Here is a 115,343-nt window from a genome sequence, read left to right on the forward strand (position 1 = left end):
AAAGAAGGTACTAAAAAATACGATATTCACCGTAAAGGAATCTATTTTGGTAAGCAAAAAACTCCGATTATGATGAATCCCTATGTCCGTGTTAAACAAGGTAAATATGTTAAACCTAAACAAAAATTGAATGTCATGTATGGCGTCAGGGCACATAATCAACTGTTTTATCAAATAGCTAATCAAAGCTTTATCTCTGCAGAATTCGTCAATCTCGACTTAAAAGAGCAAGACTTAGCACCTTATCAAGATAAACAAATTATTGCCAAACCACAAAAACAAGTCGCAATTTACCGTTATCCTGATAACCAAGCCAAAACTAAACAAAAACTACCAGCAAACCAATTATTTAAAATTCAAAATTTCAATGGTAGTCCAAAAAGTTTGTGGCTCTACACCAATCTAGGCTGGGTCAAGGCCAAACAAATTCTCTTCTATGGCTTTTTTGATCAAACTAGCTGGCACAATTATCGGCAATTACCACGTATTAGTCAGTATCGTAATATTGCTCTAACTGCCTACTTACCACGTACTAGCGATCCCGTCGTTCCTTATCTAAAGCTACTAAAAGTCACTAAAAAAATCGCCAACTAAAAAAGGATTCACTTTAATTGTGAATCCTTTTTATTATTGATTTAACGTACTTTGCTTCTTAAGCAACTCATACGGCAATTCGATTTGAGTTTCTGGTAATTCCTCGTTAGCCATTAGCTTAGTCAGCATTCTCATTGCCACAGCTCCCATATCATATAAAGGTTGCTTAATTGCCGTTAGTGCAGGTCTAACAACAGAAGCAATCTTAGTTGCACTAGCAGTGACAATTTCTAATTCATCTGGAACTTTCTTACCAGCATCTGTTGCTGAATTCAAAATTCCTACTGCAGTAATATCGCGAGTAACAATTACGCCATCAACGCCATCTTTCATCAACTGTGAATACAAATTATAACCATCTGCGTGATCTTTAATGTTAGTGTAAACATGTCCTTCACCCAAGTTATGATCAGCCATGAATTTTTGGTAAGCCGGAATTCGGTGATCAGCATTTACTACCGCTTTAGGATCGCCAACTACTAGCGCCAAGTTCTTTTTACCATCGTTATAAAGCAAGTTCAATGCTTCTGTATCAGCCTTTTGATAATCAATTGTTACTGATGGAAATTCTGTATGATTATCCTTAGTACCAGCCAAAACCACTGGCGTATCGGTTCTCTTAAAAGCATCAACTGCTTCCTGAGGTAAACGGTTAGACATATAAATCACACCATCAACTTGCTTATTAAGCAAACTCTGAATTGCTTGATCCTCTTTCATTAACCGATTCTCAATACTAGTAATAATGATATTGTATTTATAAAGCAGGGCAATATCATCAATTCCTTTAGACAATTCTGCAAAGTAAAGGTTGGTTAGGTCTGGTACGATTAATCCAACCGTTGTTGTTCTCTTAGAAGCAAGTCCTTGAGCCACTGCATTTGGTTGGTAGTGCAAACGATTGATAACTTTCATTACTCGATCGTGTGTATCCTTACGCACATTCGTATTACCATTAACCACCCGTGAAACAGTTGCCATTGAAACCTTGGCTTCACGAGCTACATCATAAATTGTAACTTCTTGTTTTCTCATTTTAAAATCCCCTATTTCTGAAATATTCAATATAAAAGATTACCACGATTTTTTCTCATTAGCAAACGTTTTCACTTATTCTTTCATTTTTTCATGGCTAGAACATGCTATAATTTGCTTAACTAACTGTTAATTTGAAAGGAATACACAATGAATTTAACTAAATTACAGGAATGGTTACAAGAAACAAACAATGACTTAGCCTACATTTCCAATCCAAAAACGATTGCCTATTTTACTGGCTATGAAATGGAACCACATGAGCGCATATTTGCCTTGCTAGTCTTCAAGGATCAAGATCCCTTCGTTTTCGTACCAGCACTAAATGTTGAAGAAGCTAAAAATTCTGCATGGAATGGTGATGTTTATGGCTATCTTGACTCAGAAAATCCGTGGGCAATGATTGCCGATCGAGTAAAGCAAACCACTGCAGCTTACCAAAACTGGGCACTGGAAAAAAACGACTTGTCCGTTGCTCATTACCAATTAATCCATGAACAATTTCCTGATGCTAACTTTGAAAGTGATGTCTCCAGTTTCATCGACCAAATTCGTTTGTACAAAACTCCTACTGAAATCGAACAATTAAAAGCAGCTGGTCAAGAAGCCGATTTTGCTTTTCAGATTGGTTTTGATACCATCAAGACTGGCGTTAGCGAACGCTACATCGCTGGTCAAATTGAATATCAATTAAAATTACAAAAAGGAGTAATGCAGCAAAGTTTTGAAACCATTGTCCAAACGGGTGCTAATGCTGCCAACCCTCATTTAGGTCCTTCAATGGCTAAGGTTCAGCCTAATGAATTAGTTTTATTTGATTTAGGTACTATGCACAATGGCTATGCTTCAGATGCCAGCCGAACAGTTGCCTATGGCACGCCAACAGCCAAACAAAAAGAAATCTATGAGATTGACCGTGAAGCCCAACAAGCAGCCATTGATGCCGTTAAACCGGGAATGACTGCTGGCGAATTAGACAGTGTTGCCCGCAATGTGATTACTAAAGCTGGCTATGGCGAGTACTTTATCCATCGTTTAGGTCATGGAATCGGTAAAAATGTCCATGAATATCCATCAATTGTTCAAGATAACGATTTAGTGATTGAAGAAGGTATGTGCTTTTCGATTGAACCAGGAATTTACATTCCTGGAGTTGCTGGCGTCCGAATTGAAGATTGTGGTGTAGTTACTAAAAATGGTTTCGAGCCTTTTACCCACACCGACAAGGCACTCAAAACTATTCCAATCAATGATTAATAACTAACAACAAAAAATGCACCAACAAGAATCGTTCTTGTTAGTGCATTTTTGCTTATTAAAATTATTTTTAAGATTCTGGGGCTGGCGGGGTTGGCACAACTGGGTCAGAATCTGGTTTTGGTTCAGTTGGTTCGGCATGATACATATCTGCGACCGCATCAGTTGCACTATCTGCTTGTGCTAAATCATCAGCATCAGAACTATCGATAACGATATCATCAAAATCTTTCAATTCAGAATCATCTTCAACTTTTTTAGGAAAAGAAGTTAATTGATTCTTGACAATCTCTGTACCATTATCATATTTTTGCTTTAAGTCATTTGCAGTCGGGTTTTCTTTAACCTTACGCTTCAAATCCTCTACTCGATCATCACTTACTAAGAGTGATCCGGCCACAAAGCCTGCTGCACAACCAATAATTGTTCCTAAAATAGCACTTGTAGTCTTTTTCATAAAAGTTGCTCCTTTACTTATTCTCTACCTTGACGACGTTTGCGTCTTGCAAACATTGATGTTACAGCAGAAGATATCACACCGCTACGCTTAGCGTGATTATTACTAAACTTCTTTGCTAACTTACGTGATGATGCATTAACATCCGACATGCTCGTCCCAACATCTGCAACTGCTTGAAAAACTGGATCTAAGGTCTTGACCTTGACGTTAACATCGGCTAGTAAGACATTGGTCTTATCAAGCAAATCATTCGTTTGATCAAGTATAACATTAACATCTTTAGTTAGCTGCTGAATTGAATCATTAGTGGTAGCAATTGTCTCATTTATTTGCTTAGTCGTTTTCGCCATCCGAACTAGTACCGGTATTGCGAACAACACTAAAATCAACAACGCTACTGCCGCAATTAATCCAGCCAGCGCACCATAGGAAATTTCCATTTCTTACCCTCCAATTTTGCATCTAAAAAAAGTCTAGCATGAAAATGCTTCAATCTCAATCTTTATGTAATATTTTGTTATAGTTAAAATACAGAATATGAAAGGCAAATTAATGAACAACACGTTTAATTTCAATCAAAATTTTTTAAAAATTAATTGGGACAAAGTTGGTGAGCATTTAGGCACGATTGTTTGGCAATTAGTCTTATCAACCATCGTCTTTTATCTGATTGATCATTTCGGCAAGAAGATAATTAACCACTATTTAAACCATAGTAAGCGAAAACAGACTAAACGTACTAGAACAGTTACTGCACTAATTAACAGTATCTTTCAATATACCGTAATTTTCTTTTATTTGTTTGGAGTACTTTCAATTTTAGGAATTCCGGTTGGGACTCTACTAGCAAGTGCCGGAATTTTTTCGCTGGCAATTGGGATGGGCGCGCAAGGTTTTGTCAGCGATCTAGTCAATGGTTTTTTCATCTTAAGTGAAGATCAATTCGATGTCGGCGATGTGGTGCAGATTAATAATCAAACTGGGGTAGTCATCCAGCTCGGCTTAAGGACCACTAGACTCAAAGGAACTGATGGGTCAATTATTTACATTCCCAATCGTAATATTTCAGTTGTGCAAAACGTTGCTCATGGCGGGATTGGACTTGATCTAGAACTACAGCTTAATGCAGACAATGATTTTGCTAAAGTTTATATGCTAATTAAACAAGCTAATCAGGAAATCAAATTAGCTAAAAAGACCCTTGTGCAAGGACCAAAAATTGTCGGTATTACCAAACAAACTGCCAAAACGGTTAGTTATGTTGTGCATTTTCAAGTTAAACCTGGACAAGAACAAGTTGTGCAAAATCGCTACTTGGCCGAATATTTAAAAATTCTCCAAGCTAACCAAATAACCCTTGCTGGCTAAAACCGAAAATAAAAACGCTAGAATAACAATATTCTGGCGTTTTTTAGTACTTTCATGAACAAAAAGTCCTAACTTTTAGTAATTTTACTTAAAGCATCTTTAACTGCAGCCTTTAAAGCCCGGCTAGTATTAGAGGCACCGGAAACAGCATCTACTTCAATAGTATTTTGTCTAATCATTTCTTTAGGCAATTCTTTAAGTGCCTTAAGCCCATAATCAGCCGATTCTTCCTGTTTTAAGACTTCAATATCTTGTAAATTTTGTTGTTCATCAACAGTTATGCGAACGATTAATTCATCGCCCATACCAATTGTAGACTTCCCGATAAATTGATTTTTCTTAGTTGAGTAAACTGCAGCTTGCATATCAGATTGACCCAAAGCTGAACTATCAACTGGCACCTCGCTAGTCTGCTGCTCACTTATCACCGCTTCCTTGACTTGCGCAGCATTTTCGCCTGCAATTTTACCAAAAATCAAACAGTCAGAAATGTCTCCACCACCTTGATACTGCCCATTCCAAATTGAACCTAATTCCCCAGCAGCATATAAGTGAGGAATCGGTTCACCTGCTAGGTCTACAACTTCAGCACGCGCATTTCTTCTAGGGCCACCTTGCGTATTCAACATTCCCTGACTTAAAGGAACTGCATAATAAGGGCCATCATCAAATGCACGCATAGTTTTAATATCACGATGAAATTCTGGATCATTGCCGGCTGCAACACTTTCGTTAAAACGAGTTATAGTTTGTTGCAAGTTTTCTTTAGAAACAGTTATTTTATCTGCTAGGTCTACTAAGCTCGCGGCTTTAATTGCCCTATTAGTAACAGCTTGGTAGTAGTCGTCTTTGTTTAGTTCGTTAAATTGCGTTTGATCAAAGACTAAATACGGATGCTCTTGCGTCTGCGGCGCGCGCCATAAGCCATGATTATACCAATAACCATGTCTAGCAACTTCGTCTTCTCGATGGTAACGCGTGCCATCATCACCAATTCTCAAAATTGAACCATTATTCAGTGCTGGTCCAGCAAATAATGGTGCCCTTTGACCTTCATCAAAATGTAGAAGCGTCATTGAACCTGAAGTAGCCTGCATATGCCACAAATCAGCTCCTGCTTCAATCGCAAGATCAATTCCGATACCCTTATTATAAATCGTACCAACTGGGCCAATAAATGGCTCACCAACATAATTTTGTACTTTATCTTTATTGTTTTCAAAACCGCCCGAAGTTAAAACTACTCCGCCCTTTGCTTTAACATTAACCTTTTGCCCAGCTCTTTCAATCTGAACTCCAACAATCGTCCGATCATCATTGGCCTTAATTAAATGTAATGCTGGAGCATCAAACCAAACATCAATCTTATCTGTTCGCTTAACAACTTGCTGACGTAATGTTTTCCATAAAGCAGCATCACTATAGCCTTCATGTACCAATAAAAAGTCAAAGTCTTCCGCACCTGCTAGTTCAGGATATTCTGGCGTCATTGATTGCAAGCCTGCAAATTTTTGCGGCTGTTTGTCAATCATTTCACGAACACTAACAGGTTCAACGTCCAAATATTTTTTTAGATAGTCTTTCATCTGAGCCAATTCACACGTATATACGTCAACCATTTCTTCATCATAGTTCATTGGCTTAGTTAGATTAACAAAATATTGCTTGATTTTATCTGGCTCAGAACCTGACATAATTAACTGGCCACAATACCGTGTATTACCACCTTCATGTCCTTCTGGAGCAGAATCAATTAATAAGACCTTCGCACCATTATCTGCCGCAAATCTGGCAGCTGTAGCACCTGCACCACCAAACCCAACTACAATTACATCATATACTGCTTGCCATTTTTTTAATTGTTGTTCTAGCATTTAAAAATCCTTCCACAAAAAAGATATCGCTTTCATAAAATATATGCTTATTATAGGACTTCAAATTTTAATGTCAATTTTTTGTGAAATTATTATAAAGCTTTTTATTCAACCCGTTCAAGCCATTTAGGCCAAGCCTCAAGCAACTTAACAATTGCCTTACCCCGATGCGAAATTTCATTTTTTTCCTGCATAGTCATTTGGGCAAAAGATTTATTCTTTGCTGGCACAAAGAACAGTGGATCATATCCAAAACCGTCTTCTCCTCGCGGTGCTGCTAAAATCTGACCTTGACACTCACCAGTTACTACTAAATCTTGAGCAAATTCTCCGGGTTTAGACGCTACAATTGTCGTTGTGAATTTAGCAGTCCGCTTTTCAGGAACAATTCCGCCTAATTCTGCTAACAATTTGGCATTATTTTGCGCATCATTGTGTCCTTGGCCTGCATAACGAGCTGAATGCACACCTGGCGCTCCGTCAAGTGCATCGACCATTAGACCAGAGTCATCAGCCAGCGTAATCAACCCACTAAAATTTGCCAAAGCGTGCGCTTTTAATTTCGCATTTTGTTCAAAGGTAGTACCGTATTCATCAACAATTGGTGGATTATCGAAATCGCGATTAGTTTTAACCATAATTTTTAACCCAGCTTTTTGAAACGCCTGCTTTAGTTCTCTGGCCTTACCTTGATTCGTAGTCGCAAATAAAATTTCTTTAACCATTATTCTTCTCCTCCTGTTAGTTTAGTCGCAGCAAATTCAGGATCTCCCAAAATCTTTTTCCCCAACTTATCCACCATTGCTACATCTCCAGTTGTGTAATATTCGTGTTTAGCATCGACATTTGCTGCTAGCAAATCAGCTTTTCGTAATTGAACAGCAGTCTCTTTTGTTACTTGAACTGCTGGATCAACCAACGTAATTTTAGGACCTAGCACTTGGGCAAACTCCGCTTGTAAAATTGGATAATGGGTACAACCTAGCACTAGTGTGTCAAATTCCTGCTGCTTAAGTGGCTTTATGGCAGTCTTTACTGCCGCCATAGTTACTGACGGCTCAGCAGCTTGTTCAATTAACGGTACTAGTGTCGGTGTGGCTAACTGTGTTACCGCAATCCCAGCATCGCGAGCCTTAATTGCTTTTAAATAAGCATCTTGCTTAATCGTATAATCCGTTGCCACTACCGCTACCTTTTGATTTTTAGTTGCTCTAACTGCTGCTAATGCACCAGCTTGCACGATACCAACAAGTGACACTGCAACTTCTTTTTGCAGGATGTCCAGTGCAGCAACAGTTGCCGTATTACAGGCAAAAATAATTACTTTAGCATTTTTTCTTATTAAAAAATCGACACTTTGCCTAGTCAAGGCCACAATTTCCGCCTGTGTCTTATCACCATATGGCACGTGACCATTATCCCCAATAAAAATTGTTGATTCATTAGGCATTTGTTTAATTACCTGTTTAACCACTGTTAAGCCGCCAACACCAGAATCTAGTAAGCCAATTGGCCGATTATCTGTCATATAAATTTTCCCCCAAATTTTTTCTACTTTAATCAATTTTACGGTAAAATATAAGAGAATAAAAGGAATGGATATTTATGCAAAATAACAATCAATCAAACGAACATGTTTACTTTATCAATCAATTATATCGTGACTTTATCTTACCCACTATTTTAGGTGAAGACACTGCAGAAATTCTTTATTGGGCTGGCAAGAAAGTGGCACGTAAATATGACCTAGCCTCATTTGAAGACGTTCAGAGCTTTTTTGCTACAGCTGAATTTGGTACCCTTAATAAAACTAAAGAACGTCGTTCATCGATAACTTTCACGCTTTCTGGTCAAAGTGTTAGTGACCGCATAACTAGCGACAATCAAGAATTTACACTAGAAGCTGGTATCTTGGCTGAAGCAATTCAAAAAGAAACTGGCCGCACTACCGAATGTGAATTAACCATTGATGACAAAAAGCATCAAGTACAACTAATTGCTAGTTTTGATTAATTTAATAAGTTAATTAGTTGAATTTTTTCTCCCTCTTGCCATATTATTAAAGTAAGTTGAGGAGGCAAATCAAATGCTAAAAGAATTTAAAGAGTTTATCAAACGCGGTAATGTCATGGATTTAGCCGTCGGGGTAATTATTGGTGGTGCCTTTACCGACATTGTTAATTCATTGGTAAAAAATCTAATTAATCCATTGCTTGGATTATTTGTCGGCAAAATCGATCTTTCTAATCTAACTCTCAAGATCGGAGCAGCAACTTTTAAATACGGTGAGTTCATTAACACCATAATCAACTTTTTGATCATTGCTTTTATCGTTTTCTTACTAGTTAAAGCAATGAATAAGATAACTAATAGTGAAAAAGAGCAAAGTGAGCAAAAGCCACCTGAACCTACTGCTGAAGATTACTTGAAACAAATTCGTGATCTATTACAAGAAAAACACAATTAAAAAACTTCCTGCATTGCAGGAAGTTTTTTAGTCTGTATACTGATTCAAAATCTGATCAAGCTTGGCCTTAGGTGTATAACCAGTTAATCGATCAACAACTTCGCCATCTTTTTTAATGATTAATGTTGGAATAGCCATAATTCCTAAAGAACTTGGTGTTTCCTTATTTTGGTCAACATCCATCTTCGTAAACTTAACGTCTTGGCGTTCCTCAGCCAATTCATCAATTACTGGTGACTGCATTTTACAAGGACCACACCATGTAGCCCAAAAGTCAGTTAAGACCACCCCAGTTTTAGTTTCATCTTCAAAATTTTGATCTGTAATTTCATCAACCATGAAGTCTACCTCCAAACAAATCTTTAGTTCCAATTGTTATCTTCAGTATAGCAAGCCTACTTACTTTTTACAAGTAGTTTACTTCAAGTGCACGATTGTTGCACCATTGCCGCCTTCGTTTGCCGGAGCATAATTATAACTGTCAACATGTTGATTGCTGGCTAGATATTGCCAAACTCCCTTACGGATCGCCCCTGTACCAATACCGTGAATAATTGTTACTACATCTAATCCTGCTAATAATACGGAGTCAAAATAGCGATCCAAGTTAGTCATTGCTTCTTCATAACGCTGTCCGCGCAAATCTAGCTCTGAACTAGCGTTAGCTCTTCGCATACTACTAGTTGCCCGAACAATATGTTTAGCTTTAGGCTTAGTAGCAGCAATCCGTTCAACATCCTGATCGCTAACTTTCACCTTCATAATTCCCAATTGCACCTCATATTGATGCTCAGATAATTTTTTAGAAATCGTACCGACTTGTCCATACGATAAAACTTTAACGCGATCACCTACATTAACATGATGGCGTCTTTTTTCGCGCTGTAAGACCTTGTTTTGCGCTAAATTTTCGTTCTGCTTAGCAAGTTGATTTAACTCACCTTTAGCAGAAATAACTTCATTTTCTTTCAAATTACCCGGCTGTTGCTCAAGCTTGGCAATGATTTTATCAGCTTTTTTGCGCTTTTTAGCTACAATTTCACTAGCGCGTTCTTGAGCAAAATCAAGTTGTTTTTGCACTCGCTGATTATACCAATCAAGGGCCTGCTGCAATTTTTGCTCAAGCTTCTGACTACGATCAAGGCTAGTTTGCAAATGATTGCGAGCATCAGTGGCTTGTTGCGTCTGCTGGTTAAGCCGTTCAATCATAGTATTAATTTCCGTGTTTTCCTCGGACATTAATCCTTCGGCACCCTTAACTACATCCTCGCGCATTCCTAAGCGACGGGCAATGGCAAAGGCATTACTGTGTCCTGGAATCCCAATTTGTAAACGATAAGTCGGCGACAAAGTTTTCAAATCAAATTCCATTGAGGCATTGGTAGTTTTAGGACGATTATAGCCATAGAGTTTTAATTCTGGATAATGCGTAGTAACCATAATCTTAGCTTGTTTTTTACGCAAAAAATCCAAGATACTAATTGCCAGGCTGGCCCCTTCTTCGGGGTCAGTTCCGGCACCAATTTCATCGATTAGCACCAAAGTCTGATCATCAACATGTTTCATAATTTGGATAATGTCATTAATATGTGAAGAAAAAGTACTTAAGGATTGCTCAATCGATTGTTCATCACCAATATCCGCGGCAATTTCCTGATAAACTCCGACCACGCTACCCTCTTGAGCTGGAATAAATAAACCAGCTTGCGCCATAAGCTGCAAAATACCGACTGTTTTGAGCGTAATCGTTTTACCACCAGTATTCGGTCCAGTAATTAAAACAGTATCAAATTCTCCACCAAGCCGAATATCATTCGGAACTACCTTATCTTGATCAATTAATGGGTGCCGAGCTTGCAATAGATTAATCGTCTGATCAGTGGAGAGTTTAGGTTCCGTTGCCTGCATTTGTTTAGCTAGTTGTGCTTTTGCTTGCAAAAAGTCCAGTTCTGTTAGTCCATCCGCAATCTCGTCAATTGCATCAACTTCCTCACGCGCTAAATCAGACAAATTACGTAAAATGCGCTGAATTTCTTGTCTTTGTTCTGCTAATAAATTTTGCTGACGATTGTTTAGGTTTAAAACCGCACCAGGTTCAATAAACAAAGTTTGGCCGCTGGCACTTTGGTCGTGTACGACCCCACCAAACTTACCGCGATATTCCTGTTTAACTGGAATAACATAACGTTCATCCCGAATAGTTACAATCTGTTCAGATAAATATTTGCTAGTATTGCCCTTAATGTACTCATCCATTCGGGCCTTAATCTCTGCATCATTGCTTTTTAGGGCATGACGCAAACTGGCTAAGTTACTTGAAGCTGTATCAAGTACCGTACCATCATAATCAAGTGATTTTTTTAACTCATTTAGCAAAACCACCGGGACAGCTAATTTTGCCAAAATATCAGCAATTGCCGTTAAATCCAATTGTTCTGGATCAATATCTTCTAAAAAGCCATTAATATCATTGGCCAAAACCAAGATTAATAAGATATTACCTAATTCTTCTGCATTCAGATTAGCCTTAATACGCAATCGTTTGGTGCTTGGTTCTACCGCCGCAAAATCTGTTAGTGGTAATTGGCCTTTAATGCGCAATAAGTTGACCATTGCGAGAGTTTGCCGCAAAGTTAGCTCAACTTGGGCAAAATCACCGCTAGGTTTCAATTGACCAGCACGCTTTTTAGCTGACAAGGTAATTGCTAATTGCTTAAGTTGCTCGGTAATTTTATCAAATTCTAGAGTTTCTAGTATTTTAGTATTCATTCGTTAACTTTTTCTCTTTTAAGTAAAAAGGACTGGCATTGCCAGTCCTTTATTTTTATTCACCACTTAAACGGTCATCATCCAAGAAGGTGTTAAGTACCCCCTGCACCATGTCCCATTCTTCATCCGATTCAATTTCATGTAAATCGTTACTGGTTACGTCACCTGCATCATCTGCATCATAACTAAACGCTTGAACTTCTACTTCTTCATCATCGCCGACTGCAGCTGGATAAAGCAAGATATAGGACTTATCATAGTCGTCAGCATGAAATGTAAATAATATTTCAAATAATTCTTCATTACCCTTATCATCAACTAAGGTAATTTGCCGGTCATCGCCGTGCACTTCTTGTGTCATATTAATCCTTTCGGTGTAAGTCTAAATAATTTTGCAAAATTAAAACAGCTGCCATCTGGTCAACTACTGCTTTACGCTTATGCCGGTCATGTATTCCCGCTTCCTCAATTAAGACACGCTGTGACTCAATTGTAGTTAAGCGTTCATCAGAATAATAAACTGGTAAAGCAAATTTGTCTTGCAGACGTTTTCCATAAGCTTTACTGCGCTGAGCAGAAACTCCAGATGAACCATCCATATTATGTGGCAAGCCTAATACAAAACCAGTTGGTTCAAACTTGCGTACTAATTTTTTTAAAGGACGCATCCCAAAGTTATATTTTGACTCATCAATTGGAATCGTTTCTACCTTTTGGGCAGTTATCCCCAATTCATCGCTAACAGCTACGCCAATCGTTTTTGACCCAACATCTAAACCAAGCAACCTCATTACTTATCTTTACCCAGATAGCCCTTAACTAGTTCTTCAATAATTTCATCACGTTCGTGTTTCAAAATTAAATTGCGAGCATCATTATGCCGTGGAATATAAGCTGGGTCACCAGACAACAAATAGCCAACAATCTGGTTAATCGGATTATATCCCTTTTCTTCAAGTGCATTATAGACATCTTGCAGAGTGTCATAAACATTCTTGCCTTTATTTTTATTGAAGTCAAAATGCATAGTCTTGTCTAGTGAACTCATAATCATTCCTCCTAGCATAATTTTACTTTAAAAACTAGATAAACTCAATCAATTAATTTTTAGAAATCATTGCAACTACTGTCTTAATTGCCTCAGCAAGTCCCGCTGGATTTTTACCACCAGCTTGTGCCATATCAGGACGACCACCGCCGCCACCACCAAATAATGGTGCGGCTTGCTTAATTAAATCCCCTGCTTTCAGACCTTGATCTAAAGCCTTTTGTCCAAGGCTAATAATCATGTTAGCTTTACCATCACTAGCAGCTCCCAAAACTAAAACATCTGATTTTGGCTCTTTCTTCCAACTGTCAGACAATTCACGTAAATCTTTCATTCCTTTAACATTAGCTTTTTGAGCAATTACTGTTAAATCACCGGCTTGTTCAACGTGATCAAAGATTTCACCCGCTTTAGCTTGATTAATCTGTAAATTCAAAGCGCCAATCTTGGTCTGACTATCATGCAAGTCTTTTTCTAAACTTTGAACTTTATCAATGATATTTTCTGGTTTAGTAGATTTTACTTCAGATTGAATATTATCAAGCAATTCTGAACGATGAGTCAAATATTCGTAAGCCTTCTTGGAAGTGACAGCTTCTATACGACGAGTTCCAGCACCGTTAGCATATTCTGCCGTAATCTTAAAAATACCGATTTGGCTGGTATTATCAACATGTGTACCACCACAAAATTCAGTTGAAAAATCTCCCATTTGAACAACTCGAACTTTATCACCATATTTATTATCAAATAGTGCTAAAGCCCCCATTGCCTTGCCGTCTTCAGGATCGGTAATCGTGGTTTCAACGTTTAAAGCAGCCCAAATCTTCTCATTAACCAGTTTTTCAACTGCCGATACTTCTTTAGGCGTCATCGGATCAACCACGGTAAAGTCGAACCGTAAAAAGTCAGGCTCAACTAAACTACCAGCTTGGTGAGTATGTTCACCTAGAACACTACGCAATGCCGAATGCAATAAGTGCGTTGCCGAGTGTGAATGGCGTAACCCTTCTCTACGACCACGATCAATCTTTAAAACGTATTCCTCATTCTTTTTAAGTGGAAGAATTACTTGCACAAAGTGCAGATTTTGGTCATTAGGAGCATGTTGCACATCGGTTACTTGCGCTACCAGTTCGCCTGCCTGATTATAAATATTACCATGATCTGCCACCTGACCACCGCGTTCTGCATAAAATGGGGTCTTATCAAAAATCAAGGTGGCATTATCGTCACTCGTTTCATCAACTAATTGATCGTTTGCAATAATATCAATTAATTTAGCATGTTTTTCTTCATAAACACCATATTCAAATTCTGACTTGTCCTTAATCCCCATTAAAGTCTCATTTTGTGAGCCCATCGATTGCAAGTTACCGCGAGCTTCACGAGCACGATCTTTTTGGGCTTGCATCTCAGTGTCAAAGCCCTGTTTATCAACTCTTAGACCAGCATCCTCAGCAGCTTCAACTGTCAATTCATAAGGAAAACCATAGGTATCAAACAATTTAAAGGCATCTTTACCAGTAATTGTTTGGTTGTCACTTGCTTTGGCCTTTTCAATTAAATCATCTAGCAATGCCAACCCTGATTCCAAAGTTTCTTGGAATCTTTCTTCTTCATTCTTAATTACTTTGGCAATGAAATCCTGTTGCTCAGTGATTTCTGGATAATGACTAGCCATAATTTGCCCAACAACTGGTACTAATTTATAAAGAAATGCTCCCTTAATGCCTAGATGCTGACCATTTACATCAGCCCGACGAATCAAACGCCGCAAAACATAGCCACGACCAGTATTTGAAGGTAGCGCACCATCACCGATTGCAAAACTAACCGTCCGCACATGATCGGCAATAATCTTAAACGAGGTCGTATCAGCTTTATTTTCACCATATTTTTTGTTTGCTGACATTTTTTCAGTGGCGTGAATAATCGGCAAAAACAAATCAGTTTCAAAATTAGTTGGCGCATCTTGCAAGATTGATAATACTCGTTCTAATCCCATTCCCGTATCAATATTCTTATGCGGTTGATCAACATATTCACCATTAGCTAAATGATTAAATTGAGAGAAAACTATATTCCAAATTTCAAGATAACGGGCATTTTCACCACCAGGGAAGTTTTCTGGATCATCTTCGGCTACATCGTTATTTTCTTGACCACGATCATAAAAAATTTCTGAATCCGGACCACAAGGACCCTCACCAATATCCCAGAAATTTTCTTCTAGTTTAACAATATGGTCTTCAGGCATCCCCACTTTTTTCCAAATCTTTTGGGTTTCTGTATCCTTAGGATAAACCGTGCAGTATAGCTTACTTTGATCAAGATCAAGCCATTTCGGACTAGTTAAAAATTCCCAAGCCCATGCAATTGCATCTTCCTTAAAGTAGTCACCAACTGAAAAATTACCTAGCATTTCAAATAAGGTTTGATGACGAGCAGTTTTACCAACATTTTCAATATCATTAGTCCGAATCGACTTTTGCGAACTAGTAATACGTGGATTTTCAGGAACAACTGAACCATCAAAATACTTCTTCATTGTCGCTACACCAGAATTTATCCACAACAGCGTTGGATCATCCTGTGGAATCAGCGATTGGCTCGGTGAAATCGTATGTCCGTGCTGTTTAAAGAAGTCTAAAAACAATTGTCTAAATTCAGAACTAGTTAGTTTCTTCATTATTTTTCTCCTTTTTTGTTAAATAAAAAAGCACTGTTAAGCAAATTTGAGGACGCTACGACACGCGGTACCACCTCAATTGCAACAATGCTTGTTACCTCTTGATTATCTTAATTAGTGCTAAGGAGCATCTTTTAATTAGTAGTAGAACTTTCTCAGCATAAGGTTCCTCTCTTTGAACTACTTCATTAAAAAACATATCTTAATCAGAATTATTTTACTACTTACAGCATCCTTGTCAATGCTAAAAGCTACATAATTAAACCTTTTCAACATTAATTATTGGCACTTTGATCCACATCAAATAATCCCTGATAGGTAAACCGATCATTATCATAAGTAAAGCGCAGCACACAACAATTAGGCATATCAGTAATTTGCTTAGCAATTTCCTCAAAAGGCAGCCAAGCCGCTAAAAACATTAGAATTGCAGCACCATGACTCACAATTAAAACTCGCTGATGATCTGGCTTAGCCATGATCTTACTTATTGTCTGGTTGACACGCTCCATAACCTGCTTAGCAGATTCGCCACCATAATCCACAAAAAAATCTGCTTCAGCAGGATCTTTAAAATTAAACTTTGGTAATAATCGCTCATCTTGAGCTTCAAATAAACCAAAGTCCCATTCTTTAAGTCCTTTCAATCTAGTATAAGGCTGCTTAGTCACCACTTCCAAGGTATCGCTAGCTCGCTCTTGAGTAGACGTGTAGGCGTGATCAAAAGTTACCCCTTGCTTTTGAAAAAACTGCCCCACTCTTTTGGCTTTAGCAATTCCGTCTTTAGTCAAGGGAGAATCCACGGCTCCCTGCACTAACTGCCTCTTATTAAAGATTGTTTCCCCATGGCGCATTAGATAAAGTTCTTGCATTCTTAACCCTTCTTAATCTAAATACATATTTATGCTACTTATAAAAATCATCAAAAACCGTAATTGGCAAATGACGCTTGTGTTCACTTTTACGCCATAATGATTCTATCTTTTCCGCAGCAACGCTTGCTACTTCCTTACCCTCTAAATAGTCATCAATCTCCTGATAGGTAACTCCCAGCGCCTGTTCGTCTGGTAAGGCTGGACGATTTTCTTCTAAATCAGCAGTTGGCGCTTTTAAATAAAGCTGCTCAGGGCACCCTAATTCTTTTAGCAACTGCTTACCTTGGCGCTTATCTAAGCGAAATAACGGCGTTACATCAGCCGCACCATCGCCATATTTGGTATAAAAACCACTGAAATTTTCAGCTGCATGATCAGTCCCAACGACTGCACCCTGGTTGGCGCCTGCAATGGCGTACTGCACAAGCATCCGTTCACGTGCCTTAAGATTACCCTTATTAAAGTCATTAATTGTTTGCCCAGCCGCACTCAGACTAGCAACAGCTGCATCAACTCCTGGCTTAATATTCACAATTAGGTCTTGATCAGGTCTTTGAAAAGCCACAGCATCAGCTGCATCTTGGGCATCAGCCTGCTCACCATATGGCAAACGCACTGCGATATATTGGTAAGTCTGATCACCAGTTTCTTTACGTAATTCTGCAATCGCCAGTTGGGTTAACTTACCAGCTAAAGTAGAATCCTGGCCACCAGAAATCCCCAAAACGTAAGTCTTTAATCCTAGATTAGCTAACAAATAGCCTTTTAAAAAGTCAATTGAACGCCGAATTTCTACTTGTGGATCAATTTTTGGTAGAACATGTTCATAAGTAATAATCTCTTTTTGTAGTGGTCTCATTAACTATCCCTTTCAATCAATGTTTGATAAACCTGCATAATAGCAGTTAATTGCTTTTCTAATGAAAAATTGCTAGCAACATAACTCTTTTCAGTTTGGGCCATCTGAACAAGCTGTTTGGGCGGTGTTGCTATTGCCGCCTTAAGAGCAGCCGTAATTGAAGCAACATCACCAATTTGGGCAACAAACCCGTGCTTTTGATCAGGAATCATCATTTCAATATCACCAACGTTAGTTGATAATAATGGCAACAAATTATCACTTGCTTCAAGTAAAACTAACGGAAAACTTTCAGAATATGAGGTTAAAACCGCTAAATTCATTCGCCGATATAAATTCTTCAATTGCTTCTGGGTCATAAAGCCTTGAAAAGTTACTTGTGGACCCAAAGATAGCTTTTGCGTTAGTTCCTTTAAACTAGCTAATTGAGAACCATCCCCAGCAATATATAAATGAACATTGGCATTGTCTAATTGCTTAAGTGCCTTAAGCAATAATTCTTGTCCCTTAACTTTTTCGGCACGAGCCACATTAACGATATTAAAATGTTCATGGTCATACTTAGCTGGAATTTCATCATCATTATGGAAAAAAATCCCGTTATAAATTACGTGAATTTTGGCAGCAGGAAGCTGCGCCTTTTTTATTAACAACTGGGCAAAGTTCTGAGTTACTGCAAAAATGCAATCTGCTTTTTTTAAAGCATGTAGATTTGCCTTAGTAAATAGCTTGCCCAAAATTCCACGACCAGCAAAATCTAAATATGGGTCTGAATGGACGGTTACACACCAAACAGCACTGATTCTGCGTTTAATTAGCGACAAAAATAAATTTGCTCGTGCGCCATGAGTATGCACGATATCATAATTGCCCTCATTAATAAAGTTGACTAGTTGCCGCAAACTAGTTAGTGCGTAACGACTATTAATCCCCAAAACTTGTACATTCAACTTAGCCTGCCGTGCTGCTTGCGCAACTGGGCCTTCAGCCAAACACAACAGAGTAAAATCCTGATCCTGCCTTTGTGCTTGCCTTAATAAATTGATGATGTGTGTTAAGCCACCACCCGATTCTAAACCAGCATTTACGTGTAACACTCTCATAACTTTTTGCGTTCCTTTTTAGACTGGCGCACTTTACTAACAAATTTAGGCAAAACTAGCATTCGTTTAAAACGAGTCGGATTTTTAACTAAGCGATAAAACCATTCCAAATGATTTTTTTGCCAAAATTCTGGTGCACGCTTGACCATGCCAGAAAAAACATCGAAGCTACCGCCGACTCCCATCATTAATGCAGGTAGATCCTGGCGTCTGAGTAAAGCCAGAAGCTGTTCTTGACGCGGCGAACCCAAAGCTGCAAAAACTAAATCTGGTTTAGTTTTTGCTATTTGATAAGCTACAACTTCTAAATCTTCGCTAAAATAGCCATCTCTAGCACCAACTAATTGAATCTGCTTATAATCACGAGCAACCTTCGCTTTAACAGCTTGGATTACCTCTGGCTTAGCTCCAATCAAAAAAACCCGTAATTTGCACTGATTGGCTCGCTGCATCAACCAAGCAAATAAATCATAACCAGTAACCCGCTGTTTTAATGGCGTTCCCAGCATCTGCGCAGCCTTAACTATCCCAATACCATCTGGAGTAATGTAATCCGCATCTGAGTGTAAGATTTTCATGAACTCAGGATTTTCGTTGGCTGTCATGACAATTTCTGGATTAGCGGTTACTATCAAAGTTGACTGATGAGCATCTATCCGTTTAACTAATTCATTTTTAAATTGTTCAAAATTTTTATTATCAAAATTAACACCTAGAACTGCTACTTTATCCATCGCCAACTCCTCTATGTAACTCTCCCCTTTATTTTAGCAAATAATCAGACATTACGGGATAAGTTTTACATTTTCAACTATAAATATGATACTATTAATTCGTCAAATAATAGGAGCCAGCACAATGAAAAAAATTATTACATACGGAACTTTTGACCTGATTCACTATGGTCACATTCGCTTGCTCAAACGGGCAAAAGAATTGGGTGACTATTTAATCGTCGGTTTATCAACAGATGAATTCAATGAATTTCAAAAGCATAAAGAATCTTATAATAGTTATCAAGAACGCAAATGTATTCTTGAGGCGATTCGCTATGTTGATGAGGTTATCCCTGAAAAAGACTGGAATCAAAAGATAACGGATATTAAAAAATATCAAATTGATACTTTCGTTATGGGGAATGATTGGCAAGGTAAATTCGACTTCTTAAAACCATATTGCCAAGTCGTCTATCTACCAAGAACCCCTGGAATTTCAACTAGTAAAATTAAAAAAGATTTACACTAAAAAAACTATGAATCAGCTTCAAACTGGTTCATAGTTTTATTTTATTTAGAAAAAGTAAATTCAAACCGGTCCGCTACATAGCTGGCCCGTGTATATTCAAACGGAACTCCCGTTGACAGTTCGGTCACCTGCAAACGCGTAATTAATGGTTCACCCTTTTTGGCTTTAAGTAGTCTAGCCGTATTTTCATTTGCTACGGCGGCTGAGATATGCTCAGTTACCCGACCAATCTGATAATTATTTTGTTCAAGCGTGCGATACAAATGCGTCGAAATATCTGCTTTCGACATCTTAGCAATTAAGTTATGAGGAATGGTTACTACTTCATAACAAATTGGCACTTCATCAGCGTAACGAATTCGCTCCATACGCAAAATTTCTGCATCATCTGCTAAATTTAAGCGTTCCTTTTCTGACAATGATGGCTTACCAACTTGATAAGAGATTAGCTTACTTGATGGAACTTGACCATTGGCATGAGTAATCTCAGTAAAAGACATAATTCCCGACATTTTTTCTTGCACTTTGCGACTGGCTACATATGTGCCACTACCCAAACGTCGTTCTAAAATCCCTTCATCTTCCAGAGTTTTAATCGCTTGGCGTAGCGTCATACGTGACACGCCAAATTTTAGCGAAAGCTGTCGTTCAGACGGTATTTTGCTACCTACTTGATAAACATGGTTCTCAATGTCACGTTTAATTTGATTATGGATTTTAATGTACATTGGTTCTTCCATCAGTCCACCTCCGAATATGTCCTTTTATTATAAGCCAAATTGGTCTATCTTGCATAAGTTAAACTAACTTAATTCTCAATCACTATTTTTTCTTAGCGGTCCATGGCAATCCTAAAATTTTAACTTGCGACTTAGGACTACATTCCACAGTTACCGATTCATCACTACTTGCCACAACGTTGAGTCGCATTTGCGCCTCATTTTGAACAGCTAGCTCAGCCCCATTCGAATTAAAAACCACATCATGTCCTTGCAACTTAGCATGATCACTTAGTGCTAAAAAATATTGATATTCTAAACCACCATTAAAAGTAACTCTTTGTGCAAGACATTCAGCATTATCTTGAAAATCTGCGTGGTTTTGCACTACTGAACTGATTATGGTTACTTGCGATTTATCAACGGCAATCAGCCGATTGAATTGACTATTTTGAATAATTACATGTGGCTGCTTATCTAAGTAAATGCCACCCTCAAAGTTGCTATCGATAATGTTAACCCAAGATTCATCAGTGATATAGATGCAAGCATCATCATCAGACAATAATTTACTCCCTAGCATATTGAGCCAAGTCTGCCCCTGCAAAACAATAGTATCTGCAACGGAGTTATTTAGATCTAATTCCGCATTAGTTTTAACAAAAGTATCAATACTGCCATGAATCCGGGAATTGTTAATAATCGCAGTTCCGCGACCTTCAAGAGCTAACACACCAAATTCCTCAGCCACATTTTCAATACTAGAATCGTTCATTTCCAACCGAAAATCTGCATCAGCAAATAGTGACACTGAACCATTTAAGATTCTAGTAGAATACAATTCCAGAGTAATCTTGCCATTAGCAGCAATCGCAGCTGTATCTGAACCATAACCCTTAATGACACAATTGCGCAGACTTAAATAAGTATTAGCTTCAGCAGGAACAAACAAACTATTGTTATCCTGATTAGTATTAATACACAAATTCTCCAAACTAACAAATCGACTATCACTAGCCACATTAAGATAACCTAAGATAGTAGTATCTTCCGGCAGCCCTCCAGTTCCCTTAAAGGTAACGTCTGCCAAAGTAAGGCCCTGTGGCAATTCATAAAAACCAGGTTCTAAAAAGACTACATCATCTGCTCGCAAGTCCTTAAGTGCTTCATGCCAGCTAGTTTCACCACTGCCAGCTCCTACCCTAATTAGTCTTGGCATAAAATTCCTTCCTAAAATGAAAATAAACTAGCTTTAAACTATATTATTCTTCGAAATAAAAATCTAATCAAGATTAATAAATGCAAAAGAAAAAGACAACCTAACTCGCGTTGTCTTTTCCTACAGTTATATTGGGTTAGCTGGATTCGAACCAGCGCATACTAGTACCAAAAACTAGTGCCTTACCGCTTGGCTATAACCCATTAATAATGGAGGAGGGTGGATTCGAACCGCCGAACTCAGAGAGAGCGGTTTTACAGACCGCCGCGTTTAGCCACTTCGCTACTCCTCCGTTACGCACGTTAATTATAATACAGAAAAACGTGCGCAATTGCAAGTAAAAATTACAATTCTACTTTTTCTACTCAAAGTCAAGTATATCAAGGTATTAAATCATAATTCTTGTAGTCCGTCATTAGAATTATCTTTAAGTAGATTAAACTTAGATAATATGTTGTAACCCAAATAAGCTTAGTCCAATTGCATTTTTGAACTAAGCTGTTATAGTAATCTTATGATCAATTGGTTTTAGTTAAAGCCCTGTTTATTTTTGACTACGCTATAATCATATAATTGATCATGCACAATCAAATAGTAGACAGTCCGTGTTAGTTTGTGGACTGCTGCGATGGCGATCTTCTTGAAGTTTCTACTTTGAGAAGATCGTTTTTTCTTTTTCGTAATAATCGGCAATGTGACAAGGCTCAGAATATCTTACTGAATCCATTTGTCCAATCGTACGGTAGAGAATCTTACGACCAATGGGATTGCCACGTTTACTAATATGATCAGTCAATTCCATTTCGCCCGACTGGTAATGACGTAAGTCTAAACCAACAAAGGCATTTAAGGCATTAGGATTACGAAAACGTCTGATATCGCCTAATTCACCTAATAATCTAACTGCGGTAATTTGTGAAATACCTGGAATACTTTCAAGAATTTTTAGATCACGGTTGGGTAATTTACTAGCTAAGTCAGACATCTTTTGAATGACATTTTCACGCTCTTTAGTTAGTTTGGTTAGTCGTTGAGCATAATATCTAGCTTGTTCAACTTCAAAAGCAGCTTTATCAACTGCTGGATAAGCTGTGTCAGCCAGTTCAAGTAAGTTAGTTGCCAACTTATTTGCACGCTGCTTACCAATACCATGGAAGCTTAAAAAATACTGCATAACTCCTTCGTAACCTAAATTTTTAACGATTTGTGGATGCGTAAAAGTTTGGACATAGCGCCAATAATTCGTACCGTCAGGATGACTAGTTAAGGTTTCTAGCTCAGGAAAAGTAAACTGTAATACGCGGTGTAACCGGTTCTTAGCTGAAACCAAATCATGAGTTAATTGCTCATAAAAACGACTCATGGCACCTAACTGCTTATAGTTAGGGTCTTGTAGATAAGTTGGTCCGCGATGATAAATAAACTGTGAGTAAGCTAAATCTTTAGCATCGCGGCGATCAGTTTTATTGCGTCTAAATTGATCTAATTGCTGTTTGGCTTTAAGTGGGTTAAGCATAGTGTAGCGATAATGATATTGGTTAAGAAAAGCCTGCAATCTGCAAGAATAAACCCCAGTTGCTTCAAAGACAATCTGTGGTTGTTGGTGATAAAATTCTAATTCATCAAGTAGCTGCTGAAAACCAATGGCATCATTGGTGATATTAAACTGTTTAATGACTTGCTTATTAAGCATGATACAAACAGCAGATTTACGACTGCTCACGTCAATTCCCACTACAACTAAATTATTCATCTTCAAATACCTCCAACTAACTTAATTGTGCAGGGTAGAAGTTACAAGCTAAACTATATCTAATTTTCTATACCGGACATCAAGTGCCAACATACTACGAAGAGATTTAAGTTTAACTGATGAAGCTGTCAGTTTTATTTAGGGCGTCAAGTACTAGGTACAAGCGTCAAAAGTAACTAGGGCATATTAACTTCAACCCTGCTTCAATTTTAAAACAAAGAAAAAGCAGTGAATCAATATTCCGTCGAATATTGACCCACTACTAGGTTAGTATGTTTTATTTTCTTTGACGTACTTTTCTAACCGTTTTAGACCTTCTTCAATCTGATCTAAAGCTACTGCATAAGAGAACCTAACATAGCCTGCCCCACCTTTGTCAAAGCAAGAACCTGCAGTAACGGCAACATGAGCCTTATCAACTAAATCATAAATAAATTTATTATCATCTTGTTCTAAGCCAGCCGGAATTTTGGCAAAAATGTAAAAGGCACCATTAGGCTTAACACAGTCAAATCCTAATTTAGTTAGACCATTATACAAAATATCACGGCGCTTCTGGAATTCAGCTTTCATCGGTTGGGCATCATCCATGCCATTTTTAAAAGCCTCTTCAGCAGCATCTTGCATTGGTGTAGGTTCAGTTGTTACCACTGCCTGATGGACTTTAGCAATTTGTTCCAAAATTTCTTTAGGAGCACAAGTTATTCCAATCCGATAACCTGTCATTGCCCAAGCTTTTGACACACCATTCATTAAAATGACTTGATCATGTAGTGATTTTTCCATTGAAGCATGTGGTTGATCATAATTAAGTTCGCTATAAATCTCGTCGCATAAAGCAAAGATCGGTTTATCACGAATCACATCTGCCAAGGCATCAAGCTCTGCTTGGCTATACATTACCCCAGTTGGATTAGTTGGATAGTTCATTACCAGTAATCGAACTCGATCACCATATTGTTCCAATACCTGTTGTAATTTTTCTGGCGTCAACTTGAAGTTATCAGTAGAGGTATCAATCTCCACAATTTCAGCTCCGGAATTAAGAATCCCCAAGTCTCCCATATACATTGAAAATAATGGTGTCGGCACAACCATCACATCTCCAGGATTAAGCGTGGCAACTACCGTATCAAAAATCGATTCAGTCACGCCAGTGGTAACCAATACTTCGGTTGCTGGGTCATACTTTTGACCGTATTTTTTAGCCAAAAACTCACTAGCAGCAGTCCGCAGACCCATTGTCCCGTTAGAAGGAGCATAGTGAGAATGATTATCATCAATTCCTTTTTTAGCAGCTTCCTTAATGTGATCTGGCGTATTAAAGTCTGGTTCACCCAAAGTAAACTTTACTACATCAGGAATTTTACTGGCATAATCTGAAAATTTCAAAATTGGATTTGAAGGAGCATCAGCTAAGCCTTTTTTCATGTAATTAATTAATTCAACCATTTTATTCACCGAACTTTCTTTATTAGTTTAGTAAATTATACAATTAATAACGTAATTTTTCTACCAGTATTTTTTAATTTTTAACTAATAGTTTCTTTAACAGCATCAATAAAAATTGTTCTAACAAAAAAAGCTTTAAGCAATTAACTGCTTAAAACTTTTTTAATAATTATTCAGCTTGCGCTTGTTTTTGATACTTAGGTAGCTCACTTTCATCACAAAAGACAAAATGCCCTGGGACCACCTCTCTTAAGCGTTGATCTGTTGAGCGATTTTCAATACTAGCATCATATGACAATCGTTGACGCTGACGCTCAACTTCTGGATCAGGCAACGGAACTGCCGATAACAGACTTTTAGTATATGGATGCAATGGATGATTGTACACAATATCCGCATCGCCTAATTCCATCAATTGTCCATGATGCATGACGGCAATTCGGTCGCTAATATATTTAACCATTGATAAGTCATGCGCGATAAATAAGTAAGTTAACTTATGTTGATCCTGGATATCCTTAAGTAAATTAACTACTTGGGCCTGAATTGACACATCCAGTGCCGAAATTGGTTCATCCGCAATAATAAATTTAGGATCGACTGCCAATGCACGGGCGATTCCAATTCTTTGCCGCTGCCCACCGGAAAATTCATGTGGATAACGGGTTGAATGATCCGGATTCAGTCCAACAATTTTTAATAATTCTGCAACTCGCTGATCACGTTCATCGGCATCTTTAACTAATCCGTGAATATCAAGTCCTTCTGCAATAATATCCTTAACTTTCATACGCGGATCAAGTGAAGCATATGGGTCTTGGAAAATCATTTGCACATTTTGCCGAAAATGCAACATTTCTTGACCACGGTTTTTGATCCTGCTAATATCTTGACCGTCATAAATAATTTTGCCAGAAGTCGGATTATATAAGCGAATAATACTACGACCAGTAGTACTCTTACCCGAGCCAGATTCACCTACTAAGCCAAAAGTCTCACCTTCGTAAATATCAAAGCTAACATCATCAACTGCACGTACCTCATTAGGTTTACCATGATTAAAATATTGTTTTAAATGCTGCACTTGTAAAATTTTTTTACGTTCATTCATTTGCGTAAGCCTCCTGAAGCAGTTTTAGTTAAGTGTTCATACTCTTTGGCACGCTCAATAATCGCCTTAGGTGGTTCAACTTTAGGTGCATCTGGATGCAGTAACCAAGTTGCTGCAAAATGGGTATCACTAACTTTAAAAAATGGTGGCTGCGCTTCCAGATCGATCTGCATTGCATACGGGTTACGCGGTGCAAATGCATCTCCTTTAGGTGGATCCAATAAGTCTGGTGGCGTTCCGGGAATAGAAGATAATTTACTACCTTTAATATCTAGCGTTGGCATTGAACTCAATAATCCCCAAGTATATGGATGTTTAGGTTGATAAAAAATTTCATCAACTGTACCAACCTCTACGATTTTTCCAGCATACATTACAGCTACTCGATCAGCAATTCCAGCCACTACTCCCAGATCGTGAGTGATAAAAATGATCGACGTTTCCAATCTCTTTTGTAAATCACGCATTAAATCAATAATCTGTGCCTGTACCGTGACGTCTAACGCCGTGGTCGGCTCATCAGCAATCAGAATTTCTGGATTATTGACAATTGCAATTGCGATCACAATTCTTTGCCGCTGCCCACCAGAAAATTGGTGGGGAAAATCTTTCATTCGCTTCTCGGCATCAGGAATCCCAACTAATTCTAAAACTTCTTGTGCACGTTTTAACGCTTTTTCCTTGGAAATCTTATTATGAATCATTAACGGTTCAGCTACTTGACGACCAATATTCATAGTTGGATCAAGCGAAGTCATTGGATCTTGAAAAATCATCGAAATATCGTTTCCGCGATGATCGTCCATTTCTCTGTCAGACTCTTTTAACAAATCCTTGCCCTTAAATAAAATTTCACCCTGTTCAATTACCGCATTTGCAGCCAGCAAGCCCATAATACTCCGAGTAGTTACCGATTTACCTGAACCAGATTCACCCACAATTGCTAGGGTTTCACCTTTTTTAAGAGTGAAACTAATATCGCGAATCGCTTGGACTGTTCCAGCAAAAGTTTTGAAATTAATTTTTAGATGATTAATTTCTAAGATATTATTTGACATTAAACTAACGCCTCCCTATTCAGATTTTGGATCAAATGCATCACGCAAACCATCAGCAAAGAGGTTAAACGCAATCATCAAGACACATAATACGATTGCCGGATACCACATCTGATAAGGTAAAAAGCGAAAGGCCTTTTGTCCATCAGATAATAACGTCCCTAAAGACGCGTTAGGTGCAGGAATCCCGATCCCAATGAAGCTTAAGAAGGCCTCAAAGAAGATCGCGTTAGGAATCGAGAACATCGTTTGAATAATAATGGTCGATGAAAGATTCGGTATCAAATGCTTTAGCGCAATCTTAAACGAAGATTCTCCAAGTGTTAATGAAGCCAAAACATACTCTTGTTCCTTGAGTTGCAACGTTTGCGCTCGGATTAACCGGGCCATTGTTACCCAGCTACTAAAAGCAATCGCAATAATAATTGATGATAAACCAGGCTTTAAGACTAGGAGCAATAAAATTACCACAATTAAGTTTGGTACCGACGAAATGATTTCAATAATCCGCTGCATAAAGGTGTCAACTTTTCCACCTTTCCACCCGGAAATGATTCCATAGGGCAGTCCAATTAGTAAGTCAACCAATGTTGCAACAAAAGCGATAATTAGCGATAATCTAGTTCCGTATAATACCCGTGAAAATAGGTCACGCCCTAAATAGTCCGTTCCTAGTAGATAAGTCCGATTTTTAGGAACATTATTAGCTTCATAAGGATGGGTTACAATACCTGCCGCATTTTTAATTTCACCGCGAAAGCCGGGAATATTAGTATTGGCAATCCGCGGCGGCAAATTAGCGTAATCTGCATTCTGAGTATTAGGATCATTGGGAGCCAAAATCGGTGAACAAAATGCCACGACTGCAATAATTACTAAGACGAAAAAGGAAACTACCGCCACCTTATTTTTACGTAAGCGGCGAACAGCATCTTGAAAGAAGGTTAAAGATGGAGCGCTGATTTTTTCCTGATTAGCAGATTGATCACCAGCAATTTTCTCAAAACTTTTAGCTGTAATCTTCACATCTTCCATTTAATTATCCTCCTTGTCAGTCAATCTAATTCGTGGATCAATAATGCCGTATAAAATATCAGTAATTAACAGCATGATCATAAATAGCAGTGCATAAAAAATTGTTAGCCCCATGATCGTCGGATAATCGTTGGTCATGATCGACTTAACAAACTGTTCCCCGATTCCTGGGATCGAAAAGATATTTTCGACTACCATAGAACCAGTTAAAATACTGGCAGTTAGTGGTCCCAAAATCGTAATTACGGGGATTAACGAATTGCGTAGCGTGTGCTTGACCACAGTCTGCCAACGCGTATTTCCTTTAGCCTTAGACAACTCAATATAATCGCTATTCAACACATCAACCATTTCTGTACGCATAAACCGTGCCGTCTGAGCAAGCGGCGATACTGCAAGGGCCAATGATGGCAAAATACTGGATTCCCAACCGTTCCAAAGAGCAATCGGAAACATATGCCATTTGAAGGCTAGGAAAAATTGTAGTAAAACTCCTAACACAAAGCTGGGAACAGAAATCCCCACAATCGAGACAAAGGTTGCCAGTGTATCAATCCAATTATTTTTATTAATTGCCGCAACTGCTCCTAACAGAATTCCTAAGATTGAACCCAGAATCATTGCCTGGGAACCGATTAATAACGATGGTTTTAATCTTGAAATAATTAATTGCAGTACCGGTTGGTTATTAAATTGGAAAGAAGTCCCAAAATCTCCATGCAACATATTACCCAAATAGATTAAATATTGTTCCCAAATCGGTTTATTTAAACCGTACTGGTCATTCATGATTTTTAATTGGGCTGCCGATAATTTTTCTTGATTAGAAAATGGTGTCCCTGGCATTAATTTCATCATAAAGAAAGTGACACTTGCCACAATAAACAAAGTTAAAATCATGTAGCCGAGGCGTTTTAAAACATATTTCCACATTTGTTAGCCGACTCCTTATCAAATAAAACAAAAACGAAGTCCAGAATTAACTGATAACTCCGCTTTCGTTTTAACATTTTTTATTTATTTGTTAACTCGCACTGAAACCATGTTATAACTACCATTTGGTGATAAGGTCATGTTCTTAACCTTTGACTTGGTCATATGTGCTTCACCTACTTGATAAAGTGGTACGACACCCTGTTCCTTATTCAGAACATCTTGAGCTTCCTTCATATCTTGCCAACGTTTACTTGGATCATTAGCATCTTGCGTCATGCTCTTGTCAACTAAATCATCAAACTTAGAATTCTTCCATTTACCAAAGTTGTAACTAGCCTTTGACGTCATTAATGTTAAGAAGTTAATTGGGTCAGGGAAATCAGCATTCCAAGCAGTAACTACCATATCGAAGTCACCACTGTCTGAACGACTTAAACGAGTCTTAAATGGAACATTATTAAGAGTAACCTTCAGTCCTGGTAGTTCTTCTAATTGATTTTGCAGAAACTCATCGAGCTTCTTAGCAGCATCTGTATCATCACCTAACATAGCAAAATTAAATTTTTTGCCAGTATTACCAGTTTCAGCTAAGCCTTGCTTCCATAGCTTTTTGGCTTCTTTAGGATCATATTTAGCGTATTCAGCTGCACTAGCCTTAGTTTCATCAACAAAGTCTTTTGACTTATCTGTTGGATTAGTCGCCATGTTTCTTGGCATAAACGAATCAGCAGGTTGACTACCGTCTCCTAAGACCTTCTTAGTCATTTGCGGACGATTGATTGATAACGAAATTGCCTGACGAATCTTCTTATTCTTAAAGAGTGGTTGTCTCTTCAAATTTGGCGCGATATAGAAAGTTGAATTCATTTTTCGTGAATTGTAACCCTTTGAACCACGCATCTGCTTAGCATTATCACCAGTAATGATGACATCATCTAACTTGTTAGATTGATATAAGTTCAGAGCAGTCGTTGGATCTTTAACAACTTGATATTGTAATTTCTTAACTTTAACGTTCTTAGCATTCCAGTAGTCCTTGTTCTTAACTTCATTCCAAGTATTATCTGTGCCATCCCAGTTAACTAACTTGTAAGGTCCGTTAAAGACCAAGGTCTTAGAATTAGTACCGTATTTCTTACCCCATTTTTCTACTACTTTTTGATTCTGTGGGAAGTAGAAGGCACAGGTCATTAACTTATTGAAGTATGGAATTGGCTTTTCTAAAGTAACTTGCAAAGTATGCTTGTCTACTGCCTTAACTCCTAAAGTCTTAGCTGACTTCTTACCAGCAGTAATGTCTTTAGCATTGGCAATCCCTTCATAAATATAAGCGTATTGTGACTTAGTCTTAGGGTCAACCGTGCGCCGCCATGCAAAAACAAAATCGTCAGCTGTTACTGGATCCCCATTGCTCCATTTGGTATCACGCAATGGAAAAGTATAAGTCAAACCATTATTAGTTGGCTTAACTACCTTAGTAGCAATTCCTGGCTTAATCGTCTTGCCTTCATAACGATATAATCCTTCCATGGTATTAGTCGCAGCCTGTGAACCAATTACATCAGTATTCAAAGATGAATCCATTGTTGCAATGACATCTTTGGTCATAATCTTAACCGTACTTGACGGTGCCTTTGATTTTGACGAGTCGCTGCTCTTATTGCCGCAACCAGCTAACACAAAAGTACTCAGTAAAGCTGTTGCTCCCAGAGCAAGCAATTTTTTAACTTTCATTTATAACTCTCCCTCAATCTATATTCTAATACTTTTGTTATAGTTTACATTGTTGTACATTAAAAGTAAATATGTTTTATATGAAAATGTAACGCAATTATAGAGGGACTTTCTGAAAATATTGTTTATTTTTGGATATCATTGTAAATTATAAGGTGGTGAAAATACTATAATATCAATAATTATTTGCTTTCGGCTTAAAAATAACGTTATCAATACTACTTTAAATAGCTAAAATATTTTCAATTAAAAATAACAGTTGATTTTTTAATTTAAACAAAAAACCACAAACTTAGTTGTCCTAAATTTGAGGTTTTTCTTAATTTAATTAACAAAATAACTTACTTAAAGTTACTTAATTTAACATAACCACCATGGCTTAATATCCCATATTTTTTATTCTTAATGGTCTTGGTGCCATAAGTTTTGACTAGGGATTTTTTCCGTAGTACTTTTTTACCTAGCCTTTTACCGTTTTGGTCATAAATATAAGCATTATGGGTTAGCCTGGCTTCAATACCAGCAAAATTACTTACTCGAAGATACTGGTCATTGCCTAAAGTGTAGTATTTTTTTCCATTAATAGTCTTAGTACCTAAAACCATAACAGATTGATTCTTCCTAATTACCTTCTTACCAATCCGTTTTCCGTGTTGGTTATAAACGTAGGCATTATGCTTCAGTTTTTTCTCAGTAGCAACAGGAAGCGGCTTGTCAGGAGTAGGAGTTTCTGGTTCAGCTGGAGTTGGTGGTTCTGGAACAGGAACTTGAACTGGATCAGCTTTAGCAATCTTAATTGGCAAATTCTTCTTAGTGCCATCACCATAGCTAATTTTAATAACAGCATTGCCTAATTGATCAATGCTAGTTTCTCTCATATCAGGATCTAGATTACCCGCCATATCTAATACAGCGCCACCATCAACTAACTGGTAATCTTTAGTCATTGCTTTATTAGGAAGCCAACTCACTTCAACAATTGTATTATTACCATTATGAGTATAGTCGACTAATCCTTTTAATTCCGCTGTGGTCTTGAGCGAATTATCCGTTATATCAACAAAGCCAACAATCTCGTCTACAGCTTCATTTATCTTTGATTGTCCAGTTGTAACAGTAATTCTTTTGCCTGAAGCTTGATAGCGCTCATTATCTAATAAACGAGTAATGATATAACTCTCCTTAACAGGAACTTGAGCTAAATCACCACCATATAAAGCTTGTAATTCATCAGTTGTATACGAACTGCCACTTGGCAAGGTTGGAGTCCCAGTACCTACGGCTTTAATCCCCGTCGCCATCGTCGCAATGCCAGCATTGGTATCAAATTTAGTCCGACCTAAAGTTAGAACAAATCGCCCTTTATTGCCCGTTTCCCAAAGCATCCTATCCATCTTACCTAGTGCTTGATCAGTTACAAAATTACTAATATCTAGGTCAGTCAACCCACTATTATCGCTAAACATCGCGGTAAAGTTAGTAACCTTGCTAGTATCAAAGCTTCCCACATTAAGTGATTTCAAACTAGCATCATTATAGAACATATATTTCATATCAGTAACATTACTGGTATTAAAACTAGCTAAGTCGAGCTTTTCCAGTTTCGTTGCACCAGCAAAAAGATAACTCATATCTGTCATTTGACTAGTATCTAGCTGATCGGTACCACTAATTGTTCTGAGACTGGTCAACCCACCAAATTTACCTTGACTAATCTTGGCTGCACTGTGAGGACTGTTTTGATTAATTTGATCAATTAAATCGTCTAGCAAACCTCGTCCTTTTACTGAAGTCTGTTCAGGATCAACTAAAGAAATTTTGTCCTTAATCACAATTTCTTGAATCGATTTAGCAATTTCAATCCCTAAAAGCTTGCTTAATGAATTGCCAGAAAGCTCGTTACCCTTGGCAGTAGCACTAATTGTTAGTGTCTGGTTTTGGGCATCATAACTCAACGTGGCCTGCCCATCCTGCACTACTTTATCTTGAACAGCAGAATTTTTATTTGCTAAAACAGGAGTCGCTTTGACCTCACTACTGATTAAAGCGCCACTTGCCACACTGCTAACCATTGCAACGCCAAATAATGCTTGACGTGTAATCTTCGACATCTTGTTGGTCTTACTGTATTTAGTAAAATTAATTTTTATTTACCTCCAGGAATATTAAAAATAGTAAGACCCGATGAATTATATCAAGTTTTTTGCTAAGTACAAGTTGAATAACAAATTCTACCTGATTGATTCTCATGTAAGCATGATGAATACTAACACACTACCAAATAAAATAATTTTCAAGGAATTCTTTCTAGTCATAATTAAATTTGCATTTGTTTTATGATTCAAATAAACTAGCTTTTATAACAAAAATGCTATAATAAAAGGGGAGCAGTAGTATTATCCACACGCTCCCCTTTTAAAAATTATTGCTTACGATGACGTCTAATATAATCGACAATCATGTCAGCAATAACATTGGCTAGTATGCCAGATACTAGACCAATTATAAATGTTAACACAGGAGTTCATCTCCTTAGAATTACCATAATTAAGATTGGTTAAGTCTTAGATAATTCCATTTGTCATTTTACCAGAATTTTATACATTGACAATCCAGATAGTTGCTCATACAATATAAATATAAATGTTGACATTGGGGTAAATCTCCAAAGCCCTAAAGTTGGTTACTTTAGGCAGTCATTAAAATGATCCTCTGTTTACGCAGAGGATTTTTTAATACTGTCACAAACACGACCTTAGATAAAATCGCTCCACTAATTCAGGGTAATGGTTAACATCCCTGAAATACAATTTTGGTACCTCAGATAATTAAACCTGTTATAATAAAAAGAGAGCAGTGGTATTGTCCACACGCTCCCTTTTAAACATCGGGCTATTTCTTGAAATGGTCATACAGCCATGAAGAAATTAAGTTAGCTAGTATACCTGATACTAGACCCAAAATGAATGATACCATAGAGGCATTCACCTCCTAGAATTACCATAATTGAGAGTGGTTAAGTCTCAGATAATTCCATTAGTCATTTTACCAGAATTTTTTTATTGACAATGACTTAAAATATTGTAGAATGATAGTGAATGATATCAATGAGGCTGAACCTCAAAAAGCCCTAAAGCTGGTTACTTTAGGCAGTCATTAAAACGATCCTCTGTTTACGCAGAGGATTTTTTAATACCGTCGCAAAATACGACTAAATTATTCGGTAGGGCCAACTTAATGGAAGTCGTAAATCGCGACCCCAAGTCAAAAAAACTTACTACCTTTAGAGTAGTTTTTCTTTTATAATTACGAGAAATCCGAGTCCCTAAAAATGGAAAATACGACAAATGCGACCCCCTAAAAAGAGAAAATCTTTTTAAGACAATTTCGGATATTAAGATTTTGCTAACCATGAAATGCAAAAAAATGCACCGTAAATATCCGCCGGCGGAATTAAACACTTTTAAAATGACACTTATAAGCAAAAACTTTGCACCGATTTATAAAATTTTGCACCGAAATTTGCACCGATTTATAAAATTACAGCTAATTTCATCTAATTCTATTTAACAAAAAAGCCTTAACACCAACGCCTGACGCTAATTGACATTAAGACTAATTACTTTAATTGGGTTAGCTGGATTCGAACCAGCGCATACTAGTACCAAAAACTAGTGCCTTACCGCTTGGCTATAACCCAAACATTTGAGCTTTTACTTGTCACTCAACATTAATAGTATAGAGAATTAGGTTTTCCAAGTCAAGCATAAATTAAATCTTTTTACTGTTAAAGATTTAGCTCATAAGCATATCTAGCACCATCTTCAGTTTGATCAACTTGAACAATACCACAGTATTGATAACCCATCGACTCAATTAATGCTTGCATACGCTTATTTAAAGCATGCGTATCTATCCGAAAATTACTAAACCCCAGCGCAATTGCACATGAAAGCAGATTAGAAATGAACGTTTGACCTAAATGCTGACCGCGAAACTCAGAATCAATTGCAATTCGATGGATTGTGGCATACGGAGATTGATTATTATGCCATTTTCCAGTAATTTTGGCATAGCTAGAATCGGGTGTCGTTTGCAAAACAGCTACTCCCGCAATCTTTTGTTTGACGACTAAGACATATGCCCGCTTTAAGGCAATGTCCTGCTCAAACATTGCCTGGTTAGGCCGCCCATCTTGCCATTGCGGACTGCCATCCTCTTTTAGTAACTGCTTTGCATTATCGATAATTTTTATAATAGCAGGTAAATCTTCCTTAACTGCTTTGCGTATATAAACTAACACTTTTAAGTTTCCTAACTCCTATTCTGTTATAATAAGACTATTCAAAAAATCACAAGGAGAATCTCTATGGGAATTAAATTAATTGCACTCGACACCGATGGCACCTTGCTAACGTCAAATAGTAAGATTTTGCCGAGTACTAAAGCTGCAGTTGAGCGTGCGCTTAAGCAAAACATTAAAGTAGTCTTGTGTTCTGGTCGACCAATTGCAGGGCTAGCTCCCTATCTGACTGAACTAGGAATTACTGGCAGTGACCAGTATGTTGTTACTCTAAACGGTGCAATCTCAATGACTACTAATAAACAAATCATTACCAAGGATCTACTTTCTAACCAATTATATCGCAAAATGACCGCATTTAGCTTAGCAAATCAACTTCCATTTAATGTGGTTGATGAAAATTCTAACATTATCACTGCTGATCATAACATTGACTATGTCGTTTATCTGCAGGCTTATGAAAATACTGCTCCGTTGTACGTCCGTACGCCCGATGAGTTACCTGCAGACTTTCAAGCAGCTAAAGGATGTTTTGTTGGAACACCTGAACTACTTGACCAATGGGAAGAGGCAATCAAACAGGCATTTAGTTCCGAATTATATGTTATCCGTTCAGATCCCCACTTTATCGAACTCCTCAATCCTAAGGTCAACAAGGGCAATGGATTGAGCGAATTAAGCCAATCCCTAGGAATTAAAGCTGATGAAGTAATGGCAATCGGCGACGAACGAAACGATATTCCAATGTTTGATTTTGCTGGAACTAGCGTCTGTATGGGAAATGGCAGCCAAGCAGCTAAAGAATCGGCAGACTATATTACTGCTACCAATGATGATGATGGTATTAGTCAGGCTTTTGACAAATTTGTATTTTAATTAAAAAAGGGCAGTCTAGCTAAGATTGTCCTTTTTGTGTTATTTAAATTTACGGCTTAAACCCTTGATTGTACTTTTCACTTTTAACTATATACGTTGGAACACTTATGTAATGTAAAGAACAAATATTTTCAGTCTGCGAGATACTGAAGCCAAAATAATTATAGTCATCATCATGTAGACTACCCTGGGTATTAAAGAGATCACCCGCATGTTGCCATTCTTGATAAAGGCTGCGATTATTCCGATCAGCTTCGCCGCTACCAACATAACCAAAAATCATTTGTTTCAATCCAAAATAGATATTTTGCTTCAATTGCGCCATTGTCATTATTGGCGACTGATGATAAAAGCCAGCCATATCTTCAACATAATTATCGTTAAGATTTAACCCATTAGCCTGACTAGCACTTACAATCCCAGCAACATAATGTCCATTAGCAATCGTTTGTCGATGATCGCTATATTCTTTAGCGATATCTTGCGCGAGTTTTTGCGTGCCCGAACTATTCACCCATGGCTTTAAAGCTAAATCTTTTCGCGCATTATTAATTAACCGTAAACTAAATGAAGTTAGCTCAGTTAGTTGAGTTTGCGACACATTAGTTAAGTCAACTTGTTCCTGCTCATCCCGCTTATTCTCGCTTTTTTTACCCCTACTAAAGTTATTATCTTGCATTCCCTGCATTGAAGCAGTCACGAAAGCCTTACTTGGCTTTCCTTGATATGCTTGTAACAATGCCTTTTTAGTATAACCCTTGGGCAATTTTAGTTTAGCTTGCTGATACTTAGCTGCCGGCTTGCTTAGCTTAACATCTTTAGCCAAAATCCAATGCGAGTTGTTTCCAATTTTATAGGCAACCAGTTTTTTACGACCGATTTTACCTTTCTTGCTATATGGATAACGATATTTTGCTAAGGCGTAATAATTAGAGTGTTTGCCTGACAAATGATACAGCCTGACCTTTTGATGATGCTTAACTTTGACATAGCCCTTAACCGTTGCTGCTTGGACAGCTGGCAGCTCACTAGCTTCCTTAATACCAAATCCCACCAGCATCATGAATCCACTAATTACAGCAATTACCAATTTCTTTTTCTTCATCATTTTCCTCAAGAATAGCGCCTTAATTCAACAAGCTTACTCGTTATTTTAAAGCCCACCGACTCCAATTGCAATTAAGTGATTTACAAACATTCACTAAATTAAAAAACAAGCACTATTTTTAACTAGCGCTTGTTATTTGGGGTATTACATATTTATTTGATTTTAATGTTTTGTTTTAGTACCAACCATTTGCTTGCCAAAAGGCTTTAGCAGCTGCCCATGAACCATAGCGACTTGAAACATAATTATCAGCTACGCGCTCTTGGTTAGCAGCTGAATAGTCACCATTAAGGTATGAAGCAGAAAGTTGATATTTGCCAATGTATTGGCCATTTTGTGCACTGTATGAGCCACCTGATTCCCGATTAGCAATCCAAGCCTTAGCGCTGGAATCCGAATCAGTAGTAGTTGCTACATAGCTTTGAGTAGTAGAATTCGAGGTCGTATCTACTGTATTTTCACTAGTTGCAGCACTTGTTTGCTCTGATTGAGCCGAATCTGCAGGTGTATTACCTGGATTAACAAACTTAGCTCTAACCCATTGATTCTTACCCAAGTCATACCACTTTTCGCCATTAGCATCATAAGCGGTTTTAATGACTTTCCAAGAAGAATTACTTGGTAAAACTTGTCCAGTAGCTACAGGATTATCATAACTATTCCAAACATTTATTGAATTGCCATCAACATAATTCACGGTTACAACTGTAGCATCATTCTCAACTGTGGCAGCTTGAACCGTATCAGCTTTGGTACTGTTCATTAACGCTACACTTGAAATTGACAAGGCCGCTACTGCTGCCGACTTAACTAAGATGGATTTTACCTTCAAAAAATTATCTCCTTAATAAAAAAATTCTATATCTATTCCTTTCTCAAATTAATTATTGTAAAACGATACTAATTAATTTGATTGTTTATATAGTACAGTGCTAACGTGTCAGAAGCATAACAGAACTATCACTCAACCTTTAAAAAAAGGTTACCTAAGAACTGTTTTCTGTAACATTTGTAATATATTTCAAACTGCCATTTGTCAGTGCGAAAATGGCTTAAGCATTACCCTTCAGTTAGTACTTGCTACTAGCAAGAAAGCCATTACGTAGCTGCTTAACCGTTGTATTAAAAAGATTATTTGCAACATAAATGCAAAAATACTATTCTTGCTTAAGTTAAAAGTGCTATAGTTAACATAGATTTTTTTAAAGAAAGGAACAAATTATGACTAAATATACCGTTACCTTGGAAGAAGCAGATCTTCAAATGATTAAAGATTGTCATTCAAAAAATCCATCAATCATGCAAGCAATGAATGATGCCAAGAAATGTGCAGAATAATTTCTAGTTGAGCTGTCTTAGTGATAAGGCAGTTTTTTTATTATAGAGTTTATTTGCACCAAGCAGATAACTATGGTAAAAAGGATAAAATGATAATTCATTAATACTAATAACAGAGGTACCCCAAATTGGATACACTAATCGTCTATTGTCACCCTTATGAAAAAAGTTTTAATCATGCAATCTTGACTAAGGTTACGGTTGCCTTAACTAACCAAAAACGAAACTACCAAATAATTGACTTATATAATGAAGGATTTAATCCGATTTATGACCAAGAAGAATTACGCTTGTTCCACGAAGGTGGTACTCATGACCCACTGGTCAAAAAATATTTGGCTTTAATCCAAACTGCTTCAACCGTAATTTTCATTACGCCACTTTGGTGGAATAGTATTCCTGCTATGCTTAAAGGCTTTATCGATAAAGTAATGAAAGAAGGAGAAGGACTTTCACATACTGTCAGCTCTACTGGAATTCATGGTAAGCTGAATAACGTCAAACATACTTACGTATTGACAACGTCAACCTCTCCAAAATTTTATTTACGTTTTTTTGCTGGAAACGCCATTAAAAAAGTATTCATCAATCAGACTTTGCGCCAATTAGGGATGCGCGGGCGTCACTGGCTACACTTTGGCAAAATCACTAATTCAAGTTACGCCAGACGTAAACAGTATTTAGATAAGATTGAAGGCTATCGGTTTAAATAAAAATTCTAGACTTTCTTTTGTTCAATTAACAACACTAAAACTAGCAACTAATTTTCCAACTAGCATCGGTAGAATCATATTTTTGCAACAGAAACAGTAAAAGTCAGATGATCGCCAAACATAATAACACAAAAAAGCTTTGCAATTCTAAATAATTACAAAGCTTTTTATTAGATAAACCTCTTATTGCTAAGCTTCCATATGCCCAGAAATCGATTTATCGGTTACAGGACTAACACTTGTATCAATTCCAACTTTTTCACATAATTTTGCCGATAAAACTTGGAACGGAACCACATAAAATATTGGCGATAAAATATCACTAGTCTTAACACTAAACTTCAAATCTCTGTCAGTAACAGGAAAATCTTCTGCAGAAATCACAAAAACATGTTCACCATATGCTCTACGATAATATGCAGCAACATCAACCATTCTATCAAACTCAGCACCAGCGTTACCACCAATCAAGAAGATATAGTTATTCTTGTCGTAGGCACGTAATGGCCCATGCAGTTGTTCTTCTTGTTCATAGGCTGAACTTTGACGTCCAAAAGTTTCAAAGAACTTCAACCTTGCTTCTTGAGCGGTTGGATAATTATACCCAAATCCTGCAATTGAAGACTTATCCATTTTAACTAGTTCATCTTGATGTTTTTCAAACCAGGCTGTACTTTCCTTGACTACAGTTGGGAAATCCTCAACTAATTTTTGTGCATCATCAAGCAACTTTTGATATTTATTTTGACCAATTAAATCTTCTTTATGTGCAATTTCAACTGCTAACAAATAAAATTGCAATAAAGTTTCTGTATAACCGCGAGTTTCAGGGCCTACTTGTTCTTCTTCACAAACTAAATGGATATAGTGATCAGCAATCTTAGTAATAGCAGATCCCAGTTGTTCAGAAATTCCAACAGTAGCATAGCCTAATTCTTGTGCATGTTTCAATGCATCACACGTTGAATAACTATCCCCATGTTGTGATAATCCAACAACTAAAATTTGGTCATCCCTAAATACACTGCTTGGATTAATACTTTCAGAATAAGTGAAGACATTAGGCTCAATTGCCACACCTTCAACTTTTAGCAGTTTAACAAACATATTTCGAACTACCCGCATCGCATTATAAGATGTTCCAGAACCTGTAAAGATCACTTTCTTGAAATCATTCTTTAGCCAGAAATCAATAAATTCCTTACCATAATCATTTCGTTCATCAAAGGCTCTTTGTAACACCCTTGCAGTATCCTCAACATGGCCCATCATTGTAAGTTTTGTCATTTTAAAAATCCTCCATTTTTTCTAATTTTATGTTATTTTTAGCTAGTTCTTGCATTCTAGTAAGATATTTTTCGGCTTGTTGTTCATTACCCAATTGCTCAGCTACCAAGTTTAAACGTTGATAGATTATTAATTTTTGTTCAGGCTGATCAGTCGACTTAAGCTGTTCTTCTAATTGAGTAATTAATTGTTCACTAGGTGCTAAATATACCTGATGCAGTATATTAATTTCCGACTTTACTTCAGACAATTCACAATTATCTAAAATAAAAACTTCTAATTGCTCTACCATCGCCAGATCCTTATTTTCAAGAAAATATAGGTATGAACGCATTAAATAAATCAAAGTATCTTTGTCTTTAACAAGATTTACCGGTTGATCAACTAGTTGCAATACTACTTTGTTAATCCCTTTTCGATCCTCATAAGCCAAATAGTAATCTAAAGTTAGCAATAGTCTGGTTCTTTTTGACAAACAAATAGTTGTAATAGGCGACTTAAGCAAATTAAAATATGATTTTTGATCTCCACTTTTTTCGTACTTTAACAGTTTAGTCGTTAATTTTTTATTTAATTGTGATTGCGCTAGCCAACTTAAAAATACTGCACCGAACAATAAAATTACAATAATTACTGGTTGCATAAACTATAACAAACCAACAGCTACAGCTAATATGCCTAAAATAATCAAACCAATCAAAATAACTGTTCCGTTCACCTTTTTCTGCAACAAGCCATAACAACCAAATGTTAACAATAGAGGTAATAAATCAGGCAATAATGAATCCAGTGTCTCTTGAACTTTGATCTTGGTACCACCAAATTTCAGTACCATCGGCACCTTGATAATCACCATCGACGCTATCATTGCACCAATAACCACCAAGCCCAATATCTTAGCTGCTTCAGTCAACTTTTCTAGAGTCCCGTCTTCACTGGCTTTAGCCAAAAATTTATTTCCACCTTCATATGACAATTTAAAGCCAAACCAACGCAGCAATTCACTAGGAATCACGTTAATCAAGAAATATAAAATTGGTCCTAGAATACTGCCTTTAACAGCTAGTGGGGCCCCAATACCAACACCAATAACTCGCAGTGTTCCCCAAAACATGGAGTCACCGATACCAGCTAAGGGACCCATTAATGCAGATTTAACCGAATTAATAGAACTTGCATCAAAATCTTCAGAATTAGCATTTTGCTCTTCCATTGCACAACTAATTCCAAGAATCATCGGTGAAACAGAAGCTGAACAGTTAAAGAACTCTAAATGACGCTGGTAACCCTTTTGTAATTGTTCCTCATCATCACCGTACAAGCGTTTTAAAACAGGAGTCATTGACCAAGCATAGCCTAAAGCCATTTGCCTTTCATAATTAAATGAGCCTAACAATTGATAGTGGCGCCACATAACACTGCGCAAATCTTTTTTAGTCAGCTTTTTCTTTGATTTTTGCTCCGATACTGCATTATCCATTATAGTAACTCTCCTTCGTCATTATTTGCTTGCGGCTTAAATTGATAGTAAACATATGCGATTATAAAGCCAAACATGGCGATGCCAATCATTGGAACTTTCAAGAATGCAACTAATGCAAAACCTAAAAATAAAAATGGTGCATATTTTTTGTCATAAGTTAACTGCATTAGCATGGCAATCCCTAAAGCAGGTAACAAGTTCCCTGATTGGGCCAAACCGTCCTGAATTACCTTTGGAATAGATTTCACTATCAGTTTAATTACTGGCGTACCAACTAAAAAGCCAACTAATATTGGGACGAACTTGGCCAAAAAGAACATGGCTACTCCGCCCCATTCTCCTATTGCAATTCCTTTCCAATTTTTCTTTTCTATTTGCCTATCAGCATAATGAGTAAATACAGTATTAAAACTGCCAATAGCAATTTGAATAATCTGCGCAATTAAAGCAATTGGAACTGCCAATGTTAACGTTGTTTGCCAATTAGCTCCAGTTTTTATCGCTAAAGCCGTAGCCAATGCAGAACCAACGACCACATCAGGTGGTGTGGTCGTGCCAATACCAACTAAGCCCATCCAAACGAGTTCCAATTGTCCTCCTAGAACCAGTCCAGTATTGAAGTCGCCCATTACTAATCCAACCAATGGACCAATAATTATTGGACGATCTAGCATGTGCTGCCCACCAATTCGACTTTCCATATAGGCTAATCCACCGATTAGCGCAACTAAGATTCCTTGTAACATTTACATTACTCCTTTCATCTAAATTATTTATTAAAAGCTTTTTTAATTCCTGAAAAGTTCAATTTTTCAGTTGTGGGATTCACCTGAGCAAAAACTTCAACACCTTGCTGATCTAGCTTTTGTGCACATGCAAATTCGTCTTCAGTCATTTTTACCTGTGGTAATACTGCAACAGCATCTTGATAATGAATACCGGCTGTACCTACATTGACATTTTTAAGTCCTTCAACACTTTCCTTTAGAGTCAATGCATCACGAACATTTTCTGTAACAACAAAAATCTTCTTATTAGCATACTTTGGATTATTTAAAATCGCTATTGCTGATTTCAAATCCTTAATTCCTAAAGTGACACCTGCTGGTTTAGCCAACTTCATCGTCATCTTTGACATGGCATCATTAGCTGCATGATCATTGGCAACCAATAAAATGTCAGGATGCAGCTGATTGGTCCAAGACACAGCCACCAAACCATGAACCAATCGATCATCTGCTCTTACTAAACTAATCATCTAAGTCATCTTCTTTCAATAAATCGTTAATATAGACAATTTGCTGTCTTGATTGTTTAACTGCAGCATTAATTTCTTTATCAGTTAGGCTTTCCTTACCCGACATTACTAGTTCTAAAACCAGAGAAAGATTAATACCACTAATAACTTTACAATCAAACTTTTTAATTAAAGCTAGTGCTTCTTTATTAACGCTACCTCCAGGTAAATCAGTCAAAATAATTATCTGGTTACCCTTTAAATCAATTATTTTTTCTTTTAACTGGTCGGTAAACGGTTTTTGTCCGTCTACATAAGCATTTATATAGTGCACATTGGTGAGTGCATCATTAAAAAAACTGATTGACTTATGATAACCTTCCGCTAAATAACTATGAGTAGCTATAATGTATTCGCTCATTTGCTCACTTCCTTTAAATCAATGTCAAAATTCCGTGTCATTTAAAAATTATTCTGTTCCACGCGTCCTTAAAATGTTAGCGTGAACATTAAATTTAAATAAATTTTACTCTATGTATATACATTTTGCAACGATTTTTATAAAAATATCTGCTATTTTTATTTATATATCGGTGACTATTAATACGAAGCAATGTGTCTTTTGTCTTTTATATTTGTGGTATATACATTTATCAGTAATATTTATATTCCCTCAGAATTTATTTTTGACTTAAGGTATAATTATCTAAAATGGTGATTTCTAATAGAAAATGACAAAGTATATAAAATAAGAGAATGCAATGGAACCAAAATACAAACAAGTTGAACGTTTTTATATCGATCAGATTAATAAAGGAAAATTAAATATTGGCGATCAATTACCGCCCGAAGTCGAAATTGGCGAAAAATACGGCTATAGTAGGATGACTGTGAACAAAGCACTCAAGAATCTTGAAAAAGAGGGCTATGTCACCCGCATAGCTGGTAGAGGCACATTTGTAAAGTCAAAGAATGTTTTACGCGTAATCAATGACGATGTCAGTTTTACCGAGTTCATAAAACGACAAGAAATGACTCCAGGATCAACTTTGTTATCCTATGAACTTGTTGAGGATACTTCAAATTATCTAGATAGTAACGATTTTGACTCTGAGCAAAATTACAGTAAATTACATCATTTCAAACGGTTGCGAACCGGAAATCAAAAACCAATCGCAATTACTGATGATTATCTAAATGCTGAAATTGTTAAGCATGTGGAATTTGACCTTTTAAACAACTCTTTATATGCTTATTTAAAAAAGTTAAAATTACCGGTGATTCAAAATTTTGTAGAAATAAAAGCCATTAAAGCAACAAAAAAGCAGCAAGAGCTGCTTAATTTGAAAGAAGATTTTTTACTAAAGACTCTAGAAAACACCGATACAATTCTGACTAATGGTGAAAGGGTAGCATTAGGCGTGTTTACATCTTATTACAATCCTAACTTGTATACTTATCGCTTTAACATTTAAAAAGGAGCAAACTTCGAAATGAAGTGCTCCTTTTTGCTTGAACTATTCTGTTGCAAATAATGCTTTTATTTCTTCTGGTGTTTTAGCTGATTTTAATCCTGCAATAAAGTCTTCATGCGTTAATAACTTGGCAGTGTTAGACAAATATTTTAGATGTTCATTACTATCAACTTGAGGAATTAGAAAAGAAATTACTATTTCAGTTTGCTTGCCATCTAAAGACCGCCAATCAATTGGATGCTCTAATTTCAACACAAGCATAGCTGACTTATTAATTACAGCAGATTGAGCGTGAGGAATAGCAAAGCCGTCAGTCATCCCTGTTGAACCCTCTTTTTCTCTAGTGATGTAACTGTCAAAAACTTTTTCGCTATCGGTAGCCAGGTTGTTTTCCACGGCCATATTTGCTAAATATTTTAATGCTTCGTCACGACTATTAACATCAACACCAACTTTAATATTCTTAACATCCAGAATACTATTAGGATCATGTGACTCTTCATTTTCATTTAAAACTTGAGTAGTGGTATCGGTAACAACAGTTGAATTTTCAGATAATGTTGCTTCTTTTTTAGCAAATCTCAAAAATACTTTACTGGACTCCAATCAATAGTTCCCTGTTCCGTTATGGTTTGTACTTGAAAACTGTGCTGTTTTTTAGGTTCTATTCCTTCTATAGCTAATTTGGTTTCGGTAATTTCTGTATAAAGCAAATCGTCTACTTTAACATTATATTTTGCACGTCCATATTTTTCATCAGCTGGTTGCCATGATAGCGTGACAGTAGTTATCTGACTCTGCGAAAAATTGAGTGGATCTGTAATACTCAATTTCTTATCTTTAGATTTAGCTAACAGAGCTAAAGGTTGAACCCCGCTAAGCTTAACTACAATCTCACTTGTGCTGACATTTACATGAGCAAGCTTAATACGGAAGAATGTCTGCTTCATGTCAGTTCCGATTCCTTGCAAATACGAATTACTATAATACTCATGATCAAGATAACAAACATTATCGGACTGAGCATAATCAGTCAAGTCTCGAACTAATCGTAAAGCTAATTTTTGACCAGCAATCAACACCGCACAATTTGTTGGCATTTCGGTCACTTTTATAGCCAATTCTGTCGTACGTATTTTTTCCATTTCAGAATAATTTCCAGTTGTTGGTTTAATATCAACTATTAAATTTTCATTTCTTAATTCAGTCGAAATATCCGTTTGAGCAAATTCCCCCATTTGATATTTGGCACTAATGCCGTCATCTTCATAAACTGTAAATTGATTATCATTAAAAGGATAAATCTCAAATTGCCGCTCATTCTTAGCCAGCTGATATTCCTTGGGAGTATTAGTAGCAGGTGCTTTAGGGATTATTGCACCAGCTTTAACAAATAGGGGCAGTTTCCATACAGGCGCAGCAAAATTATTCAGTACTTGTCCGCCTTGATAAGCCTCACCAGTATAATAATCAAGCCAAATCTGCTTTCTATCTGGCAAATAAATACCATTACGAAGATCATTGCCTTGATCATCGGCTGCCGTATTTTGATAGATTGGCGCAACCAAAAAACAGTCTCCCCACATGTATTGATACTTAACCAAGTCTGTATAACATTCGGGTAAATCTGGATATTCTAAAAACATAGCGCGAACCATTGGTTTGGCATCTTCAACGGCCTGATGAGCAATACTGTAGATATAAGGTAGCAACTGTGTCTTTTGCTTTAGATAAGCCCGATTAATTGCAGTAATTGCATCTGAAAACGCAAATGGAGTCTTGGGATTAGTTCCCCAACCATCCATATTTAATTGAATTGGCGTAAAAGCTTTCCACTGGTAGTCACGCGTGTTAACAATTGCATTACTGCCGGCATAAATACCATCCATATCCGAACCAACATTGGGTTGACCTGATAAGCCTTCACCAATATAAGTCGGAATTTGAAAACGAATATATTCCCATTGTCCACCTTTCTGGTCACCCGTCCAAACAGCTGCACTGCTATGTGTTCCAGCCCAACCGTCCATGGTAATAATAAACGGTCGCAATTCTTCACTTTTAATCTTTTCAATCATTTTAGCTGCAGTTTGCGTACCATTTAAACCAAAGGAATAACCATCACCTACCCAGGCCATGTCCGTTTTTAGAGCAGTTACCCCAACTTCTAACTCTTTTTCAAAATCACGATCTGTTGGCTTGGGATGTTGCGGATCCTTAGGAGACAAATTTTGTTGCGTCCATAAGCCGACTTCAATTCCTTTAGAATTAGCATAAGTAACAAACTTAGCCAAATTTTGTAAATTACCTTCCAAGGTATTCGTTTGACCATATCCAGCACCATAACCGTCATTAGGTAAAAACCAGCCTAAAGGCATATCCTGATTGAGATATTGGTCAAGCATGCCACGCGCACTTAATAAATAAGCAGCTCCTCCGGCTTCGCCGTTCAGCGTCTCACGAATTGCTTTACTTTCTAAATCTGCTGGAAGTTCTTTAGGATGATATTCTCGATAATAATTACCATCGGGATATTTAATCGCTTGTTTATCTTGAGCATCAGCCTTAATCCAAAAATCACGATTATAAGCATTTAGATGTGCTTCATAAAAACCATACAATGGCATCAATTGTGGCAAGCCAGTTAATTGGTGATACATATGCAATAGTTCATATGGCGTTTTGGCAAAGAAATAAATTGCATCAAATCGCTTTTCATAATGTCTAGTAACAATTGTTTCAGCTTGTGTACTAGCAAAATCATATTCACCACGGGTGAAAGTATTACGCAACACCCCATAACCGCAGGTCGACCAATAAAAAGGTGCTGGAGATGCCACTCCCTGATCTAGCCAATTATTCGTATTTGCTACAATTATCTGCTCATTAGTTAAATTAAAACGACCGTTTTGCGTACCTGCCCCAAAGTAGTTATTTCCAGCCTCATTAGCTAAAACTTGTTCACAGTATTCATCATTAAGATAGATCGGTTGTACTTCTTGCAAGACTGTCTGTCCTTGCTTGGTAACACTCATGGTACCTGCATTCTTGACAAAATTAATGGTAATCGATTTAGTCGCAATAGACCAACCAGTTTCAGTTCGCTCAAGCTCCACTTGGATAGACTGATCACCATATTCTTGAACATCAGCTGCCAAAATTTGAGCATGTAAGTCTGGCTGCGACTGTGCTGGTTGTTGATACTTTTCTACCGGATCAATGTAATATCGAAAGATACTAGAATCTAACCAATACAATCTGGCCTTCAGACCATTAGCATAATCGATTTGATAAAAGCCACCTTTAGCTTGGACATTAATAATCATATTTTTGTAAACAGCTATTTTCAATTAATTCACCTTTTCTCCTAAATATTTAAATATTATATCAGTTTATTAGTTGATTTTTCATATTTTGATAAAATTAACCATATTGTTCCAATCAATAGTACTACTTATTACGGATTATTATAAAAAATAAATTAAAAATATATTGAATTATCATATTGTTACTGTTATTATTTAAAATAATATATTTTTTATATAAATTTACATATATAAGGATGGGATAGAATGAAAAAGTCAAAAATCATTAGTTATATTGCTATCTTAGCAGCCGTCTTTTTGTCGTTGACAGCTTGCAGTAAAAACCAAGATAAAACCAGCAATGCGGTTGACAGTACCCCCAAATTCAAAACATCCGTGCCAACCAAAACTGTTAAACAAGGTGGCACATTAAAGGTTGCTTTAGAAACAGATACACCTTTCCAAGGCATCTTTTTAGACGAAATCTCAGAAAATTCAGTTGACTATCTAGCCTCTCAATTTGGTGACGAGACCCTTTTTTATTATGACAATAACTATAGAATAAATAAAAAAGGACCCGCTACACTTAAAGTTGATCAAAAAAACAAAAATATCGTAGTCACAGTAAAGAATGGTGTTAAATGGTCTGATGGCAAACAAGTCACGGCTAAAGATCTTGAGTACTCTTATGAAATTATTGCCAATAAAGCAACCAATTGTGAACGCTATACTGATCAAATGGCCAATATTGTTGGTTTAAGAGAATATCATGATGGAAAAGCACAAACGATTTCTGGGATTACCTATCCTAACGGTGAAAATGGACGTTCAATTAAAATTCGTTTTAAACAAATGTTTCCAGGAATGTACAATGCTGGCAGTAATTGTTATAGCGAAACCGCGGCACCTTATCATTATCTAAAAGATGTGCCATTTTCCAAACTGCAAGCCAGTGATCAAGTTAGAAAGAACCCTATGTTCATTGGTCCCTATAAGGTTCAAAAAATTGTACGCGGACAATCTGTTACTTGGGTACCAAATAAGTACTATTGGCGTGGTAAACCAAAGCTAGACAAAATCTCAATTTCAGTAATTTCTACTAGCAGCGCTTCACAAGCAATTAAGAGTCACAAGTTTGATGTCATTGACGTGGTAAATACCCAATGGGAACAAGTTAAAAACACGAAAAATTATAATTTTGTTGCGTCAGTGCCAATGCAATATTATTATTTAGGCTTTAAAGTAGGCAAATGGGATAAAAAGCAAGAAAAAAATGTCATGAGTAAAAATTCCAAGATGAATAGCAAGCCGCTCAGACAAGCCATGGCATATGCCATGAATGTCGAGCAAGTTGATAAACGTTATACTCATGGTCTCAAATTTAAAGTCCCAACTCTAATTCCTGAACAGTTTGGTGATTATTTTGATAAAAATGCCAAAGGCTACACTTACAATCTGAAAAAGGCTAATCAAATTTTAGATCAGGCAGGATACAAGAAAAAAGGTAAATGGCGCACTCAGCCTAATGGCAAACCACTTAAGATTAACTTTATGGCGATGAGCGGTAATACTACTCAAGAGCCAATCATTCAAAACTATTTGCAGCAATGGCACAAAGTTGGTTTAAACGTCAAATTGTACAACGGTAGATTGATTGAAGCTAACTCATTTTATGACAAGCTGGCAAAAGATGATCCTAAAGTTGATGCATTTATTGGTGGTATAGGGATGTCAACCGAGCCTTCACAAGCTAATGCATATGGCGAAAACTCTGCTTCAAATTATGCTCGCTTTGCTACTAAGGAAAATACCCAACTAATTAAAGAAATGGACGCACCAGAATCATTTAATCACGGCCATCGGGTCAAGGTTTTCCACAAGTGGCAAAAATACATGAATGAGCAAGCTTACGTTGTTCCACTTGATAACCAATACACAGTTACTGCAGTAAATACCAAATTAGCTAATTATTCACTTGATCCTGAAAAATGTGCTAATAAGCATCCAATTTGGTATGATATTGGTTTTGCCAAATAAATTCGAATAATACTAAAATTAAATTAAAAAAATATTGCATTTCTAATTTTATGCTGCTATTATTACTGCTAATAATATTTTAGTTAGTTTAAAGGAGCAATGTTCAATGAAACAAACCAAAAATGCAATCTCCGCAAAAGAATTTTTTAATAAAGTATTATCAGGTACCGCAACAGGAATTATCGTTGGCTTGATTCCTAATGCTGTTTTGAGTTCAGTTTTGAAGTTATTCGGCAACAACGCCATTACAATTGGCATGAATCACGTGTTGCTAGTCTTCCAAATCGCAACCCCATTATTAATTGGTGCCTTGATTGCCTACCAATTCGAGTTTGCGCCATTGGACATTGCTGTAGTCGCGGCTAGTGCCTATGTGGGTTCAGGCGTTACCCAGTTTAATGCTCAAGCAGTTAATCCAGCTAACAAACAAGCTGGGATCTTCATTTCATCTGGAACTGGCGATTTAATTAACACGATGATTACTGCTGCCATTGCTGTCTTTTTGACATTGGTAATCGGTAACTTGTTTGGATCAGTTAAGATTGTGCTTAACCCTATCGTAGTCGGTGGCGGAGCTTCTTATATCGGCTATCTGCTATTACCGCTAATTAGCAAAATCACAACTGGACTAGGCACAATTATTAATTCATTTACTAAGTTACAACCTGTTCTAATGTGCGTATTAATCGCCTGGATGTTTGCCCTATTAATTGTTACGCCTGTTTCAACAGTTGCCATCGGAATGGCTATTCAACTAAATGGTATTGCCGCTGGTGCTGCAGCAATGGGAGTAGCGGCAACTACGATTGTTTTGGTAGTCCACTCTTGGAAAGTTAATAAGTCTGGTGTCACAATCGCTGTTGCATTAGGTGCTATGAAAATGATGATTCCAAACCTATTCCGTTATCCGATTATCGTCTTACCAATTCTAATCACTTCAGCCGCTTCGGCTTTACCTGTTGCTTTATGGAACATTTGCGGTACTCCTGCTTCAGCCGGTTTTGGCTTAGTAGGAATTGTTGGGCCTCTGGCATCAATGAGTGGTCCTAATAGTATTAATCTGCTACTAGCTCTACTTAGTTGGTTCGTCATCCCTGCAGTAGTTGCCTTAGCCTGCCGCTTCGTATTTGATAAGTGGCTACATGTTTACGATGAAAAAGTCGCTTTTGCCTACTTGGGTGATTGATTATTTATTAGAATATCAAAAAAAGCTGCATGCTAATCGTTAGTATGCGGCTTTTATATACCGATTTAATCAATTATTCAGAGATTTGCTAACCAAAAATCAGGCCTCAAACTACTATGTTGAGACCTGATTTTACTTATCTATCTAACTTAACATCATTATCCGTATGACCAGTAGTTAGTGCTTGATGAAAATTCTCATAACTAACACTAATCATATCGGACAATGCTGGACTAGTGTATGAACCAATATGCGGTGTAAGTAAGACTTTCGGATATAATTCGCGCAATTCTTGAACAATGCTATCGGAAAGTTTGCCATTAAATTTATGTCCAAAAATTGTGGACTCGTTTGGTAGAACGTCAGACCCAAAACCACTTAATTTATCAAACTTTATCGCTGCAATTACTGCCGGATAGTCAACTAGTTCCGCCCTGGCAGTATTAATCAGAACTGCTCCCTGTTTCATTTTACTAATTAAAGCTTGATCAACCAAGTGATCATTTTGACCAGGAAAGTAAGGTACATGAATTGAAATAATATCAGAATTAGCAACCAGCTCAGCTTGACTAACAAAATCAACATACTGAGCCGCAGAACTACTGGGATATGGGTCGTAACCTAGCACTTTTACTCCCATACCATGGTATAACTTAGCTTCTGTTGCACCTATCTTACCCGTTCCAATAATGCCAACTGTACAAGTATGAAACTCATTAGCAAATAATTCTGGCAAAACTCTAAAATCGCCTTGACGAGTATTATCAACTGCTGTAACCACATTTCGATAGAGCATTAATCCTAAAGTTAAAGCTAACTCAGCTACTGCATATGGTGAGTAAGCCGGAACCCGAGCCACCTTTTGCTGATACTTTGCGGCTGCTTGTAAATCGATGTGATTATAACCAACAGTTCTGGTAAAAACGTACTTGATACCCCAATCATGCATTTTTGCTAAATTGACTGCATCAGCTTGGCAATTTGCGCGCAATAACACTGCATCATTGCCTTTAGCTGTGCTGATATTATCATGAGTTAATAACTCAGGCTCTAGTTGTAAATCATAATGATATTTATTCAGCTTTTTAAAATACGGTACTTCATTTTCCCGAACGCCATAAACCGCTATCTTAAACATGATATACTCCTAGTTAATCAATCACAATGTTATTCATCAGCAGTTTTGGTACTCTGGTCAACTTTTGCAAAAATCCCACTTTATCTTTTATTCTCCCTGAAACTTGTTAGCTTCAACTTCTCTAATAAAGTCAGCCAAATGCTTATAGTATACTTCTGGATTATCAACCATATGGTGATGACCACCATTAGGCGTGGTAACTAAGCGAGAATTAGGAATTTCTCGCTGCATAATTTTCGCCGTATCAAGCGGCATGGTTTCATTCTCACCAAAAGTTAGTAAGGTCGGCATAGTAATCTGCTTGAGATATTTTCTAAAGTGCCAGTCTTTTAATTTACCAGTAACTACAAATTCATTATCACCTTGAAAAGCATGATAGACTGGTAACCCACCTATGCGCTTAATATGATATAACTTACATGGCTGTCTACGATCTAAAAAATTAATATTCAAAATCTGGACATCTTCTTGATAGCGCTCATTTTCATAATCGTCGTTTGCTTCACATTCGCGCATAAAATCAATCTCTGTTTGTGGCAAAACCTCTTGACGACGTCGATTAATTGCATCAATATAATCATCAATTTCATCGACCATTGAAGAAATAATTGCCCCCTTAAGGTGTTTACCATATTTAACCGCATATTCTTGGACTAATAGTCCGCCCCAACTTTGACCAATTAAATAAAAGTTTTCCAGTCCTAATTTTTCTCGCACCTCATCAACTTCATCAAGAAAATATTCATAAGTCAAATACTTTTCAGCAATCTTTGGATCGGAATAATCTGGTTGATCGGAATATAGCGACCCTAATTGATCATACATGGTTACTTGTACATTTAGTCCCTGTTTAGCTAGTTGATCAGCTGCATCCTCCCAATATTCATGATTGCCACCAGGACCACCGTGCAGTGCTAGCAAGTGAATATCGCCCTGTCCTTGCGTACTTGTCCACAAGTGATAGCCGTTATCTAAAGTAATAATTTTTGAACCTGTTTTCATCTTTAACTCCTTATAAATTATTTTGCATAACCAACTTGATACCATAACGGCTGGTAATTATTAGACTTTGATAGCTTAACAGAATAACCTGTTAATTTATCATTCAAAGCCATAATCTGATAAGAATTATCAATCGGTATTACATAGGCCTGGTCATTCATATATTCTTGCCATTCATGGAATTTTTTAACCCGATATTTATGATCAAATGCTTTTTGCGAATTTATTTCATCTAATAATTGATTATTCTTATCACTAACAAAGCGTGACATGTTAAACGGCGCCTCTTCGCCATAGTAAGTCTGTGGTGATGGCTCAGACGGCATCGACCACCCACCGATAAACATATCTACTGCCGGATCATCGTTTTGAACTTTATCATAAAACGAATTATGTTCTATTAGCCGACCATCAGTCAACTTGACGTTTAAACCCAATTTGTGCCATTGTTGCAAATAATTTTCAATAATTGGCTCTTGAGTCGAATCTCCACTCATTGCGGCCAAATTAATTGTTAACGACTTACCATTAGGCTGAACCCGCCATTTGCCCTTCTTCTTATAACCAGCTTTATCCAATAACTGATTAGCTTTTTTAAGATTATGGTTGTAACCTTTAGCCTTTTTATCAAAGTAATCACCAAACTGTTCTGGTATTAATGTTGGTACTCTAAAGGTCAACCCTTTAGTGTAACGCTTATTAACTGCATCAACATTCATGCCATAACCAATCGCTTGCCTTAAAGACTTATTATTCATCTTGGCTTGCGGATTTTCGACATTCTTACCTTGCTTTTTATCCCACTTGCCGACCTTAAAGGCCAAGTAATGATAATTTAGAGGAATTTGTGCGACAAAGTTAACCTTCTTAGTATCCTTAACTTGATTCCATTGCGTATTTACAACCTTCATAACATCAAATTTGTGACTCTTAATTGCCTGTGAGGTTGAATTTGGCGAAACTACTGAAATTACAATTTTGTCTAATTTTGGTTTACCACGCCAATAATACTCATTCGGTACCCAGGTTACTGATTGGCCACGTACAACTTTAGAGACTTTAAAAGCACCATAAAATAGCGGCTTTTTTCTAATCTTATCTGAAGACTTTAGTTCTTTAAATGGTACGTCTTTTAAATAGTGATATGGTTCTGCCATATTCCAAAAATACCGGTTACCATTGTTAGTCATGCTAGGATTAAGTTCCTTGCAGTGAATTACTACCTTGCGACCACGTTCACCATCAGGCATTTCAATTCCAGAAATTGTTTTAGCTTTACCTTCATGGTAATCTTTAAGACCGTTAATAATTTCAAACTGACTACCATATCTAGGACAATTAGTTGCCTTGTTAGCTAAAATCTCATAAGCGAATTCCACATCCTTAGCATTCACCTGCTGACCATCAGACCATTTAACTCCCTTTTTAACTGTAATCGTAATTGTTTTACGTTTAGAGTCCAGCTTCATGGTCGCAGGACCTTTATCATTTATTTGATATTGATCATCTGTATCAAATAAAGATTCCATTCCTGGTGCAGCTACCTGAGAGTCAATGTCATCAGATGACAATTCTTGTGAAAAAATCCCAGCAAATGGAGTATCCGTACCTAGACCAATTTTGACGGTTCCACCTTGTTTAGCCGCCTTTTTTGGCGTTTGAGTTGGAAATTTAGCAGCAGTTTTCGTTTCATCCTTGTTAGCGTTATCGCTTTTGCCACAAGCAGTTAGCACGATTGCGGACAAACCCAATATCCCTAGAGAAATACTCCTTCTCATCTTTTTCATTAATTTTCTCCATTTCTAAATTAAATATTATCTAAATATATCATATTTATTTCATGTTTTCACTATTAAAAATATATATTTTTAATATTTTAGATAGAAATTAAAAAAGTTTCTCAATTATAGCCATTACAAAGGGCAATCAGATTAAATTACAGCGAAAAGTTATGAAAATGCAATTAATTTTAATAATTATGACTAGTTACAAAAAAAGAGCCCCAAGGCTCTTTTCATTTTATCTAGTATCCTAATTTTTTCGGTTATTATCCGCTATTTGCTGACGAAGCTTTTTAATTAATGCAACTTTGCTATCATATAGTTTTTGCGACAGATCAACTGGGTATGCTTCTGGATTTAAACTGCGTTTATATTCATCCCAGAGACCATCCAAATTATCTGCACAAAACCGCCTGATTGCTTGCAATTTGGGTTGCTTATATACTAGCTTACCTGCTTGAAAAATATCTTTCAACAATGGTTCTGCAGTGAAATCCGTTACAGTCTTATTAATATAAGTGTATTGGGGATGAAACATAAATAATGCTTTCATTTGTCTTGGATCTTCATCAAAGCGAGCGATCCAATCCCCCTCATTCTTCTTGGCAGTATTAGCATTAATCCGCCATACCTGCTTTTTGCCTGGCGTCGAAACCTTGCTAGCATTAGAAGAAATTTTTAAGGTATCTTGCAGTTGACCACGCTCATCAGCAATCGCTACTAATTTATAGACCGCTCCAAGAGCTGGCTGATCATAAGCTGTAATCAGCTTGGTACCGATGCCCCAAACATCAATTTTAGCTCCTTGCATTTTCAAACTGGTAATCGTAGTTTCATCTAAGTCATTGGAAGCATAGATCTTAGCACCAGTAAATCCCGCTGCATCAAGTTGTTTACGTACTTGTTTAGAAATATAGGCCATATCTCCAGAGTCAATTCTGACTCCTTGAAAATTAATCTGGTCACCCATTTCACGTGCTACTTTAATAGCATTCGGCACACCGCTGCGAACTGTATCGTAAGTATCAACCAAAAAGACGCAATCATGATGGGTTTGAGCATAAGCTTTGAAAGCTTCATATTCACTACCAAATGCTTCAACCAAAGAATGAGCGTGCGTTCCAGATACTGGAATCCCAAATAATTTGCCAGCACGCACATTACTGGTTGAATCAAAGCCACTAATATAAGCTGCTCGTGTACCCCAAAGGGCTGCGTCCGTTTCTTGTGCACGGCGACTGCCAAATTCCATGACACCATCACCTTGCACGGCTAATTTGACTCGCGCCGCTTTCGTTGCCACTAGGGTTTGATAATTAATTATATTCAAAATTGCTGTTTCAACTAATTGGCATTGGGCTAGTGGACCCTCGACTTGTACTAACGGTTCATTAGCAAAGACAATCTCACCCTCACGCATTGACCGCACCGTTAGTTGCAACTTAAAATTACGCAAATAATCGATAAAATCAGCATCATAGCCGACCTCTTCTTCAAGATAACGCAAATCACTTTCACTAAAATGTAGCTGCTTAAGATATAAAATTATGTGCTCTAAACCAGCAAAAATAGAGAAACCGTTGCCAAATGGCTCTTCGCGGTAATATGCTTCAAAAACTGCATGCCGATCAGCAATTCCCTTCTTAAAGTATGTGTACATCATATTTATTTCATACAAATCAGTATGTAAGGCTAACGAATCGTCTTGATCCAATTCTTGATAAAACATTATTTTCTCCTATTACAAACATTTTAGTCCTTAATTATACTATTACAGCTCATATAGCTCAATTAAGAACCTAAAATAGTTAATTATTCGGTTTTTAAGCAAAACAAAAAAGTTTACACTTGATTAAGCATAAACTTTTTGTGGAAAAAATAATTATTTAGCTTGGGAATCATGCAATAAAGTTAACATCCCGCCAAGTTCTAAAGCAAAGTGCACTGTGTGTCCCTGTGCAATTGCTTTTGGTGCATTATTTGGACAAACAAATGTTGAAACAATGTCAATACCATCTGGTAGCGGCTTAATTTGATGCACCGCACCCACATGCAAATTAAAATCATCGTGTACTAGGTAAGTCTCACCTGCCATACACATTGGGTGATCTTCCAGACGCTTAACTGGATAATAATCTGGAATTTCTTTGGCAGGCTTACCGTATGTCAAAGTTGGCTCACCAAACATCCCAAAAGTTTCCATAATCTCTTGCTTGCCAGTGGATAACTCACCATTAACATAATAATGCTCAGGATTAATTTTAAAAGCTAGATCACCACCAGTAACGTTATTAATTCCTTGACCAAAACTTTGGATATCAACCCCACTAACTACCAAGTGAGTTGTAGCCGTTTGACAACCTTGCTCCTCAATTGGTACCTCATTATATTCATGCCAATGTTTATCAGAATCTAACAGAATATCATGATACAGATCAAGTGTCCCTTGTGACCCCAATTCACTATGTGCCTTAACCGCAGTAGCAATTGCTACTTCTGGTTCCAGCCAATTAACAGAAACTTTATCTAGATCGTTACCAGCATTATCTTTAATTTTGACTCCTAAGTCCATTAATTCGTGCAATACGTGCAGTGAACGCTCATATTTTAACCGCTCTAAAACTGCCGGCTTAACCTCTTCATCATTAATAAAAGTTTGGATTTTAAAATTACTCATTTTAATACCTCCTAAATTGCTTTCATTATACTTGCTAACCATAGTAAAATGAAATAAGCAAACTCGTACAAAATGTCTAATAAGTAAATACGGAGGAATTACCATGTCACGCGATCCACGCTACACTAAGGCTGAACAAAAAATCCAGTATAGCTTTTTACAATTATTAAATAAAAACCAATTTGAACAAATTACCATCGATAAAATTATTAAGAACGCAAATATCAGTCGTGGTACTTTTTATCACCACTATCAAGATAAATATGATTTAGTCGAAAAAATGCAGACTGCAGAATTAGCCAATTTTAAAAGTTTATTAGCCAAAAGAGTTGAAAAAATGCAATTTAATGAACAATTGGATATCTCTGGTTTGCAGCAACAAGTTTTAACAAGCCTCCAAAAGAGTCGTAAACTCAGCCAAATAAAAGTTGGACGACGGAGTTTTACTCAATCCCTCTTTGAATTAGTTGAATATGAAATTACTACCTATATCAGCAACCAACAGCTTAAATATATTGGTAATAGTAATGATTTAGCAATTGCATCGCATCTGCTAACTAACGTTATCTTAAGCTATGTGGATTATTTTAAAGATCAAGCTGTGTTACCATCACTTACCAAACAAAAGCAAACCTTGCAAACCTTTAACGGTTTACTAACTCAGGTTATTACCACAATTTAAATTATTCATTTTGATTGTCAAGTCTCTGGCGCAGACGCGAAACAGCCTTTCTAGGACCAGTTAAGATTAAGCGATCGTCAGTTTCCAATCGTACATCATCTTGTGGCAATACAAGTTTACCTTGCCGTATAATCCGGCTAATAACAATATCGTCGGCCTCTGGTAAATCTGTAATCAGCGTCTCATCATATGCAGCATTAGTCACTTTAATTTCAAATAAATCAGAATTAGTTGAGGTAATCAAATCAAGAATTTCCGGAGCAATAATCGCGGCCTTAAAGACACTAACACTGGTGTTAAAAGTATTGAAATATTCGATATCAAGTGCAGCTAATTTTTGTTCCATCTCACCAGTCTCATCAGGATCGGGATCACTAAGCCGCACTATGACACGTTCAACGCCGTATTTCTTAGCCGCAATTGCCAATTGGTAATTTTGCTTAGCATTTAAATCGGCAATAACTAAGATATCTGTATCAAAAATCCCTTGCTCGATTAATTCTTTTACAGCCAAAGAATCAAGTAGGTTGATCGGGGCAGTATGTTTAAAGCTATCATATACTTGCTGACGAGCTGTATACAATTGTACTTCATACCAGTCACTTGGCAGTTGTTTAGCAGTTTCAACTGATGCCATCGCAGTTCCAATAATGTGCACTTGCGTTTTAGCAACCTTGTCAGCAGCTGGTTGATATAACTTTTTGAACAGCAGTGGCCCTAATAAACAAGTAATTACAGCTGCTAAAATAAAGGCTCCTCCTTGCTGACTGTTCACCACATGAATGTTTTGCGCAATTGCTACCCCTGAAATAACTAAAGTCATTGTCGTTTCTACTAAAAAAGTACCAGCAAGAGCGTTGCGCTTAGTTGCCAGCTGCTTGAAGTAAAAATAAGCAGGTAACTTAGCTATTAAGAATGCTAATAATAACAATGGAATTAAAATTAAGGTTGACTTAGAACTCAGTAATTCTCTTAAATCTAACTTTACTCCTGTCAAAATAAAGAAAAACGGAATTAAAAAACCATAACCGATTGCGTTCAACTTTTCTTGAGTAACCTTTTCTGGTTCAAGTAGCTTAACCACTATTCCTGCCAAAAAGGCACCTAAAATATTCTCTGCACCAACAGAGACCGCCAGTACCACTAAAATAATGATAATCAAAAAGGCAAACCGCATATCAAGCTGTGTGGTTTCTTTAGTTAATTTGCCAAAAATATTAAAGAAATTACGAAAACGCATCAATAAATACGCTGCTGCCAAAAAGACTAACGACAATAGCCAAAGGGTTGCACCATTACCACTCTTTAGTGCGGAATAAATAGTTAGACATAACAAAGGAATAATTTCACCAAAAACGCCAAATAATAATAGACCTTGACCATAAGGCCGACCTAAAAGTTCATTTTCCTTCAGAATGCTGATCATCACGCCTAGTGAAACTGTCGCAAAAATTATGGAAGAGAAAAATAGGTCTGGAAACAAACCAGTAACCGCAAAAATCACGCCCAGAACAATTGACACTACTAAAGTCAAAGCATAAGCCAGACTTGCTATCTTAAGAGGACTCTTTTGCGGCGCGGTTTTCGCCTTTTTAGCTGCTAACATGGTAGTTGGCTGATGAGGTTTAAATAAAGAAAAATCAATTTCCATTCCGCTTAAAAATAACAGCATAATTGTTCCAAGAGTCGACAAGGTATCTAAAACTGAGTTGATATGAACCAAGTTCAAGCAACTTTTTCCCAATAAAACCCCAACAATAATTTCTGCAACCGTATTAGGAATCAAGGTTACCTTAAAACGAGCTAATAAAGTTGGTGTCAAAAAGGCTGCCAACGAAACAATCACTAGCGATAAATCCATAGTTTTACTCCTCTAATTTCTAAATTAACTGCTATAATATAACACTTATTCTTATAGAAATCCAAGTTAGTATTAACTAAATTTATCACCAAATCATAACCGAGTGGTTTTTTAGTGTCTTAAATTGTTTTACTTAGCCAAATATCACAAGTTGTATGCTGTGAATTGATCAACGGCTTTTCAAGTTGCTTAAAGCCTACATGATGATACAGCCCCAAAGCAGAGGTCATATTAGAAAGTGTTTCAATATATAGTTTATGATATCCCAAGTTCTTAGCTCTTTCTTCACACAGTTGAAGCAGCTTCTTGCCAATGCCTTTGCCGCGTGTTTCAGCACTCAAATACAACTTTTGTACTTCAGCAACACCTTGAACACTGGTTTCTCCAATGCCGCAGCCACCAATAACTGTTCCGTTACTAGTAACGACCAAGTAGGTTCTCTTGGGACTAGCTAAGTAAAACTGTGATAAATGAGCTAATTCTGGATCATAGTATGCAGTTCCTGGTAAATTATCGTGGTATTCTTCTAGAGCTTTCTTAATGATTGTACAAATAGCTGCATCATCCTGTTTTTGAATTTCTCTAAATTGAACATTGCTTTTCATGACTAGCATCTCCTTATAAATCAACTCCGCAAATTAAAACTATCATATTAATTTAATAATATTCTTTTTTTGGAAAATTGCAATTCCAAGTTAAATACTTTATCAATTTGCTGGTTCTAATCCCCGCGAAAAATAATCTTCCACACTCACATTGACTACTTCTTCATCTTGCAGCTTAATTGGCAATTTAGTAAATAAGTATTTGTAGCAAGTATACTTGGTAAAGAGATCCGCACGTTCATTTACATGCTGGACTGTCTGCTTAACCTTAAATTGATCGCGCCATTTGCATTCACCAATTAATAACTGCTTGCTATCCAATGATTCTACAACCACATCAATTTCTTGGACATTGCTCTGCTTATCTTTACCCCACCATTTACCAAAAGTCTTGCCAATAAAAGGTAATTTATTCACTGCATTCATTCTTCGTAAGTATTGCCTAGTAATCTCTTCAAAAATTGGCCCAATAAAATCACTCAAATCTTGTATTGCTGCCAAGCAATAAATTGTGCCATTTCCTTGTTCAATTTCGCCACGCACACCAAAAACATAGCGATACCAAAAAGCTAAAAAATTTTCAGTTATTTGGTATTGGCTAGTTTTTTTCTTAAGTGGATTGGCACCAAACGGGACAACGCGTTCAACATAATTAAGTTCACGTAAGGTTACCAAATATCTTGAAACTACACTGCTTTCCAACTGTGTAAACCCAACAATTTCATTAAGAGTATTGGCACCACTAGCAATAGCTTGCAAAACAGCATTATAATTAGCAGGTTCTCGAAACTCTTGCTTCATTAATAAAGTTCCTTCATTAAATAAATAGCCAGTCATCTTAAAATATAAATTTTCCAAATTTTTTTGAAAATTCAGTTTGGAATTAATCAATGATAGATAATATGGCGTTCCGCCTACACACGCATAGTATTTAACTTTTTCCTCATTACTAGCAGTTGGATAGAATTTAGCAGCATCATAATAATCTAGTGGATTAACTTTTAATTGCCCAGTTCTCCTACCAAATAGTGGACTTTTTTTACCCAAAACTTGATTTTCCATAAAACTCATTGATGACCCACACAAAATCAAAAAAATATTACTCTGCTTAAACTGATAATCAATAACATGTTGCAATATTGAATTTAATGACTTATTCGCTGTTGCCGCATAAGGATACTCATCAATTACTAAAACTAAATGTGCTTGAGAAAACTTCTCAGCAATTATTGCAAATAATGCTGACCAATCCCTTACCGCTGGGAAATTTTGAATACCCAGCTTTTCCCCTAAGATCTGAGAAAATTTTTGTAAATTGAGTGAGTCATTTACCTCTTCAGCTGGAAAAAATAAGGAATTCTTATCCTTAATAAACTCGTTCAATAACGCAGTCTTGCCAATTCTTCTCCTGCCGTAAACAATAGCCATTTGAAAATTATCCTGCTCATACATTTCTTCTAAAGCAGCCAATTCTTTTTTACGTCCAACAAACATTTTTTACTCCTGTAAGTTATACTAATTTAGATTATTATAATCTAAATTAGTATAATTAAACAACAAATAATCTTAAGCTAAAAAATACTAATCTAAATTAGTATAATCTAGATTAGTATTTTTTATTTTATTTATCGTTTCAATATGGCCAAACAAAAACTCCAAGCATAGCTACTGCTATTCCTTGGAGTTAATTAATCAATTTAAATTATTTTTTAGCTGTCGATTTTTTAAATAATCCCGACATATAAACAGCAAACAGTGCTACTAGACCAACGCTTACTAAAACGATAATATCTGTTTGCGTAGTAGCTGACCTACCACTAATATAAAGATTATTAGTAAATAGATCCATCGCAAAGCGAACTGGTGTCCAGCTATAAACCCCATTTCTAAAGATCGGGCTTAACATTTCTTTAGGATAAGTCGCCACTGCCATTGATAATAACCATATTACCATCAAGATTGGCTGACCACCCATACCAAACCAATTCAGCAGACAGGTTTGTAATAGATAAAGAACTGCAACTGTCAAAGCTAATGTTAACAAGAAGCTCCCAGTATTTTTAATTGGTACTCCAAACATAAGGTGTACAATTACAAAAATTGCTAAGGTCGCAATTACCGTAAGTAAGATACCACTCCCCATCTGATTGTTAACAGTCTTTAGACCAATCTTGCTATCTTCATCCAGTTCATGGTGTGATTTTCTTAAAAACATTGACGGCATAAATGATGAAATCCAAGCTAACATGACAAAAATCATTGGTGCCATTCCACTAATACTCTTGTCCGGGATTTTATTCTTTACTTTAGTCGTAACTTTAATCGGTTGATTAATCGTTTGCCATTGCGCAGAAGACAATGTTACCTTATTTTTGTCCAAAGTGGCTTGCATTTGCTTAGCTAAACCTTGACCCAAACCCTCACCAATTTGAGGTAAAGCTGTTGACAAAAGCGATGACGCCTGCATGTTAGAGCCTTGACTAATCAAAACGCGAATCTTGGCTTGAGCTGGTTTTTGAGCTACTAACTTCTTCGCTTCAGCAAGTTGAGCTTTAACTTGTGGACTAGCTTTTTGCTGCGCTGGCAACTTAGCTAGCTTAGCCTGCATAATTAGACCCTTTAGGTAATTTTGCTGCGTCGTCAAAGTATCATCAAAATCTTGATCGATAACTAAGGCACCATAATATTTTTTATCAGCAAACCCCTGCTTTAATTTACTTTCCTTATTGACATCAATAATCTTTAAAGTGGCATCAGAGTCAGAAAACTTGTCCTTTAGACTTTTAACTAGCTTTTTGCTGACCTTGCTGTGTGATTCATTGACAATTGCCACAGGCATTTCTTTTACTTTAGCAGAATTGCGTGCGCCAACTTGTGCTATTGACAATAATCCGACAAAAGCACAGATGATTACCATACACACCCAAAAGAATTTACTTTTAACAACTTTCCACATACTATCCTACCTCTTCTAAAAAACATCAATGTTAGCCATTTTACGCTTTTTGGTATATAATTTACGCAACATTTTGCCCAAAATTGTTGCAAGATAGGAAATTTATATGAATAATCAAACTAAAATCAATACGACCAAAAAAGCAATTATTGATGCCTTTGTTTTGCTTACTAAACAGGAAAAGCCTTGCACAGTTAACGATATTGCTCAAGCTGCCCATATTAATCGCAGTACGTTTTATCGTTATTTTGAAAATAAAACAGCACTGATTGAAGATTGTGAAAACACCATTATTAGCAAAATTGCAGGTATTTATCATCATGTTTTCACCCAAGAAAATACAGACAGCAATCGTCAATTAGCCCAAAATTATCTAGAAGAAGTCTTAAATATTGTCGAACAAAATCTTGATTTACTATACGTTTTATTCAAAAAAGTCGATAATTCACATTTTTATGTCAAGTTTAAAGAATTGCTAGCAGTAGCTAATCATCATTTCTTAAAGCACCTGCTAGATCCTAATGGACCACTTTCTCAAAAAGAATTCGAGCTATTAATTAACTATCGGAGTTCTGCAATCTTAGGCAGTATCGAATTCTGGAGTTATCATCCACAAGAGTACTCTCGCCAGGATATTGTTAATTTCATCAAAGTAGTTTCACATCGTGATTTACAGAATTATCAATAAAAAGTCATGACCACACATCATGACTTTTTTACCTATTAATTATTTGACAAAACCAACCTTATACCATAATTGACGACCATTGTTTGTCTCGGACGGCTTCAGCGTATATCCCGAAACCTTATTATTAACCGCATAAACCGTGTATGAACCCGATTCTGGAATTGCGTAAGCCTCTTCATTCATATATTCTTGCCACTCATGGAACTTGTCAACACGATATTTATGGTCAAAAGCCTTCTTGGAGTCCATTTGCTTAAGCAGCTGGTTGTTTTTCTTGGTTACAAATCGCGTATAATTCTTCGGTGAATCTTCAGAATATAGACTGCTTGGCGATGGTTCGCTATCTAAATGCCAACCAATCTGACACATATCAAAGTCATGGCTATCTCCTTCAAGATTATTAACGTATGTATTAAATTCAGTCAGGCGATTGCCAATTAACTTAACATTTAGACCAATCTTGTGCCATTGTTGCAGGTAGTTTTGCTGAATAGTACTTTGCGCACTATCATCAGTCACCCGCGCCATATAACGAATTGTTAATGGTTTACCATTAGGCTGAACCCGCCACTTGCCCTTCTTCTTATAGCCTGCCTTATCTAATAAATCATTGGCCTTCTTTAAGTTATAAGAATAATGCTTGGCATCCTTATTAAAGTAATCACCATATTCCTTAGGAATCAAAGTCGGTACCCGAAAACTTAAACCATGTGTATAGCGATCGTAAACTTTATCAACATTCATTGCATAGCCAATTGCCTGTCGCAGTGCTTTATTATTCATCTTAGCATTGGGATCCATGACATTGCGATCCTTTTTAGCATCCCATTTGCCTACCTTAAACCCAATAAAATTGTAATATAGTGGAATTTGGGCTACAAAGTTTACCCCTTTAGTCTTTTTAACCTGCTCCCATTGCGAATTAATTACCTGAGTAACATCAAAACTCTTGCTCTTAATTGCCTGTGAGGCTGAATTGGTTGCCAGCACTGAAACCACAATCTTATCTAACTTTGGCTTACCACGCCAATAGTACTTGTTAGGTACCCAAGTAATTGATTCACCGCGTACCAGTTTCTTCATCTTAAAAGCACCAAAATACATTGGATTCTTTCTAATCTTGTCTGATGATTCCAGCTTAGCAAACGGGACATCTTTAAGGTAATGATATGGCTCTGCCTTTTCCCAGATATAATTATTACCAGAATATTCCATCCCCGGCTTTAATTCCTTAACATGTAGCACTAACTTGCGGCCATTCTCGCCGTCTGGCATTTCGATCCCAGAAATCGTCTTAGCTTGGCCTTCGTGATATGCTTTCATCCCCTCAATATTTTCAAATAGATTAGAATAATTTTGAGATTTGGTTTGTTTATTTGCCAGAATTTCGTATGGATATTCTAAATCCTTAGCAACAACTTGCTTACCATCTGACCACTTAACACCCTTTTTAACAGTAATCGTAATCGTGTTATTTTTCTTATCAATCCTTTGGGTAGCTGGACCCTTATCAGTAATCTTATAATTGTCATCGGTATCAAACAGGTTTTCGTTACCAGGACTAGCAATGTTTTGGTCAATAGCCGTATTGGATAATTCATTAGCAAAAATCCCGGTAAACGGCGTATCCGTTTCTTCAGCGACCTTGAGTGTACCACCATGCTTAATGGCTTTTACTGGAGTCTTATCTGGAAACTTTTCTTCGACTTTTTTGCTAGCAGGTTTTCCACAAGCAGCTAAAGTCAGAGCAGCCGAAGCTAATAAAGTGGTGGACATAATACTTTTTTTGATACTAGATTTCATTTTTTCTTCCTCAATTCCCAAATTTTCAAAATAAAAAAGCCCCATTCAATTTAATGAATGAGGCATAAATCCTTCTTAGTTAAGCCCCAATCATTAAAACGCAAACAAGGGCTTAACTTATAAAATTACTAAAAAGCAATTACTTAAGTCAAGTCCTTCGTTGCAACAACAAGGCTAATAAATCTTGAGCAGTGGTTATTCTAATCTTTATTTGTTTATTAAAATTATTGATTTTCATTAGAATTATCCTCCCAAAATTAACTTGTCTTTAATGTTATAAAACTAACTTTAAAATGTCAAGCGGAATTTTAAAAAATATTACTAGAATCAATTGCCACTTAGTATCTCAATTGACATCGTACGTTCTAGTTTCTACAATTAACTTAAATCGTTTTCAAAAAATGCTATGCTATATTATCCATGTTGGATAGAAATGGAGTAAATATGTCAATTCCTACTATTACTTTACGAGGTGGTATTGAATTACCTGCTGTTGGCTTTGGTACTTATCAATTACGCGCTAAATCTGGCGCTACTGAAATCAAAAACGCTATTAATAACGGCTATCGCTTAATCGACACTGCTTATAATTATGAAAATGAGGGCACGGTTGGACAGGCAATTAAGATAGCCAATGTTAGCCGTGACCAGCTAATCATCTCGTCCAAATTACCCGGACGCTACCATGAATATCAAGCAGCTCTTGATGCTATTGAAGAATCTCTTTATCGTGCAGATCTAGATTATTTTGATCTGTACTTAATCCACTGGCCTAATCCAATGAAAGATCACTACGTCGAGGCTTGGCAAGCTTTGCTAGAAGCTAAGAAACGCGGATTAATTCGGGCAGCTGGCGTATCAAACTTTCTACCAGAACACCTTGATCGACTTGAAGAAGAAACGGGCGAATTACCAGAAGTAAACCAAGTGGAAATTCATCCACTGTTTAGCCAAGCCAAACAACGACAATACGATCGTGACCACGAAATTGTTACTGAAGCTTGGAGTCCGCTTGGTGGAGCTGGCAAAAAGTTAAGTCAGCCGATTCGTGATCTACCATTAATTAAGCAATTGGCTCACAAATATCATAAAGATGGTGGGCAAATTATGTTGCGTTGGGAATATCAGCTTGGAGTTATTCCTTTGCCACGTGCCAAGAGTAGCAACCATCAACAGGCTAACCTTGATCTATTTGACTTCCAATTGACAGCCGCCGAGATGGATGCAATTACTGATTTAGACCAGCCTGATGCTCGTGTTTCTGGGCAAGATCCTCGTACTCATTTAGAACTATAATTTACTAATTAAAAACTCCTCCATGTATTGATCTGAACCCTAAAATTAAGACAAGCTAATTTCGGGGTTCGTATCAACATGAGAGGAGTTTTTTTATTTAGTATTATGACAGATATTTTTCTGCCATTTGCACTGCTACTCGACCAGAATAGACGCAATAACCTGCTTCTGATCCTGGCACATTAACACCATAAGTATTGCCAACTAACACTGCCGCTGCATCATTACCCACGGCATATAAACCAGCAAGTTTACGACCGTTAGCATCAAGCACCTCATTTCGTTCATTGACTCGCAAACCACCCATTGTGCAATACGCACCAACACCTAATTCAATTGCATAAAACGGTGCTTGACTTACAGAAGTTAAATATTGGACTGGCTTTTCAAAGTCAAGGTCTTGCCCCTGCTCACAAGCATGGTTATAAGCTTTAACCGTAGTTGCCAATTCAGGTAAGTCTATCTGATTCGCTAATTCGGCAACTGAATCAGCCTTAGTAATAAATGACCGCTTTTTATCGACTGCTTCAGTTAACATTTTTGGCAAATTAGCCAATTTAGTCTTTGTCGATAATGGCTTTAAGCTGCGTGGTAAACTGCCATTAGTAAACTTATCAATAATGCCCTGATCTAAAATTGCATAAACTCGTTCTTGGCGAATAATTGCATTGCCTGCATGTGCCCAATTATCAAAGACATTTTCTTTAACAAAGCGTTCACCAATTTCATTAACCCAGAGTGGCGCCTGCTCAGCCGAAGCAATGCCTAAATCTGACTTCCAATATTGATAAGATGGCACAGCGGATTCTTTAATTTGCCCACCAAACATCATTGCCATGCCTAAACCAAACTGTTTGGCTCCAGCTTTCCAGGCCATTGTTAAACCATCACCTGTATTTTTACCAGAATTTACTGGCACGATGCGATTAGCATTTTCATTAAAGTACTTAGCAAGCATTTTTTGATTATTTAAATAACCGCCCGTAGCAATAATTACAGCTTTAGCCATAATGGTCGCCACCGTATTACTTTCAAAATCCTGAACCTTAACTCCAGTAACTTGCTTATCTTTGCCAATTACTAAATCAGTGACAGTTGCTGATTTAATAATTTCAACTCCATGTTCACGTGCAAATGGTTCTAAACCTGCATGTATGGCCTTATTACCCAAACCGGAAAATAAGTGCCAAGTATCAATTCCTGAACCTAACGTTGCAACATTGTCAAACTGGACTCCTTTAGCCTTCAACCAATCAATATTAGCGGCACTCTGCTTAATATATTCGCGCCAAATTTTGGTATTGGCCTTGTAATGAGAATATTCTTGTTCATCATGTAAAAGTTCGGCTTGGTTGATCTCAATTCCTTGCTCTCGTTGCATTTTTGAATCTACTGCAAAGACACCTTCAACATAGTTGCCGCTACCACCAGTCGAACGCCCTTTTTCAATCACTAAGGCTTTCAAACCTTGATCAGCTGCTTGAGCCGCCGCAGACATTCCTGACAGACCACCACCAACAATTACTACATCATATTCACTATTCTTAGCTAACATCTTCTACCTCTATTTCTAAGCGCCTTCAATTAATTATAAACTTTAAATATTATGGTAGCAATGTTTCTCAGCAATAGAGTTATATAAATACTTGATAGCAAATTTAGTTATTTCTTATCCATTAATATTTCGCTATAATAATTATTACAGAACAGCTAAAGTGGTGGCTTTTTCTTCTTAAAAAGAGGTGGTGCTTATGGTGTGTATTTACACCAAACACAAATTCTCAATGAAAGGAGGATAGCCCAATATCCTATGGATATTGTTACTCTGCTCTTGCAACTAGCTACAATCGTTTGGGCTAGTTATGTCTTGGTCAATTCTTTTACAGAACTGACTAACGCCTTAACTATTTGGACAGCTGCTATTGCAAGACTGGTTTCCGTAATTAAGCAATTTTTTACGAGAAATAAAACATACTAACCTAGTAGTGGGTCAATATTCGACGGAATATTGATTCACTGCTTTTTCTTTGTTTTAAAATTGAAGCAGGGTTGAAGTTAATATGCCCTAGTTACTTTTGACGCTTGTACCTAGTACTTGACGCCCTAAATAAAACTGACAGCTTCATCAGTTAAACTTAAATCTCTTCGTAGTATGTTGGCACTTGATGTCCGGTATAGAAAATTAGATATAGTTTAGCTTGTAACTTCTACCCTGCACAATTAAGTTAGTTGGAGGTATTTGAAGATGAATAATTTAGTTGTAGTGGGAATTGACGTGAGCAGTCGTAAATCTGCTGTTTGTATCATGCTTAATAAGCAAGTCATTAAACAGTTTAATATCACCAATGATGCCATTGGTTTTCAGCAGCTACTTGATGAATTAGAATTTTATCACCAACAACCACAGATTGTCTTTGAAGCAACTGGGGTTTATTCTTGCAGATTGCAGGCTTTTCTTAACCAATATCATTATCGCTACACTATGCTTAACCCACTTAAAGCCAAACAGCAATTAGATCAATTTAGACGCAATAAAACTGATCGCCGCGATGCTAAAGATTTAGCTTACTCACAGTTTATTTATCATCGCGGACCAACTTATCTACAAGACCCTAACTATAAGCAGTTAGGTGCCATGAGTCGTTTTTATGAGCAATTAACTCATGATTTGGTTTCAGCTAAGAACCGGTTACACCGCGTATTACAGTTTACTTTTCCTGAGCTAGAAACCTTAACTAGTCATCCTGACGGTACGAATTATTGGCGCTATGTCCAAACTTTTACGCATCCACAAATCGTTAAAAATTTAGGTTACGAAGGAGTTATGCAGTATTTTTAAGCTTCCATGGTATTGGTAAGCAGCGTGCAAATAAGTTGGCAACTAACTTACTTGAACTGGCTGACACAGCTTATCCAGCAGTTGATAAAGCTGCTTTTGAAGTTGAACAAGCTAGATATTATGCTCAACGACTAACCAAACTAACTAAAGAGCGTGAAAATGTCATTCAAAAGATGTCTGACTTAGCTAGTAAATTACCCAACCGTGATCTAAAAATTCTTGAAAGTATTCCAGGTATTTCACAAATTACCGCAGTTAGATTATTAGGTGAATTAGGCGATATCAGACGTTTTCGTAATCCTAATGCCTTAAATGCCTTTGTTGGTTTAGACTTACGTCATTACCAGTCGGGCGAAATGGAATTGACTGATCATATTAGTAAACGTGGCAATCCCATTGGTCGTAAGATTCTCTACCGTACGATTGGACAAATGGATTCAGTAAGATATTCTGAGCCTTGTCACATTGCCGATTATTACGAAAAGAAAAAACGATCTTCTCAAAGTAGAAACTTCAAGAAGATCGCCATCGCAGCAGTCCACAAACTAACACGGACTGTCTACTATTTGATTGTGCATGATCAATTATATGATTATAGCGTAGTCAAAAATAAACAGGGCTTTAACTAAAACCAATTGATCATAAGATTACTATAACAGCTTAGTTCAAAAATGCAATTGGACTAAGCTTATTTGGGTTACAACATATTATCTAAGTTTAATCTACTTAAAGATAATTCTAATGACGGACTACAAGAATTATGATTTAATACCTTGATATACTTGACTTTGAGTAGAAAAAGTAATCATTTTGGCTCGGGCTGAGTTAATGATTACTTCGTAGTCTTATTACTTTGCCACCACTCTAGCAGTGGTTTCTGTAAGGAGTTCTATTTCCAGTAGAACTCCTTTTCTTTTATTATTGTAGCACATTATTTCAATGATTTAAATTACTATTCTTCCAAAAATAACCTTTTTAACTTATTCATCTTTCGTTATAATAGTTATTACAGAAACAGCTAAGGCGGTAGCTATTTTCCTTTAAAGGAAGTGGTGCTTATGGTGGTTAAACACCTAACACAAATTCTATTGAAAGGAGGTAGCCATAGTGTCTGTTGCAGACGCTATTCAATTGATGCTTTCTTTTGGCACTTTTATTGTTGCCTTGATCGCATTAATTGTTGAACTGATTAAAAATCAGTCAAAAAAATAAATCGCCTTAGCTCTAGTACAGCTAGCGATTTATCAAATCGTAATTAAGTTTTATCTACCGCTTTATGTGGTTTCTGTAAGGAGTTCTACTTGCAATAGAGCTCCTTTTCTTTTTGCTATTATAGCACATTTTGTTTCAGGGTAAAATACACCAGCACCACAACTACAATATTTCTTATTCCAAATAGAATCTAAGCCCTATTATAAAAAAGCCTATAACTTGTTGCTAACTGTGATTTTAAAGCGCTATAATTAAATAAGATTTAACTAAGGAGCTTAATAATGACTAAAAATGTGGTAATAGCGCAATTCCTCACTAACATGTATGACACTCAGCGTGGGCAAACATTACAAAATGTTGACGTCACTGACATAACTAAAGATTTATATGAATCTGTGGCTAGGTTCGATACAGAATTACATACGATTATCAATTTTGAAAATCCGACAACTCCGCCACCACTGGAAAAATTAATAACTGTTGAACCATTCAAGCATTACTTAAATAACAAATTATATTTTTTACGCTGGGAAGTTACCTTCGATTATTTATTAAAGCATCCTGAAATTGATAAAGCAGCGCTTGTTGATGCCGGCGATGTGGAAATGATGAACTATCCTTTTAATGATGTTAACGAAGGAATCATTTATGTCGGCGATGAATATAACGATCTTACTGATGGAATCATTACCTGCGATAATAAACCCTATTATTTAAATAATTTCATTCAGAAAAATCGAAGCTTACAATTATTAAATACTGGCGTCATGATCGGTACCAGAAAAACCCTGTTAGAGTTCTTGGCAATTTTAATTAAGTTAATCGTTGAAGATGCCAGAGATGAAAAATTTTATCCAGATCAAGATAACTTAGGTAGCCTTGAAATGGCGCTTACTAATTATGTGCTATACAACTTCTTTTCTGATCGAATCCAACACGGTCGCAAAATTACTAACCAATTTGAATTTGATGACCGCGATAGTCAAGCCTGGTTCAAGCATAAATAGTAATCAAACTTTATCCTAAATAAATTTTAGATAACCAAAAAAGCCCCGAAATAAATCGGAGCTTTTTATACTTATCCATCGGATAACTAGGCAACGTTAATCCTGATTAAGTGGATTAAGGTTGAGCCGTCCTTAAAGGTCAGCTGGACAGCGGCGGTCGTATCGCCAGGCACGCTGGTATCAGGAGCAGTTGCCCAGTTAATCTTGGCAATTGTCTCGGTATTGGCTAGGAAGCTGCTCGGATCGGCGAATGCTGCTGGTTCTGTCGTGGAATTCAGTGGCACGTTGATTGTCTGTGTTTGCTGGAATTGCCATTGCAGACTCTGCGGCTTAACGAGCACTGGCATTGCGACAGCTTGGGCAGTTCCGTCTTGATAATGCACGATCAGGTAGGCAAGTTGACTGCCAGCTCCAGTAAGTTCGAGATCGCTAGTGCCTTGCGCATCGCCTGACCAAGTATAGCCAGTGATAGCTTGCTTGTCGGATTCACTAAGGTCAAGATAAGCAGCAGCGGTCGGATCATTCTGCGTGTGATCAATCGTTGTTTGGCTTAAATCAAAGGTCTTTTGTTGGTCAACTTGAGCATTAAGTGCCGTTACTTGTAAGTTAACTGTCATGGTTTGCGTTGATTCATCCTTAAATTTAATTACTAGCTCGGCTTGTTGCTGACCGCGACTTGCTAGGGCTTGGTTAAAGGCCGCTGGATCAGCCCAAGTTAGACTGGCAATTGCACTTAAATCGCCAGCTAAGAAATTGCCCCACTGGGTCTGATCAGTTACTTGCGGTAAACTCGCGGTGGCACCGTTATTGACATTGATCACATGAGCAGTTAACGGCGCAGTCTGTGTATATTGATTAATAGTTGCTTGGCTCTTAATAGTTACTGTCACAGGAACTGCTTGTTCAGTGCCGTCTTGGTAATGCACCATCAAGTAGACCGTTTTAGTAGCGCCAGTCTTACCATAGTTGACCTCAACTGCGGTATCTTGATCGGATTCATCAGACCAAGTGTAATATTCTACAGGATATTGGTCAATTTGACTAAGGTCAAGGTAGTCTGCCCCATTAGCAACGTGGTCAGTCGCCGAAATTGGTGTGAGGCTGGAGTTAAAGACTACGTTGACGTCATCTTTCAGCGTTGCGCCAACCACGTTAACCTTAATCTTGAAAGCCTGCGACTTTTTCCCATTCTTAAAGACCGCACGTACAGTACCTTGGTCGTACAAGTCGAAATTACTGTTGCTGACAGAGAGATAGTCAGTTGACGGCTCCCCGTTATTGACCCACTCCAAGTGATCGATGACAGCACTGGCATTAACACTGGTGTCGTCAGTCGTTACGGATACCAATTGGTTAATCACGTCAGGATCGTAAAACTCGGGCTGCTTAGCAATTGTCACATCACCGACATCAGCGGCGTGCAATTGTAATACACCATCGGTTGCTGCAGTTACTTGATAATTGGCACTCGGATTAGCAATTGTTAAAGACACCGGAATTTGCGTTGTGGTGCCATCACCAAAAGTAACTGTTGCTGTGGCGTTAGCTGTGCCCGTAGTCGCAGTTAAGTGCCCTGTCTTGTCAATGCCATTACCACTCCAAGTAACGTCGGTCACAACGTTGTGATCATTATTGATCAGATCATAGGCTTGCTTTAAATCCGATACCGTTTTAATTGAGCCATCTGCTTGATCAGTGAATTGCAAGTATTGATCGCTAGTAGCAGCCAAATCTTGCCCAGTAGTTGCCACTAGTTTGCCAGGCTTGGCACTAGCAAGGTAACGCTCGTTATCATGCGCGCCTACCATGACATAGGTTTCGGCAGGTGGATTAGCAGAAGCGTATAATCCTTGTAGCTCCTCAAGCGTATACTTTTTACCAACTGGATGATCGACAGTACCACCATGAGCCGCATCAACAGCTTGGATATTAATTCCATTGTAATCAAAATAAGCATTTTTATCAAAATGTTGTGCTGGTAATGTAAATACAAATTTATATTTAGAACCGAGTCCAGAAAACATATAGCTAAAATGTTGTACCTTACTTGTATCAAAATTACTTAAGTCTAGGTTTGTTAAACTGTGCATGTCACGAAACATGCCAGACATATCAGTTGCTTGACTGGTATCAAAATTACGCAAATCTAGTGTTATAAAACTATCTCCTTCAAACATGTACGACATATCGGTTACTTGACTCGTGTTAAAGTTACTTAAATCTAAATTAGTCAAATTTGAATCAGCACCAAACATCCGCGTCATATTCGTTACTCTACTGGTATCAAAGTTGCTTAAATCTAAACTGGTTAAATTGGTAGCATCATAAAACATTAGTGACATATCAGTTACCTGACTTGTGTTAAAACTACTTAAATCTACGTTAGTTAGACTGTTAGTACTAGAAAACATAGCTAACATATTAGTCACCCGACTAGTATCAAAGCTGCTTAAATCTAGATTGGTTAGTTTACTATCAATATAAAACATTCCATACATACTAGTTACTTGACTCGTGTCCACTTGGTTTAATCCACTAATATCTTCTAACTGACTTAAACCATAAATGGGAGCAGAAAACATACCATTGCTGTTTTCTGGAAGAACAATTGGATCATCAATCATAATATGAGTGATATTATTATACAAATTACTATCTAAGCCAGTTACTAAACTGTTAGCAAGTTGATTACCATCTGCACCAGCCTTAACATGCAAGGTTTTGGAACTAGGGTCCCACAGAATATCACAATCGCCATTTTTACCGAGATTTTCTAATTGTACTGGTTCAGTTGGTTGCTCATCATCGGTCGTTGACGTTGTTACATCAGTGCTAGTAGGTGTAGTATCTTCAGAAGCATTAGTTATCGATTCTGACGTTTCTTCAGAATTTTCTGGAGCTTGCGGTTTAGTTGCTGTGTCATCATCTGCAGCAGCAGTCACCTGAGTTGTTTCAGCTGGAGTACTAGTCTCTGAATCAGACATCAAAAACTTTTTCAATCCAGAATAGGTATTGAGGCCTGCAGTCTGACTAGTATCATCTGCTGCTTGTACGTCATCATTGGTAGCAGCGCTAGCAGTCTGGCTATTAACACCCAAGAAGGTTAAGCCTAATAGTACTGAAGCTGTTCCAATTGATAGCTTTCGAATTGAAAAGCGTTGCTTTTCAGCCCGTATCTGAAGAGAGTTCATTCGCTCTCTTTGCTTTTTACTCAACATAATTTCTCCTTATAATTATTAATTTTATTTCCAACTATGAAACCGGTTTCTAAATAGGATAAAATAATTATAATACAAATTATATAAAAAACATATGTTATTTATATACTAATTCGAAATCTATCTATACCATCTGAAAGCTTCTCTTGTTTAAATATCAGTTTAATACTTGATTAACAATAATCTCACCTCATCACACCACAGAAAAGTCTTAGCTTTCAGCTTCACAATCAACTAATTCAAACTCAAAAAAGCCTAAATTATCATTTAAGAAAATATTATCTTTAAAATGCTAATACAGTATTGCTAATTGCTATTTTAAAGCGCTATAATTAAATAAGATTTAACTAAGGAGCTTAACAATGACTAAAAATGTGGTAATAGCGCAATTTTTTGCCAACATGTATGACACTCAACGTCAGCAAACTTTGCAAAATATCGACATCACTGACATAACTAAAGATTTATATGAATCTGTGGCTAGATTTGATACAGAATTACATACGATTATCAACTTTGAAAATCCGACCACCCCTCCACCACTGGAAAAATTAATAACTATCGAGCCATTCAAGTATTATTTAAATAACAAATTATATTTTTTACGCTGGGAAGTTACCTTCGATTATCTATTAAAGCATCCTGAAATTGATAAAGCAGCGCTTGTTGATGCCGGCGATGTGGAAATGATGAACTATCCTTTTAATGATGTTAAAGAAGGGATCATCTATGTTGGCGATGAATATATTGACCTTACTGGTGGCATCATTACTGGCGATAATAAACCTAAATATCTAGCGGATTTTGTTAAGAAAAATCGACACTTACAATTATTAAATACTGGCGTCATGGTCGGCACCAGAAAAACCCTGTTAGAGTTCTTGGCAATTCTAATCAAGTTAATCGTTGAAGATGCTAGAAATGAAAAATTCTATCCAGATCAAGACCATTTAGGTAATTATGAAATGGCGATTACCTGCTACGTTTTATACAAATTCTTTTCAGGACGTATCTGTCATGGTCGAAAGGTCAACACTCGTTACAAGTACAGTGAACGTAATACTACTTCCTGGTTTAAGCACAAATAAAAGGAGTTAATAATGAACGAACAAGAATTTTTGAATCGCTTCAAGAATAAAATCTTTTCTTATCAAGTTAAAGCAGATGTTGGTAATTGGATGTCGGTTCAATTAGCACCTAGAGGAGATTTAGCAATTATTTTTGCTAGTGATCACACCCTAAAATTCCCATCACATGTTGGCTTCTATCCAACAGAACGGTGTTGGGAATTTGATGAGGCAAATCAACAGATTATTTTAAAAGACATCGACAATACTAAAATTCTCAGCCAGTACCAATTACCACAAACAGTTATAGATCATCAATTTATTCTTACTAAAGTAAACGAACCGAAAAATCGCTATATCTGCTATGAGACGATCGACTTTGACCAGGAAGTCAACTTCCAGCCAGACGTCTTAGCTTGTCAACGATTAATTTTATTACCAGAACAAACTAGCTCTGATGAAGAACAGAAATTGCTTCAAGAATATACCATCAAGTATTGCTGCGAGGCTAAACAATTAACTCCTCCAGACTCTGATCCATGGTCATTAATTGAAACAGCTTGGTCAGCCATTACTAATGACACGAATCTTAAAACGGTGTGTTTAATCCTTGCTGGTCAATCTGATTTAAGCCAGGAACTTCTAAATGACCAGTTAACTATTCAAAATCAACCTGAGCAAGCCACCTGGATTTCTGGACAAAGAGATCAAGTGATTGTTGTTTTAGCTCAATTGTTAGTTAAGCACTATCATGAACAACTAGCCGAAGGCTCCCTGTCAACTCCATTAGCACTATTACCGACAATAGTGACTGAATAATTCATAGTAAACAAAATATCCTAGCAATCGACTTAAAAGTTGCTTGCTAGGATATTTTTTAGTTAAAAATCGCTAATTTACTCAATTCATAATTACCTTTTTCAGTAATTCTGTTGGTGTTGCTGGCTCTGCTCCATTCAACAACTGCTGATTATGCATGATTAGCAATTGCGATAAGGCTGAGAGGACTTCTGCTCTATTTTCAGTTGCAGATCGCAAGCTCTTGGTATCGTCTTGAGAAAAAGCTTTACCATCTAGATTATTACCTCCCGAAAAGATGATATAAGCCACCTTCAGATCGCGTTGCTGAGCGATCTCTGACCATACTTGATCGATGAATTGCCAGTCATTATTACAATTAAGAAAACTTACTTCATAGCCAATCTTGGTAGCAAAATCACTAATTAAGTCTTTTTCAGTTGCAGACTGGGACGTATTAACAAATAACCGCCGTTGCCGACTCAGAATACTCTGCGGCTGTACTGCTTTATTAAAATCAAAGTTATTATGACAGATATATCTTTTCCGTTCATCAGCGACATTATTCAAGATAAGATAATTATCATCAAGCGACACGGCATAAGTTGCAATGATCTTAGTTCCTGCCTCATCCTTAAAAATTAGATGTTGCCTTTCTTGATCAAATTCCCAGGCTCGTTCTTCAGGATAAAAGGGAATGTTAGTTACAAAGTCTAACGTATGATCAGGTCGAAGCACAATAATCAAAAACTTATTGGGATCGCCCATAGCAACATAAGCCCAGTTCCCCGCATCGGTTTTATGTTGAAAATCATATTCTTTATTAAGCAGTTCACTTTCATTCATTTCCACTATTACCTACTTTACTTATGCCTAAACCAGGATTTAACCGCATGCTCTTCATTCTTAAAACGCGTGGTTACCTTCCTACCGTGACAAATTCGTTCATTAAAATAGTTGTAAGCTATAAAATTAGTTAAAGCCATTTCAAAATTACCCAAATGCTCCTGATTAGCGTTAAACTTACTGACAACTAAATCATCAGTTAGCAATTTAACAAATATTTCTAAAAATTCTAGTAATATTTTTCTACTACCAACAATCACACCTGCATTTAGTAATTGTAAATACTGATTTCTTTCAACAAAATCATTTAAATAACTTGGCTTCAAGTCATTCTTAACAATGGGATTATCAAGGTAATTATTTTCATCACCAATATATAAGATATCGTCCTGAAGATTAGTAAATGGATAATTAAGCAGTTCAACATCCCCTGCATCAACTAGCGCCGCTTGATCAATCTCTGGGTGGTATAACAGATATTCATAGGTTACCTCCCAGCGTAAAAAATACATATTATCACTCAAATAATTGTGAGGATCAACCTGAACCACGTTAAGCAATGGCCACTTCTCCGCTAGCTTCGCAAAATTTCCCAAGATAGTCAGTTCAGTATCATAGCGAGCAACCGACTTGTACAATGGCTTAATTAGCTCAGTAACGTTATTACGACTTACTACTTGATGACCAGGCTGAGTATCTCGCATATTAACAAAAAACTGGGTAATTACCATATTTTTCCCCATTCCGTTACCTCCATTAAAATTTCTGTCCGTATTTACTTTGCAATAGTTGATAAATGTGCCGTTCAAACCAATCAGACATCACGGCTGTGGCATCGTTATGGCGACCATCATATGCCTTAGCTAATACATAGGAAGTAGGATAATTCTTTTGCAAAAATTCTCTTAATTGGTTATATGCCAAAAGATCATAATCATCATTTTTCATATAGCTAATAATAAAATCCGTGTTGGTGAAGGTTCCGTTATGTAGCTGTTGCCACATAAGCTTGTCAACCTTTTGACAAGCCTCGTGACTATCACTACCTTCAAGCATCAACACCATATCAGCCGCACATTGAAAATCATCCGGTCGATTAATTCGTAAATTCTCTGCAATCGTCCCTAAATTTAATAGTGGCTTACCAAGTACAATACCACCCGGATTAAGTTGTGCACCATAATACAGCGACGCAAATGTTCCCATTGACATCCCAGTTAATACCAAATCCTTAACTGTAAAATGCAACTGGTCTAAACAATCAGTGATAATGGTTCTTATCTTACTTACTAAACTTTGATCACCGATAAAGAAAGTCCCACCTTCGCCGCGATTATCATTTAACAATAAGTAGGGTACACCTTTAGAGTGTAGTATCCCCCGCCCCTCAAAGACCTCAGCGCTATGATAACCACCAAAATAGACCGTCAATGGTGGCTTTAAGTTCCCTGGATTAAACAAGTAATCAATTTCACCATCAAGTGAGTTTTGATCAAAGACTGCTGTTCCACCTAACTCAAATAAGCCATACCGTCCTCGCGAGCGCCGTTGATGCATTGACCCGAGTAAGACACTACCTTGTCCGCAGACATAATAATAAACACTATAATAAAAATCACCATCGATACCATCAATGATAATCTTGCCATGATCTTGAATTAAATCTGCACCACTCTTAACAAACTTATTTAATAATTTATCACCATCAACCGTAAAGCATTGAACTTCAATTTTGATTTGCGCAGAACCAGTCGTTCTTAAATCAAACTTCAGCTCCGTTGCATAACGCTCAGGGACACTAACACTGTAAGCCAAACGGCCAACATAATGCCATTTATCAGCAAAATTACAATCGATCTGCAAACAAGTATTACCATAATAACTAACTTGATTCTGTATATCTGGTGACACGGTAATCTTATCAATCGTTGCTCGATAACCAACTTCGGTATCAAAAAGATAACGATTAATGTCTGCCGCTACATCTTCAGGGGCGATTTTAAAGGCTCCACGAAAATCCAAAATAGCTTGTGCTTGTTCGCTTAGCACCGCATCTTGACTATAGAATACCCGATATGCAGGCAATTGATTCAAAAGCTCCAATTTACTGAGCCAAGGAGAAGTACTATCAAGATAAAAGTAAGAGAACAAATATTTAGAATTAAAAATTTCTCGCTTAAAAACCGGTGATTGCGCATGTTGCTGCATATTTTGCGGATCAGCCCAAAGATAAGTGCAGTCTGTCAATGCATCAGCCAAATCCTCTAATGGTTGACTACCACTATGAAACAAAAAGGTTGTGCGGCCTTTGCTTTTACTCATTTTCTAATACCTGCTTCCACTTTTTCAGTATCAGATTAAGCGAAGATTGCTTAATCAATCCCACATCTTCGACTACTGCCCGATTCCATTTAGCCAGATCAGTGATAAAAGCAGCTAGTGCTTGCGTAATTAATTGATCTTGCTGGATAATAAAGCCATTTTGATCATTCTTAACTAAGCCATTAGCCTGGCGAACTACTTGGGGGATGCCGGATTTAACAGCTTCCAGCTGCAATTGATAATCAGTCATCACATCTGTATCCAAAAACAAATACACTTTTCTAAGCAAGTTTACCTTGTCTGTGTATTGCAGTCTTTCTGGACAAGAAAAACGATTGATGGCAGCGAGTTGCTGTACTTCAGCTAATTCATTAGGAGCCAAATCTGTTAAGGCAACCTGATCATCTAATTCGGCAATCTTTGCCTTAAACTTGGTAACAAAATCTTTAGTTGTCTGCTTAAATAACTTAATCTGCTCAACATTAGCATCAATGACAACTTTTAAATTTTCATGTTCTTTTAGTAGTTTGAGTAGCTGATCATAAATAGCCAAAAAGCGCTCGTTAGTTAATTCACCCACGTGCCAATAGATTGTCTTACTCTCTGCTTCCATACTGGTACCTAAAGCAAAATTGGCAAAATATAACGGAATTAGCTGGCAATTAGGCATAAAAACAACGCCTGCTTGTTTAACAATTCCTAAAAAGATCTTTTTAAAAGTCTCATTTTGAAACAAATAGCTATCTTGCTGGATAATGCCACTAAAATTATTATTTATTAATTGCTGTTCATCAGTAAAATAATAATAAACTTTTGCTTGTAGTAAATATGGCCGTAAGTTAATGCTATCAATACTTGGCTCAACAATCAGCTGCTGACCAACGATATGCTTTTGTAAAAATTCATTTTCAACAGCTGCCAAATCACGATACGCTTGCTTTTTGAATCTAGAATGTTGTCTTGGCGGAATCGTAATCGTACCATCTTGGGCCTGAGTCATTACCAAGTCACCAGTAGCGCTAAACCATTGCTTCTTGATTAACACATCATTATTATCGAAGAATTGCCGACTACTACAAAAGCCCCGTAAGTCAAATCGCTCAACCTCATGACCGGCTTCTTTATAATAAGTGATCGTCTTCAGGTAGCCCTTAATGTCTTGGTCAATATTCATAATATGTTTATCACCATCATAGACACTGGTAATATTACCATCTAAAAATAACCTAACGTTCAGTTTGTACTCCTCTGGTAGCTGCAAATCATTCAGGGTTAACGGGGCACCAACTTGGCTAATACCTTGAATCTCATCAAAGAGATAAATAACCTCTGATTGAACTTCTAATAGCTCATCAACATAGCGATCAGCATCTTCAGCCAGCAATAAGATTTGACTGTCATAACCCATTGCTTGAAAATTTTGGGCTAAATCTAACAGCGTATTCTTTTGATAAAAATTATTAGTTATGTGCAAATCAGGAATTAGTGTCAACATTTTCTTCATCAACTTCAGTCAAAATCTAAGCTTATTTCAAATCAATCACATACAGGTGTTCGCTATCAAGCGTTTGATATTCCTGCTCAATCATATAAATAATTGTCAATAAAATAAACAAATTACCAATAAACGGCGTCAGGTTAGCCCAGCTTGGCCACCAAAGCCCCAATACTAGTGGCCAAACACTAATCGCCACAATTATTAAACTGCTGACCCAAGTCAACCGTTTGAATTTCTGCATAATAAACTGCTCTGTTTTGGTTCCAGGAATAACATGATAAAAATAATTGCCATTTTCCTTCAATTTACGTGCTTTAATACTTGGTTGCAACGTAATCATCCCAAAGACAAAGTTTAAAATAACAATAACTAACGCGTAAAAGATAATCCCAGACGGACGGTTAATCGAAATCAATTGATAAATCGTATCCTTAAGTTCAAATGAACTATGCTTAACTAGCATTGGTAATAACATAAACACTGACGTTGAAAACATAAATGGCATTGACCCGGCAGTTAATAATTTAATTGGGAAATACGACTGGGCGAATCGACTACTGAGTTGGGGATCAGATAACGGAATCCGCTCTTCTGCATGTATTAAAATCACCCCAATCACAACAATTACCAAGGCAATCAAAATTACTACCATTGTATTAATAACAGTGAAGTGAAATTTTGTTGTACCCCACCCCTTAGTTATTAATGATGGCAATGATAAAACCAGCTGTGGTACTAATAACACCGCGGAACTACCAATCCCTCGCTCAGTAATAACGTTCGCTAGAAAAATCGAAATCATTCCGCCAGTTACTAACAATAAGATCGTTAATGCAAAACTAATATCCGTTCCCAGAAAATAAACTGGCATTAGTGCTTGTTTAAAATTAACTACATAGAGAAAAGCTTGCAAAATACCGACAATTAAGCTAACAAAGTTAGTAAAAATATCTATAGTATGTTGGGGAATTTGCCGCAAGCTTTTCAAATCTAACGAATTAATTGCTTGTAAAATAATATTAGTTGTCATATATGGTCCGATGCCAAGCATCAATAACGCTGGTCTGCTAGTCTGAGCACCGGTATACATTCCTAGAACCTCGATTAACGTATTAGCTTGCAGATACTTAGCAGCGACATGCGGTTTAATAAACGGAATTATAATAAATTGCCCCAAAAAGTAAACCGTCACTAATAAAATTGTCCACAGTATCCGTTTTTGTACGACCCGCGTTTTCATCATAGTTTAAATTCTTTCTTCATTACTAAGCAAAATAAATCTGCATTCCCTTGACTTCATTGCCGCTAACCTCTGAACAGAGGACATTCTGCATTGCTGCATTCAAAATTGCTTGCTTCATCTGCTTAAAACTAGCCAAGGCTTCTTTTTGATACTCCGATAACGGATTATCCTGTCCGGTAGCCCGTTGAACGACAACATTACGCAAGTCCTCTAGATTATCAACTTCATCAACCCACGCATCATCGATTGCCTTAACGATTGTTAAGCGCTCATAATATTGCCAAGCTTCTTCATTTTTAAAATAACGCTTTTTCTCTCTGAAAGCCTGCATCGCCAATTTATTTAAAAACTGTTTCTTTTCTTTGGTCGAAGCTAAATTTACCTGCTGCACATCATAGTGCTTGGTGGTAATGTTCTCACAGATAAAATCACTAAATTGGGCTAGAGTGATGTCGGACTTTTGGGCAAAGTCAGTAATGGCTTCACGAATACAATGGATTACTACTTGATCCAATTCCTGATTCATCTGCATAACTTCTCGACGTGTCTGATAAACCGCCTCACGTTGCAACCGCGAAATCTCACCATACTCCAGTACCATAAATCTCGACGACTGATCTTCATACTTCACACTGTCTTGCAGCCGTTTAAATAATTTACGATAATGTCGACTACGTTCTACTTCCTGATTACTATCCTGCTCATGCTTAGCAACTTTGCGCTTAATCCGCTTTGACGGAAAACGACTGAGCAGTTGGTCTTGCAACGATGTATAAAAGACAGTTGTTCCTGGCTGACCTTGCCGACCGGATCTGCCTCGCAATTGACTGTCGATTCTACTGAGTGGCATTTTTTCTGTACCAACAACTAATAAGCCACCAGCTTTTTTGGCTTCAGGCGATAAAATAATATCAGTTCCGCGTCCAGCTAGTGAAGTTGAAACAGTCACCATCCCTGATTGACCAGCAATCTTAATCATTTCTGCTTCTTGTGCTGTTGAACGCGCGTTAAGCAAACTATGCGGAATATGAGCCTGCAATAGTAATTCGGAGTACAAATCTGAAAGTGATAATGACCCAGTTTCTACTAAAACTGGTCTTTTTTCTCGATAGCTCTTTTTAACTAAATCAAGTGATGCCAATAGCTTGGCCTCTGCTGTGTAAAAAACACGGTCAGGTAAGTCACGCCGAATACTTGCCTGGTTAGTTGGTACCTCAATAACATTCAAGCGGTAAACTTGCATCAATTCCTTCTTATCATCTTTAGCAGTTCCCGACATCCCAGCCAATTGAGCAAATAAGCGGAACAAGTTCTGATAAGTAATGGAAGCAATTGCCTGTGTTTTCTCGCTAGTTTCTAAACCTTCCTTAGTTTCAATTGCTTGGTGTAACCCGTTCTGCATTTGCATACCGGTCATTTTACGACCACTATTTTTGTCAAGCAGAACAATCTTACTATCTTCGACAATGTAATCTCGATCACGCATCTCGATAGTATTGGCCTGCAGGGCAAAGACTAAGTGACAGTATAAATCGGCATATTCTTCAGCCAAAATATCCTCAACTTCAAAGAACTCGTTAGCATGTCTTAGACCACGTTCCAGAAACCAGACTTTTTTACGATCTAGACTCAATTCATAGTCGACATGCTCCTGACAAATCTTGACAAATTTATCGGCTAACTTAGGATAATTAGATTTTCCTTTCGGTTGCCCAGAAATTACCAGCGGCGTAGTAGCTAAATCAAGCAAAATTGCATCAACTTCATCAATTAAGGCAAACTTAAATTTTGGTAAATATTGCTGCTTAGTCACACTAACTAAGTTATTAGTCAGATAGTCAAAGCCAAACGTACCGCCATCTGTATAGACAATGTCATTGGCATAAATCGCCTTTTTCTGTGAAAATTCGCTATCTTGAGCTTCGTCATCTTCAGAAGCAGTCATGTTATAGCCCACACTTAGACCTAGCCAGTTATAGACACGCCCCATTTCAGTAGCATCACGCTTAGCTAAATAATCGTTGGCGGTAATTAGAAAGTTGCCACTGCCAGTCAAACCATGCAAATACATCGGCATAGTCGCGGTTAGCGTCTTACCCTCACCAGTCCGCATTTCAATAACATTGTGATCCTGCATTGCCACTGCACCAAATATTTGGACTGGATAAGGTGTCAGACCAAGTACCCGCTCATCAGCGACACAAACGGTGGCATAAGCCTCAACCATCAAGGCATCAAGCTTAGCACCTTGTGCTAGTCGCTTGCGAAATTCGCTAGTCTTAGCTTGTAAGTCGTCATCACTTAGTGATTGATATTTAGAAATTAATTTAAGGATTTTGTTGGTTTTGCGCCAATAACGGTGATTTTTTAAATGCATTTTTTACTTTATTATTTCAAATTAAACAGAGGATAGATTATGCCAATCAGAATTCCAGCGCCAACCAGAAGATTCATCATGATAACTAGCCATTCTGATTTAGTCTTTTTTCTGTCCTTCATTACTGGCAATTGCGTCTTTTCATGGGCAAAATCCTGCTGAATTTTGTCAGTCAATGGATCTTTCATTGGTTAAACCCTCTACAAGTTAAAGCAAGACATCAATTTTCTTGAGCGTAGCCTTTTCTTTTTTCAACTTCTTATAAGCCTTATTATTCATCTTAACTGACTCAATATACGGAATATTATTCTCTAAAATCCCCGATAAGTTGCCACGCACTTGACCATTCTCGTCTACCGGATCTTCATTTAAGTAAAAATGATTATGTGACTTGGTAGCTCGTAATGAATCAAGTTCAATTCCTAAGAAGTTGATATTAACCGTATCGTCCTCGGTCATCATCTGCCCCAACTGATCAATATAAAAGTCCAAAAGATTATCATATTTAGCAATTACTTCATGTTCCTTAGGATCCTCAACAGTAATAAAATTGAGCATTCCCTCATAATAAAAGTAACGAATTATTGGTTGGCCTTGCATGTCAACGAATTCAATTTCTTGTAATTGACCGTTAGCATAATACAAGTGACTATAAACACTGCCGTCCGAAGCATATTCTTCAATAAAATCGTAGCTACCATCAGGATTTAAATAACGAATATCTTGTGTTGCGCGCCGAGTATTAGGAAATAAATATTCTTGAGCAATAAAGACTCCTTGATCGTCAACGAAAACACTGCCATCCTTCTGCATTTGCACATAATCCCTAGATGGAATATTAACTTCATTAAAATAACGATAGCTCTTAGGATCATAGGTTCGCTTAGTAATGTGGTCGATTAGCGTTGTCCCACTTAAGCCATTCTCTTGCAAAAAGTTACGCATATTCGGCATTGAGGTCAAGCAAAGTAACTGACCATTATTTTTTTGTGCTCGTTTTTTGATAGCGGCTAAAATATCACCGCCCAAGTTATTAACCTGATTAATTAGTTCGTAATCCATCAACTAGTTCCTTCCATTGTTTTGCGATTGCACTATTGCGATATTTATCAATTCCAACTTGCGTATTACGACGTAATTTTACGTAATCTGCCTTGAGCAAACGGGTAATCCCCTCTTTAATTTGTGCGACATTAAAGTCATCATCATCACGCTTTAGTTCCTGGACAAAGCCATTTTCACCATCACGAATTAGTTGTGTGGCACCGAAGCGCGCGTTGAAGGTCACCACTGGTAATGCAGCATTCAGTGCTTCGATATAAGTTAACCCGAAACCTTCTGAAAATGAAGTAGAAATAAAGGCATCATGCCTTGGATAAACCAACTCTAAGTGTTGCGATAAGCCGCGTACGTGAATATATTTTTCAGCATGCTTTTCTTTAACAAGATCTTCTAAATGTTGCTTTTCTTCACCAGCACCATAAATATCAAAGGAAATATTCTCCCCCTCATCATGCAATTCGGCAACTGCCTTAACCGCAATATCGACGTGCTTTTCTTTAGCCAGACGCGAAGCCGTAATCAGCTTCAAGCCTTTACGGTCGCGATCCTTAATATCTTTTGGTCGATCGCTAATGCCCCCAACCGGAATTGCTGAAATCTTTTGTGCTTCCTGAGGAAAATCGATTAGCAAGTCTTGCCTTTGCTGCTCTGTTGAGACAACTACTTGGTCAACCTTGTTCAAGTGATCTAGCAAGTATTCATAATAATTATTCCAGAACGGCTTGTCTGGATCCTTACGATCTGCCAAGTGATCGGCATGGATTAGATAAATAAGCTTCGCATCAGGAATTGGTTCATTCATTAAGGCTTCATCAGCCCAATCGCCACGGTCAATATAGAAGTTGCTCTTACCGCCAAAGAAACGGTCAAGTTCACTGAAGAAGTAGTGATATAGCCTTACCACATTAGCAAAGAAGAGATGTTCACCATTTTGAGAATAGAGGTGGAAGTTTTGCATACGATTTTCTTCATGGGCATTATCCACGGTTTCGTATGACACCTTCAATTCACCAGTCTTGGTATTGAAAATTTGCGTTTGATAAGTTCTAACCAATAATATTTTACTATCAGGCTCCTGTTTATTCTGTTGTTTAACAAAGTGATGCACAATATGCATTCCCGAGTCGGTGTACAGCTCATTAAGCCGCATCGTATTAGTGTTGTCACTCAATGTTCTAGCCTTCTTTTCAGGGAAGGTTTCTGTTAGACCATCTTTTAGGTAATCGTCTCCTAAGACAAAGTATTCCCACATATTAATGACATTTTGCTCTTTCAAGCGCCATTTAGCCATGGCTTTATGCAGTTCTGGTACTTTTGCTAAAAAGACAAAGCGATAAGGTAGCTTCGCTTCTTCAAATCGTTTGGCACGATAAAATTCGGAATGCTCAATTCCGGAATTTCCCATCCCCATTGCTTGATTAATAAAAAAATCCATTTTTCCTCCTAGTTATTATTACTAATATAAGCACGCAGTATTTTAACTAATTCGCCTGTGGCATGATTGTTGTCGATCTGTAAAACATAATTACTTTGCCTGAATTTATTAAGATATTTGACAAGCTCTTCTATTTGCGAAGTCGTAAAGTCGCCAATACCTGAACTTTGGACAGGCATTAAGATAAAGAGATGTTCTTGCTTTGGTTCAAAGTTCAATGCTTGGATGGTGGCAGTATAGTTACGCACATGAATGTGCAATCGGCTACGTTCTTGAGGTTCTTGAGGTTCAATTAGGACAGTGCGAATGCCGCCAACCATCTTCGTGGTAATGGCATATTCTGAAAGCAGCGGCGCAGCAGCTAGTAATACCATTTTGAAGCGCAGCTTTTGATTACCTAAACTAGCCAATTCAAGCCAGTAGCTGGCTTCTTTAGCAGTTAAACTAAAGGTACCTGCTTTTCCAGAAAAAATCTGATAATTGAGTTGTTGATCATCTTTATCAAAAGTAGTCATTGCCAGCGACAATGAATGCTCGGGCTGCTCTTGACTTATAATCTGAAATTGATAATCCACATCTTTTGTCAATCTTGGCATGATAATATCAGGAATAAAACCTCCATCGACAATTTTCATTTCTTTCCATAAAATTAGCGCTTTACCCGGTGAAACTATTGCGTTTTCATAGATTAAATCCTCATCTTCAAAATGCACCTTTGCACCATACATATAGATATAGCCCATATTCCGTGGTCTAAATAGGAGATATACCGTTACCAGTTTATTATCAGTCATTACGACCCCATTCTTAACATTCATATAAAAAGCATTCCTAAATAAATATTCGGAATGCTTTTTTAAGATTCATTAGTCTAAATAAGCATACTCTTATTTTACCACTAAATCAGCTTATTTCTTCTTAAAATTTTTAGCTAAAACGTATTGTCCGTTACGAATATGGTAATACGTCTTACCATTAATCTTCTTGGTACTATAAGTCTTAACTTTCGTGCCTTTCTTTAACACCTTGGTACCGATTCTCTTGCCATGCTTATCATAGATATAAGCATTGTGCTTGAGCTTAGGTTCCTTACCAATAACATTGCCGGCTGCCAAGTATTTACCATGACGAAGATTGTAGAACTTGCGACCATCTACATAAATAGTCTCATAACCCTTAATCTTCTTGCCCTTCTTCAATACCTTGTTACCGATCCGCTTGCCGTTCTTATCATAGACATAAGCATTGTGATGCAACTTACCTTCAAGACCAATGAAGTTACCCGCTGCTACGTAATGCTTGTTACCAATACTGTAGAAGTAACGACCATTAATCAACTTCTTGTCACCATAAGTCTTAACAATTGAAGTCCGTTTCAAAACTAAGCTGTTAGCACGTTTACCACTCTTGTTGTAAACATAAGCGTTGTGAACCAGTTTTCTAGAAACAGCTGACTTAGGATCAATGTCTTCATCAGTGTCATCAGTATCACGATCATCAACCGTCGTCGTATTAGTAGTAGCAGGAACAGTCGCTGCTGGTACATAAATTGGACGATTTGCTTCAGAAGTTGAAGTACTATAGCTGACTGATGTTGAGTCATTCGTTGATACTTCTGTGGAAGCTGAGTCACTAACTACTGTGCTGTAACTTGCCGAGGCTTCACTATTCTGCGATACTTCTGTCGAGGCTGATTCTGAAATCACTGTACTATAACTGGCTGAGGCTTCACTATTCTGTGAAACTGCTGTCGAAGCTGAGTCTGAAATCACTGTGCTGTAGCTGACTGACTTCGATACTTCTGTTGACGCTGAGTCACTAACCAATGTACTATAGCTGGCCGAGGCTCTACTGTTCTGTGATGCCTCTGTTGAAACTGAATCACTAACTACTGTACTGTAGCTCTTTGACGTCGATTCGTTATGCAAAGTTTCCGTTGAAGCCGAGTCGGAAATTACTGTACTGTAGCTGACTGACTTCGATACTTCTGTCGAAGCTGAGTCACTAACTACTGTGCTGTAACTTGCTGAGGCTTCACTATTCTGTGAAACTGCTGTCGAAGCTGAGCCTGAGATCACTGTACTATAACTGACTGACTTCGATACTTCTGTTGAAGCTGAGTCGGAAATTACTGTACTGTAACTTACTGACTTCGATACTTCTGTGGAGGCTGAATCAGAAATTGCTGTACTGTAACTTACTGACTTCGATACTTCTGTGGAGGCTGAATCAGAAATTGCTGTACTGTAACTTACTGACTTCGATACTTCTGTCGAAGCTGAGTCACTAACCAACGTACTATAGCTAGCCGAGGCTCTACTGTTCTGTGATGCCTCTGTCGAAGCCGATTCACTAACCAACGTACTATAGCTGGCCGAGGCTCTACTGTTCTGTGATACCTCTGTCGAAGCAGATTCACTAACCAACGTACTATAGCTAGCCGAGACTCTACTGTTCTGTGATACCTCTGTCGAAGCCGATTCACTAACCAACGTACTATAGCTAGCCGAGACTCTACTGTTCTGTGATACCTCTGTCGAAGCAGATTCACTAACTACTGTGCTGTAGCTCTTTGAAGTCGATTCGTTATGTGAAGTTTCTGTTGAAGCTGAGTCGGAAATTACCGTACTGTAACTCTTTGACGTTGATTCGTTATGCGAAGTTTCTGTTGAAGCCGAGTCGGAAATTACTGTACTGTAACTCACTGACTTCGATACTTCGGTCGATCCTGATTCACTAACCAACGTACTATAACTAGCTGAGGCTCTACTGTTCTGTGATACCTCTGTGGAAGCCGATTCGCTGACCAACGTACTATAGCTGGCCGAGGCTCTACTGTTCTGTGATGCCTCTGTGTAAGCTGATTCGCTAACCAACGTACTATAGCTAGCTGAGGCTCTACTGTTCTGTGATGCCTCTGTTGAAACCGAATCACTAACTACTGTACTGTAACTCTTTGACGTCGATTCATTATGCGAAGTTTCAGTTGAAGCTGAATCAGAAATTACCGTACTGTAACTCTTTGAAGTTGATTCGTTATGCGAAGTTTCAGTTGAAGCCGAGTCGGAAATTACTGTACTGTAGCTGACTGACTTCGATACTTCTGTCGAAGCTGATTCACTAATTACTGTACTGTAGCTAACTGACTTCGATACTTCTGTTGACGCTGATTCACTAACCAATGTACTATAGCTGGCCGAAGCTCTACTGTTCTGTGATGCCTCTGTCGAAGCAGATTCACTAACCAACGTACTATAGCTGGCCGAGGCTCTACTGTTCTGTGATGCCTCTGTTGAAACCGAGTCACTAACTACTGTACTGTAGCTCTTTGAAGTTGATTCGTTATGTGAAGTTTCCGTTGAAGCCGAGTCGGAAATTACCGTGCTGTAGCTGACTGACTTCGATACTTCTGTCGATCCTGATTCACTAATTACCGTACTATAGCTGGCTGAGGCTCTACTGTTCTGTGATGCCTCTGTTGAAACCGAATCACTAACTACTGTACTGTAGCTCTTTGACGTTGACTCATTATGCGAAGTTTCTGTTGAAGCTGAGTCGGAAATTACCGTACTGTAGCTGACTGACTTCGATACTTCTGTCGATCCTGATTCACTAACTACTGTACTGTAGCTCTTTGAAGTCGATTCATTATGCGAAGTTTCCGTTGAAGCTGAATCAGAAATTACCGTACTGTAACTCTTTGACGTCGATTCGTTATGTGAAGTTTCAGTTGAAGCTGAGTCGGAAATTACTGTGCTGTAGCTGACTGACTTCGATACCTCTGTTGACGCTGATTCACTAACTACTGTACTGTAGCTCTTTGAAGTCGATTCATTATGCGAAGTTTCAGTTGAAGCTGAATCAGAAATTACCGTACTGTAACTCTTTGAAGTCGATTCGTTATGCGAAGTTTCTGTTGAAGCCGAGTCGGAAATTACTGTACTGTAACTCACTGACTTCGATACTTCGGTCGATCCTGATTCACTAACCAACGTACTATAGCTAGCCGAAGCCCTACTGTTCTGTGATGCCTCTGTTGAAACCGAATCACTAACTACTGTACTGTAACTCTTTGACGTCGATTCATTATGCGAAGTTTCAGTTGAAGCCGAGTCAGAAATTACTGTACTGTAACTCTTCGACGTTGATTCGTTATGCGAAGCTTCAGTTGAAGTTGAGTCGGAAATTACCGTGCTGTAGCTGACTGACTTCGATACCTCTGTTGACGCTGATTCACTAACCAATGTACTATAGCTGGCCGAAGCTCTACTGTTCTGTGATGCCTCTGTCGAAGCAGATTCACTAACCAACGTACTATAACTAGCCGAAGCTCTACTGTTCTGTGATGCCTCTGTTGAAGCCGATTCACTAACCAACGTACTATAGCTAGCCGAAGCTCTACTGTTCTGTGATGCCTCTGTCGAAGCCGATTCACTAACTACTGTACTGTAGCTCTTTGAAGTCGATTCATTATGCGAAGTTTCTGTTGAAGCCGAGTCGGAAATTACTGTACTGTAGCTCTTTGACGTTGACTCATTATGCGAAGTTTCTGTTGAAGCTGAGTCGGAAATTACCGTACTGTAGCTGACTGACTTCGATACTTCGGTCGATCCTGATTCACTAATTACCGTGCTGTAGCTGGCCGACGTAGAACTATTTTGCTCTACTGCTGTCGAGCCTGATTCACTTACTACTGTACTGTAGCTGACTGACTTCGATACCTCTGTTGACGCTGATTCACTAACTACCGTGCTGTAGCTGGCTGACGTAGAACTATTCTGCTCTACTGCTGTCGAGCCTGATTCACTAATTACTGTACTGTAGCTAACTGACTTCGATACCTCTGTTGACGCTGATTCACTAACCAACGTACTATAGCTAGCCGAGGCTCTACTGTTCTGTGATGCCTCTGTCGAAGCCGATTCACTAACTACTGTACTGTAGCTCTTTGAAGTCGATTCATTATGCGAAGTTTCTGTTGAAGCCGAGTCGGAAATTACTGTACTGTAGCTCTTTGACGTTGACTCATTATTCGAAGTTTCTGTTGAAGCTGAGTCGGAAATTACCGTACTGTAGCTGACTGACTTCGATACTTCTGTTGACGCTGATTCACTAACCAACGTACTATAGCTAGCCGAGGCTCTACTGTTCTGTGATGCCTCTGTCGAAGCCGATTCACTAACCAACGTACTATAACTAGCCGAGGCTCTACTGTTCTGTGATGCCTCTGTCGAAGCTGAGTCACTAACCAACGTACTATAGCTGGCTGAGGCTCTACTGTTCTGTGATGCCTCTGTTGAAACCGAATCACTAACTACCGTGCTGTAGCTTTCCGAGGTTGAACTATTTTGCTCTATCGCTGTCGAGGCTGACTCACTAACTACTGTACTGTAGCTAACTGACTTCGATACTTCCGTTGAAGCTGAATCAGAAATTACCGTACTGTAACTCTTTGAAGTTGATTCGTTATGCGAAGTTTCAGTTGAAGCCGAGTCGGAAATTACCGTGCTGTAGCTGACCGACTTCGATACTTCCGTTGAAGCTGAATCAGAAATTACCGTACTGTAACTCTTTGAAGTTGATTCGTTATGCGAAGTTTCAGTTGAAGCCGAGTCGGAAATTACCGTGCTGTAGCTGACTGACTTCGATACTTCCGTTGAAGCTGATTCGCTAATTACCGTGCTGTAGCTGACTGACTTCGATACTTCTGTCGAAGCTGATTCACTAATTACCGTGCTGTAGCTGGCCGACGTAGAACTATTTTGCTCTACTGCTGTCGAGCCTGACTCACTAACCACTGTGCTGTAGCTAACCGACTTCGATACTTCTGTCGAAGCTGATTCACTAATTACCGTACTGTAGCTAGCTGAGGTTGAACTATTCTGCTCTACTGCTGTCGATCCTGATTCACTAACTACCGTACTGTAGCTAACTGACTTCGATACTTCCGTTGACGCTGATTCACTAACCAACGTACTATAGCTAGCCGAGGCTCTACTGTTCTGTGATGCCTCTGTCGAAGCCGATTCACTAACCAACGTACTATAACTAGCCGAGGCTCTACTGTTCTGTGATGCCTCTGTCGAAGCTGAGTCACTAACCAACGTACTATAGCTGGCTGAGGCTCTACTGTTCTGTGATGCCTCTGTTGAAACCGAATCACTAACTACCGTGCTGTAGCTTTCCGAGGTTGAACTATTTTGCTCTATCGCTGTCGATCCTGACTCACTTACTACTGTACTGTAGCTAACTGACTTCGATACTTCTGTCGAAGCTGATTCACTGACTACCGTGCTGTAGCTTTCCGAAGTAGAGCTATTCTGCTCTACTGCTGTCGAGGCTGACTCACTTACTACTGTACTGTAGCTAACTGACTTCGATACTTCCGTTGAAGCTGATTCGCTAATTACCGTGCTGTAGCTGGCTGAGGTTGAACTATTCTGCTCTACTGCTGTCGATCCTGACTCACTAACCACTGTACTGTAGCTGACTGACTTCGATACTTCCGTCGAAGCTGATTCACTGACTACCGTGCTGTAACTTACTGAGGTTGAGTCATTATGCGAAGTTTCCGTTGAAACCGAGTCGGAGACTACTGTACTGTAGCTTTCCGAAGTAGAACTATTCTGCTCTACTGCTGTCGAGCCTGACTCACTAACTACTGTACTGTAGCTGACTGACTTCGATACTTCCGTTGAAGCTGATTCACTGACTACCGTGCTGTAGCTGGCCGACGTAGAACTATTTTGCTCTACTGCTGTCGAGCCTGACTCACTAACCACTGTGCTGTAGCTAACCGACTTCGATACTTCTGTCGAAGCTGATTCACTAATTACCGTACTGTAGCTAGCTGAGGTTGAACTATTCTGCTCTACTGCTGTCGATCCTGACTCACTAACCACTGTACTGTAGCTGACTGACTTCGATACTTCCGTTGAAGCTGATTCGCTAATTACCGTGCTGTAGCTGACTGACTTCGATACTTCTGTCGAAGCTGATTCACTAATTACCGTACTATAGCTGGCCGAGGCTCTACTGTTCTGTGATACTTCTGTCGAAGCTGATTCACTAATTACCGTGCTGTAGCTGGCCGACGTAGAACTATTTTGCTCTACTGCTGTCGAGCCTGACTCACTAACCACTGTGCTGTAGCTAACCGACTTCGATACTTCTGTCGAAGCTGATTCACTAATTACCGTACTGTAGCTAGCTGAGGTTGAACTATTCTGCTCTACTGCTGTCGATCCTGATTCACTAACTACCGTACTGTAGCTAACTGACTTCGATACTTCCGTTGACGCTGATTCACTAACCAACGTACTATAGCTAGCCGAGGCTCTACTGTTCTGTGATGCCTCTGTCGAAGCCGATTCACTAACCAACGTACTATAACTAGCCGAGGCTCTACTGTTCTGTGATGCCTCTGTCGAAGCTGAGTCACTAACCAACGTACTATAGCTGGCTGAGGCTCTACTGTTCTGTGATGCCTCTGTTGAAACCGAATCACTAACTACCGTGCTGTAGCTTTCCGAGGTTGAACTATTTTGCTCTATCGCTGTCGATCCTGACTCACTTACTACTGTACTGTAGCTAACTGACTTCGATACTTCTGTCGAAGCTGATTCACTGACTACCGTGCTGTAGCTTTCCGAAGTAGAGCTATTCTGCTCTACTGCTGTCGAGGCTGACTCACTTACTACTGTACTGTAGCTAACTGACTTCGATACTTCCGTTGAAGCTGATTCGCTAATTACCGTGCTGTAGCTGGCTGAGGTTGAACTATTCTGCTCTACTGCTGTCGATCCTGACTCACTAACCACTGTACTGTAGCTGACTGACTTCGATACTTCCGTCGAAGCTGATCACTGACTACCGTGCTGTAACTTACTGAGGTTGAGTCATTATGCGAAGTTTCCGTTGAAACCGAGTCGGAGACTACTGTACTGTAGCTTTCCGAAGTAGAACTATTCTGCTCTACTGCTGTCGAGCCTGACTCACTAACTACTGTACTGTAGCTGACTGACTTCGATACTTCCGTTGAAGCTGATTCACTGACTACCGTGCTGTAGCTGGCCGACGTAGAACTATTTTGCTCTACTGCTGTCGAGCCTGACTCACTAACCACTGTGCTGTAGCTAACCGACTTCGATACTTCTGTCGAAGCTGATTCACTAATTACCGTACTGTAGCTAGCTGAGGTTGAACTATTCTGCTCTACTGCTGTCGATCCTGACTCACTAACCACTGTACTGTAGCTGACTGACTTCGATACTTCTGTTGACGCTGATTCACTAACCAACGTACTATAGCTAGCCGAGGCTCTACTGTTCTGTGATGCCTCTGTCGAAGCCGATTCACTAACCAACGTACTATAACTAGCCGAGGCTCTACTGTTCTGTGATGCCTCTGTCGAAGCTGAGTCACTAACCAACGTACTATAGCTGGCTGAGGCTCTACTGTTCTGTGATGCCTCTGTTGAAACCGAATCACTAACTACCGTGCTGTAGCTTTCCGAGGTTGAACTATTTTGCTCTATCGCTGTCGAGGCTGACTCACTAACTACTGTACTGTAGCTAACTGACTTCGATACTTCTGTCGAAGCTGATTCACTGACTACCGTGCTGTAGCTTTCCGAAGTAGAGCTATTCTGCTCTACTGCTGTCGAGGCTGACTCACTAACTACTGTACTGTAGCTAACTGACTTCGATACTTCCGTTGAAGCTGATTCGCTAATTACCGTGCTGTAGCTGGCCGACGTAGAACTATTTTGCTCTACTGCTGTCGAGCCTGACTCACTAACCACTGTACTGTAGCTGACCGACTTCGATACTTCTGTCGATCCTGATTCACTAACTACTGTACTGTAGCTCTTTGAAGTCGATTCGTTATGTGAAGTTTCTGTTGAAGCTGAGTCGGAAATTACTGTACTGTAGCTAACTGACTTCGATACTTCTGTCGAAGCCGATTCACTAATTACCGTACTATAGCTGGCTGAGGTTGAACTATTCTGCTCTACTGCTGTCGATCCTGACTCACTTACTACTGTACTGTAGTTGACTGACTTCGATACCTCTGTGGAAGCTGATTCACTAACCAACGTACTATAGCTAGCCGAGGCTCTACTGTTCTGTGATGCCTCTGTCGAAGCCGATTCACTAACCACTGTACTGTAGCTGACTGACTTCGATACTTCCGTTGAAGCTGACTCACTAACTACCGTGCTGTAGCTGGCCGAGGTTGAACTATTCTGTTCTACTGCTGTCGAGCCTGATTCACTGACTACTGTACTGTAGCTAACTGACTTCGATACTTCTGTCGAAGCTGATTCACTAACTACCGTACTGTAGCTCTTTGAAGTCGATTCATTATGCGAAGTTTCTGTTGAAACTGAGTCAGAGATCACTGTGCTGTAGCTTTCCGAAGTAGAGCTATTCTGTTCTACTGCTGTCGAGCCTGACTCACTAACTACTGTACTGTAGCTAACTGACTTCGATACTTCTGTCGAAGCTGATTCACTAACTACTGTGCTGTAACTTACTGAGGTTGAGTCATTATGCGAAGTTTCCGTTGAAACTGAGTCAGAGATCACTGTGCTGTAGCTTTCCGAAGTAGAACTATTTTGCTCTACTGCTGTTGATCCTGATTCACTAACCACTGTACTGTAGCTGACTGACTTCGATACTTCCGTTGAAGCTGACTCACTAACTACCGTGCTGTAGCTGGCCGAGGTTGAACTATTTTGCTCTACTGCTGTCGATCCTGACTCACTAACCACTGTACTGTAACTAACCGACTTCGATACTTCTGTCGAAGCTGATTCACTAATTACCGTACTATAGCTGGCTGAGGTTGAACTATTCTGTTCTACTGCTGTCGATCCTGACTCACTAACCACTGTACTGTAGCTAACTGACTTCGATACTTCCGTTGAAGCCGATTCACTAACTACCGTACTGTAACTTACTGATGTTGAGTCATTATGCGAAGTTTCCGTTGAAACCGAGTCGGAGACTACTGTACTGTAGCTTTCCGAGGTTGAACTATTCTGCTCTACTTCTGTCGAAGCTGACTCACTAACCACTGTACTGTAGCTGACTGACTTCGATACTTCTGTCGAAGCTGATTCACTGACTACCGTGCTGTAGCTGGCCGAGGTTGAACTATTTTGCTCTACTGCTGTCGAGCCTGACTCACTAACCACTGTGCTGTAGCTAACCGACTTCGATACTTCTGTCGAAGCTGATTCACTTACTACCGTGCTGTAGCTGGCCGAGGTTGAACTATTCTGCTCTACTGCTGTCGAGCCTGATTCACTAACCACTGTACTGTAGCTGACTGACTTCGATACTTCCGTTGAAGCTGACTCACTAACTACCGTGCTGTAGCTGGCCGAGGTTGAACTATTCTGCTCTACTGCTGTCGATCCTGACTCACTAACCACTGTACTGTAGCTGACTGACTTCGATACTTCCGTCGAAGCTGATTCACTGACTACCGTGCTGTAACTTACTGAGGTTGAGTCATTATGCGAAGTTTCCGTTGAAACCGAGTCGGAGACTACTGTACTGTAGCTTTCCGAAGTAGAACTATTCTGCTCTACTGCTGTCGAGCCTGATTCACTAACCACTGTACTGTAGCTGACTGACTTCGATACTTCCGTTGAAGCTGACTCACTAACTACCGTGCTGTAGCTGACTGACTTCGATACTTCTGTCGAAGCTGATTCACTTACTACCGTGCTGTAGCTGGCCGAGGTTGAACTATTCTGCTCTACTGCTGTCGAGCCTGACTCACTAACTACTGTACTGTAGCTGACTGACTTCGATACTTCTGTCGAAGCTGATTCACTGACTACCGTGCTGTAGCTTTCCGATGTTGAACTATTCTGCTCTACTGCTGTCGAGCCTGACTCACTAACCACTGTACTGTAGCTGACCGACTTCGATACTTCTGTCGAAGCTGATTCACTAACTACCGTACTGTAACTAACTGATGTTGAGTCATTATGCGAAGTTTCCGTTGAAACCGAGTCGGAGACTACTGTACTGTAGCTTTCCGAAGTAGAACTATTCTGCTCTACTGCTGTCGAGCCTGACTCACTAACCACTGTACTGTAGCTGACTGACTTCGATACTTCCGTTGAAGCTGATTCACTAACTACCGTGCTGTAGCTTTCCGAAGTAGAACTATTCTGTTCTACTGCTGTCGATCCTGACTCACTAACCACTGTACTGTAGCTGACTGACTTCGATACTTCCGTCGAAGCTGATTCACTGACTACCGTGCTGTAACTTACTGAGGTTGAGTCATTATGCGAAGTTTCCGTTGAAACCGAGTCGGAGACTACTGTACTGTAGCTTTCCGAAGTAGAACTATTCTGCTCTACTGCTGTCGAGCCTGACTCACTAACCACTGTACTGTAGCTGACTGACTTCGATACTTCTGTCGAAGCTGATTCACTAATTACCGTACTGTAGCTTTCCGAAGTAGAACTATTTTGCTCTACTGCTGTCGAGCCTGATTCACTAACCACTGTACTGTAGCTAACTGACTTCGATACTTCCGTTGAAGCTGATTCACTGACTACCGTGCTGTAGCTTTCCGAGGTTGAACTATTCTGCTCTACTGCTGTCGAGCCTGACTCACTAACTACTGTGCTGTAACTGACTGACTTCGATACTTCCGTTGAAGCTGATTCACTGACTACCGTGCTGTAGCTTTCCGAAGTAGAGCTATTCTGCTCTACTGCTGTCGATCCTGACTCACTAACTACCGTACTGTAGCTAACTGACTTCGATACTTCTGTCGAAGCCGATTCACTGACTACCGTGCTGTAGCTGGCCGAGGTTGAACTATTCTGCTCTACTGCTGTCGATCCTGACTCACTAACCACTGTACTGTAACTAACTGACTTCGATACTTCTGTCGAAGCTGATTCACTAACTACCGTACTGTAGCTGACTGAGGTTGAGTCATTAAGCGAAGTTTCCGTTGAAACCGAGTCGGAGACTACTGTACTGTAGCTTTCCGAGGTTGAACTATTCTGCTCTACTGCTGTTGATCCTGACTCACTAACCACTGTACTGTAGCTGACTGACTTCGATACTTCTGTCGAAGCTGATTCACTAATTACCGTACTATAGCTGGCTGAGGTTGAACTATTCTGCTCTACTGCTGTCGAGCCTGATTCACTAACCACTGTACTGTAGCTGACTGACTTCGATACTTCCGTTGAAGCTGACTCACTAACTACCGTGCTGTAGCTGGCCGAGGTTGAACTATTCTGTTCTACTGCTGTCGAGCCTGACTCACTAACTACTGTACTGTAACTTACTGACTTCGATACTTCTGTTGAAGCCGATTCGCTAACTTCTGTACTAAAGCTCGTCGACTTCGAAGCATTCGACTGATCGACCTGCGATTGCGACATCAATGAGTTATCCTTGATCAAGCTGACAATTGCCGACTTAACCTGCTCATAGGATGCACTACTGCGCTGCGAATCAACTTGTGCCCAACTCTTAGAAGCTGCCAGCGAATTCGATGTCGAAGCACTCAGGCGGTTAGAGCCTTGATCTTCAGCAAACGATTGACTAGCACTCAGTCTGGCACTCTCTGAAAAACTATCCTCTTCAGCTGCAGCCTGTGAACTAGCCTGTTGGCTGTCCTTAACTGGCTTAAGGGTTGACTCAAGCGCCGATTGTGAATCATTCATGCTATCAGACAGCGAATCTTTATTAGCACTATCAGCCGCATCCAGATAACTATTATTGGCACTCGACGCATCGGCATGCATATCAGAGTTACTGTTACTCAGTTCGTTATATTGCGATGAAGCCGATTGATATTCGTTACTAGTAATAAATGATGCCGAAAGACTGGCACCAGACAGACTAAGTAAAAGCGAATCCTTGAGCGAATTACTCGTTGATAGCGACTCACTAATACTCGACATATCTGCCTCAACACTCGCCAAGGCTGCGGATACAGCACTAGCTGATTGTGCAGCATCGTCCTCTGCTTGCTTGCTAGAGGAATCTAGCCAATCCTGCAACATGCTGGAAGCCGCACTACTCTTGCTAGCATCATTAGAAGCTGCAAGAACTGCGGAAGCAGAAGCATTAGAAACTTTATCTTCGAATTCACTTAAGCTACTATTAGCCGAAACAATTTCACTTGTGCTGGCTGATTGTGATTCCTGACTCTTCAGGCTCTGACTATCGTGCAGACTCACCTGTGTAGAAACCGAAGTACTCTGATCCACATCGCTATAACTAGCAGCAACTGCTTCACTAACGGCATTGCTGACCGAGTTACTATGTGACTCATTCTGTGCTACATTTGTGGAGTGTTGACTATTAAGATGTGAATTACCAGAGAGACTGGTAGAAGCAGAAGTACTAGCACTCTTTGAACCTTCGTTAGATACACTCTTACTATTAACAGCAATTAAAGCATCAGAATTAGAACGCGAATCACTATCATTATCTGCAATCGTTTGACTTAAGCTCGAGCCGATTGTATTAGCTTGTCCATTATGCATCGAGTTAAGCAATTGACTAAAAAATAAACTTTGACTGGTTGCTGCATTAATATTAGACACACTAGCAGCCCACTCAGCTAAACTGGTGGAATCAGACAAGTACTTACTGGAATCGTGATTATTAGCCAAGCTGGCAGCTAACGAATTAGAAACATTCTCATTGAGCTTTGAATCATTCGCGCTAGCGTTAGTAAAGTCACTCGCTAGTGAATTACCAGTTGAAACATAATTAACCTTAGAATCTGACTTAGCTTTTAAACTTTGCTTAGAAGTCGCTGAAACTTCTGACTTAACCTGTGGCTTAGTCTTAGAAGCAGATTCATCTGTCCATTGATTATCATCAGCTAGCGACATCAAAGCTGCTTTAACTGACTGTCCACTAGCATTCAAGGTTTTCTTCTGACTTAGACCAGCTGCCGTTGCAGCTGACACACTTCCCGGCTTACTAGTAGTCTGCGAGGTCGTTAGTGACTTAGCAGTCTCAGAAGCTGGAATTGCGGCTGACTCAGCATTAACTAATAAATGCTTGTTTTGGGTTAATTTAACTTTGGGAACATTAGTTGCTGCCCGCGCGGTTTGCGGCGCGCTAAGCAAGCCGCCTAATAGCCCTCCTATTCCGGCAGTCCCAGCTGCCATAAGATTACGTCTGAACGCCTTGGCTTTTTCGTTTTGTTCTTCCTTTTGCCCAGTTTGCGTTTCAGTTCCACTATTTGAACTCTTCATTTGCTTTCACCTGTAATTATGTCACTGTCGTGTTGATCGTCATTAAATGCAAAAAGAGCAGACCCAACCTAAGTTGAATCCCTTCTTCTTGCTAGTTATCTTTAGCCTTGTTCCGGTTCTGCCATTGCCATTATATCGTCAAAAGTCTGAATAATTTCATCAATCATTGATTGTGAAATCTCTCCTGGATTATTATTGATTTGATTAGTAGCATCAGCCAAAGCAGAAAACAGTCTCTGAAGCAAGTTTCCTCTTTGACTAACTGTTAAATTAGGGTAAGCAGTACTCAGCTTCATGTAATCTTTTTGCCACTCTACATTGATAGTTTGAATAGCAGCTGGTTTAGTGGTGGTCATTTCAGGAACATCAACTGGACTATAAGCTGCAATTGCCTTAATGCCAGCGTCATAAGCTCGCTTTACACCTTTAATATCTTTTGCAACAGTAATTTCATTTTGCGAAGTAGCTACCATAAAACTCAAATCTGCTTGATGACTAGCTTTATCTTTATCACTACTATGATCGTTGTCTAACCAATTAGTTGCCTTAGCTTGCAATTGATTCTCAAAATACATCCGATAGGCATTTAACAGTTGCTTTTCATAGCTATTACGATCTTGATTGATATAACTATTATCATCTTTACTATCAAGTTGACCGCGGTCATAATCTGTATCAATTATCGCTTTACCATCTACTAACAATTGGTTGACTTGTGTGCGTGTTGCTTCGTCAAGCTCACTATCTGGGACAGTCTGTTTGCAAATATTGGCATAAGCTTGTAGTTCTGCCTTAGCACCCTCGTGGTTGAACTTATCAATCGCTTGAGACTTAGCGGCGTTCATAGCATCAATCAAGGTAGCACCATCAATCGTGGCATTGGCAGCTTCTGCTACGGCATCAATGCGATCCAGATATTCTGTTTGGTCAGCTACCGTTAAGCCTGATGCTCTTACCCGCCTCTTAGCACCTTCAAGTGCTGTCTGCAGCTTCTGCTTAAGTTTCTGCTTAGTACTATCTAAGTTATTAGCATCATCAACTGCGGATTGGATGTCACCAAGTCCATTATTATAGATTTGCTTAATTGCATCTTGCTGATCTTGTGCATTATCCTTATCAGTATCTTGGTAATTTACCGTATTAATACTGTCTTTAGCATCTGATAGCGTATCATTTACTACGGTATGAGCTTTATTCTTATCATCAGGACTTAGATTTGCATTGTTATCGATTGTAGTATTGGCGGTGTCTGCAGCAGTGCCCAATAATTCCTTGGCTTTCGTTGCTTCGGTATCAATAATAGTGTCTAAGCCATTGGTAAGTGCTGTATCAATTCCGCTAGTGTTAGTTGCTGAGCCGATATCGTTAAGCGCAGCAGTTTCAGCATCATCAATCGTCTTGGCAGCATCACTGCCTTTATCTAGACTTAAGTCTCCGCGAGCCTTATCAGCGGCTGCCGTGATAATATCCTTGGCATTCTGTTTGCGCTCTGCAATTACATTAGGATCATTGTCAAGGATCGGCTCAATTACACTGTGATCATTATTAGTTAAGGCTGTATCCAAGGCTGCAAGGGCCGCAAGAGCATCGTTCTTGTCCTTTTCAACAGTAGCTGAGGTTGTATCGCCATCAATCTTGTTGTTGGCAGTAGTAACAATGTCCTTAATGTGATCCTTGATTGCTTGTTTTTCCGTTTCCGTGTACGGTGTGCCATCTTCATGGGTAGCGTTAGCTAGCGCTTGATCAACGTGTTCTGTGACTTCGTCACCCTTGTTGGTAACTTGATCTTTAGCTTGCCCCTTATCAAAGGCTAACTTAATGGTATCTTGCTTGCCTGTGACGTTGTCCTCTGTGGCATCTGCTGTATCAACAGCAATAATCTCGTCCCTAGCCTTTTGACCAGCCTCAGTGGTACTTAATAAACCGACTGCGGTGTCTTTTTCAGCAGCAACAACTTCGCCTAAGCCAGTATTCTTATCAGTTTCGATCAGATTATTTTTGGTTTCCTGATCAATTCTGTCTAGTGCAGCCTCTTCAGCAGCATCAATTTGCATTGAATTATTATTGCCGGTTACACCTAAGTCCTCGCGGGCCCTGTCAGCTGCATTACTGATGGCAGTCTTAGCTGCCTGTTTATCCGCACGTTCTTTTTGTACATTTGCATCATTGTCAAGGATTGGGTTGATTACTGTTTCACTACCTTGATCACAAGCATTCTTAATCTTATTGATTGCGGCAATGGCATCAGCTTTAGCTTTATTTACACTACCTGCTTCATTAGCAGCAGTGCCAACAATAGTAGCATTATCAATTGTGCCAGAGGTTGATCCAGCTCCATTAGCCTTATCGATTTCCTTTTTAATGGCATCTTTAATGGCTTGTTTTTCAACGTCAGTGTAAGGTAAGCCGTTTTTATGATTGGTTAGCTTGTCAACAGAAGTATTAGCTGCGTCACCTGCTGCAATCACGTCTTTTTTAGCTTGGGTCTTAGCAGCATCTAAGTCTAATAGATTAATTGCAGTATTATAAAGATCCCGAATCTTATTTTGTTTCTCTGTAATGGTATCTTTATTAGCGCCAACACTACTTACCTCGCTGTTAATTCTATTCTTGAGGTTCAATACTTCGGCTTTAACAGCAGCACTCGTATCGGGTTTAGTCTTGTTAGTAAGCTGATCCTTAGCAGCTTGCTTTTCTTTCAAGACTAACTGTTGCAAGCCCTTATTAAGTGCCGTTTCAATCGCTGCATCATCAGCTGCATTGTCAATTGCAGCCAGTGCGTTTTCTTTAGCACTAGCAACCTCATTTTTATTACTATCTCCACCGATATCAGTGAGGGCTTTGTCAGCAGCTTTTTCAATTGTTTGTTTGGCAGCAGCTCGGTTAATCATCGTTTGACCGGCTTTTTCTGCAGCACCGATCGCTTCTTTACCAGATGCATTGTCAATTGCAGCGTTAGCAGCGGCAATAGTGTCAGCTAAGTCAGCATTATCCTTGTAGTGGTTAGTAATCGTGAAACCATCTAAGAGAGACTTATTACTACTATGGAACATCTGATCAATCGTCTTGTTAGTGCGATTATTCAATTCTGTGATAGCATCATCGCCGTTAGTGCCATCAATACCATAAATTGAAGTAGCAGGATCATAATTGGGAGCTCCTGAATGAGCAGTAGCTACATTATAGGCATTGTTAATTGCTGATATGTAGCTGGCTTGGTCAGCATCTGATAATTTTGAACCATGAACCATACTGATGGCTGCAACATAAGCATCGTGCAGTAAGCCCTCAGCATCTTTTTGCGCATCACCAAAATTCTTCTTCTGCAAGTCAACCAGTACCGGTCGCTTATCAGGATCATCAGCAGGTAAATTCAAAGTTGCTGGATCGTAATCAACGAAGTTCGCATGTGGGGTTAACTCAACTTTTGCACCTGGGTTAAGTTGGTTTACTTTTTCTTTTGGAATATTGAATGTAAACCGACCATTGCCATCAGCCTGAGCCGTAAATGTTGTTGGCAACTTATCAGGAGTAGTATCGGGGATCCAATTTGAACCTGAAGGTACCACAGCATTAGTATCTCCATAAGGATTAGGAACACCAGCATCAATTAATGTTTGCCCATCAAGACTAGAACCATCACTAACAAACTTAGCAGTAACATAGGCATCAGTACCACCAGGCAAGATTTTACTGAACAATCTATCACTAGCTGGTCCATCTTTTAGTTGGTCATAGTTATCTATTTGACCAGTGACCGTTCTAGAACCATCTGCATTAACCGTAACTTTAGTATTGCTGATATCCAAGAAGCCCTCTGGGTTAGCTGGGATAAAGTGAACATTGTTATATCCCGGATTATTCGGATTAGAGAAGGCATTTTGAATAATTGTCGGGAAGATAACATTAAACTTAGTTTCAGCATCAACCATTCCCTGAAGTGTTGGCAGCAACTGACTGACATCAGGTTGTCCCTGAGCATCATTTAAGTTAAAGGCAGCTGCTAGAATAGCTGGTAATTGTTGATACTCTGGCTTTTTAAAGTCAGTTTCCATAGTATCCAGCATTCCTTGATTCAGCGTTTTGTTACCATTCAAGAGTTCAATCTTTTGAACACCAATTGTCTGTTTTCCACCAATTGTTGTCTTCTTAACGTTCAGGAAGTGGAATGGTGGCAGTGTAATCTCTGTGTCACCAAACTCAAACTTTTGCCGCACGTTGGTAATATCGATTTCATTAGTACCAATGATACTGGTTTTGTCATTGGTATTATTATGTGCATCTAGGATTAGGCTCTGTGGGTTGTTAACTGTTAATACGGCACTACTAGTAACATCAACTAGTGTTACCGCACCAGTACCGTCGTTGACAGTCAGATTCAAGCTACCTCCATCAAGGTTCGCATTCTTACCAATCAGCAGCAGAGTTCCACCATAATTACCCATATTGTTACCAATAACATTGAATTCAGAGTTACGTCCTACAAAGAGATTACCACCATCGTAAATTAAGTTATTAGCTGGTGAATCTTTTCTGCTAGAATCTGAAATATTACCATTAGTGTTTACATTAACAATACCACCATTCGTTACACGAAAATCAGCAGAGGGATCATCCAATACAATAGCTTTAGTACGATGATTATCAAGAGCAGCCTTAGCATTATAATCATTCGTTACATAGTTACCATCAGTGTCAAAGTGTCCACCAGTATTTATGTTAAGCGTTCCCTGAACATTCACCTTCGCACTCTTATAGATAATTAAGCCATGACCAATATCAGTATTTTGAGCACCGAATGCAGTACCAGGCTCTTGAGGATCACTTCTTGGATTCAATGTAACGTTGGCTCCAGGCTTAACGATAACCTGATTAGGATTAGCATCAGTTCCACTATACATCTCAATCACATTACCAATATAAGTCGAACCTGTGAAGTCACAGCCTTTTTCGAAGATTAACTGACCTCCCTGATTGTTAAATTCAAATAATTGTTGTTTACCAGTGTCTTGAGTATCTGCGGCCTCGATATTTCCAGTTTTTGTGTTCAATGCTTGATAGTTTAAAACCGTTTTAGCATTATTTTTACCATAAAAATGAACCGCCGTATTTTTACCAACATACAACATTTGTGAGCCAGTATAATTAACGTTATAGAACGAAATACTTGATGAATCGAGATAATTTGAATTAGCAACACCAAACCAAGTACGACCATATAAATCTAAGTTTTGGTAAGTTATATCCATTGGGGTATGTTTATACTTATCCATATACTGTCCAAGTTCTCGACTTTGAAAATCAATCTTTTTCCGATTGCTATTTGGATCATTAGGGTCTGAGTCCTTAGCTTTAATCAATAACTTGCGTGGCTTATAATGCAGCCTAATCATACCACTAGCTGTTCCCCACGGAAATACAATGTCATTTGCTACAACAATAGTACTGATATCATCATTCCACAATGCATCAATCAAATCCTGATAGTCAGATACTTCAACTTCACTATCAGTAGTTTGAGAAATATAACTGTCTAATCTAACTTTATCATTGCTACTAGCAGCATCAGGAGTCTGGTCTACTACTTTTTTGACATTTACATTAGTATTCTCATCTTCTTTAGTAACTAACTCTCCGTTAGCTATATCCGCATCAGTTTCATTCGGCTTTTGCTCTGGCTTAGTTGTTGCCGGTTGATTCTCAGCGCTTCCATCAGCGGCAGAATTTGCTGGGCTTTCTGGCTGATTACTTGGCGCATTATTTGGTTTTGTATCAGGCTGCGGCTCTGCGGTTTGATCAGAGTTAGCTGATTGGTCTGGCTTGGCAGCAGACTGGTTGTCGTCATTAGCCACCTGTTCATCGCCGCCGCGCAGGAATTTAGCTAATCCTTTATATGTAGATAGGTCAGGCTTAGCTGTGTCCTTTTTTGGCGTGGCTTCCTGCTCTGGTGCTTGACCTTGGTCAGCTTTGCTAACAGTTGCACTATTTTGTGCAGTTGGCTCCACCGTATCAGCTTTGATAGTTTGTGAATTCACGCCCAAGAAAGTGAATCCAAGAAGTACAGAAGCTGCACCTATACTTAATTTACGAATAGAGAAGCGTTCTTGTTTGGACTGCATCTCCATCTTGCGTAACCTTTCACTAAAATTGTTTTTTCCTAGCATATTTTTCTCCCCAAAATAATGTTTACTAACAGTATTTTAAGACCTATACGCACAAATGTAAATATAAATTAAGAAATTAATTCCCCTTATTTTAATAACTATTACATGAAATAGTATGATTTGTTTCACAATAAAATAACCATAATTATAAAATTATAGCTTATATTTAAGCGTTATGGCATTATAAATAACAATAACATTTTGGATAAATTTAATAATTAAATAATTAATTCTATTTTTTACTAATTATAAATTTTTTTGAAAAAATATATTCTTCTCAAAATAAAGATATACAATAACTGCAAAACTTCCGGATAAGCTAGACCAATTATCGCTATATACTACAGTAGTTTTTTCCTTATCCAATGCTTATTGTCATTGGATAATACCTTAAAGGTTGAACTATAAAAAAGTTTAGTATGCCTGAATCTTTTCGATAAGTTTTGCACATAACAGCACTTTAGCTTGGCAAAACAAAAAAGCCCCGAAATAAATCGGAGCTTTTTATACTTATCCATCGGATAACTAGGCAACGTTAATCCTGATTAAGTGGATTAGGGTTGAGCCGTCCTTAAAGGTCAACTGAATAGCGGCGGTCGTATCGCCAGGCACGCTGGTGTCAGGAGCAGTTGCCCAGTTAATCTTGGCAATTGTCTCGGTATTAGCTAGGAAGCTGCTTGGATCGGCGAATGCTGCTGGTTCTGTCGTGGAATTCAGTGGCACACTGACTGTCTGCGTTTGCTGGAATTGCCATTGCAGACTCTGCGGCTTAACGATGACTGGCACGGCAACAGCTTGAGCAGTTCCGTCTTGATAATGCACGATCAGATAGGCCAACTGACTGCCAGCTCCAGCAAGTTCGAGATCGCTAGTGCCTTGCGCATTGCCTGACCAAGTATAGCCAGTAATATTTTGTTGATCTTCTGCAATTAAGTCAAGATAAGCAGCTGCAGTCGGATCGTTCTGCGTGTGGTCAATCGTTGTTTGGCTTAAATCAAAGGTCTTTTGCTGGTCAACTTGGGCATTAAGTGCCGTTACTTGTAAGTTAACTGTCATGGTTTGCGCTGATTCATCCTTAAATTTAATTACTAGCTCGGCTTGTTGCTCTCCGCGATTTGCTAGGGCTTGGCTATTGCTTTACGTGATGACTTGCACATTATGGGTAAATGCTTTATCTGTAGCTGTTATATTAACAATCTTTAGCTTATAAAAAGAATGGAAATATTTTTTATTTTTATGGTGCTAACAACTTTTTACCAAAAATAGTAAATTCGCCTGTTTCTTTGCTATAATGATTAGCGAATACAACCAAGAGTTTTGAGGGCGTGGTCGTTTTTCTGTAAAGGAAGTGATGCTTATGACATTATTCTTAAGGAAAGGAGACCGTCTGCTATTTAATGTCCGACAAAGTTTATCAACTTTTGAAGGCATTGCATGGTCAAGCCGATGCTTGGGTAAAACTTGCCTGGCAAATGAATCCAAACGATCCATTTGTTGCTGCTTTATCCTTGCTCGACACCTGTCTAGCAATTTGGCTGACTTTACATCAGCCAAAAAAATAGCCGTCCTACTTATAACTTTGGCGAGTTATAGGACGACTATTTAGTTAACCTATCATCTGACCACCGCTCTTAAAGCGGCAGTTGTTTTCCGAAAGAGCCATGTTAGCGCATGGCTTTTTTCGTTACCATTATTCTACCACAATTTATTTGTTTTGCACTTTTTTCTGGTTTTCTTTGCTATAATTAAACAAAAGATGAATAAAGCTAAAGGGCGGTGGCTGTTTTATTCCAAGGAGATGATTGCCTATGGAAACATGGAGTAAATTCTTGAAAGGATTAGCAGCCTATGAGTGTGGCAGAGGCTTTAACGCTGATGTTCACATTCGGTATGTTTATTTTGGCGCTGTTATCGTATATCGATCAGCACCACCGAAAATAATTGTACTTAAAAAGCCGTCCGATACTTTAGCAGGTTGCAAGACGACTTTTTAGTCAAAATGTAAGTTGCCACCGCCTTTTACACGGGACATCTTTTTAGAGGTAAGCTCCAACTTACCTCTTTTTTCTTTATACTTGTATTTTAACACATTATATTTATTTTGCATTTTTTCTGCTTTTCTTTGTTATAATAATTGACGAATACAACCAAGAGTTTTGAGGGCGTTGGTCGTTTTTTCTATAAAGGAAGTGGTGTCTATGACATTATTCTTAAGGAAAGGAGACTGTCTGCTATTTAATGTCCGACAAAGTTTATCAACTTTTGAAGGCATTGCATGGTCAAGCCGATGCTTGGGTAAAATTAGCCTGGCAAATGAATCCCGACGATCCATTTGTTGCTGCTTTATCCTTGCTCGACACCAGCCTAGCAATTTGGCTGACTTTACATCAGCCAAAAAAATAGCCGTCCTACTTATAACTTTGGTGAGTTATAGGACGGCTATTTAGCCAAAATATAATTTGACCACCGCTCTTAAAGCGGCAGTTGTTTTTCCGAAAGAGCCATGTTAGCGCATGGCTTTTTTCGTTATCACTATTCTAACACATTTTATTCGTTTTGCATTTTTAAACAAATATTTTTGCTATAATTAAACAAAAGATGAATAAAGCTAAAGGGCGGTGGCTATTTTACTCCGAGGAGATGATTGCCTATGGAAACATGGAACAAATTCTTGAAAGGATTAGCAGCCTATGAGTGTGGCAGAGGCTTTAACGCTGATGTTCACATTCGGTATGTTTATTTTGGCGCTGTTGTCGTATATCGATCAGCACCACCGAAAATAATTGTACTTAAAAAGCCGTCCAATACTTTAGCGAGTTACACGACGACTTTTTAGTCAAAATGTAAGTTGCCACCGCCTTTTACGCGGGACATCTTTTTAGAGGTAAGTTACAGCTTACCTCTTTTTCTTTATATCAACATTCTAACACAATTTATTCGTTTTGCACTTTTAAACAAATATTTTTGCTATAATTAAATAAAAGATGAATAAAGCTAAGGGGCGGTGGCTGTTTTATTCCGAGGAGATGATTGCCTATGGAAACATGGAGTAAACTCTTGAAAGGATTAACAGCCTATGAGTGTGGCAGATGCGTTAACGCTGATGTTCACATTCGGTATGTTTATTTTGGCGCTGTTGTCGTATATCGATCAGCACCACCGAAAATGATTGTACTAAAAAAGCCGTCCGATACTTTAGCGAGTTACACGACGACTTTTTAGTCAAAATGTAAGTTGCCACCGCCTTTTACGCGGGACATCTTTTTAGAGGTAAGCTACAACTTACCTCTTTTTTCTTTATATCAATATTCTAACACAATTTATTTATTTTGCATTTTTTCTGCTTTTCTTTGTTATAATAATTGACGAATACAACCAAGAGTTTTGAGGGCGTGGTCGTTTTTTCTGTAAAGGAAGTGGTGTCTATGACATTATTCTTAAGGAAAGGAGACCTACAACTATTTAATGTCCGACAAAGTTTTCGAACTTTTAAAGGCATTGCATGGTCAAGCCGATGCTTGGGTAAAACTTGCCTGGCAAATGAATCCAAACGATCCATTTGTCGCTATTTTATTCTTGCTCGACACTTACCTAGCAATCTGGCTGACTTTACATCAGCCAAAAAAATAGCCGTCCTACTTATAACTTTGGCTAGTTATAGGACGACTGTTCGTTAAACTATAATCTGACCACCGCTCTTAAAGCGGCAGTTGTTTTTCCGAAAGAGCCATGTTACTGCATGGCTTTTTTCGTTATCACTATTCTAACACATTTTATTCGTTTTGCACTTTTAAACAAATATTTTTGCTATAATTAAACAAAAGATGAATAAAACTAAAGGGCGGTGGCTGTTTTACTCCGAGGAGATGATTGCCTATGGAAACATGGAACAAATTCTTGAAAGGATTAGCAGCCTATGAGTGTGGCAGATGCGTTAACGCTAATGTTCACATTCGGTATGTTTATTTTGGCACTGTTGTCGTATATCGATCAGCACCACCACAAATAATTGTACTTAAAAAGCCGTCCGATACTTTAGCAGGTTATGTGACGACTTCCTAGTCAAAATATAATTACGCCACCGCCTTTTACGCGGGACATCTTTTTAGAGGTAAGTTGGAGCTTACCTCTTTTTCTTTATATATGTATTCTAACACAATTTAATTGTTTTGCACTTTTTTCTGCTTTTCTTTGTTATAATGATTACCGAATACGACCAAGAGTTTTGAGGGCGTTGGTCGTTTTTTCTATAAAGGAAGTGATGCTTATGGCATTATTCTTGAGGAAAGGAGACCGTCTGCTATTTGATGTCCGACAAAGTTTTCGAACTTTTAAAGGCATTGCATGGTCAAGCCGATGCTTGGGTAAAACTTGCCTGGCAAATGAATCCAAACGATCCATTTGTTGCTGCTTTATCCTTGCTCGACACTTGTCTAGCAATTTGGCTGACTTTACATCAGCCAAAAAAATAGCCGTCCTACTTAATAACTTTGGCGAGTTATAGGACGACTTTATCGTAATATCACTTGACCACCGCTCTTAAAGCGGCAGTTGTTTTTCCGAAAAAGCCGTGTTAGCGCATGGCTTTTTTCGTTATCATTATTCTACCACAATTTATTTGTTTTGCACTTTTTTCTGGTTTTCTTTGTTATAATAATTGACGAATACAACCAAGAGTTTTAAGGGCGTGGTCGTTTTTCTGTAAAGGAAGTGATGCTTATGGCATTATTCTTAAGGAAAGGAGACCGTCTGCTATTTGATGTCCGACAAAGTTTTCGAACTTTTAAAGGCATTGCATGGTCAAGCCGATGCTTGGGTAAAATTAGCCTGGCAAATGAATCCCGACGATCCATTTGTCGCTATTTTATTCTTGCTCGACACCAGCCTAGCAATTTGGCTGACTTTACATCAGCCAAAAAAATAGTCGTCCTACTTAATAACTCTGGTCAGTTATAGGACGACTTTATCGTAATATCACTTGACCACCGCTCTTAAAGCGGCAGTTGTTTTTCCGAAAAAGCCATGTTAGCGCATGGCTTTTTTCGTTATCATTATTCTAACACATTTTATTCGTTTTGCATTTTTAAACAAATATTTTTGCTATAATTAAACAAAAGATGAATAAAGCTAAAGGGCGGTGGCTGTTTTACTCCGAGGAGATGATTGCCTATGGAAACATGGAACAAATTCTTGAAAGGATTAGCAGCCTATGAGTGTGGCAGATGCGTTAACGCTGATGTTCACATTCGGTATGTTTATTCTGGCGCTGTTATCGTATATCGATCAGCACCACCGAAAATAATTGTACTAAAAAAGCCGTCCGATACTTTAGCGAGTTATGCGACGACTTTCTTAGTTTAACGTAATTACGCCACCGCCTTTTACGCGGGACATCTTTTAGAGGTAAGCTACAACTTACCTCTTTTTTCTTTATATCAATATTCTAACACAATTTATTTGTTTTGCACTTTTTTATGGTTTTCTTTACTCGATTCCTGACTTGCAACTTGACTAATCATAGGAAAAATAACCGTCCAATAACTTTGGACAGTTATAGGACGGTTATTTAGCCAAAACATATTTAACTACCGCTATTAAAGCGGCAGTTGTTTTTTGAAAAAGATGAATAAGCTAAAAACGGCGGCTCTTTTATTCCAAGGAGATGTTTGTTTATGAAGAACATAGAACAAACTATTGAAAGATCTAACAGCTAGTGAGTAACTTAAACGCATTAACGCTAATATTTACATTCAGTACGTTTACTTTAAGCATTGGTTACGGTATCGCTATTATCAACAAAAAGTCATTCTATAATTCAGCTAGTTATACAACAACTTTTTTGTTTAACGTGATCATGCCACCGCCTTTTATGCAAAACATCTTAATATAATTAATTTTAGCATAAGTATACAAAATCGCAATCTATTTGTTTGCTAAGCTACCGGGATACTATATTTGAACCGTGATTTTTATGTTATATGAGGCTTATAGCAAAAAGCCACACTTCCATTCAGGAACGTGCAGCTTTTGAGTTAAAACATTTGTTTAATTAGCTTAATTATTTTACCCAAGTTGTACAAAATCAGCTGGCTGCTCTGGAGCAGTTTCAGCATTATCGAACACACTGTTAACAGTCCGTTCAATATACGCAGCAGATTGTGGGTGCTGATACAGGTCAACTCCATTCTTTTGGAAAGCATCGGCCTCAGCGATCTTGTTCATCGCTGCCCTGACCGCTTCTGGTGCTAAATTGCTGGCCGCATTAGGCAAGGACAAGTTAACCTTTTTGTTATTACTGTTCAAGAATACCAATTGTAGTGTTTTGCTAGTTGTAGTCATGATTTTTACTCCTATCATAAATCTTAAATTAAACTGCTGTGGCGGATAATGGGACAGAATGTTTTTGGATTAATGTTGCTGAGCCAAGCTCGTCTTCCTGCAATTCAGACAATGCTTGACCAACCGTTGCTAATCCAGCTGCACTAACAC

The 115,343-nt window shown here is 38.2% G+C and carries 93 protein-coding genes, 3 tRNA genes and 2 pseudogenes (2 of these 98 cut by a window edge); 30 read left to right on the forward strand and 68 right to left on the reverse strand.

Features of this window, described 5'->3' with window-relative positions; all coding sequences use genetic code 11:
• On the forward strand, window positions 1–594 hold the final stretch of the coding sequence (locus OZX56_RS07210) for a glycerophosphodiester phosphodiesterase (protein ID WP_277125906.1). It extends 777 nt beyond the left edge of the window; only the last 594 of its 1,371 coding nucleotides appear in the window; its start codon lies off the left edge, out of view; it ends in the stop codon at window positions 592–594.
• A gap of 33 nt (window positions 595–627) precedes the next feature.
• Here OZX56_RS07210 and OZX56_RS07215 read toward each other — a convergent pair whose 3' ends face one another.
• The gene (locus OZX56_RS07215; protein WP_277139407.1) at window positions 628–1,629 is read right to left on the reverse strand and encodes a substrate-binding domain-containing protein; all 1,002 of its coding nucleotides are present in this window, start codon (window positions 1,627–1,629) and stop codon (window positions 628–630) included.
• Between the two features lie 150 nt (window positions 1,630–1,779).
• On the opposite strand from OZX56_RS07215, the gene OZX56_RS07220 reads away from it, so the two are divergent.
• Window positions 1,780–2,886, forward strand: coding sequence for a Xaa-Pro peptidase family protein (locus tag OZX56_RS07220; protein WP_277139408.1), 1,107 nt, complete (start codon window positions 1,780–1,782; stop codon window positions 2,884–2,886).
• 70 nt (window positions 2,887–2,956) lie between these two features.
• On the opposite strand, the gene OZX56_RS07225 is transcribed toward OZX56_RS07220, so the two are convergent.
• Together OZX56_RS07225 and OZX56_RS07230 are read right to left on the reverse strand one after the other, a co-directional pair.
• Window positions 2,957–3,343 (reverse strand): YtxH domain-containing protein, encoded by a 387-nt coding sequence (locus OZX56_RS07225; protein ID WP_277139409.1) that lies wholly within the window; start codon window positions 3,341–3,343, stop codon window positions 2,957–2,959.
• A 17-nt stretch (window positions 3,344–3,360) separates the two neighbouring features.
• The gene (locus OZX56_RS07230) at window positions 3,361–3,786 is read right to left on the reverse strand and encodes a DUF948 domain-containing protein (protein ID WP_277139410.1); all 426 of its coding nucleotides are present in this window, start codon (window positions 3,784–3,786) and stop codon (window positions 3,361–3,363) included.
• Between the two features lie 112 nt (window positions 3,787–3,898).
• Here OZX56_RS07230 and OZX56_RS07235 point away from each other — a divergent pair, with 112 nt between their 5' ends.
• Window positions 3,899–4,714 (forward strand): mechanosensitive ion channel family protein, encoded by an 816-nt coding sequence (locus OZX56_RS07235; protein WP_277125899.1) that lies wholly within the window; start codon window positions 3,899–3,901, stop codon window positions 4,712–4,714.
• A gap of 68 nt (window positions 4,715–4,782) precedes the next feature.
• On the opposite strand, the gene OZX56_RS07240 is transcribed toward OZX56_RS07235, so the two are convergent.
• The 3 genes from OZX56_RS07240 to murI form a co-directional block, all read right to left on the reverse strand.
• Window positions 4,783–6,588: an FAD-binding protein gene (locus OZX56_RS07240; protein WP_277139411.1), complete on the reverse strand. Its 1,806-nt coding sequence runs from the start codon at window positions 6,586–6,588 to the stop codon at window positions 4,783–4,785.
• Window positions 6,589–6,692: 104 nt separating this feature from the next.
• Complete coding sequence (locus OZX56_RS07245; protein WP_277139412.1) at window positions 6,693–7,313, reverse strand: XTP/dITP diphosphatase; 621 nt, start codon at window positions 7,311–7,313, stop codon at window positions 6,693–6,695.
• The gene (gene murI / locus OZX56_RS07250; protein WP_277139413.1) at window positions 7,313–8,116 is read right to left on the reverse strand and encodes a glutamate racemase; all 804 of its coding nucleotides are present in this window, start codon (window positions 8,114–8,116) and stop codon (window positions 7,313–7,315) included. Before murI ends, OZX56_RS07245 begins: the two co-directional genes overlap by 1 nt.
• Window positions 8,117–8,193: 77 nt before the next feature.
• Between murI and OZX56_RS07255 the strand changes: the two genes are divergently transcribed.
• Window positions 8,194–8,601, forward strand: a complete 408-nt coding sequence (locus OZX56_RS07255; RefSeq protein WP_277139414.1) for a YslB family protein — start codon at window positions 8,194–8,196, stop codon at window positions 8,599–8,601.
• Window positions 8,602–8,674: 73 nt separating this feature from the next.
• Entirely contained in the window at window positions 8,675–9,055 is a 381-nt protein-coding gene (gene mscL / locus OZX56_RS07260) for a large-conductance mechanosensitive channel protein MscL (protein WP_277139415.1), read from the forward strand.
• 27 nt (window positions 9,056–9,082) lie between these two features.
• Here mscL and trxA read toward each other — a convergent pair whose 3' ends face one another.
• The 10 genes from trxA to OZX56_RS07310 all read right to left on the reverse strand — a co-directional run bounded on the left by trxA (window position 9,083) and on the right by OZX56_RS07310 (window position 19,135).
• A complete protein-coding gene (gene trxA / locus OZX56_RS07265; RefSeq protein WP_277125892.1) occupies window positions 9,083–9,394 on the reverse strand; it encodes a thioredoxin in 312 nt (103 codons plus the stop codon).
• Between the two features lie 78 nt (window positions 9,395–9,472).
• A complete protein-coding gene (locus OZX56_RS07270) occupies window positions 9,473–11,824 on the reverse strand; it encodes an endonuclease MutS2 (RefSeq protein ID WP_277139416.1) in 2,352 nt (783 codons plus the stop codon).
• Between the two features lie 55 nt (window positions 11,825–11,879).
• On the reverse strand, window positions 11,880–12,185 hold the full coding sequence (locus tag OZX56_RS07275) for a DUF1292 domain-containing protein (RefSeq protein ID WP_277125890.1): 306 nt from the start codon (window positions 12,183–12,185) through the stop codon (window positions 11,880–11,882).
• Between the two features lies 1 nt (window position 12,186).
• Window positions 12,187–12,615, reverse strand: a complete 429-nt coding sequence (gene ruvX, locus OZX56_RS07280; RefSeq protein ID WP_277125888.1) for a Holliday junction resolvase RuvX — start codon at window positions 12,613–12,615, stop codon at window positions 12,187–12,189.
• Window positions 12,615–12,872 carry an IreB family regulatory phosphoprotein gene (locus tag OZX56_RS07285; RefSeq protein ID WP_277125887.1) on the reverse strand — a complete coding sequence of 86 codons (258 nt, stop codon included), beginning with the start codon at window positions 12,870–12,872 and terminating at the stop codon, window positions 12,615–12,617. The genes ruvX and OZX56_RS07285 overlap by 1 nt, the downstream gene beginning before the upstream one ends.
• Window positions 12,873–12,924: 52 nt before the next feature.
• Window positions 12,925–15,564, reverse strand: a complete 2,640-nt coding sequence (gene alaS / locus OZX56_RS07290; protein WP_277139417.1) for an alanine--tRNA ligase — start codon at window positions 15,562–15,564, stop codon at window positions 12,925–12,927.
• A gap of 275 nt (window positions 15,565–15,839) precedes the next feature.
• Window positions 15,840–16,436 carry a histidine phosphatase family protein gene (locus OZX56_RS07295; RefSeq protein ID WP_277139418.1) on the reverse strand — a complete coding sequence of 199 codons (597 nt, stop codon included), beginning with the start codon at window positions 16,434–16,436 and terminating at the stop codon, window positions 15,840–15,842.
• Window positions 16,437–16,470: 34 nt separating this feature from the next.
• Window positions 16,471–17,298 carry an ammonia-dependent NAD(+) synthetase gene (gene nadE, locus OZX56_RS07300; RefSeq protein ID WP_277139419.1) on the reverse strand — a complete coding sequence of 276 codons (828 nt, stop codon included), beginning with the start codon at window positions 17,296–17,298 and terminating at the stop codon, window positions 16,471–16,473.
• Window positions 17,298–18,401: a glycosyltransferase gene (locus OZX56_RS07305; RefSeq protein ID WP_277139420.1), complete on the reverse strand. Its 1,104-nt coding sequence runs from the start codon at window positions 18,399–18,401 to the stop codon at window positions 17,298–17,300. Before OZX56_RS07305 ends, nadE begins: the two co-directional genes overlap by 1 nt.
• The gene (locus tag OZX56_RS07310; RefSeq protein ID WP_277139421.1) at window positions 18,398–19,135 is read right to left on the reverse strand and encodes a WecB/TagA/CpsF family glycosyltransferase; all 738 of its coding nucleotides are present in this window, start codon (window positions 19,133–19,135) and stop codon (window positions 18,398–18,400) included. Before OZX56_RS07310 ends, OZX56_RS07305 begins: the two co-directional genes overlap by 4 nt.
• 124 nt (window positions 19,136–19,259) lie before the next feature.
• Here OZX56_RS07310 and tagD point away from each other — a divergent pair, with 124 nt between their 5' ends.
• Entirely contained in the window at window positions 19,260–19,646 is a 387-nt protein-coding gene (gene tagD, locus OZX56_RS07315) for a glycerol-3-phosphate cytidylyltransferase (protein WP_277125880.1), read from the forward strand.
• 41 nt (window positions 19,647–19,687) lie between these two features.
• Here tagD and OZX56_RS07320 read toward each other — a convergent pair whose 3' ends face one another.
• The 14 genes and pseudogenes from OZX56_RS07320 to OZX56_RS07385 all read right to left on the reverse strand — a co-directional run bounded on the left by OZX56_RS07320 (window position 19,688) and on the right by OZX56_RS07385 (window position 34,966).
• On the reverse strand, window positions 19,688–20,386 hold the full coding sequence (locus OZX56_RS07320; protein ID WP_277125878.1) for a GntR family transcriptional regulator: 699 nt from the start codon (window positions 20,384–20,386) through the stop codon (window positions 19,688–19,690).
• 82 nt (window positions 20,387–20,468) lie between these two features.
• Window positions 20,469–21,584 carry a hypothetical protein gene (locus tag OZX56_RS07325; RefSeq protein ID WP_277125877.1) on the reverse strand — a complete coding sequence of 372 codons (1,116 nt, stop codon included), beginning with the start codon at window positions 21,582–21,584 and terminating at the stop codon, window positions 20,469–20,471.
• A 131-nt stretch (window positions 21,585–21,715) separates the two neighbouring features.
• Window positions 21,716–21,787, reverse strand: a tRNA-Gln gene (locus OZX56_RS07330).
• Between the two features lie 7 nt (window positions 21,788–21,794).
• Window positions 21,795–21,876: transfer RNA gene (locus tag OZX56_RS07335), tRNA-Tyr, on the reverse strand.
• A 236-nt stretch (window positions 21,877–22,112) separates the two neighbouring features.
• Window positions 22,113–23,337 (reverse strand): annotated as a pseudogene (locus tag OZX56_RS07340) (IS110 family transposase).
• Window positions 23,338–23,604: 267 nt separating this feature from the next.
• A complete protein-coding gene (locus OZX56_RS07345) occupies window positions 23,605–24,789 on the reverse strand; it encodes an aminotransferase class I/II-fold pyridoxal phosphate-dependent enzyme (RefSeq protein ID WP_277139422.1) in 1,185 nt (394 codons plus the stop codon).
• 169 nt (window positions 24,790–24,958) lie between these two features.
• Complete coding sequence (locus OZX56_RS07350) at window positions 24,959–25,900, reverse strand: ATP-binding cassette domain-containing protein (protein WP_277139423.1); 942 nt, start codon at window positions 25,898–25,900, stop codon at window positions 24,959–24,961.
• Window positions 25,897–26,958 carry an ABC transporter ATP-binding protein gene (locus OZX56_RS07355; protein ID WP_277139424.1) on the reverse strand — a complete coding sequence of 354 codons (1,062 nt, stop codon included), beginning with the start codon at window positions 26,956–26,958 and terminating at the stop codon, window positions 25,897–25,899. Before OZX56_RS07355 ends, OZX56_RS07350 begins: the two co-directional genes overlap by 4 nt.
• A gap of 15 nt (window positions 26,959–26,973) precedes the next feature.
• Window positions 26,974–27,993, reverse strand: coding sequence for an ABC transporter permease (locus OZX56_RS07360; protein ID WP_277139425.1), 1,020 nt, complete (start codon window positions 27,991–27,993; stop codon window positions 26,974–26,976).
• Window positions 27,994–28,926, reverse strand: a complete 933-nt coding sequence (opp3b, locus tag OZX56_RS07365) for an oligopeptide ABC transporter permease (protein WP_277139426.1) — start codon at window positions 28,924–28,926, stop codon at window positions 27,994–27,996.
• Window positions 28,927–29,010: 84 nt separating this feature from the next.
• Complete coding sequence (locus OZX56_RS07370; RefSeq protein ID WP_277139427.1) at window positions 29,011–30,663, reverse strand: peptide ABC transporter substrate-binding protein; 1,653 nt, start codon at window positions 30,661–30,663, stop codon at window positions 29,011–29,013.
• Window positions 30,664–31,004: 341 nt separating this feature from the next.
• Window positions 31,005–32,774 (reverse strand): SLAP domain-containing protein, encoded by a 1,770-nt coding sequence (locus tag OZX56_RS07375; protein WP_277139428.1) that lies wholly within the window; start codon window positions 32,772–32,774, stop codon window positions 31,005–31,007.
• A 1,517-nt stretch (window positions 32,775–34,291) separates the two neighbouring features.
• Window positions 34,292–34,363 (reverse strand) — tRNA-Gln (locus tag OZX56_RS07380).
• 87 nt (window positions 34,364–34,450) lie between these two features.
• Complete coding sequence (locus OZX56_RS07385; RefSeq protein WP_277125868.1) at window positions 34,451–34,966, reverse strand: GNAT family N-acetyltransferase; 516 nt, start codon at window positions 34,964–34,966, stop codon at window positions 34,451–34,453.
• Between the two features lie 66 nt (window positions 34,967–35,032).
• Between OZX56_RS07385 and OZX56_RS07390 the strand changes: the two genes are divergently transcribed.
• A complete protein-coding gene (locus OZX56_RS07390; protein WP_277139429.1) occupies window positions 35,033–35,842 on the forward strand; it encodes a Cof-type HAD-IIB family hydrolase in 810 nt (269 codons plus the stop codon).
• A gap of 49 nt (window positions 35,843–35,891) precedes the next feature.
• Here the strand turns inward: OZX56_RS07390 and OZX56_RS07395 are convergent, their stop codons facing one another.
• Both OZX56_RS07395 and OZX56_RS07400 read right to left on the reverse strand, forming a co-directional pair.
• A complete protein-coding gene (locus tag OZX56_RS07395) occupies window positions 35,892–36,947 on the reverse strand; it encodes an SEC10/PgrA surface exclusion domain-containing protein (protein WP_277139430.1) in 1,056 nt (351 codons plus the stop codon).
• Window positions 36,948–37,125: 178 nt separating this feature from the next.
• Entirely contained in the window at window positions 37,126–37,782 is a 657-nt protein-coding gene (locus OZX56_RS07400; protein WP_277139431.1) for an SLAP domain-containing protein, read from the reverse strand.
• Window positions 37,783–38,416: 634 nt separating this feature from the next.
• Here OZX56_RS07400 and OZX56_RS07405 point away from each other — a divergent pair.
• Window positions 38,417–39,001, forward strand: coding sequence for an NAD(P)H-dependent oxidoreductase (locus tag OZX56_RS07405; protein ID WP_277139432.1), 585 nt, complete (start codon window positions 38,417–38,419; stop codon window positions 38,999–39,001).
• A 189-nt stretch (window positions 39,002–39,190) separates the two neighbouring features.
• Here OZX56_RS07405 and OZX56_RS07410 read toward each other — a convergent pair whose 3' ends face one another.
• The 6 genes from OZX56_RS07410 to OZX56_RS07435 form a co-directional block, all read right to left on the reverse strand.
• Window positions 39,191–40,288, reverse strand: coding sequence for an SIS domain-containing protein (locus OZX56_RS07410; RefSeq protein ID WP_277125862.1), 1,098 nt, complete (start codon window positions 40,286–40,288; stop codon window positions 39,191–39,193).
• A 1-nt stretch (window position 40,289) separates the two neighbouring features.
• Window positions 40,290–40,742 carry a hypothetical protein gene (locus tag OZX56_RS07415; protein WP_277139433.1) on the reverse strand — a complete coding sequence of 151 codons (453 nt, stop codon included), beginning with the start codon at window positions 40,740–40,742 and terminating at the stop codon, window positions 40,290–40,292.
• Between the two features lie 192 nt (window positions 40,743–40,934).
• Window positions 40,935–41,768 carry a PTS system mannose/fructose/sorbose family transporter subunit IID gene (locus tag OZX56_RS07420; protein ID WP_277139434.1) on the reverse strand — a complete coding sequence of 278 codons (834 nt, stop codon included), beginning with the start codon at window positions 41,766–41,768 and terminating at the stop codon, window positions 40,935–40,937.
• Window positions 41,768–42,517 carry a PTS sugar transporter subunit IIC gene (locus OZX56_RS07425; protein ID WP_277125859.1) on the reverse strand — a complete coding sequence of 250 codons (750 nt, stop codon included), beginning with the start codon at window positions 42,515–42,517 and terminating at the stop codon, window positions 41,768–41,770. The genes OZX56_RS07420 and OZX56_RS07425 overlap by 1 nt, the downstream gene beginning before the upstream one ends.
• A 23-nt stretch (window positions 42,518–42,540) precedes the next feature.
• Window positions 42,541–43,029 carry a PTS sugar transporter subunit IIB gene (locus OZX56_RS07430; RefSeq protein WP_277139435.1) on the reverse strand — a complete coding sequence of 163 codons (489 nt, stop codon included), beginning with the start codon at window positions 43,027–43,029 and terminating at the stop codon, window positions 42,541–42,543.
• On the reverse strand, window positions 43,022–43,429 hold the full coding sequence (locus OZX56_RS07435; RefSeq protein WP_277139436.1) for a PTS N-acetylglucosamine transporter subunit IIBC: 408 nt from the start codon (window positions 43,427–43,429) through the stop codon (window positions 43,022–43,024). Before OZX56_RS07435 ends, OZX56_RS07430 begins: the two co-directional genes overlap by 8 nt.
• Before the next feature lie 340 nt (window positions 43,430–43,769).
• Here OZX56_RS07435 and OZX56_RS07440 point away from each other — a divergent pair, with 340 nt between their 5' ends.
• Window positions 43,770–44,483, forward strand: coding sequence for a GntR family transcriptional regulator (locus OZX56_RS07440; protein WP_277125856.1), 714 nt, complete (start codon window positions 43,770–43,772; stop codon window positions 44,481–44,483).
• Window positions 44,484–44,525: 42 nt separating this feature from the next.
• Here OZX56_RS07440 and OZX56_RS07445 read toward each other — a convergent pair whose 3' ends face one another.
• Together OZX56_RS07445 and OZX56_RS07450 are read right to left on the reverse strand one after the other, a co-directional pair.
• On the reverse strand, window positions 44,526–45,068 hold the full coding sequence (locus tag OZX56_RS07445) for a PTS sugar transporter subunit IIA (protein ID WP_277139437.1): 543 nt from the start codon (window positions 45,066–45,068) through the stop codon (window positions 44,526–44,528).
• A complete protein-coding gene (locus OZX56_RS07450) occupies window positions 45,065–47,809 on the reverse strand; it encodes a TIM-barrel domain-containing protein (protein ID WP_277139438.1) in 2,745 nt (914 codons plus the stop codon). The genes OZX56_RS07445 and OZX56_RS07450 overlap by 4 nt, the downstream gene beginning before the upstream one ends.
• A 246-nt stretch (window positions 47,810–48,055) precedes the next feature.
• Here OZX56_RS07450 and OZX56_RS07455 point away from each other — a divergent pair, with 246 nt between their 5' ends.
• Both OZX56_RS07455 and OZX56_RS07460 read left to right on the forward strand, forming a co-directional pair.
• Window positions 48,056–49,825, forward strand: coding sequence for an oligopeptide ABC transporter substrate-binding protein (locus tag OZX56_RS07455; RefSeq protein WP_277139439.1), 1,770 nt, complete (start codon window positions 48,056–48,058; stop codon window positions 49,823–49,825).
• A gap of 106 nt (window positions 49,826–49,931) precedes the next feature.
• Window positions 49,932–51,011, forward strand: a complete 1,080-nt coding sequence (locus OZX56_RS07460) for a PTS sugar transporter subunit IIC (protein ID WP_277125834.1) — start codon at window positions 49,932–49,934, stop codon at window positions 51,009–51,011.
• Window positions 51,012–51,147: 136 nt separating this feature from the next.
• Here the strand turns inward: OZX56_RS07460 and OZX56_RS07465 are convergent, their stop codons facing one another.
• The 5 genes from OZX56_RS07465 to OZX56_RS07485 form a co-directional block, all read right to left on the reverse strand.
• Complete coding sequence (locus OZX56_RS07465) at window positions 51,148–52,149, reverse strand: NAD(P)-dependent oxidoreductase (RefSeq protein WP_277139440.1); 1,002 nt, start codon at window positions 52,147–52,149, stop codon at window positions 51,148–51,150.
• Between the two features lie 87 nt (window positions 52,150–52,236).
• The gene (locus OZX56_RS07470) at window positions 52,237–53,151 is read right to left on the reverse strand and encodes a proline-specific peptidase family protein (RefSeq protein ID WP_277139441.1); all 915 of its coding nucleotides are present in this window, start codon (window positions 53,149–53,151) and stop codon (window positions 52,237–52,239) included.
• A 17-nt stretch (window positions 53,152–53,168) separates the two neighbouring features.
• Window positions 53,169–54,938, reverse strand: coding sequence for an oligopeptide ABC transporter substrate-binding protein (locus tag OZX56_RS07475; protein ID WP_277139442.1), 1,770 nt, complete (start codon window positions 54,936–54,938; stop codon window positions 53,169–53,171).
• A gap of 244 nt (window positions 54,939–55,182) precedes the next feature.
• Window positions 55,183–56,661: a nicotinate phosphoribosyltransferase gene (locus OZX56_RS07480; RefSeq protein WP_277139443.1), complete on the reverse strand. Its 1,479-nt coding sequence runs from the start codon at window positions 56,659–56,661 to the stop codon at window positions 55,183–55,185.
• Between the two features lie 153 nt (window positions 56,662–56,814).
• Entirely contained in the window at window positions 56,815–57,609 is a 795-nt protein-coding gene (locus OZX56_RS07485) for a hypothetical protein (RefSeq protein ID WP_277139444.1), read from the reverse strand.
• A gap of 103 nt (window positions 57,610–57,712) precedes the next feature.
• Here OZX56_RS07485 and OZX56_RS07490 point away from each other — a divergent pair, with 103 nt between their 5' ends.
• Window positions 57,713–58,291, forward strand: a complete 579-nt coding sequence (locus OZX56_RS07490) for a TetR/AcrR family transcriptional regulator (protein ID WP_277139445.1) — start codon at window positions 57,713–57,715, stop codon at window positions 58,289–58,291.
• 1 nt (window position 58,292) lies between these two features.
• Here the strand turns inward: OZX56_RS07490 and OZX56_RS07495 are convergent, their stop codons facing one another.
• The 4 genes from OZX56_RS07495 to OZX56_RS07510 form a co-directional block, all read right to left on the reverse strand.
• Window positions 58,293–60,152 carry a cation:proton antiporter family protein gene (locus OZX56_RS07495; protein WP_277139446.1) on the reverse strand — a complete coding sequence of 620 codons (1,860 nt, stop codon included), beginning with the start codon at window positions 60,150–60,152 and terminating at the stop codon, window positions 58,293–58,295.
• A 119-nt stretch (window positions 60,153–60,271) separates the two neighbouring features.
• Window positions 60,272–60,757 (reverse strand): GNAT family N-acetyltransferase, encoded by a 486-nt coding sequence (locus OZX56_RS07500; RefSeq protein ID WP_277139447.1) that lies wholly within the window; start codon window positions 60,755–60,757, stop codon window positions 60,272–60,274.
• A gap of 102 nt (window positions 60,758–60,859) precedes the next feature.
• On the reverse strand, window positions 60,860–62,251 hold the full coding sequence (locus OZX56_RS07505; RefSeq protein WP_277139448.1) for an ATP-binding protein: 1,392 nt from the start codon (window positions 62,249–62,251) through the stop codon (window positions 60,860–60,862).
• Between the two features lie 208 nt (window positions 62,252–62,459).
• Window positions 62,460–63,713, reverse strand: coding sequence for an ABC transporter permease (locus tag OZX56_RS07510; protein ID WP_277139449.1), 1,254 nt, complete (start codon window positions 63,711–63,713; stop codon window positions 62,460–62,462).
• 106 nt (window positions 63,714–63,819) lie between these two features.
• Between OZX56_RS07510 and OZX56_RS07515 the strand changes: the two genes are divergently transcribed.
• On the forward strand, window positions 63,820–64,401 hold the full coding sequence (locus OZX56_RS07515) for a TetR/AcrR family transcriptional regulator (protein WP_277139450.1): 582 nt from the start codon (window positions 63,820–63,822) through the stop codon (window positions 64,399–64,401).
• A gap of 39 nt (window positions 64,402–64,440) precedes the next feature.
• Here OZX56_RS07515 and OZX56_RS07520 read toward each other — a convergent pair whose 3' ends face one another.
• Window positions 64,441–66,204: an oligopeptide ABC transporter substrate-binding protein gene (locus tag OZX56_RS07520; protein ID WP_277139451.1), complete on the reverse strand. Its 1,764-nt coding sequence runs from the start codon at window positions 66,202–66,204 to the stop codon at window positions 64,441–64,443.
• A 420-nt stretch (window positions 66,205–66,624) separates the two neighbouring features.
• On the opposite strand from OZX56_RS07520, the gene OZX56_RS07525 reads away from it, so the two are divergent.
• On the forward strand, window positions 66,625–67,500 hold the full coding sequence (locus OZX56_RS07525; protein ID WP_277139452.1) for an aldo/keto reductase: 876 nt from the start codon (window positions 66,625–66,627) through the stop codon (window positions 67,498–67,500).
• A 103-nt stretch (window positions 67,501–67,603) separates the two neighbouring features.
• On the opposite strand, the gene OZX56_RS07530 is transcribed toward OZX56_RS07525, so the two are convergent.
• The gene (locus tag OZX56_RS07530; protein ID WP_277125816.1) at window positions 67,604–69,055 is read right to left on the reverse strand and encodes an FAD-dependent oxidoreductase; all 1,452 of its coding nucleotides are present in this window, start codon (window positions 69,053–69,055) and stop codon (window positions 67,604–67,606) included.
• 255 nt (window positions 69,056–69,310) lie between these two features.
• Here OZX56_RS07530 and OZX56_RS07535 point away from each other — a divergent pair, with 255 nt between their 5' ends.
• The 4 genes and pseudogenes from OZX56_RS07535 to OZX56_RS07550 all read left to right on the forward strand — a co-directional run bounded on the left by OZX56_RS07535 (window position 69,311) and on the right by OZX56_RS07550 (window position 72,558).
• Window positions 69,311–69,478, forward strand: coding sequence for a hypothetical protein (locus OZX56_RS07535; protein WP_277139453.1), 168 nt, complete (start codon window positions 69,311–69,313; stop codon window positions 69,476–69,478).
• Between the two features lie 267 nt (window positions 69,479–69,745).
• Window positions 69,746–70,968: pseudogene (locus OZX56_RS07540) on the forward strand (IS110 family transposase).
• Between the two features lie 478 nt (window positions 70,969–71,446).
• Window positions 71,447–71,551 carry a putative holin-like toxin gene (locus tag OZX56_RS07545; protein WP_348635956.1) on the forward strand — a complete coding sequence of 35 codons (105 nt, stop codon included), beginning with the start codon at window positions 71,447–71,449 and terminating at the stop codon, window positions 71,549–71,551.
• 281 nt (window positions 71,552–71,832) lie between these two features.
• The gene (locus OZX56_RS07550) at window positions 71,833–72,558 is read left to right on the forward strand and encodes a hypothetical protein (RefSeq protein ID WP_277139454.1); all 726 of its coding nucleotides are present in this window, start codon (window positions 71,833–71,835) and stop codon (window positions 72,556–72,558) included.
• A gap of 86 nt (window positions 72,559–72,644) precedes the next feature.
• Here OZX56_RS07550 and OZX56_RS07555 read toward each other — a convergent pair whose 3' ends face one another.
• Window positions 72,645–75,776, reverse strand: a complete 3,132-nt coding sequence (locus OZX56_RS07555; protein ID WP_277139455.1) for a BspA family leucine-rich repeat surface protein — start codon at window positions 75,774–75,776, stop codon at window positions 72,645–72,647.
• A gap of 362 nt (window positions 75,777–76,138) precedes the next feature.
• Here OZX56_RS07555 and OZX56_RS07560 point away from each other — a divergent pair, with 362 nt between their 5' ends.
• On the forward strand, window positions 76,139–76,864 hold the full coding sequence (locus tag OZX56_RS07560) for a hypothetical protein (RefSeq protein ID WP_277139456.1): 726 nt from the start codon (window positions 76,139–76,141) through the stop codon (window positions 76,862–76,864).
• Between the two features lie 12 nt (window positions 76,865–76,876).
• On the forward strand, window positions 76,877–77,662 hold the full coding sequence (locus OZX56_RS07565; RefSeq protein ID WP_277139457.1) for a hypothetical protein: 786 nt from the start codon (window positions 76,877–76,879) through the stop codon (window positions 77,660–77,662).
• Window positions 77,663–77,743: 81 nt separating this feature from the next.
• On the opposite strand, the gene OZX56_RS07570 is transcribed toward OZX56_RS07565, so the two are convergent.
• The 14 genes from OZX56_RS07570 to OZX56_RS07635 all read right to left on the reverse strand — a co-directional run bounded on the left by OZX56_RS07570 (window position 77,744) and on the right by OZX56_RS07635 (window position 109,910).
• Complete coding sequence (locus tag OZX56_RS07570) at window positions 77,744–78,487, reverse strand: hypothetical protein (RefSeq protein ID WP_277139458.1); 744 nt, start codon at window positions 78,485–78,487, stop codon at window positions 77,744–77,746.
• Between the two features lie 17 nt (window positions 78,488–78,504).
• On the reverse strand, window positions 78,505–79,230 hold the full coding sequence (locus tag OZX56_RS07575; RefSeq protein ID WP_277139459.1) for a hypothetical protein: 726 nt from the start codon (window positions 79,228–79,230) through the stop codon (window positions 78,505–78,507).
• A 13-nt stretch (window positions 79,231–79,243) separates the two neighbouring features.
• Window positions 79,244–80,809 carry an accessory Sec system protein Asp2 gene (gene asp2, locus OZX56_RS07580; RefSeq protein ID WP_277139460.1) on the reverse strand — a complete coding sequence of 522 codons (1,566 nt, stop codon included), beginning with the start codon at window positions 80,807–80,809 and terminating at the stop codon, window positions 79,244–79,246.
• Complete coding sequence (gene asp1, locus OZX56_RS07585) at window positions 80,802–82,313, reverse strand: accessory Sec system protein Asp1 (RefSeq protein ID WP_277139461.1); 1,512 nt, start codon at window positions 82,311–82,313, stop codon at window positions 80,802–80,804. Before asp1 ends, asp2 begins: the two co-directional genes overlap by 8 nt.
• Window positions 82,314–82,335: 22 nt before the next feature.
• Complete coding sequence (locus OZX56_RS07590) at window positions 82,336–83,550, reverse strand: hypothetical protein (protein ID WP_277139462.1); 1,215 nt, start codon at window positions 83,548–83,550, stop codon at window positions 82,336–82,338.
• A gap of 22 nt (window positions 83,551–83,572) precedes the next feature.
• Entirely contained in the window at window positions 83,573–85,927 is a 2,355-nt protein-coding gene (secA, locus tag OZX56_RS07595; RefSeq protein ID WP_277139463.1) for a preprotein translocase subunit SecA, read from the reverse strand.
• 11 nt (window positions 85,928–85,938) lie between these two features.
• Window positions 85,939–86,115, reverse strand: a complete 177-nt coding sequence (locus OZX56_RS07600; RefSeq protein ID WP_277125801.1) for a hypothetical protein — start codon at window positions 86,113–86,115, stop codon at window positions 85,939–85,941.
• Between the two features lie 19 nt (window positions 86,116–86,134).
• A complete protein-coding gene (locus tag OZX56_RS07605) occupies window positions 86,135–86,989 on the reverse strand; it encodes a hypothetical protein (RefSeq protein WP_277139464.1) in 855 nt (284 codons plus the stop codon).
• Window positions 86,970–88,424: a glycosyltransferase gene (locus OZX56_RS07610; protein WP_277139465.1), complete on the reverse strand. Its 1,455-nt coding sequence runs from the start codon at window positions 88,422–88,424 to the stop codon at window positions 86,970–86,972. Before OZX56_RS07610 ends, OZX56_RS07605 begins: the two co-directional genes overlap by 20 nt.
• Before the next feature lie 8 nt (window positions 88,425–88,432).
• Window positions 88,433–89,242: an accessory Sec system protein Asp3 gene (locus OZX56_RS07615; RefSeq protein ID WP_277139466.1), complete on the reverse strand. Its 810-nt coding sequence runs from the start codon at window positions 89,240–89,242 to the stop codon at window positions 88,433–88,435.
• A gap of 90 nt (window positions 89,243–89,332) precedes the next feature.
• Window positions 89,333–96,244, reverse strand: a complete 6,912-nt coding sequence (locus OZX56_RS07620; RefSeq protein ID WP_277139467.1) for an SLAP domain-containing protein — start codon at window positions 96,242–96,244, stop codon at window positions 89,333–89,335.
• The gene (locus OZX56_RS07625; protein WP_277139468.1) at window positions 96,214–102,690 is read right to left on the reverse strand and encodes an accessory Sec-dependent LPXTG-anchored adhesin; all 6,477 of its coding nucleotides are present in this window, start codon (window positions 102,688–102,690) and stop codon (window positions 96,214–96,216) included. Before OZX56_RS07625 ends, OZX56_RS07620 begins: the two co-directional genes overlap by 31 nt.
• Window positions 102,691–102,791: 101 nt before the next feature.
• Entirely contained in the window at window positions 102,792–108,854 is a 6,063-nt protein-coding gene (locus tag OZX56_RS07630; RefSeq protein ID WP_277139469.1) for a YSIRK-type signal peptide-containing protein, read from the reverse strand.
• Window positions 108,855–109,379: 525 nt separating this feature from the next.
• The gene (locus OZX56_RS07635; protein WP_277139470.1) at window positions 109,380–109,910 is read right to left on the reverse strand and encodes a Rib/alpha-like domain-containing protein; all 531 of its coding nucleotides are present in this window, start codon (window positions 109,908–109,910) and stop codon (window positions 109,380–109,382) included.
• A gap of 341 nt (window positions 109,911–110,251) precedes the next feature.
• Between OZX56_RS07635 and OZX56_RS07640 the strand changes: the two genes are divergently transcribed.
• The 10 genes from OZX56_RS07640 to OZX56_RS07685 all read left to right on the forward strand — a co-directional run bounded on the left by OZX56_RS07640 (window position 110,252) and on the right by OZX56_RS07685 (window position 114,215).
• Window positions 110,252–110,416: a hypothetical protein gene (locus tag OZX56_RS07640; protein ID WP_277139471.1), complete on the forward strand. Its 165-nt coding sequence runs from the start codon at window positions 110,252–110,254 to the stop codon at window positions 110,414–110,416.
• A gap of 246 nt (window positions 110,417–110,662) precedes the next feature.
• Window positions 110,663–110,848 (forward strand): hypothetical protein, encoded by a 186-nt coding sequence (locus OZX56_RS07645; RefSeq protein ID WP_277139472.1) that lies wholly within the window; start codon window positions 110,663–110,665, stop codon window positions 110,846–110,848.
• Window positions 110,849–111,092: 244 nt separating this feature from the next.
• A complete protein-coding gene (locus OZX56_RS07650; RefSeq protein ID WP_277139473.1) occupies window positions 111,093–111,257 on the forward strand; it encodes a hypothetical protein in 165 nt (54 codons plus the stop codon).
• A 329-nt stretch (window positions 111,258–111,586) separates the two neighbouring features.
• On the forward strand, window positions 111,587–111,637 hold the full coding sequence (locus OZX56_RS07655; RefSeq protein ID WP_348635973.1) for a hypothetical protein: 51 nt from the start codon (window positions 111,587–111,589) through the stop codon (window positions 111,635–111,637).
• 253 nt (window positions 111,638–111,890) lie between these two features.
• A complete protein-coding gene (locus tag OZX56_RS07660; protein WP_277139474.1) occupies window positions 111,891–112,076 on the forward strand; it encodes a hypothetical protein in 186 nt (61 codons plus the stop codon).
• Between the two features lie 243 nt (window positions 112,077–112,319).
• Entirely contained in the window at window positions 112,320–112,484 is a 165-nt protein-coding gene (locus tag OZX56_RS07665; protein ID WP_277139475.1) for a hypothetical protein, read from the forward strand.
• Between the two features lie 246 nt (window positions 112,485–112,730).
• A complete protein-coding gene (locus OZX56_RS07670) occupies window positions 112,731–112,916 on the forward strand; it encodes a hypothetical protein (RefSeq protein ID WP_277139476.1) in 186 nt (61 codons plus the stop codon).
• A 245-nt stretch (window positions 112,917–113,161) separates the two neighbouring features.
• The gene (locus OZX56_RS07675) at window positions 113,162–113,326 is read left to right on the forward strand and encodes a hypothetical protein (RefSeq protein ID WP_277139477.1); all 165 of its coding nucleotides are present in this window, start codon (window positions 113,162–113,164) and stop codon (window positions 113,324–113,326) included.
• Window positions 113,327–113,613: 287 nt separating this feature from the next.
• On the forward strand, window positions 113,614–113,778 hold the full coding sequence (locus OZX56_RS07680) for a hypothetical protein (RefSeq protein ID WP_277139478.1): 165 nt from the start codon (window positions 113,614–113,616) through the stop codon (window positions 113,776–113,778).
• Between the two features lie 245 nt (window positions 113,779–114,023).
• On the forward strand, window positions 114,024–114,215 hold the full coding sequence (locus OZX56_RS07685; protein WP_277139479.1) for a hypothetical protein: 192 nt from the start codon (window positions 114,024–114,026) through the stop codon (window positions 114,213–114,215).
• A gap of 702 nt (window positions 114,216–114,917) precedes the next feature.
• Here OZX56_RS07685 and OZX56_RS07690 read toward each other — a convergent pair.
• Complete coding sequence (locus OZX56_RS07690; RefSeq protein ID WP_277125789.1) at window positions 114,918–115,193, reverse strand: DUF2922 domain-containing protein; 276 nt, start codon at window positions 115,191–115,193, stop codon at window positions 114,918–114,920.
• Between the two features lie 28 nt (window positions 115,194–115,221).
• A protein-coding gene (locus tag OZX56_RS07695) for a DUF1659 domain-containing protein (RefSeq protein ID WP_277139480.1) crosses the window boundary here: on the reverse strand, window positions 115,222–115,343 show its 3' portion. 103 nt of this gene lie beyond the right edge of the window; only the last 122 of its 225 coding nucleotides appear in the window; the start codon falls outside the window, past its right edge; its stop codon occupies window positions 115,222–115,224.

The sequence above is a fragment of the Lactobacillus sp. ESL0684 genome (genome assembly GCF_029392675.1).
Lineage (GTDB): Bacteria > Bacillota > Bacilli > Lactobacillales > Lactobacillaceae > Lactobacillus.

Coding starts and splice junctions, on each gene's coding strand:
- OZX56_RS07215 (WP_277139407.1), bottom strand. CDS start 1,629: ATGAGAAAACAAGAAGTTACAATTTATGATGTAGCTCGTGAAGCCAAG.
- OZX56_RS07220 (WP_277139408.1), top strand. CDS start 1,780: ATGAATTTAACTAAATTACAGGAATGGTTACAAGAAACAAACAATGAC.
- OZX56_RS07225 (WP_277139409.1), bottom strand. CDS start 3,343: ATGAAAAAGACTACAAGTGCTATTTTAGGAACAATTATTGGTTGTGCA.
- OZX56_RS07230 (WP_277139410.1), bottom strand. CDS start 3,786: ATGGAAATTTCCTATGGTGCGCTGGCTGGATTAATTGCGGCAGTAGCG.
- OZX56_RS07235 (WP_277125899.1), top strand. CDS start 3,899: ATGAACAACACGTTTAATTTCAATCAAAATTTTTTAAAAATTAATTGG.
- OZX56_RS07240 (WP_277139411.1), bottom strand. CDS start 6,588: ATGCTAGAACAACAATTAAAAAAATGGCAAGCAGTATATGATGTAATT.
- OZX56_RS07245 (WP_277139412.1), bottom strand. CDS start 7,313: ATGGTTAAAGAAATTTTATTTGCGACTACGAATCAAGGTAAGGCCAGA.
- murI (WP_277139413.1), bottom strand. CDS start 8,116: ATGACAGATAATCGGCCAATTGGCTTACTAGATTCTGGTGTTGGCGGC.
- OZX56_RS07255 (WP_277139414.1), top strand. CDS start 8,194: ATGCAAAATAACAATCAATCAAACGAACATGTTTACTTTATCAATCAA.
- mscL (WP_277139415.1), top strand. CDS start 8,675: ATGCTAAAAGAATTTAAAGAGTTTATCAAACGCGGTAATGTCATGGAT.
- trxA (WP_277125892.1), bottom strand. CDS start 9,394: ATGGTTGATGAAATTACAGATCAAAATTTTGAAGATGAAACTAAAACT.
- OZX56_RS07270 (WP_277139416.1), bottom strand. CDS start 11,824: ATGAATACTAAAATACTAGAAACTCTAGAATTTGATAAAATTACCGAG.
- OZX56_RS07275 (WP_277125890.1), bottom strand. CDS start 12,185: ATGACACAAGAAGTGCACGGCGATGACCGGCAAATTACCTTAGTTGAT.
- ruvX (WP_277125888.1), bottom strand. CDS start 12,615: ATGAGGTTGCTTGGTTTAGATGTTGGGTCAAAAACGATTGGCGTAGCT.
- OZX56_RS07285 (WP_277125887.1), bottom strand. CDS start 12,872: ATGAGTTCACTAGACAAGACTATGCATTTTGACTTCAATAAAAATAAA.
- alaS (WP_277139417.1), bottom strand. CDS start 15,564: ATGAAGAAACTAACTAGTTCTGAATTTAGACAATTGTTTTTAGACTTC.
- OZX56_RS07295 (WP_277139418.1), bottom strand. CDS start 16,436: ATGCAAGAACTTTATCTAATGCGCCATGGGGAAACAATCTTTAATAAG.
- nadE (WP_277139419.1), bottom strand. CDS start 17,298: ATGAGACCACTACAAAAAGAGATTATTACTTATGAACATGTTCTACCA.
- OZX56_RS07305 (WP_277139420.1), bottom strand. CDS start 18,401: ATGAGAGTGTTACACGTAAATGCTGGTTTAGAATCGGGTGGTGGCTTA.
- OZX56_RS07310 (WP_277139421.1), bottom strand. CDS start 19,135: ATGGATAAAGTAGCAGTTCTAGGTGTTAATTTTGATAATAAAAATTTT.
- tagD (WP_277125880.1), top strand. CDS start 19,260: ATGAAAAAAATTATTACATACGGAACTTTTGACCTGATTCACTATGGT.
- OZX56_RS07320 (WP_277125878.1), bottom strand. CDS start 20,386: ATGGAAGAACCAATGTACATTAAAATCCATAATCAAATTAAACGTGAC.
- OZX56_RS07325 (WP_277125877.1), bottom strand. CDS start 21,584: ATGCCAAGACTAATTAGGGTAGGAGCTGGCAGTGGTGAAACTAGCTGG.
- OZX56_RS07345 (WP_277139422.1), bottom strand. CDS start 24,789: ATGGTTGAATTAATTAATTACATGAAAAAAGGCTTAGCTGATGCTCCT.
- OZX56_RS07350 (WP_277139423.1), bottom strand. CDS start 25,900: ATGAATGAACGTAAAAAAATTTTACAAGTGCAGCATTTAAAACAATAT.
- OZX56_RS07355 (WP_277139424.1), bottom strand. CDS start 26,958: ATGTCAAATAATATCTTAGAAATTAATCATCTAAAAATTAATTTCAAA.
- OZX56_RS07360 (WP_277139425.1), bottom strand. CDS start 27,993: ATGGAAGATGTGAAGATTACAGCTAAAAGTTTTGAGAAAATTGCTGGT.
- opp3b (WP_277139426.1), bottom strand. CDS start 28,926: ATGTGGAAATATGTTTTAAAACGCCTCGGCTACATGATTTTAACTTTG.
- OZX56_RS07370 (WP_277139427.1), bottom strand. CDS start 30,663: ATGAAAGTTAAAAAATTGCTTGCTCTGGGAGCAACAGCTTTACTGAGT.
- OZX56_RS07375 (WP_277139428.1), bottom strand. CDS start 32,774: ATGTCGAAGATTACACGTCAAGCATTATTTGGCGTTGCAATGGTTAGC.
- OZX56_RS07390 (WP_277139429.1), top strand. CDS start 35,033: ATGGGAATTAAATTAATTGCACTCGACACCGATGGCACCTTGCTAACG.
- OZX56_RS07395 (WP_277139430.1), bottom strand. CDS start 36,947: ATGAAGAAAAAGAAATTGGTAATTGCTGTAATTAGTGGATTCATGATG.
- OZX56_RS07410 (WP_277125862.1), bottom strand. CDS start 40,288: ATGACAAAACTTACAATGATGGGCCATGTTGAGGATACTGCAAGGGTG.
- OZX56_RS07420 (WP_277139434.1), bottom strand. CDS start 41,768: ATGGATAATGCAGTATCGGAGCAAAAATCAAAGAAAAAGCTGACTAAA.
- OZX56_RS07425 (WP_277125859.1), bottom strand. CDS start 42,517: ATGTTACAAGGAATCTTAGTTGCGCTAATCGGTGGATTAGCCTATATG.
- OZX56_RS07430 (WP_277139435.1), bottom strand. CDS start 43,029: ATGATTAGTTTAGTAAGAGCAGATGATCGATTGGTTCATGGTTTGGTG.
- OZX56_RS07435 (WP_277139436.1), bottom strand. CDS start 43,429: ATGAGCGAATACATTATAGCTACTCATAGTTATTTAGCGGAAGGTTAT.
- OZX56_RS07440 (WP_277125856.1), top strand. CDS start 43,770: ATGGAACCAAAATACAAACAAGTTGAACGTTTTTATATCGATCAGATT.
- OZX56_RS07450 (WP_277139438.1), bottom strand. CDS start 47,809: ATGATTATTAATGTCCAAGCTAAAGGTGGCTTTTATCAAATCGATTAT.
- OZX56_RS07455 (WP_277139439.1), top strand. CDS start 48,056: ATGAAAAAGTCAAAAATCATTAGTTATATTGCTATCTTAGCAGCCGTC.
- OZX56_RS07460 (WP_277125834.1), top strand. CDS start 49,932: ATGAAACAAACCAAAAATGCAATCTCCGCAAAAGAATTTTTTAATAAA.
- OZX56_RS07465 (WP_277139440.1), bottom strand. CDS start 52,149: ATGTTTAAGATAGCGGTTTATGGCGTTCGGGAAAATGAAGTACCGTAT.
- OZX56_RS07470 (WP_277139441.1), bottom strand. CDS start 53,151: ATGAAAACAGGTTCAAAAATTATTACTTTAGATAACGGCTATCACTTG.
- OZX56_RS07475 (WP_277139442.1), bottom strand. CDS start 54,938: ATGAAAAAGATGAGAAGGAGTATTTCTCTAGGGATATTGGGTTTGTCC.
- OZX56_RS07480 (WP_277139443.1), bottom strand. CDS start 56,661: ATGTTTTATCAAGAATTGGATCAAGACGATTCGTTAGCCTTACATACT.
- OZX56_RS07485 (WP_277139444.1), bottom strand. CDS start 57,609: ATGAGTAATTTTAAAATCCAAACTTTTATTAATGATGAAGAGGTTAAG.
- OZX56_RS07490 (WP_277139445.1), top strand. CDS start 57,713: ATGTCACGCGATCCACGCTACACTAAGGCTGAACAAAAAATCCAGTAT.
- OZX56_RS07495 (WP_277139446.1), bottom strand. CDS start 60,152: ATGGATTTATCGCTAGTGATTGTTTCGTTGGCAGCCTTTTTGACACCA.
- OZX56_RS07500 (WP_277139447.1), bottom strand. CDS start 60,757: ATGAAAAGCAATGTTCAATTTAGAGAAATTCAAAAACAGGATGATGCA.
- OZX56_RS07505 (WP_277139448.1), bottom strand. CDS start 62,251: ATGTTTGTTGGACGTAAAAAAGAATTGGCTGCTTTAGAAGAAATGTAT.
- OZX56_RS07510 (WP_277139449.1), bottom strand. CDS start 63,713: ATGTGGAAAGTTGTTAAAAGTAAATTCTTTTGGGTGTGTATGGTAATC.
- OZX56_RS07515 (WP_277139450.1), top strand. CDS start 63,820: ATGAATAATCAAACTAAAATCAATACGACCAAAAAAGCAATTATTGAT.
- OZX56_RS07520 (WP_277139451.1), bottom strand. CDS start 66,204: ATGAAATCTAGTATCAAAAAAAGTATTATGTCCACCACTTTATTAGCT.
- OZX56_RS07525 (WP_277139452.1), top strand. CDS start 66,625: ATGTTGGATAGAAATGGAGTAAATATGTCAATTCCTACTATTACTTTA.
- OZX56_RS07530 (WP_277125816.1), bottom strand. CDS start 69,055: ATGTTAGCTAAGAATAGTGAATATGATGTAGTAATTGTTGGTGGTGGT.
- OZX56_RS07535 (WP_277139453.1), top strand. CDS start 69,311: ATGGATATTGTTACTCTGCTCTTGCAACTAGCTACAATCGTTTGGGCT.
- OZX56_RS07550 (WP_277139454.1), top strand. CDS start 71,833: ATGACTAAAAATGTGGTAATAGCGCAATTCCTCACTAACATGTATGAC.
- OZX56_RS07555 (WP_277139455.1), bottom strand. CDS start 75,776: ATGTTGAGTAAAAAGCAAAGAGAGCGAATGAACTCTCTTCAGATACGG.
- OZX56_RS07560 (WP_277139456.1), top strand. CDS start 76,139: ATGACTAAAAATGTGGTAATAGCGCAATTTTTTGCCAACATGTATGAC.
- OZX56_RS07565 (WP_277139457.1), top strand. CDS start 76,877: ATGAACGAACAAGAATTTTTGAATCGCTTCAAGAATAAAATCTTTTCT.
- OZX56_RS07570 (WP_277139458.1), bottom strand. CDS start 78,487: ATGAATGAAAGTGAACTGCTTAATAAAGAATATGATTTTCAACATAAA.
- OZX56_RS07575 (WP_277139459.1), bottom strand. CDS start 79,230: ATGGGGAAAAATATGGTAATTACCCAGTTTTTTGTTAATATGCGAGAT.
- asp2 (WP_277139460.1), bottom strand. CDS start 80,809: ATGAGTAAAAGCAAAGGCCGCACAACCTTTTTGTTTCATAGTGGTAGT.
- asp1 (WP_277139461.1), bottom strand. CDS start 82,313: ATGAAGAAAATGTTGACACTAATTCCTGATTTGCACATAACTAATAAT.
- OZX56_RS07590 (WP_277139462.1), bottom strand. CDS start 83,550: ATGATGAAAACGCGGGTCGTACAAAAACGGATACTGTGGACAATTTTA.
- secA (WP_277139463.1), bottom strand. CDS start 85,927: ATGCATTTAAAAAATCACCGTTATTGGCGCAAAACCAACAAAATCCTT.
- OZX56_RS07600 (WP_277125801.1), bottom strand. CDS start 86,115: ATGAAAGATCCATTGACTGACAAAATTCAGCAGGATTTTGCCCATGAA.
- OZX56_RS07605 (WP_277139464.1), bottom strand. CDS start 86,989: ATGGATTACGAACTAATTAATCAGGTTAATAACTTGGGCGGTGATATT.
- OZX56_RS07610 (WP_277139465.1), bottom strand. CDS start 88,424: ATGGATTTTTTTATTAATCAAGCAATGGGGATGGGAAATTCCGGAATT.
- OZX56_RS07615 (WP_277139466.1), bottom strand. CDS start 89,242: ATGAATGTTAAGAATGGGGTCGTAATGACTGATAATAAACTGGTAACG.
- OZX56_RS07625 (WP_277139468.1), bottom strand. CDS start 102,690: ATGAAGAGTTCAAATAGTGGAACTGAAACGCAAACTGGGCAAAAGGAA.
- OZX56_RS07630 (WP_277139469.1), bottom strand. CDS start 108,854: ATGCTAGGAAAAAACAATTTTAGTGAAAGGTTACGCAAGATGGAGATG.
- OZX56_RS07635 (WP_277139470.1), bottom strand. CDS start 109,910: ATGACAGTTAACTTACAAGTAACGGCACTTAATGCCCAAGTTGACCAG.
- OZX56_RS07640 (WP_277139471.1), top strand. CDS start 110,252: ATGTCCGACAAAGTTTATCAACTTTTGAAGGCATTGCATGGTCAAGCC.
- OZX56_RS07645 (WP_277139472.1), top strand. CDS start 110,663: ATGGAAACATGGAGTAAATTCTTGAAAGGATTAGCAGCCTATGAGTGT.
- OZX56_RS07650 (WP_277139473.1), top strand. CDS start 111,093: ATGTCCGACAAAGTTTATCAACTTTTGAAGGCATTGCATGGTCAAGCC.
- OZX56_RS07660 (WP_277139474.1), top strand. CDS start 111,891: ATGGAAACATGGAGTAAACTCTTGAAAGGATTAACAGCCTATGAGTGT.
- OZX56_RS07665 (WP_277139475.1), top strand. CDS start 112,320: ATGTCCGACAAAGTTTTCGAACTTTTAAAGGCATTGCATGGTCAAGCC.
- OZX56_RS07670 (WP_277139476.1), top strand. CDS start 112,731: ATGGAAACATGGAACAAATTCTTGAAAGGATTAGCAGCCTATGAGTGT.
- OZX56_RS07675 (WP_277139477.1), top strand. CDS start 113,162: ATGTCCGACAAAGTTTTCGAACTTTTAAAGGCATTGCATGGTCAAGCC.
- OZX56_RS07680 (WP_277139478.1), top strand. CDS start 113,614: ATGTCCGACAAAGTTTTCGAACTTTTAAAGGCATTGCATGGTCAAGCC.
- OZX56_RS07685 (WP_277139479.1), top strand. CDS start 114,024: ATGGAAACATGGAACAAATTCTTGAAAGGATTAGCAGCCTATGAGTGT.
- OZX56_RS07690 (WP_277125789.1), bottom strand. CDS start 115,193: ATGACTACAACTAGCAAAACACTACAATTGGTATTCTTGAACAGTAAT.